Origin of the sequence: Rhodococcus sp. B7740, from assembly GCF_000954115.1 — a bacterium.
Classification (GTDB): domain Bacteria; phylum Actinomycetota; class Actinomycetes; order Mycobacteriales; family Mycobacteriaceae; genus Rhodococcoides.
The window spans coordinates 919,690-1,035,032 of the sequence record NZ_CP010797.1; the positions used below are offsets into that span (position 1 = coordinate 919,690).

Below are 115,343 nucleotides of genomic sequence, written 5' to 3' on the forward strand. Positions count from 1 at the left end.
TACCGGAACGGTCAGAACCAGAATATCGATGTTCATGCCCATCGCGACGCCACCTGCCACCGGAAGGAACGTCGCGGCCGTCGCGGTGTTGCTGGTGATCTCGGTCAGGAAGATGATCGCGGCCGTGGCGACGACGACCAACATGACCACCGGAATGGTGTCGAGGCCACCTGCGACGCTGCCGATCCAGTCCGTCAGGCCGCTCGACTCGAACTGGGCCGATAGGGCGAGCCCGCCGCCGAACAGCAGCAACACGCCCCAGGGCAGCTTGACAGCGGTCTCCCAGTCGATCAGGCGGACGCCCTTCTTGCTTCCGCTGGGTAGCAGGAACAGCAGCAGTGCTGCTGTCATGGCGATCCCGGTGTCGGAGATCGGGGCATCGTCGAAGATCAGCGGAACGGCCACCCACGACACTGCCGCCAGGGAGAAGACGATCGCGACCCGGATCTCACCCTGCGACATCCTGCCCAGGGCGTCGAGCTCACCTCTGATCAGCTGCTTGCCACCGGGTATGTCGTCGATCTCCGGCTTGAACATCACGTGGGTCAACAGGAACCAGGCGATCACGAGCAGGATCACGGCGAGCGGAACACCGGCGATCATCCACTGGAGGAACCCGATCGTGATTCCCTGCCCCTCCAGGTAACCCACCAGCAGAGTGTTGGGTGGAGTGCCGATGATGGTTCCGAGCGAGCCTATCGACGCGGCATAGGCGATGCCGAGCATCAGAGCGGTCCCGAAGTTGCTCTTGATGACGGCCTGGGTGATGGTGTCGTCGTCGGGGGCGGAGTCAGCGCCGGTGCCGGGTACCGCTCCGGACTTCTTGCCGATGTCGAGAACCAGAACCAGCACCGATACACCGATCGGAATCATCATGACGGCGGTGGCCGTGTTGGACACCCACATCGACAGAAAGCCCGTCGCGATCATGAACCCGGCGATCACCATCGTCGGTTTGGTGCCCATCGCGTCGACGGTCAACAGGGCTATGCGTCGGTGCAGGTTCCACCGCTGCATGGCCAGCGCCAGGAGAAATCCGCCCATGAACAGGAAGATGATGTTGTTGCCGTAGGAGGCACCGACATCGTTGACGGCGACATCGGAATCGAAGACCGGAAAGATGACGAGGGGTAGCAGCGCGGTTGCCGGGATGGGCACCGCCTCCGTCATCCACCAGATACCCATCAAGACGGCGGTGCCTGCGGTCAACCGCGCTGGATGCGCTACGCCATCGGGGAGAATCAGGTACACGAGAATGGCCAACAGGATGCCTGCGCCGAGGCCGACCCATTGACGCTTGCGGCGACCGGGCTGCACTTCGGCTTCTCGTTCTCCGGCCGATCTCTGATCCACCTCGTCGAAGTCGTGGCCTTCGGATGAGCGCCCGGCCTTCTCCTCGTCGCCGACCTGCGTCATGGATCCTCCTCGGTGTGGACGTTTCATCACCCTAACGCGTGAAATGTCCGAAAGATCCGAGTTGGTTGGGGCCGGTGTCGACGCTTACTTCGCGACGTCGGGCTTGTTCATCGTCGGGTCGTTGTCGAGCACCGGATCCCACACGTCGCCGGGAAGGTCGCCTCGACGAACGCAGTCGCCATGCCCACCTCCGCGACCAGCCACATCCAGAAGATCGCGCCCGGTCCAACGAGAGTGATGGCGATGGCTACGCCGGCGATGTTTCCCGTACCCACCCGAGATGCCAGACCGACGCAGAACGCCTGGAACGCGGAGATTCCGCCCTCGGCGTTCGATCGAGATCCGCCGATCGACTCGAACATCGACGGCAGCAACCGGACCTGGACGAACGTGGTGCGGACGGTGAAGTACAGCCCGACGCCGATCAACAGATAGATGTGAAAAACGCTGTAGAGACGGTGTGCCGAGAAATCCAACCGAACTGACGGTATCCACGGTGCCATCCGTCACTCCTCGGTAGCACCCCAGATATCTCGGTAGGGAATCGGACGCCCCAGAATCCGTTCTGCTGCAAGATGTCCCGACTTCAACGCCGCGGTGACCGTTGCCGGATCATCGGTCCACGTCGCTTCACCGGCGAGGTGAAGTACATCGCCGATCGGAGTGGCCAGGTCGTCGTGATCGCGCGTACGTGAACCCACCGTCATGTACGAGTACGAACCGTAGGAGAACGGATCGTCCTGCCAGCGAGTGACATACACGCTGTCCGGCGTAGCGACACGGTCACCGAACAGGCCACGTAGTGCCTCGAGAACCGAGTCCGCGATGCGCTCGTCCGACCAGTGCCGGATCTGCTGAGCGCACGCGCCCGCTGCGAACGTCAGAAGCGTCGGACGCCCCGGCGGCATGGTGACGTCGTACCAGGAGTGCCACCAGCGCCCGGCTTCGCCCTGCTGCCGCACGGCGTAGACGTTCTCGTCCCAGAACTTGGTGGGGAACCGGATGAACACCTTCTCGAAGGCATTCATCTCCAATCGTTCCAGGGCACCCGAAACGGGTTCCGGCAGAGGAGGTTCCACCGTGAGCGCCGGGGACTTCAGTACGCCGATCGGCACCGTCACCACAGCGCGCTCGGCCGAGAACCTCCCGGACCCGGTATCGACCAGAACTCCGTCTCGACCCCACCGGACCTGCGTCACAACATGTTCGAGTCGAACATCGAGCCCCTCGGCCAGCCGGACGGCCAATTCGTCGTAACCATCCGGGAACACGACTTCGTCGCCCTCGATGGCGTCGTCGTCCAAACCGTGCGCGTCGAGGAGATCCTTTCCTACCCCCAACTGTTCCTCGGCTCGATGTCCCAGGAACTCACGAACTTGTTCGAGTCGATCGTCGTCCCAATCCAGTTGCGTCAGAGTTGCTTCCACCGCGTCACCGAACGACGTTCCGGGGGGTGAATTCGCGATGGTCGTCGCGAACAGTTCGTCGAAGTGGTGAACGTCGGCACCGAACTGGGCGGCGGCCGCATCGCTCAACCTGGTCCCGGTAGGGGAGTAGTACGCGATGGGCCTGCCGTCCGGCTGGTAGCTACCGACAGTGAATTCGACGGTCCGCATTCCGAAAGCGTTTACCGTATCGGCGAGGGGGTTGTCGTCTGTTCCGTGAATCCAGGACGCTCCGACGTCGAGGGTGCCTTCGTCGGTGCGTAGTGTCCGGACGCGACCGCCTACGCGATCTCTGGCCTCGAGAACGACGACGCGCTGACCGGCGCGATGCAGGAGTGTCGCAGCGACCAAGCCGGAAATACCTGCTCCCACCACGAGGGTATCGACGTGTGTCACCGTCACTCCTGTCTGTCGACGGCCGCGGGGTCAGTTTCCTCGGCCGGAATTGCCGTTGCCGTTGCCACTGTTTCCGTTGCTGTTCCCGTTCGCGTTGCCGTTTCCCGAATTGCCGGGGCTCTTGTTGCCCTTCTCCGAGTTCCCGCTGCCGTTCCCCGAGCTTCCTTTGTCGTCATCCGGAGGTAGCGGGGCCGGCGCAGCGGGCTCGGTCGGAAGCGAATTCGTCGTGGGTCCGGGAGCAGGCTCAGGTGGGTTCGAGAGCACTGGAATCGGGCTCGCAGGTGCGGGCGCGGGCGTTGTGGGTGCCGCCGCGGGTGACTGCACAAGCGTCGGCGTCGGCGTCGACGGTGACAGGGGCTCCGGCTCCTCGCTGGTGCCGACTGCGACCCAGAGGATTGCTGCGCCCAGCGAGACGAACAGAGCCGCTGCTCCCGGAACGATCCATCGACGGCGTGGAGGTTCCGCTTCGGTCGACGCTGAAACTGCTGAAGGCGCAACCGTGTTCACAGTTTCCATTGGAATCGCGGCGGTGCGGGGAAGAGGTGTCCCGCTTCGTGAGAGCCCGCGCAATCGGCGGGCGACCGCAGCTGCGGCCGGTCGATCCTCCGGCCGTCTGGATGTCATCTCCGTCAACAGCGCGTGCCAGTCCGATCCGAGCCCCTCGGGGACGGCGGGATCGCGGTGCAGGCGCGCCACCGCCGCAGCCACCGCGCTTCCCTCGAATGCCATTGTGCCGGTGAGGCATTCGATGAGAACGAGCCCGAGCGTGTAGATGTCCGTCGGTGGGCCTGCAGACGTACCCGTCGCCTGCTCCGGGCTGAGGTAGTGCGCAGTACCGACTGTGGTGCCGTGCTCGGTGAGTCGTTCGGCGTCGACGATACGAGCGATGCCGAAATCGGTAAGTTTGGCGCACTGTCCCACGCCCACGTCCGGAGACTGCGCAACAAGGATGTTGGCCGGTTTGATGTCGCGATGCACCACACCCTGATCGTGAATGTAGGCGAGAGCCTCCGCCAGCTCGCATCCGATCCGAGCGACGTGGGCGGTGTCCATCGTTCGGCCCTGGCGATACGCACTCAGAGTCGGACCGTCGACCAGCTCCATCACCAGGTACGGCACGGGCACCCCGCTTGGATCGAGCGCAGTGCCCGCGTCGTACAGCGTCACCAGACCCGGGTGCGACAGCGACGCGAGAGTCCGTATTTCTGCATCGATGCGTTGGGCGGTGTCGGGGGGCTCGCCGTGGCGGAATATCTTCACCGCTACGGCTCGGCCGAGAACGTGGTCGTCGGCGTGCACGACGTCGGCCATTCCGCCGCGCCCCAGGATCGTGCCCAGTCGGTATCGACCCGCGAAGAGGCGGTCGTGAGGGGTATGAGGACGTGAGTCCGCTCCCACCATCGGTCACCGCCGTTCCTCGAGTCCTCGGAGCACCATATAACCAACGAACAGACGCGCAGACCGCAGTCGGGTGTCGACATCAGGGTGCGGTCGGGCATGATGATGCCCCGGGTGGGGACCGATCGATCAGTATCGAGGGAGGGTCCACCCATGCATCGATCCTCGGCGAGTGCGGAGATTTCGCCGATGTCGGTCCGGATCACGTCGGTCTACCAGCCGATCGTGACGCTGGACGGACGCGCCGTCGTGGGGTACGAAGCCTTGGTGCGGACCTGCGGAGGCGGTGCGCCCATTTCGCCGCCGGAACTGTTGGGCGTGGCGCGGGCACAGGGCGTCACGGCCGATTTCGATTGGCGCTGCCGAATCAGCGCGTTGCGCGGTGCCTTCGAGTCCGGCTATCCCGACCAGCTCGCTCTGTTCGTCAATGCCGAACCCATCGCCCTCGATGCACCGCCTCCACGGGACTACCTACCGATTCTCGAGGACGCGTCGCGGCTGTCCATCATCGTCGAAATCACCGAGCGAGACCTGATGGGTGATCCGGCCGGTCTGCTGAGGGCGGCCGAACACGCTCGAAACCTGGGGTGGCGAGTCGCCATCGACGATGTGGGGGCGGATTCTTCCAGCCTCGCCCTGATCCCACTGCTGCGTCCCGACGTGATCAAGCTGGACATGGAACTCGTACAGGGGCGCTCGAGCAACGAGACCGCCGCCATCGTTGCCGCTGTCGCCGCCGAGGCCGAGCGCACCGGTGCCCTGGTTCTGGCCGAAGGGATCGAAACCGAGCATCACGAGAGTTGTGCGCTCGCCATGGGTGCCGTGCTGGGGCAGGGATATCTCTACGGGGCACCGGAGGCTCTTCCGGATTTCGGCGAGGTGCAGGGGCCGGTCCGATCGCTCGATCCGACCGGAACGCTGACCGTGCGTGCCCCCGTTGCGGTCACGCCCTACGGGCTCACCCATGCTCTCGGCGCCCGCAGGCACGCGGATTCGACACTGCTCGACGCCATCGAGAACAGCCTGTTGCACAGTGCGTACGGCACCGGTTCCTCGACCGTCGTCCTGGCGACCGTCAGTGCGTCCACCGGTCTGACGCCTGCCCGCGAGGCGATCTTCGAGGACCTCGCCGCACGTACTGCGCTGATGGCCGTCTTCGACTCGAATGCCGCGTCGCCGGAATCAGGTTTCCGAAAAGTGTTCGTGGACGCGGACGAACCGTTGGCACTGGAACGTTCGATCGTGATCGTGGCTCCGATGTCGAGCGTGGCGCTCATCGCGGTCGAGCGAGGAGCGGCCGAGGACGGCACCCCGATGTACGACTACCGCCTCACCTACGACCGTCATGTCGTACTGGATGCTGCAACGGTGCTTCTGAGACGGATACCGGCCAGATCTGCGATGTGAGTCCGCGGGCTCCTCGTCAAGATCAAGTAAATTGTTGCCCGAAATTCGGTAAATCACGTCTTCGGCCGTCCCCGTGCTGTTCACTCGAAGCCATGAGCTCTCACCCCCTCGCAACCGATTTATTGGCCGCGGACGGAGGCACGATCAGCTCCATCGAGACGGCGATCAACAATGCCTTCGATCCGATCTCCGCTGCCGTGTCGAATGTCGTCTTCTTCACCGTGAACATCGGTGGAGCCGCTGTTCCACTGATCGTCCTGTGGCTCATCGTCGGAGCCGTCGTCTTCACGGTGGCGTTCAAGTTCATCCAGGTCCGCGGAATCAAGAGAGCGTTGATTCTGGTCAGCGGCAAGGAGGACGAGGCAGACGCGCCAGGAGAAGTCAGTCACTTCAGAGCCCTCACCGCCGCGGTGTCCGGAACCGTCGGGCTCGGCAACATCGCCGGTGTCGCCGTCGCAGTGACGCTCGGTGGCCCCGGCGCGACCCTGTGGATGATCCTCGCCGGCTTGCTGGGTATGGCATCGAAGTTCGTCGAGTGCACGCTCGGTGTGAAGTACCGAGACATCAACGAGGACGGCACCGTCTCCGGTGGGCCGATGAAATACCTGACCAAGGGTCTCGCGGAGCGGGGACTCGCCAAGGTCGGCAAGGTCATGGCCGTCTTCTACGCCATCGTCATCACGTTCTTCGCGATCAGCGGCGGCAACATGTTCCAGGCCAATCAGACCTACGCGCAGGTCCGTTCGGTCACCGGTGGTGAGGACGGATTCCTCGGCTCCGACGGAGCAAAAGCCGTATTCGGTATCGTCGTCGCATTGATCATCGGACTGGTCATCATCGGCGGCATGAAATCGATCTCGGCGGTGACCGCCAAGCTCGTACCGACCATGGCGCTGATCTACATCGTCGCGTGTGGCGTCGTCATCGCCGTCAACTTCCGTTCGGTCCCCACGGCATTCACCGCGATCTTCGAAGGTGCGTTCTCACCCGAGGGTGTGGCCGGCGGCGTACTCGGCGTCATGATCATCGGATTCCAGCGCGCCGCGTTCTCGAACGAGGCCGGACTGGGTTCGGCGGCCATCGCGCACTCGGCCGTCAAGACCAGGCATCCGGTCACCGAGGGCTTCGTGGCCATGCTCGAGCCCTTCATCGACACCGTCGTCATCTGTACCGCGACGGCATTGACCATCGTGATCGCCAACACCGTCACCTGGCAGGACCAGCGGGCGATCGTCGCCGAGACAGGTGAGCTTCCCGCCGGAGGCGTCACCCTCACCTCCGACGCTTTCGAGACGGTGCTGCCGTGGTTCCCGTACGTGCTGACTGTCGCGGTGGCACTGTTCGCTCTGTCCACCGCAATCACCTGGGCCTACTACGGACTGCAGGCATGGACGTCGTTGTTCGGACGGAGCCGCTTCTCGCGCACCTTCTTCAACGTGATGTTCTGCATGTTCACCGTCATCGGAACCGTGTTGTCCCTCGGTTCCGTGCTCGATTTCGCCGATGCGACGCTGTTCCTGCTGGCGCTGGTCAACATCACGGGCCTGTACCTGCTCTTGCCGGTGGTCAAGCGCGAACTCTCCGAGTACCTGGCGATGCGTCGAGGCGAGCCGGACAAGGTCGACGCCGGGGTGTGACAGATCGGACGAACCGACATCGACGAGACCGGGCGGTATCGGTCTCGTCGATGTCCGTTGTCGGGTATCTCTTGGAGATGTTTCGCAGTATTCGACAGTGGTGGTAACCGGGGGCCGAATGACGAAAGTCGATTTCAAGAAAACGTTCGACGCATACTCTGCGCAGCGCAACATCTTTCGTACCCTTGTCGTTCCGCCGCTGACCTACCTGATGCTCGACGGACACGGCGATCCGAACACCGCTCCGCAGTACACCGAAGCAATCGGGGCGCTCTACCCCGTGGCCTATGCACTGAAGTTCGCCAGCAAGAACACCCTCGACCGCGACTATGTCGTTCCGCCGCTCGAGGCTCTGTGGTGGGCCGAGAACATGGCCTCGTTCACGACCGCCCGCAACAAGGCCGAGTGGAACTGGACGGCCATGATCATGGTGCCCGACTGGATCGACCGTCGGATGTTCGACGTGGCGAAGGCGTCCGCGGAAGCGAAGAGCACCTCGGATGCGTCGAGCAGAATTCGACTGGAGACTCTCGACGAGGGGCTGTGCGTGCAGACGCTGCATGTCGGGTCCTACGACGACGAGACGCCGGTACTCGACGAACTCCATCACCGATACATTCCCAGTTCTGGAATGACGATGACCGGCAAACATCACGAGATCTATCTCAGCGATCCGCGCAGGGTGGAGCCGACGAAGCTGCGCACCATCCTCCGCCAGCCGGTGGCGCCTTCGGCGGAGTCGGCGTCGCTCTGACACGATGACCGGCATGACCAATGCGGTGCGTCCGGCATCGTTCACCGCCGGGACTCTGACTCTTCTGGGTGCGCTCTACTTCGCACAGGGACTGCCGTTCGGATTCTTCACCCAGGCCCTACCTGTCGTCCTCCGGGAGTCGGGCTTCTCCTTGGTGAAGATCAGCGCGACCGGTGTGCTGTTTCTCCCGTGGGCGCTGAAATTTCTCTGGGCTCCGTACGTCGATCGGTACGGATCGAGGCGACGGTGGCTGTTGTCGCTGCAGTGTTCTGCCGCGGCGGCGGCACTGGCGTTGTCGTTCCTCGATCTGTCCTCGACACTGCGCTGGCTGTTCGTCGGAATCTTCGTCATGAATGCTCTCTCGGCGACGCAGGACATCGCGACCGACGGTATCGCGGTGCGTACGCTCAGCGCGGCGCAGCGCGGGTTGGGCAACGGTCTGCAGGTCGGTGCCTACCGCATCGGGATGGTGTGCGGCGGCGGACTGCTGTTGTGGCTGTTCACCTTTGCCGGATGGCGGGTGCTGTTCGTCGCGATGGCACTGCTCATCGTGCTGACGACTGTTCCGGTGTGGTGGATGCGGACGCAACTGGACGCTGCAGACGCCGAATCCGACCGAGCGGCCGAGCCGGAAACGCCGGTGCGGCTGGCGGTTGCCTGGTGGTCCCGACTGCGTAGGCCCGGCATGGTTGCGTTCATCCTGCTGATCATCGGCTTCAAGTTCGGTAACTCGATGGGCTCGGCCCTCGTGGGTCCGTTTCTGTCGGACAGTGGACTGTCATTGCCCCAGATAGCGCTGGTCGAGGGCGGTCTGTCGTCGGTGGCTGCGCTCGGGGGAGCCGCACTGGGGGCATGGTTGTCATTTCGACACGGACGGCGTCGGGCGCTGTTGGTCGGCGGGGTGAGTCAAACGCTCAGCCTTGCCCTGTATGTCGTCGCCTCCCTGGGAGTCGGCGGCTTCCCACTTCTGGTCACCGCCAACATCACCGAACACGTCCTCGGTGGTGCGGCCACGGTGGCGGTGTTCGCCCTGATGATGGACGCGTCCGAGAAGCGTTTCGCGGGAAGCGATTACACGCTGATGGCGTGCGCAATCGTCTTCGCGCAGGGCGCAGCCGGGATCGCAGCCGGTGTGGTCGGCGACCTGTTCGGCTACACGGCGATGTTCGGCTCCGCGCTCGTCCTGTCCGGTATCGGCTGTGCATTGTTGTTGACGGCACTCGATCGAGGCTGGGGGCCCGACGGTCTCCGACAGGTGGTCCCGCCGAAGAACCTCGTCCGGTAGCGGCGGAAGCCGTACTCAGCTCTCGCTGGGGGATCCGGCGATGTTGACCATCCACTGCACACCGAACTTGTCGGTCAACATACCGAAGGTGTCGCCCCACGGGGCCTTGTCGAGACCCATCGTGAACTGCGCGTCGACGGCCAACGCGTTCCAGTAGCTCGTCAGTTCGTCCTCCTCGTCGCCGCTGAGCGAGACGCTCATGGTGTTCCCGGGCGTGTGCTCCATCGACGACGGCGTGTCGGCTCCCATCAGAGTGAACCCGTTCGGGGTGGTCAGCTGGCCGTGCATGATCTTGTCCCGGTCAGCGGGATCCTCGCTGGCGTTGGCCTCGCCGAGCGTGGTGACGGTCAGCTCGCCACCGAAGACCGACCGATAGAACTCCATCGCCTCGCGCGCGTTGTCTCGGAACGACAGATAGGGGTTGAGAATGGACATGATCGAAGTCTCCTTCTTCTGATGAACGAGCGGGCTGAACTACGACGGGATCCGTCGAATCAGTAGACCCGCACCGTGAGGGAAAGTCACCGCAGAAGATCAGATGGATGCGTCGGTGTCGGCAACAATGGCGCGCAGTGCGACCACGTGACGTCTATAGGCCGTTCTACCGTCCTTGGTCAACGACAACCACAGTCGCCGCGAGTCCGTCCGTGATCGCTGCTGCTCGACGTATCCCGCATCGACCAGGGCAGCGACCTGTTTGCTCAGCGCCGATGCGCTCAACCCGCTGTGTTCCTTGACGATCGCCAGTTCCACCGTTGTCGCAGCGGCCAGAAGGGCACAGATTCGGAGCCGGTGGGCCGGGTGAATGATCGGATCGAGATCGCTCATCGACGCGTACTGCGGTAGTGCAGAATCGATCCGATCGAGTAGATCGACGCGGCTGCTGCCGCCAGCAGAACAACCGGCCAGGCCGGTCCGCTGGGATCACCGACAGCCTGCGCCAGCGCGACGGAGAGCCCCGACAGCGCGACACAGGTGAGGAAGCCGCGGTCGGTGGGTAGGGCCCACGGCGTCCCCATCCGATATCCGGTGACGACGTTGACCGCGATGATCACCGCGGCGACACCCAGGAACGCGAGCCGGCTGTCGAGAAGGGCGGTCAGTGCGAACATCGCGAGCAGCGCGGCGTTGACCGGATACAGCCATACCGGCCACGGAGTGTCTCGTACTGCGCGCTGAACTCGATCGATGTCGTCGAGAGCCGTTCGGGCTTCGGCAGGTGTGGGTTCTCCGATGCTTTCCATGGTGGAAACTGTATTGGATAGTTTCCACTATGGCAACCATCGGGCGGATGTCAGGTGTCGGACGGCCTCGCCACTTCCGATTCCCATCGGGCCCGTCGCTCGTCGTCCGACTGCTCCCACCACGGGGTTCCTCGCTCGCCGAGGGCGACTTTGGTGGCCTGCACGCCTGCGCGAGATTCCGGTGCACCCGACGTGCGTTTGACCTCCCTGCGCCACGCCATCAGAATCGACCGTAATTCGGCATTGCGATCCTCCGGGATATCAGGATCCGTTGCGCGCCAACGGCGACCCTTGATCACGATGTAGTGACCGTCCTCGGTGTGTTCCGGTTCTTCGGCCATGGGTCCACACTGCCATGCGTCAGCTGCTCAGATACTGCGGTACTGGACTTGCGTCGAGCCCGAGCGCCACGGCGGCGCGAGCGGTGACCGGTCCGACCAGATTGCCTGTGCCGTTGTAGCCACCGAATGCGATCACGGTGTCGTCGACCCATGTGCACAGCGGCCGACCGTCGGTGGTGAATCCGACGGACGCGGCCCACCGTGCATCGACCGAGACAGGTTCTCCTGCAAACGATGCCGCGACCGACTCGATGTAGTGCTGAACCTGAGCGGTCGGTTCGCCGGACGGTGTCCATTCGTGCTCGGCGAAGAGGTCACGACCGACCCCGACATACAGCCGTCCAGACGCGTCCTGTTGCGCGTAGTCGTACCCCCATCGTCCGTACACGGGGCACGGCAGTCGCCCCGGGGTGACGGGCGAGGTCGCGAGCATCTGCAGACGGGCCGTCCGAACCCGTCCGTCGAGCTGGGGGAGTACCTGTTCGAGTCGACCGTCGACGGCTACGAGAACCAGGCCGCATCGAACCACTCCATTCGGCGTCGTGACCGCGCCCGGCTCGATGGCGATTGCGGGCGTGTATTCGTACAGTCGAGCGCGTCCTGCGAGAATCGATGCCAGCCCGAGCGCGCGACGCGCAGGATTCATCACCGCATCGTCCGGTAGGAAGATGCCGTTTCCCAACGCGCCGGAATAGTGCTCGACGGCAACGTCGTTCTCGCGCAGGCACTGCGCCAGCGCGTCGCAGTCCTCCGCATCGGCGAGCTCGCTCGGAGAACCGGGGACTCCCGCGAGCCTGATCGATCCGGTGCGTCGGACGACGTCGGGTCCGAGAAGCCCTTCCAGATTGTCGATCTCCGCCAGAGTCGCTCGATACAGATCCACCGCGCACGGACCCCATGTCGCGAGTGCTGTGTGCAGAAAGGTCGCAGGACCACCGAGCAGGAAGCCGCCGTTCCGACCCGCAGCGCCGGCTGCGACTCGCCCTGCGTCGATTCCGACCACATCGACACCGCGGTCGAGGAGGTCGGCGACGGCGGCCAGACCCGAGCCTCCCAGGCCGACGACGCAGACGTCGGCGGTGCGGTCATGGTCGAGTGCGGGCAGTCCCGACCAGCCGGACACGATCGGATCGTCGTCCCACGCCGGGTGGGACATGTCGCTGGCGATCATCGGTCGATGGTATCGACGGATTCGGCGCGAGGATGGTTTACGATTCCGGCACCCACCCCAGCACCGGTAAGGACCGTCCATGCGCACTGTGATCGTGACCGCGTTCGTGTCGCTCGACGGCGTGATGGAGGGGCCGGGCGGCGAGGTGGGCTATCGCAACTCCGGGTGGACGTTTCAGGGCATCGACTTCGATCCGGCAGCGTACGAGATCAAAGGACGTGAGCAGGAAGAAGCCACTGCGCTGCTGTTGGGCCGCACCTCCTACGAAGCATTTGCGCCGATCTGGCCCACCATGGACGATTTCGCGGGGTACAACGCCATGCCGAGGTATGTGGTGTCGACGACGCTCGAGCAGGACGACTCACGCTGGCCTGCAACCGTTCTGCGCAGTATCGACGACGTTGCCGAGCTCAGGAACTCCGAGGGTGGGCCGATCTCGATACACGGCAGCGCCACCCTAGGCCGAAGTCTCGCCGACGCCGGGCTGGTCGATCGGTACCACCTGCTCGTCTTTCCACTCCTGCTCGGTGCGGGAAAGCGACTGTTCAGCGCGGCCGACAAGGACACCACGCATCTCGAACTGATCGAACACGAGGTCTACGGCAACGGAATTCAGAAGCAGGTGTTCGACGTACGTCGATGACCCGGCGGGGCGAGTGTTCAGATGTCGTCGCTTCGGATGGTGCGCCGCCGAACGGAGACGAGTTGCAGCTCGGGCCGCGAGGCCGCGACGCGCTCGATTCGGTCGAGAACATCGGTGACGTGGTCGCGATCGCCTGCTACGACGGACGCGCCTATACCTGCTCGCCTGTGCAACTCGCGATGATCGGTTTCCGCCGCCGATACCGCGAACTTGCGTTGCATTTCGGAGATCACCGGCCGGATCACGGAGCGTTTCTCTTTGAGTGAGTGAACATCTCCGAGAAGGAAGTCGAATTCTATCCATCCAATCCACATAGGCGTGTCAGTCTAACGCCGGGGTGGGCGAGCGGCCCCCGACTCGGCCCGGCAATACCGTGGATGCACGCCATTCGGCGCGCATGTTCGTACACTGGCGTCATGGCTGCACCGGCGGGACACGGTTCCTTGCCGCCGAGCCTTGTCGAAATGGCGACTCGCCAGGTCCGATCCGAGGTGCTCAGCGGTGCGCTCGAGCCCGGATCGCGCGTGGTCGAGGAAACACTGTGCGCGCGACTCGGGATCAGCCGAGCACCCGTGCGTGAGGCGTTGCGCCTGTTGGCTCAGCAGGGTCTGGTCGAGCATCTCCCACGTCGCGGGTTTCGAGTGACGGTGTGGTCGGCGGAGGACATTCTCGAACTTTTCGAGCTGCGTCAGGTTCTCGAACGACATGCGCTCGAGCGTGCGCTCCCACTCGCGTCGCCTCCCGACAGTGCTTTCGCGCCGGTGAGAGCGGCGCTCGACGAGATGCGCGACGCCGATGCGCGGGGGGACACTCTCGAGAAGGACGACGCTCACCGGCGTTTCCACGAGGCAATCGTGGCGTTGGCCGGAAGCCGCCAGCTCGATGTGGCCTATGCGCCGATCCTGTTGAAGTTACAGCTACCGATGGCCCGCAACCTCAGGGAAGAAGCCCGAGTCGCCAATCCGATCGATGGGATCAGGCGTCACGAGTGGTTGCTCGACGCCATCGAATCGAACGACCTCTCGGTCGCGCTCGCTGCGTTGAAGGAGCATGGCGAGCTGACCTACCTGCATCTCGAGAGTATTTCCTAACAGACTCGAAACACGGCAACAACCTGCATTAACAGAAAACTGTCGACAATCGACGGTATGACTTCAGACCTGGGACCGGCACTCGGCCCGACCGTCACCGAGATGCTCGCGTCGTACAGAAACGGCACATCGACTCCCACTGCAACGGTGGAGGCGTTCTCGACCGCCGTGGCTGCACGCGGCGACGACGGAACATGGATCACCGTTGTCGGCCGTTCGGAATTGCTCGCGGCCGCCGCTGCACTCGAAGCGCGACCCGACACAGTGTCGCTACCCCTGTACGGAATTCCCTTCGGAGTCAAGGACAGCATCGATGTGGCGGGATACCCGACCACGCTCGCCTGTCCCGACTACGCCTACACGTCGGATTCGACGGCCCCGGCAGTGCAGGCACTGGTCGACGCGGGCGCCATTTTCGTCGGCAAGACCAGCCTCGACCAGTTCGCGACCGGGCTGAACGGAACTCGCACGCCCCATGCGATTCCGCGGAGCGTCTACGGCAACGACATGATCTCCGGTGGCTCCAGTTCCGGATCGGCACTGGCCGTCGCCCTCGGGCAGGTGCCGTTCTGTGTGGCCACCGACACCGCAGGATCGGGTCGTGTGCCTGCCGCGCTCAACGGGATCGTCGGCTACAAGCCGTCGCGCGGCCTGATCAGCACCGTCGGCCTCGTCCCCGCGTGCAAGTCGCTGGACTGCATCACCCTGATGGCGTCCACCGTCGAGGACCTCGAACTCGTCTTCGACATCATGTGCGCCGAGGATCCAGCGGACGGTTGGTCACGTCCGCGCGGAGAAGAGTACGACGGGCGTGACATCACCGTCGGGCTACCGGACCTGCAGCAGCTGGACTTCTTCGGCGACGCGGCCATGTTCGATGCGCATTCGGTGGCGCGCCTGTCGCTTCCCGATCATGGGTTACGGACCACCACAGTCGATCTCACACCCTTCCTCGACGCCGGCTCGCTGCTGTATCAAGGACCGTGGGTCGCCGAGCGACTGGTCGAATTCGACGAATTCCTGAGCGAGAAGCCCGATTCCATCGTCCCGGTCGTCCGCGAGATCTTTCTGGGAGGGCGGAACTACACCGCTGTCGATGCCTTCCGTGCTCTGCAGACATTGCAAGACCTTCGCGCTCGTGTCTCTCGGCTCTGGACGTCGATGGACGTGATGATCGTGCCGACCATCGGCACCACCTTCACCGTGCCGGAGGTACTCGCAGACCCCGTCGCGTGCAATACGAAGCTCGGTCACTACACCCACTTCGGAAACCTTCTCGATCTGACGGCCGTAGCGGTTCCCGTCGGGCTCACCCAGGACGGTCGACCGGTCAGCCTCATGGTGATCGGGCCTGCGCTGGCCGACGATACGATCCTCGCGGTCGCGGCCCGGTTGCTCGGAGAACGGCGTGCCGTTCCACCGCATCCCGCAGCAGCCGAAGGGTCGACCCTCGAGACCATCGACATCGTCGTTGCCGGGCACCACCTGTCGGGGGAGCGCGCCAACCCGCAGCTGCTCGAGCTCGGTGGGGCCCTGGTCGAGGCGACGTCCACCGCGCCGACGTACACACTGCTTCGGATCGGAACCACCGACCCGACACCCGGACTGTTGCGAGTTCCTCTCGGCGGCAGCGCAATCGACGTGGAGAGGTGGCGTCTGCCCGCCGCTTCTCTTGCGGTACTCGCGGGCAGAATGCCAGCGGTGCTCGCTCTGGGACGAGTACTGCTGGCCGACGGTTCCGACGTTCTCGGCTACGTCTGCGACGCGACTGTCCAGACCGGCGCGCATCGGCACACCGTCGACGACATCAGCGAGTTCGGTGGCTGGCGGGCATATTCCCGGGCGATCAATTCTGCTCACGATACTTCCATTGCAGCACAGGAGATCTCATGACCTCAGCACAGACACCGGAAACGTCGATACCGTCGGCGTCTCCGTCGGAGTTCACCATCGATCCCACGACGACGGCACTGCTCGTGATCGACATGCAGAGGGATTTTCTGCTCCCCGGAGGGTTCGGGGAGAGCCTCGGCAACGATGTCGGCCTGCTCCGATCCGTGATCGAACCACTCGCAGGTCTCATCGCAGTGGCCAGGGAAGCGGGGATACCCGTGATCCACACCAGGGAGGGGCACCTACCGGACCTTTCGGACTGCCCGCCGGCGAAATTACGCCGCGGCACACCATCGCAGCGCATCGGCGATCCGGGAGCGTTCGGTCGCATCCTCGTTCGCGGTGAGTACGGTCACGACATAGTCGACGAACTGGCGCCACTCGAAGGTGAGACCGTCATCGACAAGCCCGGCAAAGGGGCGTTCTACGCCACCGAGCTCTCCGAGATCCTCACGAGCGCCGGAATCACCACCCTGCTCGTCACCGGTGTGACGACCGAGGTGTGCGTGCACACCACGGTTCGCGAGGCCAACGATCGAGGATACGAATGCCTCGTCGTGACGGACTGTGTCGGTTCGTACTTCCCGGAGTTTCAGCGCGTGGGCCTCGAGATGATCTCGGCTCAAGGCGGCATTTTCGGTTGGACCGCGCCGTCGGAGGACGTCGAGGCCGCGTTGGTTGCACTCGTCCCCACCTCGGCAAGTCGATAGGACCGAACATGACCATGGACGTGAAAGACTCACCCGCTGCAGGCTCTTCGTCCTCGTTCACCCTCCCGTGGTGGACGAAGGGCGACACCAACGCATTCTTCGGACTCGGCTTCAACATTCTCGTCAACGTGCTCACCCTGACCACCCTGAGCATCGCGGTGGTCGGAATTCCAGGAAGCGACGTCCTCGGGACCCTGCTGCCTGCCCTCGGGATCGCCCTGATCCTGGGGAACCTCTACTACATGGTTCTCGCTCGTCGGCTCGCCAAGCGCGAGAACCGAACCGATGTGACGGCGCTTCCGTACGGTCCGAGCGTTCCGCACATGTTCATCGTCGTGTTCGTGGTCATGCTCCCGGTCTACCTGGCGACGGGTGACGCGATGCAGGCGTGGGCGGCGGGGCTCGCCTGGGCCTTCATGATCGGCATCATCGTCATGATCGGAGCGTTCGTCGGACCCTACATTCGCAGGATCACCCCCCGCGCGGCGATGCTCGGCACGCTGGCCGGCATCTCGATCACGTTCATCGCGATGCGCCCGGCCGCGCAGATGTGGGAGGCCGCCTGGATCGGGTTGCCCGTTCTCGCAATCATTCTCATCGGCTTCTTCACGGATGTGAAGCTGCCCGGCAACATTCCGGTCGGTCTCGCCGCGCTTCTGGTAGGCACGGCTATCGGCTGGATCGGCGGATACATGTCGGTTCCGGACGTGACCGAGGCTGCCGGCAATATCGCGCTCGGGCTTCCCGATCTGCGCCTCGATCTGCTTCTCGACGGTCTCGGCAACCTGGCTCCGCTGCTCGCGACCGCAATTCCTCTGGGTGTCTACAACTTCACCGAGGCAATGAGCAACGTCGAGAGCGCGTCCGCTGCGGGAGACAACTACAACCTCCGCAGTGTGCTGCTCGCAGACGGATTCGGAGCGGTCGTCGGATCTGCCTTCGGATCGCCGTTCCCGCCCGCTGTCTACATCGGCCATCCGGGCTGGAAAGACGCAGGCGGACGGACCGGCTACTCGCTCGCGTCGGGCATCGCGATCGGCCTGATGTGTTTTCTCGGGCTCTTCGGTCTACTGGCCACGCTGCTTCCGATACCCGCGATCGTCCCGATTCTGCTGTACATCGGCCTGCTGATCGGTGCCCAGGCATTTCAGTCGGTGCCGAAGCTGCACGCCATCGCGGTGGTGGTGGCACTGCTACCCAACCTCGCGGAGTGGGCGGTTGGCCTGATCGACAACGCGCTCAGCGCGGCAGGTACATCGGCGACGGAAGTGGGGAGCGAGGCACTGGGTCAGGCGGGTGTCGTGTACGACGGGCTGAAGACGTTCGGATCCGGCGCGGTACTCGCCGGACTGATGCTGGGCACCATCGTCACGTTCGTTCTCGACAAACGGTTTCTCGCTGCCGCCGCAGCAGGTGGGGTGGCCGCGGCACTGTCGTGGGTCGGTCTGATTCATTCACACGAGGTGGGGTGGGCAGCCAATCCCCAAGTCGCCCTGGGCTATCTGTTCTTCGGACTGGTGTGTCTGGCGTACTCGCGGCTGACTCCGGCTTCGAAGCCGACGGGCGAGCCGCAACCGGTCGGCGAGTAGTGCTTCCCGATGCGGGCCGTACGGCCCGCATCGGGAACTGCTCTAGCGTGTGCTCACGAGCTCGAGCGCCACCAGATCGGAGAGATATTTCTCGATCAGTTCGCGTCCGAGGTGCGGAATGTCCCCGACGGCGGAAGCGAACTCGTCGGCAGGCAGGATCGCTCCGGACGACGGATGTTGCGGACGTGCGTACGAGTCGATCAACGGGAGCAGCGAGTGCGAACGCTGCTTCTCCGGCAGAGCCTCGACTGCAGCGTTGAAACGCTCGAACCATTCGTCGTAGTTCTCGACGATCTCGATGTCGCGACCTGCATCCCGGATCCAGTCGACGAACGTATCGAGTGAGATGTCGTCGTCGTGTGGGTTGAGGATGTCGAAGGTTCGGTAGCCCGAGGTATCACCACCTGCGATCGACGTGATGGCCGCCGCACTGAAATCGGCCGGCAGCCCGTCGTAGTGGGCCAGCGGGCGCCCCTTCTCGTCGGTGGGCGCGCCGGTGTCGGTGGCGTAGAACGTGTGTGGAGCCAGACCGGTTGCAACGACCGACAGGATCAGACGCGTGAATACGTCCGGCACGTTGAGCTGGCCCGTCCACGCGCTGTGCGCCAGAATCATGTCCGAGCGGAAGACCGAGACGGGCAGTCCGAATTCGTCGAACGCATTGCGCAACAGCACTTCACCGGCCCACTTGGAGTTGCCGTAGCCGTTGGCGTACGAATCGTCCACCGCCCGCGATGGGCTGTCGACGCGGATGTCGCCGTTCTCTCGGAATTCCTCGACGCCCGCTGCGACGGCCACTGTCGACAGATAGGTCACGGGCTTGACATGGTCGGTCAGCGCCAGCCGGATGATCTCGGCCGTGCCGACGACGTTGGGTCCGAAGAGGTGCTCGTACGGCAGGGCATGGTTGACGAGCGCGGCCGGGTGGACGATGCGATCCACCCGTTCGGCCAGTGTCTCGAAACTGTCGCGGTCCAGGCCGAAGTGAGGTGTCCCGAGATCGCCCGCGACGACCTCGAGTGCGGCGTCGGCCAAGGTTCGATAGCGCTCCGACAGTTGTGCGTCTCCGCTGTCGAACGCTGCATCGAGTCGAGCTCGCGCGTCGGAATCGGAGCGCCCGCGCACCAGACAGATCACCTTTCCGCCGGTCTCGGCCATGCGCCCCAACCATTCCAGGCAGAGGAAACGACCGAGGTATCCGTTGGCACCGGTGAGCAAGACCGTGCTGGTCCGTTCTCGCGGGCCGGCAATTCGGTGTGCGGCGTCGAGAAGGGCATCGTCGAGAAAAGCCGACAGACGCAGGTCGGAGGCTCGTGCCACAGCGGCACCGCGGCCGTGCACCGAGGCGAACGTCGCTGTGTCGGAATCGTTGTCCCGGGCCGAGGAGATGTACTCGGCCAGCGCTGCCAGGTCCATGGCAGGCCCGGTGATCACTCCGACCGGAACATCGACATCGTAGATCTCACGGAGAAGCGTGGAGAACGTCAACGCCGACAACGAATCTCCGCCCAAGTCGCTGAAGTGCGCGTCGGGTCGGATATCGGACCCGGCGCATCCCAGCAGGGCCTGGGCCGCGTCGCCGACGGTGGTCAGAACGGGGGCATCGGCACCGGTACGCCTGAGTTCGCGTAGGCGATCGTTCTGACCGGTCTCGAGTTCCGCGTAGCGACGTTCGAGTTCTTTTCCGTAGCGCTCGACGAGTTTGGGTCGCAGTTGCTTACCTGCCCCGGACAAGAGTCCGTTCTCCTGTGTGAACGGGTCGTGTTCGATGACTACTTCACGTGGAATCTCGTACGAATTCAGCGCTTCCGTGCGTGCGATCTGCTGCAACGATTCGATGACCGAACCCGCAGTCGTGTCCGGGTCGGCCGGTACGACAACTGCCAGAAGGTATGCCCGCTGGCTGTTGCCGTACACGAATATCTGATTCACCAGCTCGCTGGTACCGAACAGGGCTTCCAGGCGCGCCAGCGCGACGAACTCGCCCTGAGCCAGTTTCAGAACGTTCTTGCGTCGGTCGACGTAGGCGAGTCGGTCCGGCTCGATCTCGGCGACGACGTCCCCGGTGCGATAGAAGCCCTCGGAGTCGAAGACGTCGGCCGTGACGTCCGGGCGCTTGTAGTAACCGGGAATGATGGAGGTCGTCTTGAGCAGGAGCTCACCGCGCGGATGCGGTGTGTCGGTGGAGAAGTAGCCGAGTTCGGGTACGTCGTCGAGCTTGTATTCGATCACCGGCGGCCGCTGAACGACGCCGTCGTGCAACACCATTCCGGCTTCTGTGGAGCCGTAGTTGTCGCGCACCCGAATATCGAGCAGCTCGGAGACGAAGTCCTTCACCTCGTCGGCAATCGGCGCGGTACCGACCATCGCTGCGAGGACGCGACCGCCGAACTGTTCGATCCTGGTGCGCTCCAGCACTTCTCGTCGCGTCCTGTCGGCGTCGCCACCGGCAGTGCGTTCGGTTTCCCGGTCGATCTCGGCGAGAACGTTGTGCCGAATCATCTCGCAGACCCGCGGGATCAACAGTGCCATCGTGGGCCGAGCGAGCGCGAAATCCTCGAACAGGGTGGACAGGTCGCTCGCCCCGGCGAAGTGGACGGTGCCGCCTGCTGCAAGAGTCGAGAAGACGAGGCCACGGCCGGCCAGGTGACTCATCGGAAGATAGTCGAGAGTGATGACCGGGAAGGCAGGCCCGTCCGTGGACTCGGATGAAGCTCCGGTGTGGTGCCAGGCTCCGGTCCAGGCTCCGCACACGATTCGCTCGGTGTGCATCGCTCCCTTGGGGGTCCCGGTGCTGCCGGAGGTGTAGATCAATGTCGCGAGTCGGTCGGGATCCTCGGCATCGGGTAGGGGAACCGACGGTAGTTGCGCCCCGTCGCGAACCAACTCGGTGAGCGGACGAACGAAGACTCCCGCCTGTTCGGCATCGCTGCGCGCGGTCTCCATGATCTGTGTGTGTGCGTCGATCGCACCGTCGTAATCGAGGACGACGATTCGTCGGATGGATCGACAATGCGTGGCAACCTGGACCGCGACGGACAGATTGTCGACATCGGCTGCCAGTACGACGGGCTCGACTTCCGCGGCGATGGCCGAGAGTTGGCCCGCGGTGGCACCGGCCTGCAGCGGAACGGCGATTGCGCCGAGCCGAATCGTGGCCAATTCCGCGACGACGTAGTCGGCACTCGCGAATCCCAGGGTTGCGAAGAAGTCTCCCGAAGCGATACCGAATGCGTCGTGCGTCAATGCCGATGCCAGTGCACCCGCGTCGTTCCAGGCTCGGCCGTAGGTGACGGTTTCGAAGCGCGGGAGTAGGCGGAGAGTGTTCGTGTCGTCGACTCGTGCGATCTCGCGGGCCCGGCGGCCGAGTGCCGGCCGATCGGAGTAGCGCGTCATGATCTCGGCAACCACGCGGGCCAGGTTGGGCGACAACTCCTGGGCGGCGTCGGCCACTGCGCTGTCCGGTTCGGCGGCTCGGAAGTCGTCATCGATCCGGTGGAGCTCGGTGAAGCGATCGCGCCCTCTGATCTCTCGGTCACGTTCGCTGTCGACGGCCAGTGTGTGCGTCATGCTCGACTCCCCTCCGACGATGCGCACCGGAACAGCCGGGCGCTGTCGATTGCTCGATCAAATATCGTTATCAAAGGTAAGCATATGCCGATGTGGCTTTTTTGAATCGTGATGCTGCTCATAGTCCGATTCGCCGTAAATGTCTGCCCGGCTGCGGCTTTCGACATTGCCCCGGTCGACCGCCCGCAGCCCGGACCGTTTGTCGCGACGCTCGGCGTGGCCGTCGAAACGCGACTTGTATGGTGAGGAAAGTAGTCACGTGCGTCACAGCGCTCACGCAGGAGTGGAACCTTCGGAACGACCCATGCGGTGGCGGTGCCCCCTCTCGATCGGAGAAGTGAATGTCGGACGTCCTCTCGCGACGCGACCTGGATTTTCTGCTGTACGAATGGTTGGACGTGGCGGCACTGACTGCTCGACCTCGGTTCGCAGAGCACTCGAGGGAGACCTTCGACGCGGTCCTCGATCTCAGCGCGGATATCGCCCGCAAGCACTTCGCGCCGCACAACAAGAAGGCGGACGCGCAGGAGCCGACGATGAATGCGGACGGTTCGGTGGAGCTGATACCGGAAGTGAAGGCAGCGCTCGATGTCTATGCGTCGGCGGGTTTGATCGCCGGGCAGTTCGACGAGTCGATCGGCGGCATGCAACTGCCAGCGACCGTCTCCCGGGCAGCGATGGCGTTCTTCCAGGCCGCCAACGCCGGGACCTCCTCGTACCCGTTTCTCACCATGGCCAACGCCAACCTGATCGCGGCGTACGGCACGCCGGATCAGGTGCGAGATTACGTCCGGCCGATGCTGGACGGGCGCTGGTTCGGCACCATGTGTCTGTCGGAACCGCAGGCCGGTTCGTCACTGGCCGACATCACGACCAAGGCGGTACCGCAGGACGACGGAAGCTTCCGAATCACCGGCACCAAGATGTGGATTTCGGGTGGAGATCACGAACTGACCGAGAACATCGTTCACCTGGTGCTCGCCAAGACGCCGGGCGGACCGCCGGGGGTCAAGGGAATCTCCCTGTTCATCGTTCCCAAATTCCTTCCCGATGGCACCGGGGGTACGGGCGAGCGCAACGACATCGTGCTCACCGGACTCAATCACAAGATGGGCAACCGCGGCACCACGAACACGCTGCTGGCGTTCGGCGACGGAACCCACTCTCCCGGTGGGCAACCCGGAGCGGTCGGCTTCCTCGTCGCCGAGGAGAACCGCGGATTGTCGTACATGTTCCACATGATGAACGAAGCGCGGATCGGCGTCGGATTCCTTGCGATAGCCCTCGGCTACGTCGGCTACCTGAAGTCGGTGGAGTATGCGAAGACCCGTACGCAGGGCCGACCACTCGGTGCCAAGGATCCGGCTGCACCTGCGGTCGCGCTGATCGAACACGCCGACGTTCGGCGAATGTTGTTGGCGCAGAAGTCCTACGTCGAAGGGGCGCTGGCGCTCGGACTCTTCTGTTCGCGCCTGGTCGATCATCAGGACTCTGCGTCCGACGACGCCGAAGCAGCACGATCGACGTTGCTGCTCGACGTACTGACGCCGATCGCCAAGAGCTGGCCGTCGCAGTGGTGCCTCGAAGCCAACAGTCTGGCCATTCAGGTGCACGGCGGCTACGGATACACCCGCGACTACGACGTCGAACAGCACTACCGCGACAATCGACTCAACCCGATTCACGAAGGCACACACGGTATTCAAGGTCTGGATCTGCTCGGGCGGAAGGTGATCATGCAGGGCGGCGCTGGATTGGCTCTGCTGGCCGAACAGATCGGACAGACAGTCGATCGGGCGCACTCGGAAGGCGGTGACGCTGCTCGTTACGCGGACGAACTACACGCACGCGTCGGCAGAATCGTCGAGGTCACCGCTGCGGTGTGGGGCACCGGTGATGCCGCTGTGGCACTGGCGAACTCCACGGCGTACCTGGAGGCGATGGGGCACACGGTCATCGCCTGGATGTGGCTCGAGCAGTTGCTGGCCGTCGGCACGAAGACCGGAGACTTCTACGACGGAAAGCGTTCCGCAGCAAAATACTTCTACGTCTACGAATTGCCGAAGGTTGACGTCCAACTCGACCTGTTGGCGAAGCTGGACCGCACCACCCTCGATATGTCACCCGCTTGGTTCTGATAAACAGTCACAAGGAGATTCACACATATGTCGATCTTGGACAAATTCCGCCTGGACGGTCGCGTCGTCATCGTCACCGGTGCATCCTCCGGACTGGGCGTGGCCTTCGCCAAAGCAGCCGCCGAGGCGGGAGCGGATGTGGTGCTCGCCGCACGGAGAGTGGACAAGTTGGCGCAGACCGCCGAGTTGATCGACAGCGTCGGAGGGCGCTCGATCACGGTCGCCACCGACGTGGTCGACCCGGATCAGTGCACCGCGATGGTCGAGTCCGCGATGGCGGAGTTCGGGAAGGTGGACGTGCTGATCAACAACGCCGGAGTCGGCACGGCCTATCCGGCAACTCGTGAGACGCCCGAGCAGTTCCGCTCGGTGATCGACATCAACCTGAACGGTTCGTACTGGGCAGCTCAGGCCTGTGGACGGGTGATGGCACCCGGCAGTTCGATCGTGAACATCTCGAGCATTCTGGGGCTGACGACGGCGGGCCTACCGCAGGCGGCCTACAGCGCCAGCAAAGCGGCCATCGTCGGCCTCACCCGCGATCTCGCACAGCAGTGGGGCGCACGTAAAGGCATCAGGGTCAACGCGATTGCGCCAGGATTCTTCCAGAGCGAGATGACGGACTCGTACCGGCCTGGATACCTCGACTCGATGGCTCCGCGAATGATCCTCGGACGCAAGGGTGATCCGGAAGAGCTGGCCGCAACCGCGATCTGGCTCGCCTCGGACGCCGGGGGATACGTGACGGGTCAGACCATTGCGGTCGACGGTGGGATCACGATCACCTGACCGCCGCTACGACGTTGCCGTCACCGCGATCCCTTCGCGGATCAGTCTGCGCGCAACCACGCATGCGTCCTCGGTGTCGAGGCCCGGCATCGAATCGAGGCGGCACGGAGCGCCCTTCATCAGGCTCTCGATCGCGTCGGCGCACTGAGACGGCAGCGTGACCGTTTTGTTCCTGAGCACCATCGATACGCCGTCGTTCGTGTGCGAGATCCGCGCGAAGATGCCGGGCCGCAATCGAATCGAGTTGTCGCCCCGCAGCGCACCCATCGCTGCGACGCTCGCCAGTGGACGGACCGGTTCCGGTCTGACGAGGTCGTCGTGACGATCTGCGACGCGTTCGGCGAGACGAAGTACCGCGTCGGGGTCTCGGTCGATCTCGTCGAGCGCGGCGCGCATGGCGTCCACAACTCGGTGTACATGCGGGACGATGGACTCCGGGTCGGAGTGGTCGAGGCCGGCAGGGAGGGGAGCGCGCAGACTCTCGACGTCGCCGAGCGCCTTCAGCACGTGGTGGGCGAGGTCGTAGTCGTTGTACGACGCGACGCCGATGGTCAAGTGCACGGTGGTGTCGCCGAGCGCTTGCGCAGAATGGATCCACCCGCGCGGCAGATAGAGCACGTCGCCGGGCTCGAGGACGACGTCCAGTTCGGGAGTGTTCGATGCATGGTCTTCGACGGCCGACCGTCGATCCGACCACGGTTGATTGTTGAGCGGATTCACGTGCACCGGCGAGTGAATGCTCCACCGCTTGGTCCCCGCGATCTGGACGACGAACACATCGTGCACGTCGTAGTGCGGTGAGAAGCCCTGGGACGCAGCCGGTGTGACGTACGAGTTCACCTGCACCGGATGACCCAGCTCGCGAACGAGATCGCCGACGAAATGAATCAGCGGTGGCCACAGCCGGTGGAGGCCCTGCAGAACCAGTGTGTTCCCGGCAGCGAACGCAGCCAGCACCGCACCCGAATCCACCTGATCCGTCACCTCTGCTCCGAACCCGCCGGAGGCCGTGAACTGCGCTTTGTCCAGCAGACGGCCGTCCTTGGCCATCCGCACGAACGGGGTACGCACACCGCGTTCGGCTATCAGCTCGTCCACTGCATCGAGTGTCATCAGATCGTCGAACGACCCCGGCAGTTCGGCGGATCGGGTGAGTTTGGGTGCGACTCCCCAGAACCGGTCTGCGAACTCCCCGAAGTCGGTACCGGTGAGACGACCGAGCGCGGACCGGTTTCCCGATCCGCGCTCGCCGCTCGGCTCAGTGCTCAAGCGGTGCCGTCCGCACCGCCGTCGTGCCCATTGGGGTTGGATCCGCCGTCGGCCGGGCCCTCGCCCGCACCGGCGGGGCCGTCTGCTCCGCCGTCGTGTCCGTCAGGATTGGATCCACCGTCGGCCGGCCCTTCACCGGCTCCGGCGGGGCCGTCTGCTCCGCCGTCGTGCCCATTGGGGTTGGATCCGCCGTCGGCGGGTCCTTCGCCTGCGGCTCCGCCCGTGGTGGTGATGTCGTCGTCGTTGATGCTCATCGAAGTCCTTCCGGTCGTAACGGTTCGTGTACCCGCGCAGCGCGAGAACACCGGGGGTATTGACGCAAACTCTGCTTCTCAAACAGCGGTCGCGCCGTGAATCTCAGGCAGAGTCGTCGGCGATCTCGGGCGCGTTCTCCCGCGTCGCCATCCCGCCTCCGCCGCCGCCGTCCACGGGCCCTGGTCGGCCGCCCTTCGGCGTGTCCGAGGTCTTCTCGGACTCGGCCGGGTTCTCGTTGTCGGTGTTCTCGTCGCGTCCCATGGTTCGACAGTAGACCGCCGCGAAGGCCGTGGGACCATGGAACGATGGATCGATCCCGAGCGCAGCACGTGGTGCTGCTCGACGACGAAGGCCGTGCCGTCGGCACACACGACAAGACCACCGTTCACACGCTGGACACGCCACTTCACCTGGCATTTTCCAGCTACGTGGTCAGAGCGGACGGCGCTGTTCTTCTCACGCGTAGGGCGTCGAGCAAGACGACGTGGCCCGGGGTGCTGACCAACACGTGTTGTGGCCACCCGGCTCCGGGAGAGAAGCTCGACGATGCCGTACTGCGCCGGATCGGTGAAGAACTCGGCCTTCGTGCGGAATCTGCCGAGTTGGTACTGCCGCACTTCCGGTACCGGGCCGTCATGGACAACGGAATAGTCGAGAACGAGATATGTCCGGTGTACCGAGTGCAAGTCGACGAGCACGCGACACTCGATCCGGATCCGGCCGAGGTGGACGAGACTCGGTGGGTGTCGTGGCGTGAGTTCTCCGCAGGGGTGCTCGGCGGCACGATCGATGTATCACCTTGGTGCCGAACGCAGGTGGAGCAGTTGACTGCTCTGGCCGACGAGCCACTCGGCTGGCCTGCGTCGCCGGACGACCTGCTACCACCCGCCGCCCGGCCCGCCGATACCCGCTGATCTCGTCGGGCCTCTAGGGTTCGTACTGTGACTGACGACGATTCGGGTAGGCCGAACGAGGACCTGCTCGATCGAGCGTCCATCGCGCGCGAACTCGGCCGTTTCTCCCATCGCACCGCCGAATCCGGCGGACTGCGCGCCGCTGCCGTCGCCGTTGCGGTCGGTGGACCGCCGGGGGACAGGCGCATGCTCTTGACGAGGCGGCCGGATCGGTTGCGCGCGCATCCGGGCCAGTACGCGTTGCCCGGCGGCGGGGTGGACCCGGGCGAATCCACGATGCAGGCCTGTTTGCGGGAACTGGCCGAGGAGTTGGGGATTCGAGCCGAGGAGAGCGATGTTCTCGGAAGGTTGGACGACTACGTCACTCGATCCGGGTATGTCATCACTCCGTTCGTGGTGTGGGTCGGCGATTACTCGTCCACGTTGTTGCCCAGTGAGGACGAAGTGGCCGAAGTGTTCGAGGTGACGGTCGACGAACTCGACGTCGACGCCCAGTTCGTGTCGATTCCGGAATCGACACGTCCGGTCATTCGCTGGCCGTACCGAACCGGGGCCATCCACGCTCCGACCGGTGCGATCGTCCACCAGTTTCGTGAGGTGGCGCTGCACGGTCGACACACCCGAGTCGCGGACTTCGAGCAGCCGGTGTTCGCGTGGCGCTAACGTGGCCGCAGGCCCGGTGCGCACACCGCGGCGAGCAGGACGACAAGGAGGTGATCGCCGATGACGAACGACCGTGAGCTCGAGGTATCGGATCGCATCGCGACCATTCCCAACCTGCTCAGCGCAATCCGTCTGTTGGGCGTTCCGCTGTTCCTCTACCTGATGCTGGGCCCCGAGGCCGATGGGTGGGCGTTGGTGATACTGCTCGTCAGCGGTGGAACCGATTGGCTCGACGGCAAATTGGCTCGCATGCTCGGCCAGGCATCGAAGCTCGGTGCCATTCTCGATCCGCTGGTCGACCGGCTCTACGTCGTCAGCACTCTGATGGCGTTCGTTCTGCGCGGCATCATTCCCTGGTGGGTTGCGGCCATACTCATCGGGCGCGACGCCGTACTCGGATTGACGATGTTCGTCTACCGCCGCAGGTCTCTTCCGCCTCCGGACGTCATCTATCTCGGTAAGGCCGCCACGTTCGTGGTGATGATCGCGCTGCCGGTCCTGCTGGTATCGGCCGGCAGCAATTCGGTGGCGGACGCCGCGGGACCGCTCGGATACGCGCTGCTGATCTGGGGCACGGCGCTGTACACCTGGACCGGTCTGCTGTATCTCGGCAAAGCGATCGCCGTCGCAAGGGCAATCGATCCGACTGTTGCCGGCACCTGACGGTGGAGCCCGCGGAACGACCAGGGCGGTCGAGTTCACAGGTCAGGAGGAATCCGGTCCCGTCGTTGTTGACGTCGTTGCTGACCGACCATCTGGACCCGGGATACGACGCCGCGGCCGCCGAACGTACTGCGCAGCACACCCGCAAGCCGCGGGTTCCTGCGGCGTTCTGGTTGTTGGGGGGTGCGGTCGTCGTCGGGGTGATCTTCGGCATCGCGTTCTCGCAACTGGCGTCCGGTGCAGCCGATGTCGACCGTGTGGGTGCCGATGCGTCGGCTGCTGTTCGAGCCGCGCAGGATCGCAGCGCCGATTTGGAAGTGACGCAGCAGGCCCTGGCCGAAGAAGTGTCCTCGGAGCGTGAAAGAGCCCTTCGGTCCGATGTCTCGGGCAGTGCGCTGCTGGAACGGTTGAGTGCTGTCGAGTCCGCTGCTGGCATCGATCGGGTGTCCGGACCTGGGCTCTCGGTCGTCGTCACCGAACCGGTTGTCGAGGACGACACGTCGGATCGGTCGGTTCGCCGGGGTTCGGGCGCAGCCGTGCTCGATCGGGACATCGCTGCGATCGTCAATTCGTTGTGGGCGAGCGGGGCGGAGGCGGTATCGGTGGACGGTGTTCGAGTCGGACCGAACGTCACCATCCGGCAGGCGGGTGGGGCGATGCTGCTGGACAATCGCCCGATCGACTCACCGTACGAGATCGACGCGATCGGGCCGCCGCAGCGTATTCAGGTCCAGTTCGTCGTCAGCGACGCCTATCTGCGGATGAGTACGGTGGCGCAGTTGTACGGCGTCGGATTCACGGTGCGCCCGGCAACCGATCTCGAACTCGGTCCCGCTGCTGTGAGAGAGTCGTTCGAGGCAGAGGAGGCAGGCCCACGATGACGGAGCACGATCCACCGAATGCCGTACCGGCCGAGTCCGAGGTGCAGGTGCCGTCGGATGCGCCGATCACTCCGACCCACGGTATCTATGCCCTGGCAGCGATCGCCGCACTGGTGGTCGGCGTCGTCATCGGGACGGTCGCGGGTCCTCAGGTTCCCGCTGTGGTTGCGCCGTATCTGCCGATCGCCGTCGTCGCGGCCATCGACGCAGTGTTCGGTGGTGTACGGGCTTTCCTCGACGGAATCTTCGACGCCAAGGTGTTCGTGATTTCGTTCGTGTTCAACGTCCTGGTCGCGGCCTTGATCGTGTGGCTCGGTGACCAGCTCGGAGTGGGAACTCAGCTGTCCACGGCAATCGTCGTCGTCCTCGGAATTCGTATCTTCGGCAATGCTGCCGCCCTACGCCGACGTCTGTTCGGTGCCTAGACCATGACGGCAGGCGGCGGTCGACACGGATGGCGTGCGCGGCGTCCCGAGGCAGAAGGGCGAAGGCGCGGAGCGGTATTCGGTTTACTGGCGCTCGCGCTGCTGTGCGTCCTGGGAATCGGCCTGGCAACGCAGGTACGAGAGACGAGCACGACCGATGGCCTGGAGAACTCCAGGCCCGAGGACCTTCTGGTCGTCCTGGACACCCTGACCCGACGCGAGGCGTCCATCCGGGACGAGATCGGCACCCTGCAGGCCACCCTGGCGACACTGCGTCAGTCCGGTTCGGGATCGGAGGCAGCAGTGGCGGAAGCGCAGGAGCGACTGTCCGCGTTGTCGATTCAAGTCGGCACCGTCGCGGCCCAGGGGCCGGGGGTGACACTGGTGATCGAGGACCCCAATTCGGGCGTCGGATCGGACGTGCTGCTCGACGCGATGCAGGAGTTGCGCGCGGCCGGTGCCGAAGCACTCCAGCTCGAGGGCGGCGGCAATGCCGTGCGCATCGGTGTCGACTCGTGGATCGCCGGTTCTGCGGGTCGGGTGGTGGTCGACGGGCGAGAACTGCGTGCCCCGTACACCGTCACTGCCATCGGAGACCCGCCGACTCTCGCATCGGCACTGAACATTCCCGGCGGGGTCGTGGACACGGTGACTCGCAACGGTGCAACGTCGAACATCGCGCAGTCGGACCAGGTCACGGTGTCCGCCTTGCGGGACCCGCGCCCGCGTCAATACGCTCAGCCCGGAAACTGACCGCCTGATTGCCCCGGGCCACGATCGAAGGGAATGCCGCGTTGAGCGACATCGACACACCAGCTGATCTGTACTACACCCCCGAGCACGAGTGGGTGCAGCGCACGGGGCCTGCAACGGTGCGGATCGGTATCACCGATTTCGCGCAGTCGCAGTTGGGCGACGTGGTGTTCGTTCAGCTTCCCTCCATCGGCGACACCGTCACCGCGGGCGAGTCTCTCGGCGAGGTCGAATCCACCAAGAGTGTCTCCGACGTGTTCAGCCCTCTGACCGCGAAAGTGGTTGCCGTGAACCAGGATCTGGACGGCGAACCGGAGAAGGTGAATTCGGGCCCCTACACCGGAGGCTGGCTGATCGACCTCGAGGTTTCGACACCGGAGGAGTTGGACGCGGCACTGGCGCAGATGCTCGATGCCGCCGGATATGCTCTCATCACGGCCGAGTGATCGGCCGGCTGTCGACACCGGCCAACAGGCCACACGGCCCCCGCCGCGCAGGGTACGGTCGACACCGAGCGAATACCCTGTCGGGGCGAAGGTCCAGCAAGCTGTACGACGCTACGCACCACCGAACGCCAAGCAAAACCTGATGTGAAGACCATGTACTGCGTTACCCGCGGCACCCGCTGCCTCGGGTGAACGGACTGAGAAGGAGTAACGGTGAGCCAGAACGACAACGACAGCAACTACGGGGAGTCACCGGCAGAGACCACCTCGGTCTTCCGCGCAGATTTCCTGCAGGAGCTGGACAACTCCGCGGCCACCCAGAGCACCGAAGCTCCGGTATCGGGTGTCGAGGGGTTGCCTGTCGGTGCCGCGCTGCTCGTCGTCAAGCGGGGACCCAACGCCGGGTCACGGTTCCTGCTCGACCAGCCGACCACTTCGGCCGGTCGGCACCCCGACAGTGACATCTTCCTCGACGATGTCACCGTCAGCCGTCGGCACGCCGAGTTCCGGCAGGACGAGGACGACTTCCAGGTCGTGGACGTCGGCAGCCTCAACGGCACGTACGTCAACCGGGAGCCGGTCGACTCGGCCGTGCTGGCAAACGGTGACGAGGTCCAGATCGGCAAGTTCCGGCTGGTGTTCCTCACCGGACCGCGCGGTGGCAACGGATCTCAGGTCGGCGACACGTCTGCGGGTGCAGGAAGCCAGTGACCGCCGTCGGGCAGCAGTCCAACGGGGGGATGTCGATTGGCTCCGTCCTCGATCGACTTCGGCCCGACTTTCCTGATGTCACCATCTCGAAGATCAGATTCCTCGAAGCCGAGGGTCTCATTTCGCCGGAGCGCACACCCTCGGGGTACCGACGGTTCTCCATCGCGGACTGCGAGCGTCTGCGCTTCGTACTGACCGCGCAGCGCGATCAGTACCTGCCGCTCAAGGTCATCAAGGAACAGCTCGAAGCCATCGACCACGGGGTCGCCACCGTGGAACGGGCCGACGCGACGGTCAAGCGTCCGCGGTCGCTCACGGTCGCTGCCGGTGAGGTGTCGCCCGAGGAGTTCCTGCCCGATCGAGAGGTTCGTATCGCCAAGGCAGACCTACTCGCTCAGGCGGGGATCGACGATGCGTTTCTGACCGAGCTGCTGCGAGCCGGTTTGATCACTCCCGGGCAGGCCGGTTTCTACGACGACGGAGCGGTGACGCTCGCCCGAACCGCACACGCGATGTTGCAGTTCGGTCTCGAAGTGCGCCACCTTCGAGCGTTCAAGCTCGCGGCGGACCGCGAAGCCGGGTTGGTTGCGCAGATCGCCGGACCCGTTGCGAAGGGCCGAGACGCCGGTGCGCGCGATCGCGCGGAGGAAATGATCCGTGAGTTGGCCGCACTGTCCTTGACCTTGCACACCTGTCTCGTCAAAGCGGCGGTGCGCGGTGCGCTCGACCGGTGACGCGCTCTCGTGTCGTTTCGAATTCCAATAGACTGGGCTGAGCCGGTCTTCAGCGCAGTCCGGATTTCTCGAGTTGAGAGGCAGACACGATGAGTGAGATGCGTGTGGTCGGTATTCGTGTCGAACAACCGCAGAACCAGCCCGTGTTGCTGTTGCGTGAGGCCGACGGCGACCGGTACCTCCCGATCTGGATCGGTCAAACAGAGGCTGCTGCAATCGCTTTGGAGCAGCAGGGCGTCCAACCTGCTCGGCCCCTCACCCACGATCTCGTCAAGGACTTGATCTCGGCACTGGGGCACCAGCTCAAGGAGGTGCGCATCGTCGATCTGCAGGAGGGCACCTTCTACGCCGATCTGGTGTTCGACAAGGACATCAGAGTCTCCGCTCGGCCGTCGGATTCGGTTGCCATCGCACTTCGGGCCGGGGTGCCGATCTTCGCCGAGGAGCCTGTGTTGGCCGAAGCCGGGTTGATCATGCCCGACGAGCGCGAGGACGAGGTCGAGAAGTTCAAGGAGTTCCTCGAATCCGTGTCTCCCGACGACTTCAAAGCCACCGACGGGTAACAGAAGAGTCTCAACCTCAACTTTAGGTTCAGGTTTACGGCGCGTTGCGTTGAATCTGCACGATCGTCCCCATAACGTTCGTGCCAGTGAAGTTCATCGCCGCTGCTGGTCCGATCCGGTGCAGTTCACGCCTCTTCGACAGCTGCCGAGGCGTACTCTGGCCTGGTACACGGTATGACTTCACGCGAGTACACCGAGGCATCTCCAGTGTCTCGGACGGATCGCAGTACTGACTCGATCCGAACGCAGTGAGACATCCGAGAGGGAGCAGTCAGTGGGAGATCAGCCGCAGCAGCATCACGGCAGTCGAGAGTCCGCAGCCGCAGGCCGGACCGAGGACACGCCCGTCGGTGCCGATGCTCGGGTCGACACCTCCGACCAGGCGTCGAACGCCCGAATCGAAGCGCCCCAGGACATTCAACCGGGATTGTTCCCCGACGACTCCGTGCCCGACGAACTCGTGGGCTACCGCGTGCCGAGTGCCTGCCAGATCGCCGGCATCACGTACCGCCAGCTCGATTACTGGGCCCGCACCGGGCTGGTCGTGCCATCCATCCGCGGCGCAGCGGGGTCGGGAAGCCAGCGGCTGTATTCGTTCAAGGACATGCTCGTCCTCAAGATCGTCAAGCGCCTGCTCGATACCGGCATCTCGCTGCAGAACATCCGCGTCGCCGTCGACCACCTTCGCCAGCGCGGTGTGGGCGACCTCGCCAACATCACGCTGTTCTCGGACGGCACCACCGTGTACGAGTGCACGTCGGCAGAAGAAGTGGTCGACCTCCTCCAAGGCGGGCAGGGCGTGTTCGGTATCGCCGTGAACGGCGCGATGCGCGAGCTCACCGGCACCATCGCCGACTTCCCGGCCGAACGAGCCGACGGCGGTGAAAGCCAGTCGAGCCCCGAGGACGAGCTGGCGTCGCGCCGCAAGAATCGCGCGAGCCGCAAGACCGGCTAGACTTTCCTCGTCGCGCCCGCGCGGGAGAGTTCCGAGGCACCCAGTCTCGGACGCCGAAGGAGCAACACCTCCCCGTCAATCTCTCAGGCACACGGACCGTGTGGGCTTCGACAACTCTGGAAAGTGGTGGGAGCACCCACCCGCCCAAGGGGAAAGGTGCCGGCGCCCTTGTCTGGCGCGCCGTGTCCGACCGAATCTCTCAGGCGCGCGCGTCAGCGGGCACACGACAGAGGGGGAGGAGCGGCCGGAGCGCATGCCTCGGTCGTCCGACGCCTCGTCTTTCCGGCACCTGGGAGCACATCGTGACCGACCGAACCGCCTCGTCCGCACACACTTTCGTCGACCGCCACATCGGCCCCGACGCCACCGAGTTGGTCCGCATCCTCGACACGATCGGCGTCGACAGTCTCGACGAGCTGGCCCGCAAGGCCGTTCCGTCGTCCATCCTCGACACTGTGGTCGACGGCGTTCCCGAGGGCATGGCAACACTGCCGCCTGCCCTGAGCGAGCACGAGGTACTCGCCGCACTGGCCGAGCTCGCCGGGCAGAACACCGTGGCGACGTCGATGATCGGCCTCGGGTACTACGACACGTTGACCCCGCCGGTGCTGACCCGGGGAATTCTGGAGAATCCGGCCTGGTACACCGCGTACACGCCGTATCAGCCCGAAATCAGCCAGGGGCGACTGGAAGCACTGCTGAACTTCCAGACCATGGTCGCCGACCTCACCGGCATGGACGTGGCGAATGCCTCGATGCTCGACGAGTCGACGGCGGCCGCCGAATCCATGACCTTGATGCGGCGCGCGAACAGGGCTTCCAAGTCCCCTCGGCTACTGGTCGATTCCGACATCTTTCCGCAGACCGAGGCCGTGTTGGCCACTCGCGCCGAGCCGTTGGGGATCGAACTGGTCTACGCCGATCTGGCCGACGGCCTGCCCGACGGGGAATTCTTCGGTGTGCTGGCGCAGCTGCCGGGAGCATCGGGCCGTCTGGTCGATCACACGGCGACCATCGAGGCCGCGCACGAACGTGGCGCGTTGGTTGCCGTGGGAGTGGACCTGCTGGCCGCCACCGTGGTGACTCCGCCCGGTGAGATCGGCGCGGACGTCTGCTTCGGAACCACCCAGCGGTTCGGTGTCCCGATGGGCTACGGCGGACCGCACGCCGGCTACCTCGCAGTGCGGTCAGGTCATTCCCGTCAGCTACCCGGCCGACTGGTCGGGGTCTCGCTCGACGCGGACGGCCACCGCGCCTACCGTCTGGCGCTGCAGACCCGCGAGCAGCACATCCGCCGCGAGAAGGCGACCTCCAACATCTGTACCGCTCAGGTCCTGCTGGCCATCGTCGCCGCGATGTACGCCAGCTACCACGGCGCAGACGGATTGCGGGCCATAGCGACTCGGGTGAATGTGCATGCTCGAAACGTGGCCGCAGGTCTGCGAGAGGCAGGCATCGACGTGGTGCACTCGGAATTCTTCGACACCGTCCTCGCGTCGATCCCGGGCAGGGCCGAGGCCGTCGTCGACGATGCCAAGCAGCGCGGCATCAATCTGCGGTTGGTCGACGCCGACCACGTCGCCGTAGCGTGCGACGAGGCGACGACACCCGAGCACATCGCGAACGCACTCGCAGCGTTCGGTGCAGAAACCGCCGGTGCCGGAGCCGAGTCGTTGCCGGCGAACATGACGCGCACCTCGGAATACCTCACGCACCCGGCATTCACCCGGTACCGGACCGAGACGGCCATGCTGCGCTACCTGCGCGCGTTGTCCGACAAGGACATCGCTCTCGATCGCAGCATGATTCCGCTCGGTTCGTGCACGATGAAGCTGAACGCAACCGCGGAGATGGAGTCCATCACCTGGCCGCAGTTCGCCCGTCAGCACCCCTTCGCTCCGTCCTCGGACGTGCCCGGTCTGCTGAGGGTGATCGCCGACCTGGAACGGTGGCTGGTGGACATCACCGGCTACGACGCGGTCAGCCTGCAGCCGAATGCAGGCAGCCAAGGCGAATACGCGGGACTGCTCGCCATACGTCGCTACCACCTCGGCAACGGCGACGCCGAACGCACCGTCTGCCTGATCCCGTCGAGTGCCCACGGCACCAACGCAGCCTCGGCGGTGATGGTGGGTATGCGCGTCGTCGTCGTGGCCTGCCGTCCCAACGGTGACGTCGACGTCGACGACCTGCGCGCCAAGATCGCCGAGCACGCCGACACCCTCGCCGCCATCATGATCACCTATCCCTCGACCCACGGCGTGTACGAGCACGAGATCTCCGAGATCTGTGCAGCGGTCCACGACGCAGGCGGTCAGGTGTACGTCGACGGTGCCAACCTCAACGCCCTCGTCGGTCTGGCGCGCCCCGGCCGATTCGGCGGCGACGTCAGCCACCTGAACCTGCACAAGACATTCTGCATCCCACACGGAGGCGGCGGGCCCGGTGTCGGACCGATCGGTGTGCGGTCGCATCTGCAGCCGTACCTGCCGGGGCATCCACTGGCCCCACAGCTCGGTTCGGGACCGACTGTGTCCGGTGCCCCGTACGGCAGTGCCTCGATCCTGACGATCACCTGGGCCTACATCGCGATGATGGGTGCGACGGGACTTCGGCAGGCGACGTTGACTGCCATCGCGTCGGCCAACTACATCGCCCGCCGCCTCGACGAGTACTTCCCGGTTCTGTACACCGGCGACAACGGCATGGTCGCCCACGAGTGCATTCTCGATCTGCGAGGGTTGACCAAGGACACCGGAGTCACTGTCGACGACGTTGCGAAAAGATTGGCGGACTACGGTTTCCACGCGCCCACGATGAGTTTCCCGGTGCCCGGAACACTGATGGTCGAGCCGACAGAGAGCGAGAACCTCGAGGAGATCGACGCGTTCTGCGATGCGATGATCGCCATCAGGGGAGAGATCGATCGCGTCGGATCGGGCGAATGGACCGTCGAGGACAACCCACTTCGAGGCGCACCGCATACCGCTCGGAGCCTGGCCGCCGAATGGGATCACTCGTATTCACGGGAACTCGCTGCTTACCCCGCGGGCTACGACCGTCCGAAGGTATGGCCCGCGGTGCGACGCATCGACGGTGCACACGGTGATCGCAACCTGGTGTGCTCGTGCCCACCGATCGAGGCGTTCGCCTGAGCCTGGAACAGAGCCCGCCACGTCGACGTGGCGGGCTCTGCTCTACTCGTGTCGCAGGCTTCAGCCCCGGGTGAGTTCGAGCATCGCGATCTCGGGCGGAGCGGCGACGCGAACCGGTGGACCCCACGCGCCCGCACCCCTGGTGGTGTACAGCGTGGTGTTGCCGATCGTGTCCAGCCCTTCGACACTCGGCTGCTGGAGCGGCACCAGGTACCGAATCGGCCAGATCTGACCCCCATGCGTGTGCCCGGACACCTGCATGTCGACTCCGAAGTCGGACGCCTCCACCGCCTGCAACGGCTGATGCGCCATCGACAATACGAATCGATCCGGGTCGATCCCGTCCAATGCCGCGGCGAGATCGGGTTCGTACGGTGCCGGTGCGGTGGCGTCGTTGATGCCGGCGATATCGATCGCGGCGTCACCACGAGTGATCGTCGTGCGCTCGTTGCGTAGAACGTCGATGCCGAGCGTGGACCAGAAGTCGAGCCATTCGCCGCCGTCACCCGCATAGAACTCGTGGTTGCCGCTGACGGCGAACACACCGAGCGGGGCGTCGAGGTCGCGGAGCGGCTCCAGGTCTTCTCCCACCAGAGCAACCGTGCCGTCGATGAGATCGCCGTCGAGCAGCACGACATCAGGATTTCGAGCGTTGATCGAATCGACGACCTTCCGTACGAACCCCGCACCGCGGGAGGGGCCCGCGTGCAGGTCCGATACCAATGCCACTCGGACGCCGTCGAATTCGGCCGGTAGCCTGTCGAGCGTAACGGCGGTGTTCGTCACCCGCGGAGTTGCCGCCTCGACGAGTCCGTACCCCACTGCGACCACGCTGACGAGTGACACCGCCGCTGAGCCGATCCTCGACACACGGAGTCGAGCCGCGGACGAATCGCGATGCCGCGCCGCGAAAACCACTCTCACGACGGTGCAGATCACGGCCACCAGTACGGTTCCCAGGAACAGGTACAGCACCACGGCGAGCCACGTGAGCCCGACGAACGCGGGGCCCCGTGCCCAGGACGGATCGAATGCGACGCCGCTGCCGAAGCCGATCACCGCACACAGCCACAACAGCGCCAGCACAGCATCGACAGCCCTCTTGGGACGTGTCGGCATTCCGGTGACGGAAAGGTATCGCCAGTGTAGGAACAGGGTGACGAGGAGCAAGAAGACACCGACGAAAATTACGCGAGACATGTTCTAGTACAACAACTTTCCGAGTAGATCGAAGAAATCCGGAGAATCCGAAGTCGGCACGGTCGTCGCGGTGCCGCCCGTCCGGGCCGAGATGTCGGTGAACGCGGTCGCGTCGGTGTTATCGCCGATCATCACCACGTTCACTGCGACCGGACGTTCGGCATCGGATGCCGAGTTCAGGTCGGTGAGCAGGTCTTGAGTGGACAGCGATGGGTCGTCGTTGGGACCGTCGGTGATCAGCACCACGGAATTGACGCGTCCGGGGACGAACCCGGCCACGGCATCGCGATAGGCGGCCAGCAACGACCGGGCGGAATGCGACGCGGATTCCGGTGTCAACGCCGCTGCACCGGAATTCAGCGCGTCGCGCCTGGAAGCCGCTGCGACCTGAGCCGCCATCGGGCCGGTCGGAACGTCGACGCGATAGGGGAGCGAGTCGTCCAGATCCTCGCTGAAGCTCCACAGGCCCAGCTCGGTGGAGTCGGGTACTCGCTGGAACTGCTCGCCGAGGGCGCGAACCGTGTTCTGCAGCCGAGTCGCACTGCCCTCGCTCGTGCCCATCGACTCGGACGCGTCGAGCAATACGGTGGCTCGACGCGGCAGGACCGGATTTCGCAGTACGTCCAGCAGCGCGTCGACAACCGGTCCGGAGGGAGCAGCGACGGTGCCGGAGTTCTGTGTTTCGCCGACGCCGAAGCCCGCATCCGTGAGCAGCTGCGCGCCGTCCGGCTGGCGGACGAAATCGACGAATGCGGCGGCCGCCCTGGTCGAGGTCTCGTCGCCGGAGAGTACGGCCGCGGGATGATCGGCAACGGGAGTGAAGCCCTGAGGTCGAACGGCAGTCAACGTCGACGAATCGGTCGACGCCAGTTGCTGTTCGGTGACCGGAACAGCGTGGACGGGGGCGTCGGGGCCGGGCGAGCTCTCCAGGGCGGCGAGTGAGTCGTAGGTTGTGGATGCAGACGTTGCGGAGGCTCCGGTGTCGGTGACGGCAAGCTCCGACACGGCCGAGACCAGTTCTCTCGACGAGACCTGGTCGAGGGTCAGTGCGGTGGCCGGATCGCCGCGTACCCCGGCAGCGATGGCGCCGAGCGCGAGTGTGGTTGCGCCGGCATCGGATCCGGTCGGCAGTGCGAGACGGAGTGCGCCCCACTCGCCGAGGCCGAGTGCCTGTGGGTCGCGTTGCAGGCGGACCAGGTCGGCCCAACTCACCGACGTGAGAGAGTCGGCCACGGCGGACGGCACCGCGAGTACCACCGGACTCGCCGCGAGTGGCCGCGGGGTGCCGTCGAGGGCTCCTCGGTCGGTCACGGCCGCGACGTCGCCCGACGATTGAGGTATCCACAGGCCCGGCCGAGCGCCGAGTGCTCCGACGTCCCAGTTGTCGATACCGGCGTTCAAGGCCATCCGGACGGCATCGGAGGCCGTGGCTCGAACCTGCACCGTCACACAGTGATCACGGACCACCGGTGCGGTGTCGTTGAACCGAGCAGCCAATTGTTCGACCGGCCCGGAGATGTCGGGATCGGCGGCGACAGTGAGCACCGCCGATCCCTCCACACAGGTGTCGGCAGCTTCGACCCCTTGATCGAGGATTCGATCCCGCAGTTGAAACCATCCGAACACGGCCGCAGCGAGCACCGCGATCGTGATCACGACGATCACGGGTCCGGCGGCTATCGAACGCCCGCGCCCTGTGTTCCGATGTTCACCCACGTGATCGACAAGTCCGTCAGGCGTTGACGGCCTTGTACTCCCGTCGGCGACGATGCAGGATCGGCTCGGTGTAGCCGTTGGGCTGGCTGGTGCCCTGGAAGATCAGGTCGCTGGCAGCCTGGAAAGCGATGTTGGTGTCGAAGTCGGGAGCCAACGGCTTGTACGTCGGATCGGATTCGTTCTGACGGTCCACCACCGGGGCCATCCGCTTCAGCGACTCGCGCACCTGATCTTCGGTGACGATGCCGTGGCGCAGCCAGTTCGCGATGAACTGACTCGAAATACGCAGCGTCGCACGGTCTTCCATGAGTGCGATGTCGTTGATGTCGGGAACCTTCGAGCAGCCGACGCCGTGGTCGATCCACCGCACGACGTAGCCCAGGATCGACTGCGAGTTGTTGTCGAGTTCGTTCTGCTTCTCCTCGTCGGTCCAGTCCGTGGACGGTGCGAGAGGAATTTCGAGAATGTCGTCGACGGTGGCGCGCTTGGCCTGTGCGATTTCGTGCTGACGGGCGAAGACATCGACCTTGTGGTAGTGCAGGGCGTGCAAGGTCGCAGCGGTGGGGGAAGGAACCCACGCAGTGTTGGCACCGGCCTTGGGGTGGCCGATCTTCTGCTCGAGCATGTCGTGCATCAGATCGGGCATGGCCCACATGCCCTTACCGATCTGTGCCTTGCCTTCGAGGCCGGCAGCGAGACCGGTGTCGACGTTGAAGTCCTCGTAGGCGGCGATCCACTTCTCGCCCTTCATCGCTCCCTTGCGTACGACGGGACCTGCCTCCATCGAGGTGTGGATCTCGTCGCCGGTGCGGTCGAGGAAGCCGGTGTTGATGAACACGACGCGTTCGGACGCAGCCTGGATGCACGCCTTGAGGTTGACCGTCGTGCGGCGTTCCTCGTCCATGATGCCGACCTTGAGTGTGTTGGCCGGCAGGGAGAGAACCTGCTCGACACGGCCGAACAGCTCCGCGGTGAACGCGACCTCGTCCGGTCCGTGCATCTTGGGCTTGACGATGTACAGCGAACCGGTGCGCGAGTTGGACAACACATTGTCCGAGGTCAGTGAGTGCATGCCGGCGAGCGAGGTGAACAGAGCATCGAGAATTCCCTCTGGCACCTCGTTGCCGTCGGCATCGAGGATCGCATCCGAGGTCATCAGATGACCGACGTTGCGGACGAACAGCAGCGAGCGACCGTGCAGCGTCAGTTCCGAACCGTCGACCGAGGTGTATGTGCGGTCCTTGTTCATCGCACGGGTGAAGGTCTTGCCTCCCTTGGAGACTTCCTCGGTCAGATCGCCCTTCATCAGACCGAGCCAGTTGCGATATCCCAGAACCTTGTCGTCTGCGTCGACGGCCGCGACGGAGTCCTCGAAGTCCATGATGGTGGTGACAGCGGACTCGAGCAGCACGTCCTTGACGCCTGCCCCGTCGGTCTCGCCGATCGGGCTCTCGGGGTCGATCTGGATCTCGAAGTGCAAGCCGTTGTGCACGAACAGAATTGCCGACGGCGCGTCGGGCGTGCCCTGGTAGCCGAGCAGCTGCGACGGGTCCTTCAGCCCGACCGTGCTGCCGTCGGCGAGGGTCACCGTCAGCGAGGCGGCATCGACGACGTATCCGGTGGTACCGACGTGCGAGCCGGAGCTCAGGGGCAGCGCCTCGTCCAGGAAGTTCCGCGCGAAGGCGATGACCTTGTCGCCACGGACCCTGTTGTAGCTGGTGCCCTTTTCGGCACCGTCGGTCTCGGGGATGGCGTCGGTTCCGTAGAGAGCGTCGTACAGCGAGCCCCACCGTGCGTTGGACGCGTTGATCGCGAACCTGGCATTGAGGACAGGCACCACCAGCTGCGGGCCTGCCGTGGTGGTGATCTCGGTGTCCACACCGGACGTGCTGATCTGGAAGTCTGCCGGCTCGTCGAGCAGGTAGCCGATCTCCTTCAGGAATGCCTTGTAGGCGGCGCGATCGTAGTTCGGGCCCGCGTGTTCGCCGTGCCAGGCGTCGACCTTGCCCTGGATCTCGTCGCGGACCGCCAGCAGTGCCTTGTTCTTGGGAGCGAGATCGGCGATCACCGACGCGGCACCGGCCCAGAAGGCATCGGACTCTACGTCGGTACCCGGCAGCGCCTCCTTCTCGACGAAATCGAATAGGACCTTGGCGACCTGAAGTCCACCAGCCTGCACACGATCGGTCATGAATTCCTCACTCTTTCCGGTCACGGACACCGGTGACCGGTGTCCCCACGACAACGCTGTCGATGTTACTCGGCGGTAGGTCCGACGCCGAACTCGCCGCCGACCAGTAAATTCTGGCATCGAGCGATCAACGCCGAGCGCAGAGGTGCCGCTTCGCTCGACAGTTCTCCCTGCGCGCGCACGTATTCGGCTCGTCCGGCCGGTGTCTCGATCCGAATGGGTTCGAGATCGAAGCCGCTCAGGTCGTACGGACTCGCGCGCATGTCGATCGTTCGCGCGTGCAGGGCCAGCTCGAAGCAATCGGTGAGAAACTCGGAATCGATCAGTGGCCCCAGCTTGTAGCACCACTTGTAGAGATCCATCGAGGCATGGATACAACCGGGTTGCTCGGATGTCAGACGCGACTCCGGTGACAGCGGGAGAGCGTTGCGCGGCGCTGCATCGGGGGTGAAGAACCGGAAGGCGTCGTAGTGGGTGCAGCGCAACGTCATCGAATCGACCACGGCGTCGGTTCCCTCGTGCCCCAGGCGCAGTGGCACCTGCTCGTGCCGCTGCGCCGAGGTGCCCCCGCGGTAGACCATCGCCCACTCGTGCAATCCGAAACAGCCGAGCACCGGTTGCCTGTCTCGGGTTGCGGCGAGCAGGCCGAGGGTGAATTCGATGCTCGATCGTCGACGCTCCACCAGATCCGACCGCACCCGAAAGCCCGGTCCGTCGTCGGTGTCGACCTGCTCGTAGGACGCGAACGCCGCGAAATCCTGCGCGCGATCACCGGTGAGGACGACGCCGTGACCTGGATTCCATCGACGCAGCTGACCCGGGCGGTGGCTGTAGTAGGTGAACAGGAAATCGAGTACCGGATGCACGCCGCCGTGGCCCCGGTCCGTCAGATAGTCACCGACGAGGTCCTCCACCCGTGCCGCGTGCGCGGCACGGCGGGAGGTCCACTGTCCTTCGCTCAACGTCGAGTCGGGCATTCACACGTTCCGTGGGGGAGCGGCCGCAGACTTGAAGCTGGACGACGACTGACCCGGACGCGGACCGGCCACCCGGTGCGTGCCGTCCCGAACCGTTCCGACGAACTCCTCGACCAGGTCCTCGAGCGCGACGATGCCGACCGTGGCACCCGTCGCGTCGTGCACGGCACCGAGATGGCTGCTGGCCCGACGCAACTTGGTCAGTGCGTCGTCGAGCACGGTGTCGATGGAGACCACCGGTAGTGCTCGCACGTCGCTGCGCGGAATGACCGTGTCCGGTCCTGCCGATTCGTCGGCCATGGCTTCGAGTACGTCCTTGAGATGCAGGTAGCCCACGAGTGCCCCCGAGGCGTCGCGGACCGGATAACGAGAGAATCCCGTTTCGATGACGGCGCGTTCGACGGAGCCCAGTGTGGGTCCGAGGGTGTGGTCGGGTCCGGACAACTCGATGCTGCGAACCTGGTGAGAGGGAATCAGGACCTCGGCCACGGTCCGTCCGGACGTCTCGAGGGCTTGCCGCAGTCGTCGATGCTCCTCGGCATCGATCAGTCCCTCGGATCGTGATTCGCCGATCATCTGCGACAACTCGACCGCAGAGACCGAGGAACTCAGCTCGTCCTTGGGTTCGATCCGCAGCAGCCGAAGGGTCAGGTTGGCGCACATGTTGTAGAACGAGATCAGCGGCAGTGCCACCTTGATGAACAGCAGATGGATGGGCACCAGAACCATGGCAGTGCTCTCCGGACCCGCGATGGCGATGTTCTTGGGCACCATCTCGCCGATGAGAATGTGCAGAACGACCACGAGCGTCAACGCGATGGCGAAGGCGATCGGGTGCAGGAAGGACTCGGGAATACCGACTGCCTCGAGCGGCACCTCGATCAGGTGTGCCACCGCAGGCTCCGCCACGCGTCCGAGAAGAATCGAGCAGATCGTGATGCCGAGCTGGGCCGCTGCAAGCATCTGCGACAGGTTCTGACCGGCCTCGATGACGCTCTGCGCACGCTTCTTGCCTTGTGCGAGTAGGGCTTCGAGGCGGTCCCGCCGGGCCGAGATCAGGGCGAACTCGGCCCCGACGAAGAATGCGTTGCCGGCGAGCAACAGGACGGCTAGACCGACGCCGAGGAAATCACCCATCGATCTCACCCTCCGACCTCATGCGAGCCACCGCAGCTGCGTCGACGGGCAGAAGAACCACCCGGTCGATGCGGCGGCCGTCCATCCGAAGCACCCGGGCCACCCAGCCGCCGTCTCGTTCGAGTGGATCCTCGTTCGCCGGGGAAGGCAACAGAACTGCATCCCCCTCGGTCGGAATACGACCCAACTCCGTCAGCACGAGACCGCCGATGGTTTCGTACTCGCCCTCGGGTGCCGAATACCCCGTGGCCGACGCGACCTCGTCGATACGCAGCAGCCCTGCACAGTCCCATCCGTCGCCCGATCTGGAGACATCGAGTTCCGGCTCGTCGTGTTCGTCGCGCACGTCACCGACGATCTCTTCGATGAGATCCTCCATGGTGACCATGCCCGCGGTGCCGCCGTACTCGTCGACGACGAGCGCGACCTGCATACCGTCGGCGCGTACCCGCTCCATCACTGCGTCGCCGTCGAGACTGGACGGTACGACGGGAACGTCGCGAGCCAGGGATTCGACCGTCGTCGACCGCCGGTGCGCCCCGGCGACGGTGAACGCGTGCTTGATGTGAACGACGCCGACGGTGTCGTCCAGGTCGCCGTCGACCACCGGAAAACGTGAGAAGCCGGTCCGCGCAGCCGTTTCGATCAGATCGGCCACGGTCGCGTCGGTGGCGAGTGTTTCGATCTTCACTCGCGGCGTCATCAGTTCCTCGGCCGTGCGATCGCCGAACTGCAACGACCGGTCCACCAGTCGGGCGGTGTTCTCGTCGATCGACCCCTGCCGCGCCGACGTGCGGACCAGCGAACCCAGCTCCTGCGGCGACCGAGCGGATCTCAGTTCCTCCGCCGGTTCGATTCCGAGCCGGCGCACCAGCCAGTTCGCCGAGCCGTTGAGTCCGTTGATGGCCCACTTGAACACCAGTGAGAACCCGGCCATCGCACCGGCGGTGACGCGAGCGGTCGACATCGGTTTCGCGATGGCGATGTTCTTGGGAACCAGCTCACCGAAGATCATCGAGAACGAGGTCGCCAGGATCAGCGCCACTGCGAGCGAGATGCCGGCGGCGAGGGTCTCGGATGCGCCCAGTGCGTCGGCCACCGGCCGAATGAAACCGGCCAGCACCGGTTCGGCGAGATAACCGGTGATCAGCGTGGTGATGGTGATGCCGAGTTGGGCACCGGACAGCTGAAACGACAGAGTCTTGTGGGCGTGCAGAACTTGGCGTGAGCGGAGGTCACCGTTGTCGGCCTGTGACTCGACCGCACTGCGTTCGAGGGCAGTGAGGGAGAACTCGGCCGCGACGAACAGCGCGGTGCCGGCCGTCAAGGCCACGAAACCGAGCAGGCTGGCGATGGTGATGAGAAGTTCCACGCGTCAACTCCGCCTGAGCCGAGGCCGTCGAAGCTGGGACAGGAGCATTGCGCCGCCGGAGTGCACGTGGCTGCCGAAATCGTGTTCGCCGGGTTTCTCTCCCGGCTCGATAGAGGATCCCTCCGAAGTGGAACCGTCGTCGTGTTGTTCTGCGGTTGCCGTGACGGCAACCGAGATAGTGGGTGCCTCGGGCACCTGATTCCCTTCTGTCGGTTCGCGTTGCGGTCCCTTCATGGGGAGCCGACGTCAGGCCACACGCCGAGAATCGATTGCTCGAATTGTCGACGAGTGACGAGCGCGAACAACTGTGTCTGCTGTAGGCGAGAGTCTAACCGTGTCCGATCGTCACCACCCGGAGGGCAGGGGCCGCCCCTCGGCGAATCCGGCGGCGGACTGGACTCCCAGAACGGCTCGTTCGGCCAACTCCGGGAGCGAACGGGCTCCCGCGTACGTACAGGTACTGCGAACTCCGGCACAGATGTGATCGATCAGATCCTCGACACCCGGCCGATCGGGATCGAGGCGCATCCGCGAACTGGAAATGCCCTCCTCGAACAAGGCTTTGCGGGCCCGGTCGAACGCCCCGTCGGTTGCGGTACGGGCGGCAACGGCTCGCTTGGACGCCATGCCGAAGCTCTCCTTGTACCGATTGCCCGATGCGTCCACTCGCAGGTCGCCGGGCGACTCGTAGGTGCCGGCGAACCACGAGCCGATCATGACGTTCGCAGCACCGGCAGCCAGCGCGAGAGCAACGTCACGGGGATGGCGCACACCGCCGTCGGCCCACACCGAAGCCCCGAGTTCGGCTGCCGCAGCCGAACAATCGGCCACAGCCGAGAACTGGGGGCGTCCGACGCCGGTCATCATTCGCGTCGTGCACATCGCGCCCGGTCCTACGCCGACCTTGACGATGTCCGCGCCGGCCTGCACCAGATCGCGCGTCCCCTGGGCGGACACCACGTTGCCGGCCGCCAGGGGAACGCCGAGATCGAGAGAGCGCACAGCAGCGAGGGCTTCGAGCATCTTCTGCTGATGGCCGTGCGCGGTGTCCATGACGAGCACATCGGCACCGGCCTCGACCAGTGCGGTCGCCTTCTCCGCCACATTGCCGTTGATACCGACGGCGGCAGCGATGCGCAGGCGGCCCGACGCGTCGACCGCGGGCGCGTAGATACCGGTCCGAACGGCACCGGTCCTGGTCACGACACCGGCCAGGGAGCCGTCGTTCTCGACGACAACGGCGAGATGGGCATGTGCCGCTTCCATCAGCTCGAAGACTTCCTGGGGCGACGCATGGCGAGGAGCGCGCACGAAATCGGCCGACGCCACGGAACTGAGTCGAGCGAATCGGTCGACGTCGGCACAGGCGCTCTCGGTCACCACTCCGATCGGCTTGCCGTGTTCGACGATCACGACCGACCCGTGTGCGCGCTTGTGCACCAGCGCCAAGGCGTCGGACACGGACGCATTGGGGCCGAGGACGACAGGTGTGTCCGCGATCAGGTCACGGCTCTTGACGAATGCGACGGTCTCGGCAACGGCCTCGGTGGGCAGGTCCTGCGGGATCACGGCGATCGCTCCGCGACGTGCGACGGTCTCTGCCATCCGCCGTCCCGACACCGCGGTCATGTTCGACACGACGATCGGGATGGTGGTGCCCGAACCGTCGACCGTGCTCAGGTCGACGTCGAACCTGGACGTGACGTCGGTTCGGTTGGGGACGAGGAAGACGTCGTCGTAGGTGAGATCGTAGGGCGGAAGGTGACCATCGAGGAACTGCACGTTGATCGAGACTACCGGTCGGCCGCATTCGGGGCCGAAGCCACGTCCCCTGTCTCCGTTTCGATGCGGGTCGACGCCTGGGTCCGAGACAGTCGAATCGTCGTCACCACCATGACGAACACCGCTACGGCGATGACGGCGAGGGACGTCCCGTCGGTTCTGATTCGCTCGTCCAGGACCGTGATGCCGATGAACGCCGCGCCGAGTGGTTCGCCGATCGTGACCGCCGGTAGTGACGCGGACAGCGGACCGACCTGGAAGGCTCGCTGCTGCAGATAGAACCCGAGAACTCCGGATCCCACCAGCGCGTAGGTCTGCCAGGCTGCCAGGGCCCCGAGCAGATCGCTCTCCACCAGATCGGTGACGAACTTCGTCAGAGCCGCAGCCAGACCGAACAGCAGCCCTCCCGCGGCTCCGAGCAACAGAGCCCGCGCGCCGGGCGCTCGCAGTACGAGCCCGCCCACCGCGGCGCCACCGATCACGACCGCGGCGATGATCAGCGGAATGATCCAATCGGCCAGCGGGGCGTCGGTATTGCCTTCACTGGGATCGCCGACCACGATGAACACCGCAAGAGCGGTGGCCAGGAGAACGGCGAGTGCCCACGTCGAAACCGGGAGTGCCCGGCCCGCCAATTTCGCCGACATCGGGAGTGCGAACAGCAGGGCGGTGACGAGCAACGGCTGCACGACCAGCACCGAACCGACCCACAGTGCAGCGATCTGAACCGCGTAGCCGCCGCCGTCCCCGAGTACGCCCACCCACCATCTCGGGCTTCGGATCAGGGCCGAGAGCAGCGATGTTCCCTCCGGAACCGACGCGGCGGCGCTCTGCTGTGCCACCGACGCAGAGGCGAACAGGAATGCCGACACCAGCGCGAGCAGGATCGACAACCAGGAGGCGGTCACCCGCGTCGTCCTCGGGTGCCGCCTCGCCTGCCTCCGGAACGCCCGGGTCGCTCGTGTCGGGCGGGTGCGGCACCACGCCGCGAACTACGAGGGGCGGGTGATTCCGCCGCCTCGGCCGGGAGCGGTCGGCCGATGGGGGTACGCGCCCCCGTCAACCGACGCCACGAGGTGGGATCGGTCTCGGTGTCGATCACCGTCGCCGAGACACCGGCGTCGCCGGCCATCGCACGCACGTGATCGAGCTGATCGGCGGTGGCCAACGTCACGACGGTTCCGCTGGCTCCGGCACGCGCAGTGCGGCCCGCGCGGTGCACGTAGTCCTTGGAGTCCAACGGTGGGTCGACGTGAACCACGAGGGTGACGTCGTCGACGTGAACCCCACGTGCTGCGACATCGGTGGCGATCAGCGCGGTCGACTCGCCGTCGCCGAAAGCGGCCAGCGAGCGTGTGCGGTGAGCCTGAGTCTTGTTGCCGTGCAACGACGATACCGATACACCCAGACGGCGACAGTCGTCGGTGAGTCGGTCGACCGCGTGAGTGGTCCGGACGAACAGCAGCGTGCGACCGTCCCTGTTGGCAAGTGCGGCAGCCACTTCGGTCTTGCGGGCAGCATCGACCCTGAACACGTAGTGCGCGATGTCGGGCTCGCCGACCGACTCCGCCGTCGAATGTTCGGCCGGATCGTTCAAGAACTTCTCGACCAGGCGGTCGACGTCCTCGTCCAGGGTCGCCGAGAACAGCAGTCGCTGCCCGCCGGCCGGTGTCGCGGCGAGGAGCGAATCGACCTGGGGCAGAAATCCCATGTCCACCATGCGATCCGCCTCGTCGATCACGGTCACCTCCACGCGATTCAACGTGATCGAGCGTCGGGCGAGCAGGTCGTTGAGGCGACCGGGGGTGGCAACCACGATGTCGATTCCGCGCTGGATCTCTCGGACATTGCGCTCGAGCGGGACGCCGCCGACCACACCGACGCTGCGTAGGCCGAACGTCGCACCGTGGATGTCGAGGACTTCCTGGATCTGGAGCGCGAGTTCGCGAGTGGGAGCAAGCACGAGCCCACGCGGAGCACCGGGCTCACTGCGACGGCCGGCAAGCCGCACGAGCAACGGAAGCCCGAACGCGAGAGTCTTTCCCGATCCGGTCGGAGCACGGCCGAGTACATCGCGGCCCTCGAGCGCATCGGGCAGGGCCGCGGACTGGATCGGAAACGGCTCCGAGACACCCGCTTTCCTGAGCGAGTGGACGAGAACCACGGGCAGTCCCAGTTCTGCGAACGATCGAACGGATTGACCCGGCATGGCTGTGACCCTACCGCTGCGTCGACCACGCGTCGGAATCTTCTTGTCGGTGCCCCGCGCAATACTTCGAGTAGAACGCACGTTCGATCGGCGTTCGGCACCGTGATCGCCGAGGGGGCGATCGCACGCAGAGTGTGGGGGAGCTATGTGCAAGATGTGTCAGGGCTACAGCGTCGACGAGTACATCGAAGGTGTGAAACGCACCATCGACAGGTGTGGGTGGGCCTTGCAGTACGTGGAATCGGAAATCGATCTCGACGGTATCCATCCGGCGTTCTGCTACACGGTCGGTCTGACGAATTTCGGCAGCCCGGAGATCGTCATGACCGGACGCGGGCCACATGAGTCCTCGCGAATTCTCAATTCGCTGGGCGCCTCGGTGGCCTCGGGAATGCTCGAGCTCGAATCCGGAATCGGTTGCACTGCAGCAGGATTCGAGCTGTTCACCATCGACGTACCGGACTGTGCGGAAATTCTGTACGCAGCCTCCGACGTCTACGGCCAGGGGTGCTTCAGTGCGGTGCAGGCGGTGTGGAAGGACCTCGAAGGTGCACTGCCGTGGGAAGGGATCCCGTCGACGGTGGTCCAACCGATTCTCGGGCCGGTACCCGGCTGACCGGTTCCCGTGCTGTACCGGTGGCGCTGCGTGGTGAACGCAGCGCCACCGGCGGAAGCTTCTCGGTCAGGCTTCGATCTCGGAACGATCGCCGCTCCACAGGGTGTGGAACTTTCCTTCCGAGTCGGTTCGCTCGTAGGTGTGCGCCCCGAAGAAGTCCCGCTGACCCTGTGTCAGAGCGGCAGGTAGACGCTCTGCCCGCAACGCGTCGTAGTAGGAGAGCGAGGACGCGAACGCGGGGACCGGAATGCCCAGTGAAGCCGCGGTGACGACCACTCGACGCCAGCTGTCGATGGCGTTCTCGATGGCATCACGGAAGTACGGGGCCAGGATCAAACTGGGCAGTTCGGCGTTGTCGTCGTACGCGTCCTTGATGCGATCGAGGAACCGAGCGCGAATGATGCAGCCACCACGCCAGATCGTGGCGAGGTCACCGGGATGCAGATTCCAGTCGTATTCGGTGCTGCCCGCGGCGATCTGATCGAAGCCCTGTGCGTAGGCGACGATCTTGGACGCGTACAGAGCCCGACTGATGTCGTGCGTGAACTGCTCTGCGTCGGTCGGCTTGTCGGCGAGTGTTCCGGAGGCGAGTCCGACGGCTGCCTTGCGCTGAGCGCGTGACCCCGACAGAGCCCGAGCGAACACGGCCTCGGCGATACCGGTGACGGGAACGCCGAGGTCCAGAGCCGCCTTGACGGTCCAGCGACCGGTGCCCTTCTGCTCCGCAGCGTCGACGATCACGTCGACGAGAGGCTGACCGGTCTTGGCGTCGACCTGGCGGAGAACCTCGGCGGTGATCTCGACGAGGTAGCTCTCGAGGTCTCCGTTGTTCCACTCGGTGAACACGTCCGCTACCTGAGCGGGCGTGTATCCGAGCGCGTCACGGAACAGGTTGTAGGCCTCACCGATGAGTTGCATATCGGCGTATTCGATGCCGTTGTGGACCATCTTGACGAAGTGGCCGGAGCCGTCGGGCCCGATGTGGGTGCAGCACGGCGTGCCGTCGACCTGCGCCGCGATGGATTCCAACAGCGGTCCGAGGGCCTTGTAGGACTCCGCGGGTCCGCCCGGCATGATCGACGGTCCGTTGAGCGCGCCTTCTTCGCCGCCGGAGATACCGGCACCGACGAAGAGCAGTCCGCGCTCCTTCATGGCGGCCTCGCGCCGGATGGTGTCGGTGTAGAGGGCATTGCCACCGTCGATGATGATGTCGCCCTCCTCCATCGCGCCTGCAAGTTCCTCGATCACGGCGTCGGTCGGGTCGCCTGCCTTGACCATGATGAGCACTCGGCGCGGTTTCGCGAGGGCGGCGACGAACTCCTCGATGGTCTCGGTGCGGATGAAGTTGCCCTCGGTGCCGTGCTCGGCGATCAGGGCATCGGTCTTGGCCACGCTGCGGTTGTGCAATGCGACGGTGTGACCGTGATGGGCGAAGTTGCGGGCGATGTTGGAGCCCATGACGGCGAGTCCGGTGACTCCGATCTGAGCCAGTTCTGTCGGTTCTGCTGCTGAGGTCATACAGACAGCTTTCCTTGCCGCGAGATTTCGCGCGAGCCAACCCCCCGGCCGGTGTCGAAGCCGGCCACCGCCAACGACGAAGGGTGCCGCATTCGCGAAGAATGCGGCACCCGTTCGTGCATTTCGGGTCGGATCACGACCTCACGGTGACGAACCGATCAGTGGCTGCGAGCCGGACCGTCGAAACCGTCGTACGAACGCCGTTCCGTGCGACTGCGGAAGCCACCGGACCGGTGCTCGTCCTGGCGGGGACCGGATGCCGGACGGCGATTGTCGGAGCCACGGCCTTCGTATCCACGACCCTCGGAGCCGCGGTACGAGCCCGAATCGGAGCGACGCGGACGATCGCCCTGGTAGCCCTCGCTGCTGCGGGGGTTGGATCCCTGGTATCCGCCGCCGCTGCGCGGGTTGGAGCCCTGGTAGCCGGTGCGGGGACGGTCGCCCTGGTAGCCCTCGCTGCTGCGGGGGTTCGAGCCCTGGTACCCGCCACCGCTGCGCGGGTTGGAGCCCTGGTATCCGCCACCACTGCGGGGGTTGGAGCCCTGGTATCCGCCACCACTGCGCGGGTTGGATCCCTGGTAGCCGGGACGGCTGTTCCGGTCGCGGGGAGCGGACTCGGCGCGCAGGGGCTCACCGGTCGGCTTCTTCGCTCCGGTGATGCTGTTCAGCTCGGCCGAACCGGGCGAGACGTTGACGGCGGTGGCCTTGACGCCGGCCATCCCGGTCAGACGCAGAACCTGACGACGCTGGTTGGGCAGCACGATCGCGACAACGGTGCCCTTCTCTCCCGCGCGTGCCGTACGTCCCGCGCGGTGCAGGTAGTCCTTGTGGTCTGCGGGCGGATCGACGTGGACGACCAGGTCGATACCGTCGACGTGGATTCCACGAGCAGCAACGTCGGTGGCGACGAGGACGGGTGTACGGCCGTTCTTGAAGCGCTCGAGAACGCGGGTGCGCTGATTCTGAGCCTTGCCACCGTGCAGTGACTCCGCGGCGATACCGAGCGCACGCAGGCGGTCGGTGATTCCGTCGCAGCCCAGCTTGGTACGCGCGAACATGATGGTGCGACCGCCTTCGCGGGCACCGATCTCGGACAGAACGAGATCCTTCTGACCCCGGTCGACCATGAGCACGTAGTGATCCATGGTGCGGACGCTGGCTTTGCCGTCCTGGGTGGAGTGCTCGACGTGATCGGGCAGGAACTGGCGTACCAGCGACTGAACCTCACGGTCGAGGGTGGCCGAGAACAGCATGCGCTGTCCGTCTGCCGGAGTGTCGGCGAGGACGGCACGAACCTCGGGCAGGAAGCCCATGTCGGCCATCTGATCGGCCTCGTCGAGCGCGGTGATCTCGATGGAGTCCAGGATGCAGGTGCCCTGACGCAGATGGTCGGCGAGGCGACCCGGGGTGGCGACGAGGACGTCGACTCCACGTCGGAGCTGCTCGACCTGCTTGTTGAACGGGGTGCCGCCGACGGCGGGCATGACGCGCAGGCCCTGCGCATTGGCGTAGGGGGCGAGGGATTCGACAACCTGGAAAGCGAGCTCGCGGGTGGGGACCAGCACGAGCGAACGGGGGCGCTTGGCCGCCGGGCGGTCGGTGTGCAACGACAGGCGCTGCAGGATCGGCAGGCCGAAGGCGAGGGTCTTGCCCGAGCCGGTCTGCGCACGGCCGAGGACGTTCTTACCGGCGATGGCGTCGGGGAGTGCCTTCTCCTGGATGGGGGAGGGCACGGTGATCGAGTTGCGCGCCAATGCGGCGACGACTGCCTCGGGCAGTCCGAGATCGGCGAACGTGAATGCCGGTGCCGCTGCGGGCGTCGGAACTGCCGTGGTGTCGGAAGCGGTGGAAACGGGTGTGTTGGAAACAGCGTGGGTCACGCAGTAAAGCCTCTCCGGATTGCGGGCACGCCAATAAGCCCGAAGCTGAGAGCACCCGAAGAACCGGGAAACACGAAAAACAGCCAGAACACATTGATACGAGCCAGGGCACTGTCACCTGGCCATCAGAATGCAGACGAGAACTGCATAAAGTGGGGCTGTTTGTGCCATTTCGATTGCTAGGCCGCGATGGCGACCGGTCTCTACTGTACGGGACGTACCGCCGATTGTTCGACTCGAGTCGATGTGACCTGTGCGACCCCGATCGCCCACGGGACTCACCCGACGAGCTTGCTCAATTCCTCCAGCCACGGCATGGCGACGTAGATCGTGGGAAGAACGAGGATCACCACGGCCGCAGCGTAGGCAGCCGCAGCGATGCGCACATCGGCACCCGGGCCGCTCAAGCGCTGGACACGGATGAGGGTGTGCGGCCCTCCGGCCGCCATCGCACCACGCGGTGCAGTTGACCCGGCGCAGGTGACCAGTGCCCTGGCCAACGGTGTGGGTCCGGTGACCTTGACCGCCGAGTCGTCGGCGAGCAGCTCGACCAGCAGCTGCACGCTGCCGAGCGCCGACTTGCTGCGGACGATCCGAGGGAACGCTTCGTTGACGGCGGTGAATGCTTCGAGGACCAGGTCGTGGCGGGCGCGCAGGTGTGAGCGCTCGTGACTGAGGATGGCAGTGACCTCCGCCTCGGAAAGACTGGCCAACGTTCCACGGCTGAGCACCACCCGCTGACGCAGACCCGGTAGACAGTACGCGATCGGTTCCGCCGCGTCGAGCACGCGGATGTCTGCATCGCGGAGACCACGGAAAGGGTTCTCGCCCCGATCGCTTCGATCCAGCAGATCGACGAGCACGCGATGCCTGGAACGTCGACGACGGGTTCTGACCGCTACCTGAACGACGGAGAACATGAGCTTGGCACCGATGCCGAGCGTGATGGCGAGGACGACGACGTAGAGGATCCACAGGGGCAGGCCGAGAGCGTCGATCTCGTCGGTCGGTGCCGTCGTGGGCCGACCGTCCGGACCGGGGACCAGCAGCAGTCCGCCGATCGCGAGGCCCGAGCTGAAGGCCGAGAGCACAGCAGCGAGGGCAATTGCCTGCCAGAGCACCAGAGCCGCGCGTGGTGACCGGTACGGCCAGCTCGCGCGGGCGAGCACTGCCGGAACCGGCCCAGCCAGGATCAGCGCGAGTACTGCGAATACCAGCGCAGTCGTCGAGTTCATGTCCTCACTTACTGCCGCGAGCGTCAGTCCGTCGGACGGCCATCTCCAGCCGAAGGGGACTTCGATGTCGATTGTGCCACTTCCAGAGCGGCGAGCGCCTCACGGAGGGCGGCGGCTTCGTCGGCCCCGACCTGTCCGACGAAGTGGACGAGTGCCGCTGCGCGTCCACCCGATGCCGGTGCCTGCGACAGCGCGTCGACCATCAGGCTCGCGACCAGCTCGTCGCGGCCGTGCAACGGGGCATAGCGATGCGCTCTGTCGTCGCGTTGCTGCACGACCAACTTCTTCTTCGCCAGCCGCTGCAGGACCGTCATCACTGTCGTGTACGCGAGTTCGCGATGCGTCGCCAGCGCCTCGTGCACCTGTCGAACGGTCTGGGGATCCGACGACTCCCACAGATGGTCCATCACTGCACGCTCTAGTTCACCAAGACCAGCCATTCGTCCGAGTCTACGGCTACTCCGACGCGGATGCGTACTACTCGTGGTAGTACCGACCTGTCGGCAGGTGTGGGATCGGTCATAGGCGGTGTCGCGACGAATCGGCGGGTCTCGACCGCGGGAATCCCGCGGCGAATATTCTGTGCTGTGATCGTGCCGCCCCTCGGCCCGACTTTCGAGAAGTGAGCGGAGACGAAAGCGTGGACTGGTTCGATTCCCTGTCGTTGATCGACGGCCCGGTACCGGTGATCGTGTCCGTTCTCGGTGCCCTCGGTGGTGTGTGGCTGCTCTTGTCGAGATCGCGGCGATACGCCACGCGTGCGCTGCCGATCGCCGCGACGTCATCGATCGTTGCCACGACGATCGGCTACGTGGTGGTCGAGAAGGTGTGGCGACCGTTCCCGGACCCGATAGAGACCGCGATCTACGTGTGGATCGGCGTCGGTCTCGCTGCGTTGTTCACGATGGTTCCCAGGTCTTTGGCCGCTCGAGGGGTGCTGGGCACCTCGGCGTCCGTGCTGGCGACGGTGTTCGTGGTGGCGGCGTCGGCCCTGCACGTCAACTTGGAGTTCGACGCCTACCCCACCGTGGGCAACGCTCTCGGGGCCGAGTCCGCGGCGCGCATTCAGTTCTCGGATGTGCCCGCTGCGGTGGCACAGACCGTCACCGGCACGCCGCTCGACTCGGTCTGGACCGCGCCCGCCGACCTGGCGTCCGCCGGGAGAATCACCTCCGCCTCCATTCCGGCCACTGCGTCGAACTTCTCCGCACGAGATGCGCAGATCTACCTGCCGCCCGCCTACTTCGCCGATCCTCGTCCGCTCCTTCCGGTCCTCGTGCTGCTCGCCGGTCAGCCGGGAGCACCCGAGGACTGGCTCAACGGTGGAAAGCTCGCCGAGACCATGGACAACTTCGCCCGCGATCACGCGGGTCTCGCGCCGGTCGTCGTCGTCGCGGACGGGACCGGGTCGTCGATGGCCAATCCGCTCTGTGTCGACTCACCCCTGGGCAACGTGGACACGTATCTCTCCCGAGACGTTCCCGACTGGATCGACACTGCGCTGCAGGTCGATCCGAATCGCGCGCACTGGGCGATCGGTGGATTGTCCTACGGCGGTACGTGTTCGATACAGATGGCGACCAATCATCCCGATGTCTATCCCACGTTTCTCGACCTGTCCGGTCAGCGTGAGCCGACTCTCGGCGATCGAGACCGAACGGTGCAGCAGGCCTTCGGAGGAAACTCCGCGGCGTTCACTGCCGTCAATCCGCTCGACCTGCTGAAATCACGTCGGTACCCCGACTCGGCCGGTATTTTCGTCGTGGGGTCGGACGACAACGACTACAAACCGGGCCAACAGGAAATGTACGACGCGGCGAAGGCCGCCGGAATGGATGTGCAGTACGTGGAGGTACCGGGCGGACACAGCTTCGCTGTGTGGTCGGAAGGCCTCCGACGTGAGCTCCCATGGTTGGCGACGAGGACAGGGTTGATTTCGTGAACGTGACCGATCCGGAACGACCGTCCTCGGCCGACGCCGAGGCACCGACTTCGGGTGTGGCAGGCGCGCACGATCCCGCCGAACCGTCCTGGATGCGCACGCGCACCGAGTCTCTGAGGTCGGGTGCGTCTGCGGTGATGCGCCAGCTTCGCCGGCTGTGGTCGCTCATCGTGTTCGGTGCCGTGGGAGCACCGGTCAGTTTCGCGTTGCTCGCCGTCGTCTGGGTCATGGGCGTCGTCGCCGCTGTCGTGGACGACCGGGGCGAGATGGACAGGTACTTCGCCGTGGGCATCATGCCCTTCGAGCACTGGCACCTGTGGACCCCGCTCACCTCGGGTCTGGCGGCACCCAACATCGCGGGATGCGTGGTGGCCACGATCGGGGTGTTGGTCGCCGCCGCTCCGATCGAGCGCCGGATCGGATCCCGTCGCTTCGCCGTCGCGGCCTTGGTGACGCAGGTGGCCGGTTCGCTGTTCGGCCTCGGTCTTGCGGTCCTGGCCAAGACCTTCGACGCGGATTGGGGGTTCCGGTTGCACGTCGGAACCGCTGTGGGTCCGACGACCTGGATCTTCGGCGTCGTGCTGGTCGCGACCTCGCGAATGGATACGTTGTGGCGCAGGCGTATTCGTGTCGGCGTGCTGGCCCTGTTGGTGACGTTGGCTCTGTTCGGCGGGCACCTGCAGGACGTCGTTCGGCTCGCCGCCGCGGTGATCGGTCTGATCGTGGGCCCGTGGATCGTCGGTCGGTCGGCACGTGGCCCGCGATTGGCCGGTACCCAACGCGAAGGTCGTGTGCTGGTTGCGTTGATCGTCGCCGCGAGTGCCCTCGGCCCGGTGCTGGCGGCACTGAGCCCCAACGCTGTCGGGCCGTTCGCGGTACTTCGAGATGTGGTGCGGGGGGTTCCGTACACGGCGGCCGAGGTGCGCGAGATCTGCGCCGACGCGACCACCGACCCGGTCGAATGCCGTCGTGGTCTGCTCGATCTCAGACTCGGGGGAGTCGGCCCGACCATCCTGAGCATCATGCCGTCGCTGTTCCTGCTGGTGGTCAGTGACGGCCTGCGCCGAGGCAGGCGATTCGCGTGGGCGATGGCGGTGGTCTCGCAGGGAATTCTGCTCGCGCTGTCGGTGGCCAACTTCGCGATCCGGTTCCTCGAGTCCGGTGACGACCAGTCCCTGTTCTACGGTTTGGAATCGCCGACGGCGTACCGCACTGCGGTGCCGTTCCTGCTGCCGCTGATCGTGTTGTTGGTCCTGTTCGTCACCCGGAAGTTCTTCGACGTGTCGGCACCTTCGGGAACCTATCGGCGATGGGCGGCCTCGGTGGTCGGGGTGGCGGTCGGACTCGCTCTGATCTACTCGATCGGTGGGTATCTGGCCCGAGGCGGATTCGCCGATTCGCCATCGTTCGGCGGCTTGCTGGCGGACTTTCCGCAACGGTTGATTCCCCCGGTCTACCTGCAGTGGCTCGAGCCCTCCCTGCTACCGCAGAACACGCCGACCACCCTGCTCTTCGAGTGGACCGGCGTGGTGTTCTGGGTGGTGGTGTGTGTGCTCGCCGCGAGTACCTTCCTGACCCCGGTGTACGGCAGCGAGACCGACGCCACCGAACGGGCACGCGAATTGCTCATGTCGAGCAGCGGGTCTGCCCTGTCGTGGATGACGACCTGGCGCGGCAACAAGTACTGGTTCGGTCCCGACGGCCGCAGCTATGTCGCCTACCGAGTCATCTCCGGCGTTGCACTGACCACCGGGGATCCCGTCGGTCCGCGGGAATCCCTGCGGGACAACGTCGTCGACTTCGCCGAGTTCGCATCCGAGAACGGATGGATACCGTGCTTCTACTCCGTCACACCCGACGTCCGCCGCATCACCGACTCCCTCGGTTGGGGAGGAATCCAGGTCGGTGAGGAAACTGTTCTCGACCTCGACGGAATCGCATTCACAGGTAAGCGATTCCAGGACGTGCGGACTGCGCTGAACAGAGCGAAGAAGGCCGGCGTCGTCGCCGAGTGGATTCGCTTTCCTTCTGCCCCGCTGGCGATCACGGACCAGATCACTGCGATCTCGGAGGAATGGGTCGCGGACAAGGGCATGCCCGAGATGGGCTTCACTCTCGGCGGTCTCGAGGAGGTCGACGACGAGAACGTGCGGTGCCTGATCGCCGTCGACGAGCACCGGACCGTGCACGGTGTGACCTCGTGGATGCCGGTGTACGAGGACGGCGTCATCGTCGGATGGACGCTCGATTTCATGAGACGGAGATCCGAGGGTTTCCGGCCCACGATGGAATTCCTCATCGCTTCGGCCGCTCTGCTGCTCGAACAGGAGGGGGCTCGATTCCTCAGTCTGTCGGGAGCACCCCTGGCCAAGGTCGACGAGAAGCAACCCGAACATGTCTCGAGTGCCGAGCAGTCTACGCTGTCGGGCTTGCTCGAACGGTTGCTCGACGTCCTCGGGCGCACCCTCGAACCTGTATACGGATTCCGTTCGCTACTGGCGTTCAAGTCGAAGTTCCAGCCTCGCTACGAACCGATGCACATGACGTTCGCCGATCCGGCCGCACTTCCCAGCATCGGTAATGCAATCGGTCGGGCGTATCTGCCGGACGTGTCGATCGGTCAGGGCTTCAAGCTGGTGCGCACGATGATCGAGCGGTGAGCAGCGTCGTCAGATAGCGGTGAACGGGCCTGTGGCAGAACGATTCCGAGATCTCACAGGCCCGCCGACCGATCCGTACACGTGCCGGGTTCCGATCGGAACGATGAGGGGACGATCGGACATCGGATCGTCGATGACTGCGGCCTCCAGGCCGAACACGTCGAGCAGAAGCTGCTCGGAGATGACATCCTGCGGCCGACCCGCGGTGATGATCTCTCCCTGCTTCATCACGATCAACCGGTCGCTGTAGCGAATCGCCAGGTTCAGATCGTGCAGGACCATGACGATGGTGCGGCCCAGTTCGTCGTGCAGGCGGTCGACGAGATCGAGGACCTCGATGGAGTGCGCCAGATCGAGGTAGGTGGTCGGCTCGTCCAGCAACAGAATATCGGTGCCCTGTGCCAGTGCCATCGAGATCCAGGCGCGTTGCCGCTGGCCCCCGGACAGCTCGTCGACGGGTCGGTCGGCGAGGTCGCCGACTCCGGTCAGTTCGAGTGCGTTCGCCACCTCGGCCTCGTCGTCCGAGCTCCACTGCCTGATCCACGACTGGTGCGGGTGACGACCGCGCGAGACCAGATCTGCGACGGTGAGTCCTTCGGGGGCGGTCGGCGCCTGAGGCAGCATTCCGAGGGTGCGGGCGACCTCCTTGGTCTTCATCGAGGAGATCGCTCGTCCGTCGAGCATCACACTGCCGGCCTTGGGTTTGAGCAGACGGCCGAGTGAGCGCAGCAGCGTGGACTTTCCGCAGCCGTTGGGTCCGATGACCGTGGTGATGACACCGGTGTGAATTTCGAGGTCCAGGTGTTCGACGATGGTGCGGTCGCCGTAACCGAGGCTCAGATCGTTCGCGATCAGACGCGAGGTGTGGCTGGTTGTCATACGGAGGCCTTTCGATTACTGCGAACGAGTAGGTAGAGCAGGAACGGTCCGCCGAGGGCCGAGGTGACGATGCCGACCGGGAGCTCGACGGGCAGAATCGTGCGAGCGATCAGATCGCTTCCCACGACGAGCAATCCGCCGAGCAGTGCCGACGCGATGATCGGGGGGCCGGGCGTTCGCAGCACCCTCAGCGCTATCTGGGGAGCGGCGAGCGCCACGAACCCGATGGGTCCCGCGGCGGCGGTGGCGATCGCGGCGAGTGCGACGGCAGCGAGCAGCATCATCGCCTGACTGTGTTGCAGTCGAATTCCGAGAGATCGTGCGTTGTCGTCGCCGAGTCGCAGGGCACCGAGCGTGAACGTCGCGACGACGGTGCCGCCACCGACCAGGACGACGGCAATGGCAACCGGCCAGACCGCGGCCCAGTCCGCTCCGTTGAGCGACCCGTTGAGCCAGACCTGAGCGCGGGAGACGTCGTTGATGTCGGCGCTGATCAGCAGCCAGCCGATCACGGCGGTGAGCATGGCGTTGACGGCGATGCCGACCAGAATGAGGCGGAACCCGTCGACGCCCTTTCGCCAGGCGAGGGCGTAGATGGCGATCGCGGTGAGCAGCCCGCCGATCAGTGCAGCGAGAGGAAGACCGAGGGTGGCCAGCAGCCCGCTGAAGCTGCCTCCGCCGAGCACGATCAGCGCGACGGCCGCGGCACTGGAACCGGCGGTGATTCCCAGGATGTCGGGGCTGGCAAGGGCATTGCGAGAGATCGATTGTGTGATCGCGCCGGAGATACCAAGGGCGGCCCCGACCAACAGCCCGGTCAGTGAACGGGGCAGTCGCAGGTCCATCACGATGAACCGTTCGATTCTCGAACCGCCGCCGAGCAGCACGTCGAGGACCGCCGTGATCGACAGCGGGAAGTCGCCTCGTCCGATGTTCACACACATGACCAGCAAGAGCGCCGCAGCCAGGAGGATGGTCGTCAGGACCATCACCGGCCGTCGGACCATGGAGATCGGACCGAGGCGGAACGCAGGCCGGGTGCGAACGACGCCGGGGCCGGGTGCCGGTGTGGGGGACTGCAGGTCGGCGGTCACAGGCTGACCAACTTCCGGCGTCGAACGAGCGCGATGAAGAAGGGCGCCCCGATCAGTGCCAGAACGATCCCCACCTGAAGCTCGCCAGGGCGCACCACGACCCGACCGATGACGTCGGCGATCATGAGCATCACTCCGCCCATGAGGCCCGCGTAGGGCACGAGCCAGCGGTAGTCGGGTCCGGTCACCGCGCGGGCGATGTGTGGAACGACGAGTCCGACGAATGCAATGGGCCCGCACGCTGCCGTCGCGGCACCGGTGAGCAGAGTGATGGCGAGGATCCCGACGGTGCGGGTGATCGCGACGTTGGTCCCGAGCGATCGCGCGACGTCCTCGCCGAGGCTCATGACGTTCAGGCCGGGTGTGCTCGCCAATGCGATGAGCATGCCGATGACCAGGAAGGGCAAGACCTGCCACAGTACGTCGAGGCCGCGTCCTGCAACGGATCCGACCACCCAGAAGCGGTACCCGTCCAAGCTGGTCTGATCGAGCAGTACGACGGCGTTCGTCATGGCCGAGAGAAAGAATGCGACGCCTGCCCCGGCCAAAGCGAGATTGACCGGACTCGATCTGCCCGACCCGATCGAGGAGAGACCGAACACGACGATGCTCGCCACCGCCGAACCGGCGAATGCGAACCACAGGTACTGACTCGGCGAGGTGAACCGGAACAGGTAGATGGCCATCACCACGAAGAACGCTGCCCCGGAGTTGAGGCCGAGCAGACTGGCGTCGGCCAACGGATTGCGGGTGTGCCCCTGGATGAGAGCACCTGCGATACCGAGCGCGATGCCCACGACCAATGCGAGCACCGTCCGGGGAACTCGCAGTGTGCGCACGATGATGTCGGTGTCGGTGCCCGTCGAATTCAGCAGCGCATGGGCGATTTCGGCGAACGTCAGTGGCCGTGCGCCGATGGCGATGCTGGCGAGTACTCCGGCGACGAGAGCGGCGACCAGGACGGCCAGACCGAGCAACCGTCGCCGCCGAATGGCCGCGACCGAAACGTCTTTGGGAATGGGCTCGAATCCTGCTGCGATAGCGGCCTTTTCGCGCACCACCTCGGACGATGCCGCGCCGATCCGGAGTTGTCGGCGCAGGGCGCGACGAGCACCGATCGGACCCTGCGTTGCGCTGTCCCGCAGTGTCAGACCCATCCAGCGTCGACCGGTGCTCTGGCCTTCGTTGCCGTCGCGGTAGCCGCGATTCCAGACGAACAGAGCCAGGGCGACACACACCGCGATGGTGCCGAACACGAATCGGTCCGCTTGGCCGCCACCGTTGTCGTCGCGAAGCGCGTCGACGATCGACCAGCCGACGAACAAGGGGACCAGCACGATCAGTGCGTCGATAGCGGCTGCAGCGATGCGAGAGCCACGCGGCGGCGGACCCGTGGGCACGTCCTCGATCCCGTAGGACTCGTCGGAAGACCGGCGTGCGCCGTGAGGGCCGAGTAGCGGAGCTGTGGTCACAGTGCTCGTGACTCCTCGCTGGTTCGAAGGGACTCGGTTTAGGTTACGGAACCCTTGCTCGACACGTGAGGTGAGGTAAGGGTAGCGGTGCCTGACCCGCTTTACGATCTGGTTAGGCTAACCTACATTGAAGGGGTGCGACGTGAGCACCCGCCGAGAACCCAAGGAGCGATCAGGTGTCAGTTGCAACAGCGTCGTACACGGGCTGGGCCGATGTGCATCGATTCTCGAATCGATCCGGCGGGGCGGCGCTGTTGGCCGACTCGTGCGCGACCCTGCGTGCACTCAATCCCGACTACCCGCGGATGTACGCGGTGGCCGCCATGGCGAACGAGGGCAAACGCCGCTGGTGGCAGCTGGCGGTAGGGCTCGACGACGGTCGCGTCGAGCAGATGTACCGACGATCGCTCGAGGATCTCGATGTTCCCGAAGCCGCGGCAGTGCAGGTAGCGACGGCCCTGATTCACGCCGTCGTCGGCCGCGTGGCCGCGCTCCTGGTCCTGGAGGCACGAGCCTGGGATCCGGGCATCGACAATCTGTGGATCCACATGGACAGCGACGGGGGAATCGATTGGGCGGGAGTGGCATCGCCGATCCTGCGAGTGCTCCCCGAGGATCCTGCCGCGGGCGAGCCCGGCACGGTCACATTGCCGTGTGAACGAGCACTGTTGGTCTGGACTGCGCATCGCTGCACGACCTCGCTCGGCGCGGTGTTCCGTGCGATCGCCGAGCGCGCACCGCTGGACGCGCGTGTCTTCTGGGCTCTGGTCGGCGACGCCATCCTCGGGGCTTCGACGTACGTGCCGATTCTGGCGGGGGCGAGTGCGTCGGCAGGTGCTCGCCGGGGACAGATGCTGCTCGACGCCATGGTCGCGGCCGGGGCTCCCGTCCGCGCGCGAGTCGGGGTTCCGGGGCGAGCGAGACTCCGGGCATCGTGACGATCTTGCGCCGAAACTAAGGTATGCCTATGCTGACTTCGTACCAACGGACCGCGCCGGAGTCCTGAGGGCTGCAGTGACTCCCGGTCCTTGCCACGGTGGGCCTCTCGTTCTCGACGAACGAGAGGCCCACCGATTTTCGTGGGTCGATCGTCGTGTATCTCTGAACGAGAGTCGACAGCCGAGTCGGCCGGACCATCTCGACGCAACCGGAAGGCACAGCTATGACGGACTCGAACGGCACCACGGGGGAGAGCACCTTCGACACCATGACGCCGGAACAGCTCACCGAATTGTGTGCACGAGGGTTCGACGGGGTTCTCGGCCTGCGGTACCTCGAGGTGACCGGCGACGAGGTGCGCGCGGAATGGACCGTCACCCCGCAGCTCCATCAACCGGCCGGAATCATGCACGGGGGTGTGCTGTGTTCGGTGGTCGAGTCGGTGGCGAGTATCGGTGGATCGGCGTGGTTCGGCTCGCGCGGCCACGTCGTCGGAACCAACAACAACACCGACTTCCTGCGCGCGACTCGGTCGGGAACCCTGAGCGCGCACGGACATCCGATTCATCGGGGACGGACGCAGCAGCTCTGGCAGGTCGACATGACGGACGAGAACGGACGCCTGGTTGCTCAGGGCAAGGTCCGGCTGGCGAATATCGAAAACACGGCGCATCTGGGACAGTGATGCCCATGACGGGACACAGCGACAGCGCCGACTCTTCCCTACGGTCGACGGAGACCGCACTGACTTCCGACGCGTTCGATCGCCTCGAATCACTGTTCGGTCCCATCGACGACGAACTCGCACAGCATTATCCGGGTGACCGAGTCGGCGGCCAGCCCTCTCACACCGTCTACGTATCGGCCTCGGATGCGTCGGCCTCCGTGCCCGCCGAATGGGGTGCCGCCGCCCTGGCAATCCTGGACGCTCAGCCCGAGGCGTTCGCCGAACTCGACACCGAGGACGCACTACCCCTGGTGCGAGACCGGCTCGGCAGTGCGCCGATCCAGGACCTCAGATTCGACTTCGAGGACGGCTACGGGTGGCGATCGGATGCCGTCGAGGACAGCCATGCGAGGGCGGTCGGCGCGGCACTGTCCGCCTTGGCAGAGGATGCGGCCGGTCCGACGTGGCTGGGGATTCGTGCCAAAGGGCTTGCCGCACATGAGCGTCGACGCGGAATCCGCACCCTGGAGCTGGTCCTGGACGGGGCCGGGGGAGTGCCCGACGGCTTCGTGTTCACCGTGCCCAAGCTCCGTGCCGCGGCGCAGGTAGCTGCTGTCGTCGCCCTGTGCGAAGAACTCGAGCGTGCGCACGGGCTTCCCGATCGAGCCCTGCGATTCGAGCTGCAGATCGAGAGCCCGCAGGCGGTCATCGGGGCGGACGGAACGGTGACACTCGCGCGTGCGATCACCAGGGCGGACGGTCGTTGCAAGTCCCTGCACTACGGGACCTACGACTACAGTGCCGCCTGCGGAATCACCTCTGCGCAGCAATCATTGGCCCATCCGGTGGCGGACCACGCGAAGAACGTGATGTTGGTGGCAGCGGCACAGACCGGGGTGTGGGTGTGCGACGGTTCGACCCAGGTGGTGCCGACCGGTGATCCCACACAGGTGGCGGCATCCGCGCGTCGACACTTCGAGCTGGTGACCAGATCGCTCGAACGGGGCTTCTATCAGGGCTGGGACATGCATCCCGGGCATCTGGTGACGCGATGGCTTGCCACCTTCGGCTTCTTCCGTCAGGCCATGCCGGTCGCTGCTGCTCGGCTGGGCAGCTATCTCGATCGCCAGGGTGGTGAGGTGATGGACGAACCGGCGACGGCGCAGGCGTTGGCAGGCGTTGTGGTCCGAGGCCTGGATTCGGGCGCGTTCGGCATCACCGAGCTGCAGAACGTCGCTGCCGGCATCGACCGAGACGTGCTGCGGGGACTGCTCGATCGATCGGTGACCGTGCCGCTCGGATGAGAGACGTCGGCGCGCTCCGCTGCCGACGGGTCGCAAGCGTGTCAGAATTGCCGAGCACCATCACCGATCGGGACGGAGAACTCCAATGCGGTTGTCTCCGCACGAGCAGGACCGACTGCTCGTCAGCTACGCGGCCGAACTCGCTCGGCGTCGCCAGGCACGCGGCCTCAAACTCAATCACCCCGAGGCGATCGCGGTCATCACCGATCACCTCCTCGAGGGTGCCCGCGACGGACGATCTGTCGCCGACCTGATGTCCTCGGGACGCGAGATTCTCGGTGCCGACGACGTGCTCGACGGTGTGCCCGAGTTGCTCCCCGAGGTGATGGTGGAAGCGACTTTCCCCGATGGTACGAAGCTGATCACCGTGCACGAGCCGATCTCCCCCAAGCGGGGTGACGGTCACCTGATTCCGGGCGAGATCATCACCGTCGCAGGCGACATCGAGATCAACGAAGGTGCCGAGGTGATATCCATGGCCGTCGTCAACGCGGGAGATCGCCCGGTGCAGGTGGGTAGTCACGTACATTTCCCGCAGTCCAACGCTGCGCTGCAGTTCGACCGCGAGAGGGCGCACGGTTGCCGCCTCGACATACCCGCGGGCACGGCAGTGCGTTTCGAGCCAGGAATCGAACAGACGATTCGGCTCGTGCCACTCGGTGGCACGCGCGAGGTCCACGGATTGAGCATGACACCTCCCGGAAAGTTGGACAGCTGATGGCGCGCATGAGCCGCAGTCGATACGCCCAGTTGTTCGGCCCGACGACGGGCGATCGAATCCGCTTGGCAGACACCGATCTTCTGATCGAGGTGACCGAGGACCGCAGTGGTGGACCAGGCACAGCCGGTGAGGAAGCCGTGTTCGGCGGCGGCAAAGTCATCCGTGAATCGATGGGGCAGTCCCGAGCCACCCGCGCCGACGGCGCTCCCGACACGGTGATCACGGGAGTGGTCGTCGTCGACTACTGGGGAATCATCAAGGCCGATCTCGGTATTCGCGACGGACGGATCGTGGCACTGGGCAAGGCGGGCAATCCCGACACCATGACCGGGGTGCATCCCGATCTCGTCATCGGCCCGTCCACCGAAATCATCGCGGGCAACGGGAAGATCGTCACGGCCGGCGGCATCGACTGTCACGTCCACCTGATCTGCCCGCAGATCAAGGAGGAGGCTCTCGGTGGCGGCATCACCACCGTGATCGCAGGCGGTACCGGGCCCGCCGAGGGCAGCAAGGCCACCACCGTCACCCCGGGTGCATGGCACCTGTCCCGGATGCTCGAGTCGCTGGACGATTGGCCGATGAACATCGTGCTGCTCGGGAAGGGCAACACGGTCAATCCCGACTCGATGTGGGAGCAATTGCGCGCAGGCGCATCGGGATTCAAGCTGCACGAGGACTGGGGGTCGACTCCCGCCGCGATCGACGCGTGCTTGCGCGTGTGCGAGGACGCAGGTGTTCAAGCCGCTCTGCACTCGGACACCCTGAACGAGGCCGGATTCGTCGAGACCACTCTCGATGCGATCAAGGGACGCGGAATCCACGCGTATCACACCGAGGGTGCGGGCGGCGGGCACGCACCCGACATCATCACCGTGGCGGCGCAGCCGCACGTGCTCCCCAGCTCGACCAACCCGACCCGTCCCCACACCGTCAACACCCTCGACGAACATCTCGACATGCTCATGGTGTGCCATCACCTCAGTCCATCGATTCCGGAGGACCTGGCTTTCGCCGAGAGTCGAATTCGTCCGTCGACGATCGCAGCCGAGGATCTGCTGCACGACATGGGTGCGATCTCGATGATCGGCAGCGATGCTCAGGCCATGGGCCGGATAGGTGAGGTCGTCCTGCGTACGTGGCAGACGGCGCACGTGATGAAATCTCGTCGCGGATTCCTGGCCGGCGACAACGGAGCCGACAACAACCGCGTCATGCGCTACGTCGCGAAATACACCATCTGCCCGGCCGTCGCACACGGCCTCGACGACGAGATCGGTTCGATCGAACCGGGCAAACTCGCCGACCTGGTGCTGTGGGATCCGGCCTTCTTCGGCGTCCGTCCACACATGGTCGTCAAGGGCGGCATGATCGCGTGGGCAGCCATGGGAGATGCGAACGCGTCCATCCCGACCCCGCAACCGGAACTACCTCGTCCGATGTTCGGGGCGTCACCCAAGGCTGCGGCCGCGACGTCGTTGCATTTCGTTGCCCCGCAGGCGATCGAGGACGGACTGGCCGGGCGTCTGAACTGCGATCGCCGGCTCGTTCCGGTCAAGAACGTGCGCGGTGTCAGGAAGTCGGACATGGCACTGAACGACGCTCTACCCGATATCCGAGTGGATCCCGACACCTTCACCGTCCGCATCGACGGTGACGTGTGGACCGAGCAGCCGGCAACCGAACTGCCGATGGCGCAGCGATACTTCCTGTTCTGATGCCCGATGCCCGCCTCCAGGTGACGACGCTTCTCTCGCTTGCCGATTCACGCCTCCCCACCGGTGGCCACGTGCACTCGGGCGGCGTCGAGGAAGCGATCGCCTCGGGGTTCGTTCGAGACATCACGACGCTCGAAGCGTTTCTACGACGCCGTATCCGAACCTCCGGAGCGACGACGGCGTCCATTGCCGCATCGCTGGTGCAAGGGTCGTCGAGCACGGACCGGGCCGATGCCGAATCCGACGCACGAACCCCGTCCCCGGCCGCCAGATCTGCCTCCCGCGCTCAAGGTCGCGGACTGCTCCGGCTGGCCAAGTCCGCCTGGCCGCACCATGATTGGTCGTCGATCGGACGAAAGCCGCACCTCGCTGTTGCTGCAGGGCATGTCGGACTCGCGGCGGGTCTGTCGGTGGCGGACACGGCCGCGGTGCAGGTCTACATCACCATGACCGGGTCGGCGATCGCCGCGCAGCGTCTGCTCGCCCTCGACCCGGCCGAGGTAGCGGCGACCACCATCCGGTTGGGTGATTTCTGCGACGACGTGACCGCCGCGGTGTGCGACTGCCTGCCCGAGCTGATGGAGTTGTCGGATCCCTTGCTGGACATGTTCGCCGAAGCCCACGCCATCCGCGATCGGCCGTTGTTCGTATCCTGAACACGGATCCATTTTTCCTCTAGTGACAAGGAGTTCGACATGCCCCCGCACCTGATCGACGGTGAGCCCCACGACCACGGTTTGGATCGCCCCAAGCGCGCACGGGCGGCAGGCGACGCGCTGCGAGTCGGAATCGGTGGGCCCGTCGGCTCCGGCAAGACGGCGTTGGTGGCCGCGTTGTGCCGCCAGCTGCGCGACGAGCTCTCACTCGGCGTGCTCACCAACGACATCTACACCACCGAGGATGCGGACTTCCTGCGTCGGCACGCGGTGTTGCCCGACGAGCGGATCACCGCAGTACAGACCGGTGGCTGCCCGCACACGGCGATTCGTGACGACATCACGGCCAACCTCGACGCCATCGACGATCTGATCGAGAACAACCCGCCCCTCGATCTGATTCTCGTGGAATCCGGTGGCGACAATCTGACGGCGACGTTCTCGTCCGGTCTGATCGACGTTCAGATATTCGTCGTCGACGTGGCCGGGGGAGACAAGGTGCCGCGCAAGGGCGGTCCCGGTGTGACGTTCTCCGACCTGCTGGTCGTCAACAAGACCGACCTCGCCCCGTACGTCGGAGCCGATCTCGGTGTCATGGAGCGGGACGCGGCCCAGGTGCGCGAGGGGCGGCCGACTGCGCTGATCTCCCTCACCGACGATCCCGCGGCGACCACCGTGCTCGAGTGGGTGCGAGAGCAGCTGAAGGTGATCGCCGACGCCGACGCGCATGCCCACACGCACTGAGCGTCGATGCACACAGAGCTCTGCATCGACGCGAGCCGCAGCCGGAGCCCTCGTATCACCTCGGTGGGCGGACTCGCAGGCCGCCAGACGGGACCGGACACAGTTCACCTGATCGGTACGGCGGCAACTCCTCTCGGCGGTGACACCATCGTGGTGAGAATCTCGGTGGCGGCCGGGGCGCATCTGGAGGTGCGCAGTGTCGCAGCCTCGTTGGCGATGCCGGGTGGGCTGCACCGTCACTCGTCCGCGCAGTGGCACTTCGAGGTCGGTGCAGGCGCGTCGCTGATCTTCGATCCCGAACCGATGGTCGTCGTCTCCGACGCCTCGCATTCGGTGATCAACACCGTTGTACTGGAACAGGATTCCACCCTACGGATGCGTGAGCGTACCCAGATCGGCCGCTTCGAGGAAGCGTCGGGGCACTGGAGCAGTGCGATTCGATGCGATGTCGGGGGTAGCCCGCTGTTACGCCATCGAGTGGAACTGGGCGCGGGATCGGTTGCGCACGACGCGTTGTCGGCACCGCTGTCGATGTCCAGTACTCTGCGCTATCCCGATACCCGGGCGTCCGAGGTCGATCTGGCCGACGGCACCGTCCGGCTGGCGTTGGCCGGCGGCGGCTCGCTGAGTACCTCGGTGGGTCGTCGTCTGCTGCCCGTCGAACCGGGGATGTGAGACCGGCCGCTCGGACAACGAGCAACGCATCGGCCGACGGTATCCCGTCGGCCGATGCGTTGTGTCAGAGCTTGTTTCGGTCGATTCCCGGTTCGGGGTCGATCAGCCTGCCGCCTTCTCGCGTTCCTGGTCCGACTCGTCCGCGGCTGCCTCGACGGCCCCCGCACGCTCGAGGGAATTGAGTTGCTCGATGGCAAGTCGCGCGAACACCTGCTGCTCGGTCGACGCCATCTGCGCGCGGCCCTTGCCGAGGAACGTCACGAACCACGAGATGACGGTCGTGATGCGGCTGCGGTAGCCCACGAGGTAGTACAGGTGCAGAGCGAGCCACATGAGCCAGGCGATGAATCCGCCGAATTCGAGTTTGCCGACCTTGGCGACCGCGTTGAATCGCGACACCGTTGCCATCGAACCCTTGTCGAAGTACTTGAACGGGGTCCGCTGGGCGGGATCGTCCTGGCCCTTGACCGATGCCTTGATCAGCTTGGCAGCGTAGGTCGCGCCCTGAATGGCACCCTGCGCCATGCCCGGAACGTCCTTGACCGACATCAGGTCGCCGATCACGAACACGTTCGGGTGGCCCTTGACGGTGAGGTCCGGTTCCACCAGCACACGTCCGGCGCGGTCGGTCTCCGATCCCGACTGGTCGGCGAGCTGCTTGCCGAGAGGGCTGCCCTGCACGCCTGCGGACCAGACCTTGCACTGCGCCTCGATGCGACGCGTGGTGCCGTCCTTCTCCTTGACCGTCAGGCCGTCGTTGTCGACGTCGGTGACCATCGCGTTGAGCTGGATCTCGACGCCGAGCTTCTCGAGCCGTTCGGCGGCCTTGCGGCCGAGCTTCTCGCCCATCGGCGGCAGTACGGCGGGGGCGGCGTCGAGCAGGATGACACGGGCGTCGCGGGGATCGATGTTGCGGAAGGCACCGTCGAGGGTGCGATCGGCGAGCTCGGCGATCTGCCCGGCGAGCTCGACGCCGGTGGGGCCCGCGCCGACGACCACGAAGGTCATGAGGCGGTCCTTCTCTTCCTGATCGTCGGAGAGTTCGGCCTGCTCGAACGCACCGAGGATGCGTCCACGCAGCTCGAGTGCATCGTCGATGGTCTTCATGCCGGGTGCGAACTCGGCGAAGTGATCGTTGCCGAAGTAGGACTGCTGCGCGCCTGCTGCGACGATCAGGCTGTCGAACGGGGTGACGGTGATGCGTTCGAGAAGCTTGGACGTCACCGTCTTGGCCTCGAGATCGATGTTCAGCACGTCTCCGAGCAGCACCTCTGCGTTCTTCTGCTTGCGCAGAATGACGCGGGTGGTGGGAGCGATCTCGCCGACGGACAGGATGCCTGTCGCGACCTGATAGAGGAGAGGTTGGAAAAGGTGGTGTGTCGTCTTGGCGACGAGGGTGATGTCGACGTCGGCTTTCTTGAGGGCCTTGACGCCGAACAGACCTCCGAACCCGGAACCGATGACGACGACGCGGTGACGCTTCGATTCGAGCGGTTGGATGCTCATTACCTGCTCCCTAACGATTGCGGTGTGAGGTCAACGGTAGTCGCCATCCATCGCGACGTCTCGACAAGGTCGTCGTGTCCGTGATGGCAGTCCACACCTATCGGCCGGCTGCTGCGCGCTTCGCAAGTTCCACGGTCGCGGCCCGCAGTTCGGTGGCCGAGTCGATCGGAGTCGCATAACCGACCCGTGTGTACGCGATTCCGCGCGGAGTGAACACCTTCAGATCCAGTCCGTAGCGGTCCGCGGCCGTGCACTCGGCGGACGTGGCATCGGGAAAGCCGCCCAGTTCGCGGGCCATCGCAGTCAAGGACGACGAGTGGTCGGCGTTGAGGTGCTCTATCGCGTATCCCGAGGTCGGCGACACCGGATCGGGCGCAGCCTGGGAATACGCCTCGGCAGTTGCCGAATCCATTCGGCCGTATCCGCCGACCCACCGGACCCGATGCACGCGCATGATCCACAGCGTGAAGTCGCTGTAGTCCAGGTAGTACTTCGCCGCCGGTACGCCGTCGAGATGCGCTGCGCGGGCCGCGGCCAATTCGTCACCCTCGGGCCGCTCGACCACGCCTGCCAGCGTGATTCGGCCCGATGCCAGCGGATCGGTCTGCGATTGCGGTGCCACGATCGACAGGCTCATTCGTTGATCGCCTGCGAGGTTGCGTCCGTGCTCGGCCATGCGCGAGACACACAGAACCGGCGCGCCGTCGAGCAATCCGTAGGTGACGAACGAGGCCCAGGGATCGCCGTCCGCGGTCAGGCTCGCGAGAGTTGCGGTGTTGGTGGACGCAGCGATCGTGCGCGCTTCTTCGGCCGGTGAGGGTCGACGGTCGTCGACGACCGGGGCCAGGGGAGGGGGAACGGACGGGGCGTCACCGGGATCGCCGTGATCGAGTGCCATGCGCAGAAGCTTACGACGGCGACCTACAGGAGGTCTCCGGCATGAATCAGGGCGTCGGCGACGAGTGCGACGCCGAGCACGACGAAGACGACGCGCACCGTCGGAGGGCCGTACCGCATCAGGGCTCGGACGGTCGCGGTGAACGCGCGCCTCGAGCGTCGACTCTTCCTCGACGCCAGAATCAGCACGAGGACGGGTGGCAGGAGCCCGATCAGGCAGTAGACGACCACGATGGCCGGCCACCACGGCGGACGGGGATCGTACGTCGAGAGCATCGTCAGCCCCGCGAGGTACGGCACTGCCGTCGGGCCCTGCACCAGACCGATCGTCAGTCCGGTCAAGGCGACGACGGGGATGCTGGAGCCGGCTCGAGCCGCCCACTCCGGTGGGCGGCGCTCGGTGGTGCGCAGAGCACCGAGTGTGATCAGTACCAGCCCGATCGCGAGTTCCGTGCGATACCGCACCGTGGGAGTGATGGTGATGTCGAACAGATCGGTGAAGAAGTCGATGCCGAGAACGGTGAGGATGCCGAATGTGGTCGTCGCCGTGAACACTCCGCCGACGAAGGCCAGCCCGGCTCGGAACGGGGACCGGCGGGTGGTTCTCGCGTGCACTGCGATGGCTGCGGTCACGCCGATCAACAACACGTCGAGCGAATCGAGGATCGCGAATCCGACGAGAGCGAGCAGCAAGGTCACCATGGAGGGTTCAGGGTATCGGTCCGGTGAAATCGACCTTCTCGGTGACGACGGCCTCGGCAATGCGGCCGGGAGCGGTCTGGTTGTCCCAGTACATGTTCGTGTGCGCGATGACCTGGGCAGGTGGCGGCGCGCCCCACTCGGTCAGATCCTCGGCGGTGTGGGCATCGCTCACCAGCGTCACGTCGTATCCGCGGACCAAGGCTCCGTGCAGCGTAGACCTGATGCAGAAGTCCGTGTGCGCGCCGGCGATGACGACGTGCCCCACGCCGAACGAAGCGAGGTCGGCTTCGAGACCGGTGTCCTCGAAGGCGTCGCCGTGCTTCTTGTGGACGATTCGATCGCCTGGAACCACGGGCAGAGCGTCGAGAAGCTTCCACCCGTCCGTCCCGAAGCGCAGCTCCTTCTCGGCGGAGTGCTGCACCCAGATCACCGGCGTGCTCGTCTCTCGGGCTCGCGATACCAGGGTCACGATGTTGTCGACGACGGGCTGCCGGTCGTGGACGGCGACCATCACGTCGTTCTGCACGTCGACGATCACCAGTGCGGTGGCGTTCCGGTGGGCCAGGGTGGTCACGTAGTCAGCTCCCTACGTACGCGGCCAGGTGCCGGCCGGTCAGGGTCGAACCGTCTGCCACCAGATCGGACGGTGTTCCCTCGAACACGACGAGGCCTCCGTCGTGGCCGGCACCCGGTCCGAGATCGATGATCCAGTCGGCGTGGGCCATGACGGCCTGATGGTGCTCGATCACGATCACCGACTTGCCGGAGTCGACCAGCCGGTCGAGCAACCCGAGCAACTTGTCGACATCGGCGAGATGCAGCCCGGTGGTGGGCTCGTCGAGCACGTAGATCCCGCCCTTGTCGGCCATGTGCGTCGCCAGCTTGAGGCGTTGGCGTTCGCCACCCGACAGTGTGGTCAACGGCTGGCCGATCTTGAGGTATCCGAGCCCGACGTCGTTCAAGCGCTGCAGAATCTTGTGCGCCGGTAGCAGTTTGGCCGCGCCGTCGGCGAAGAACTCCTCGGCCTCGGCGACCGACATCGACAGCACCTCGTCGATGTTGCGTCCGCCGAAGTGGTACTCGAGTACCGATGCTTGGAATCGCTTGCCCTCGCACTCCTCGCACACCGTGGCGACGCCGGCCATCATCGCGAGGTCGCTGTAGATGACGCCCGCGCCGTTGCACGTCGGGCACGCGCCTTCGGAGTTCGAGCTGAACAGCGCGGGTTTGACGGCGTTCTCCTTGGCGAACGCCTTTCGGATCGGTTCGAGCAGCCCGGTGTACGTTGCGGGGTTGCTTCGCCGTGATCCACGGATGGCCCCTTGATCGACCGACACCACATCGTCTGTCCCCGAGAGCGATCCGTGAACGAGTGAACTCTTGCCCGAGCCTGCGACGCCGGTGACGACGACCAGCACACCGAGTGGAACGTCGACGTCCACTTCGCGCAGATTGTGGGAGTTCGCGCCGCGAATCTCCAGCACCTCGGAGAATTCGCGTACGGATTTCTTCAGTGCTGCCCGATCGTCGAAATGCCGACCGGTGACGGTGTCGCTCCGCCGTAAACCGTCGACGGTGCCCTCGAAACAGACGTGCCCGCCTGCGCTTCCCGCACCGGGACCCAGATCGACGACGTGGTCTGCGATGGAGATCGTCTCGGGCTTGTGCTCCACTACCAGCACGGTGTTTCCCTTGTCCCGCAGCTGAAGCAGCAGATTGTTCATTCGCTCGATGTCGTGGGGATGCAGACCGGTGGTCGGTTCGTCGAACACGTAGGTCACATCGGTCAACGACGATCCGAGGTGGCGAATCATCTTGGTGCGCTGGGCCTCTCCGCCGGACAGTGTTCCCGACGGCCGATCCAGGCTCAGGTAGCCGAGTCCGATTTCGACGAACGAGTCGAGGGTTTCGCCGAGCGTGGTCAGCAGTGGTGCCACCGACGGTTCCTTCAGGCCGCCGACCCACTTCGCCAGGTCGCTGATCTGCATGGAACATGCGTCGGCGATGTTGATGCCGTCGATCTTCGACGACCGAGCGCCCTCGTTGAGTCGGGTGCCGTTGCAGTCGGGACATGTCGTGAAGGTGATCGCGCGTTCGACGAATGCGCGGATATGCGGCTGCATTGCGTCGACGTCCTTGGACAGGAACGATTTCTGGATCTGAGGCACGAGACCCGAGTAGGTCAGATTGATGCCTTCGACCTTGATTTTCGTCGGCTCGCGATAGAGCAGATCGTCGAGCTCCTTCTTCGTGTATTTCGAGATGGGCTTGTCCGGGTCGAAGTACCCACAGCCGCGGAAAATGCGCCCGTACCAGCCTTCCATGCTGTAACCGGGGATCGTGATCGCGCTCTCGTTCAATGACTTGCTCGCGTCGTAGAGCGCGGTGAGGTCGAAGTCGCTGACGGCGCCTCTGCCCTCGCAGCGCGGGCACATGCCACCGGTCACGGAAAAGGACTTCTTCTCGGTGGTCTGCCTACCGCCCTTGTCCACCTTGTACGCGCCTGCACCGGACACCGATGCGACGTTGAACGAAAAGGCCTGTGCGGAGCCGATGTACGGCTTTCCGATTCGGCTGAACAGGATCCGGAGCATGGCGTTGGCGTCGGTCGCAGTGCCGACGGTGGAATGGGGATTGGCGCCCATGCGCTGTTGATCGACGATGATGGCCGTGGTGAGTCCGTCCATGACGTCGACATCCGGTCGGCCCAGCGTGGGCATGAATCCTTGAACGAAGGCACTGTAGGTCTCGTTGATCATGCGCTGTGATTCGGCCGCAATCGTACTGAAGACCAGCGAGCTCTTGCCGGAGCCGGAGACGCCGGTGAACACGGTCAGTCGGCGCTTGGGTAATTCGACATCGATGTCCTGAAGATTGTTCTGCCGCGCCCCCTGCACACGAATCAAATCGTGACTGTCGGCAGCATGCGGTGCCGAGCCCTGCGTGACCTTCTTCGTCGCCATGAGCAGTCAGGCTAGTCGTACCGGAACGTGCCTGCTTCTCGATTCCTGATCGATTCCGGTGGCCGAGAGGGCAGCGTCGAGCCGTCTCAGATCTGCCGCGGAGGACTCCAGAAGTGGGCGTCGCACGGTCGCGTCGGAGATGACGCCGATCCTGGCGAGTGCGGCCTTGGCCATGACGGCTCCCTGCGTCGTGCGCATGACGGCATCGGTCAACGGCAGCAGTGATCGCTGTACTGCGTTCGCCCGGAGCAGGTCGCCCGCGCGGACCGCATCGATCAGCTCGGCGTAGCGGTCTGCCACCACATTGCCGGTGACGCTGACCAGTCCTGTTGCACCGGAGGCTAGGTAGGGGAGCGCGAGTTCGTCGATTCCGCAGTAGTAGGCGAGGTCCGTCGAGGACATGACGGTCATGGCCTCGTACAGATCACCCTTCGCGTCCTTGACGGCACCGATGAGGGGGTGACGAGAGAGTGCCTCGAGCGTCGACGCCTCGATGGCCACACCTGTGCGCGCCGGGACGTCGTAGACCATGACGGGCAGCCCACCTGCCTCGGCGATGGCGACGATGTGCTCTGCGATGCCGGTCTGGGTGGGGCGCGAGTAGTACGGAGCGGTGATCAACAGTGCGTAGGCACCGGCTGCCGCTGCGGACCGAGCCATCTCGATCCCCGTGGAGGTGTCGTTGGTGCCGACTCCCGCGGTCACACGAAGAGAGTGATGGCGATGACGACGTGTCCGGGAAATCAGCTGCGAGATTTCGTGGCGCGTCAGGGTAGGTGCTTCTCCGGTCGTTCCGGCGACGACGACGCCATCACACCGTGTTGCCGACAGATGCGCGAGAAGGGCATCGACGCCCCCTCGGTCGAGCGATCCATCGGGGTGCATGGGGGTCGCCATGGCGACGACGTTTGCGCCGAAGCTCGTCGAGGCCGGCGATGCAGTGGTGATCATGGTCCGAGTGTGAACCGCCGGATAGATGAGGTCCAGCGATGCATTTTCCGTAATACTGCGTATTTTTGCTTCATGATCGATTTCAGTGCTCTGCACGCCCTACGGGCCGTCGCAGCCCTGGGCACTCTTGCGCGGGCGGCCGACGAACTCGGCTACACCTCTTCGGCGATCTCCCAGCAGATCAAACGACTCGAACGGCAGATCGGTACCCCGGTGCTGGCGCAGGCCGGTCGGGGGGTCGTGCTCACCCCCGCAGGCCGGGCGGTGGTCGAGTCCGCGGGGGAGGTGTTCGACGCTCTCGAACGGTGCGTCGAGGCGGCTCGATCCGCAGACGAGGGCGTGCCACGTGGGGTCGTTCGGCTGGTCGGATTCTCGACCGCGGTGCGCGGCTTGCTGGCGCCCGCGCTGGTCGAGCTGGATCGACGGTATCCGGATCTGACCGTGCACATCAGCGAGGAGGATCCGGATCGTGCACTGCACAGCGTGTATGCCGGTACCGCCGACCTGGCGTTGGTGCACGACGCAGACGGGGTATGGGTGCCCGCTCCTCCCTCGGTCGTTCGGCAACCGATTCACACGGACTTCGGCGACGTGATCATGAAGCGAACTCACCCCCTCGCTCGACGGAAGACCGCGTTGACCCATGCCGACCTCGCTCGGTACCCGTGGGTGACGAGCCCGGCCGGGACGGTATGTCACCAGTGGTTTCGTCGGCTGTTCGCCGAGACGTCCGCCGAGGTCGACGTTCGCCATCTCGTCGACGACTTCTCCACGCAACTCGCGCTGGTCGAAGCCGACGATGTTCTCGCTCTGGTACCTCGCCTCGCGCGTCCGCTGCTCGGAGCCGGTCTCGTCGCGGTGCCGCTCGAGCGCGCTCCCGCTCGTGAGGTGCAGGCTGCGTGGCGGCGCAGCGCCGACGCCAGCCCGGCCATTCATGCTGTGCTGGACGTCCTCCATGCGGCCTCGCGCTGAGTGGTCAGCAGCACCAGCCGTCCGGTCGCGCGTGTCATAGCCACGTACGTGTCGACGGCACCCTCGACTCCTGTCCCGAAGGAATCCGGGTCGATCAGAACGACCAGATCGAATTCGAGTCCCTTCGACAACTGCGGAGTCAGGGATCGGATTCGCTCCGACTCCGGAAATGCACGATTGCCTATGACGCAAGCGATTCCGGAGGGATTCGAGTCCAGCCATCGGTCGAGAATCGATGCCAGATCTGCCGTGTCTGCGTATTCGACGGGCACACCGGTGCTGCGGATGGAGACCGGAACATTGGCGTCCGGCAGCGCCGCGCGAATCACCGGCTCGGCCGCGGCCATGACTTCCCGCGGGGTGCGGTAATTGACACCGAGGGTGGCGATCCTCACCCGGTCGAGTCCGACCCGTCCGAGCCGTTCGACCCAGGACTCGGCGAACCCCTGCCGCGCTTGCGCCCGGTCTCCGACGATGGTGATGCTGCCCGACGGGCATCGTCGCAGGACCATCTGCCACTGCGCGTCGGTCAACTCCTGCGCCTCGTCGACGACGATGTGTGCGAACGGCCCCGCCGAGGGATCCGTCGGGATCTCCTCGAAGCCCGCCGAATCGACGAGTGCATCGCGAATTCCGTCCTGCCGCAACTGTGCAGCCATCATCTCGTCGTCGTCCGCGGCCATGAGTTCGTCGACCACGCGGTCCATTCGCGCACGCTCCGCAGCCGCGGCCAACTCGCGACGTCGAGTGCGGCGTGAATGCTCGGGATCTCCGAGCCGCATTCGTGCGGCGTCGAGCAGTGGCAGATCGGACACCGTCCACCGCGTCGGATCGGGTCGCTGGAGTGAACGAATCTCCTCGGGGCCGAGCCAGGGTGCGCACCTACGGAGATACGCCGGAACGCTCCACAGATCTGCGACGAGGTCGGCAGCGTCGATGATCGTCCAGGATCGTTCGAGCTCCGTGCGCAGAGGCTCATTGTTCTGCAACGACTTCCGTATCTCGGTTGGGTCCTCGTCACCGTCGTAGCGGTCGGCCAGAATCGTCAGTAGCAGGTCCCAGACCTGTTCGCGAGCCTCGTTGTGCGCAGTGCCGGGATCGGGTGCCTCGAACGCCTCGGCCCAGTCGTCCGGCGTCAGCCTCAGGTCGGCCCACTCCGTCTCCACGATCATGTTCCGAGTCGGCGGCTGCTCGTAGAACGCAACGGCCGCCTCTATCGCCACGCTCATGTCGGCGGATGCCTTCAGTTGCGCGACAGCAGGATTCGGCTCTTCGACCACGTCCGTGCCTTCGGCGACGAGATCCCGGAGGGTGCAGGTCCGCACACCGTCCTCACCCAGACTCGGAAGGACGTCGGAGACGTAGGCGAGGTACGGCTCGTGTGGGCCGACGAACAGCACGCCGCCGCGGCTGTGTCCCAGACGCGATTCCGTGTACAGCAGATACGCGGTGCGATGGAGTGCGACCACGGTCTTCCCGGTTCCCGGGCCACCGTCGACGACCAGCGCGCCCCGGGCGTCCGCTCGAATGATGGCGTCCTGATCTGCTCGAACGGTGCCCAGCACGTCACGCATTCGCGGTGAACGTGCCGTACCCAGACTGGCGATGAAGGCAGACTGATCGTCGAGTGCAGCGTCGGTGATCGGTCCGGTCAGGTCGAACACCTCGTCCCAATAGTCGGTGATGGTGCCGTTCGTCCACCGATATCGTCGACGACTCCGCAGCCCCATGGGATTGGCGTGAGTGGCACCGAAGAAGGGTTCGGCCGCGGGGGAGCGCCAGTCGACGAGGAGTTGTTCACCCGATGTCCCCAACAATCCGAGTCGTCCGATGTACACCGGCTCGTCCGTATCGGAGGCCACGACTCGACCCAGGCACAGATCCACCCCGTACCGACGAAGTGAACGGAGACGTCCGCCCAACCTATGAATCTCGAAGTCCCGCTCCATCACCTCTCGGCCCATTCGGCCCGACGACTTCTGCGCGGCCGCGAGCTGCGCCGCGGTATCGGATCGAGACTTCTCGATGCTCGAGCGTATCGCGGAGAAGTGTCGCTCGTCGTGGCCGATCAGCGCTGGATCACGTTTGCGTGCGAGGCTGTCGGGTAGGGCGAAAATGCTTGGGTGCACATGCTTCACAGGACTCCGATCGAATGGTTCTCGGTTGCAGCGAGCCATTCTGAGCCCTGCACGGGGTCTTGCCGCAAGCCCCGGGGTGCGCTATATGTTGAAAGTGGAAAGACGTGATCGTCGCTTTCCGATTCCTCCGCGATTCATCCGGCACCGAGAAGCAGATCGGCGATGGCACCGGCACCGACCGGCCGGCCCAAGAGGTATCCCTGCGCGAAGTCGCAGCCGGTAGCGGCCAGTGCCTCCAGTTGCTCCTCGGTCTCGACGCCCTCGCCGACGACGGTGACGTCGAATGCGCGTGCCAGTGCCACGATGGCCGAGACGATCGCGCGAGCCCTGGGAGCGGGCAGCCGAGCTATGTACGACTTGTCGATCTTGAAGCACTCGAACATGGGGTAGCGGTCGAGATACGACATGGAGCTGTGGCCTTTACCCATGTCGTCGAGCAGCAGAGCCACACCCATCGCGTGCAGGGCAGAGACGGTGTCGGCCACGCGCTCGGTGTCCGCGACCCACACGGTTTCGGTCACTTCGAGTCCGAGAGCGAAGGCAGGCAGTCCTGTCTCTGCGAGTATGGAAGCGACCTCGTTGGGAAAGTCGGGATCGCGGAGTTGGAGCGCGCTGACGTTGACGCGAACCACGATGTCGGAGAACGTTCGCCACCGCGCCGCGGCCGTGCATGCGGTACGCAGCGCCCATGCGCCCAATGGTGTTGCAAGACCTGTTCTTTCGGCGACGCCGACGAACTCGCTCGGTTCGATGGGCCCGAGCTCATGGTGATTCCAGCGGGCGAGTGCCTCCACCGCGACGATTTTCCGCGACGCAATGTCCACCAACGGTTGGTACGCGAGAGTGAGCTCGTCGGCGCGCAGCGCCGCTCGCAGATCTATCGACAGTGACCTGATGCGATCCGCGTCGTAGAGATCGGTGGGATCGAAAACGGCATGCCCGCCGGTCCCACTGTCCTTCGCGCGGTACATGGCCAAGTCGGCGCGGTGGATCAGCTCGTGCCGAGTCGAATTCGGTTCGGACACCGCGATACCGATGCTGGCGCTCAAGGGAATGGGCACGTCCTCGGCGGAGAAGGGAACCGCGATGGAGCTCGTGATGTGTCGTGCGAGTTCCTCCGCATGAGCAACGCTGTCCACACCTTCGCAGACGATCAAGAATTCGTCGCCGCCCAGGCGCGCGATGGTGTCGGCGTCTCGGATCGCCGAGGCGAGCCGTTCGACGAACTTCACCAACGCCCTGTCTCCGGCGTCGTGTCCCAAGCTGTCGTTGATGATCTTGAAGTCGTCGATGTCGAGCAGCAGCAGTGCCACGGTGCCGGACTGTTGTCTCGCGCGGTCCAGTGCCGAATCGATGACCTCGTACGCGAGGGTGCGGTTCGGCAGACCGGTCAGGGCGTCGTGGGTACTTCGTCGTCGCAGTTGGAGTTCGAGGTCGATGCGTCGTATCGCCGCGGATACGATCCCGGCCACCGAACTGAGGAACGACACTTCTTCGTCGCGGTAGAGACGGGCCTCGACGCTGTGGATCGAGAGAACTCCCCATGCTTTTCCGGCGGCGGTGAAGATGGGAACTCCGACACCGCTGCGGAGGCCGAGCGAGATCATCGTGTCGGTCCGGAAGCGCTTCTCGGCGTGACTGTCGTTGCACACGACGGGCTCCGAGAGCGTCAGAGTGAATCCCACCAACGAACCGTCCCCGGACGGAACGTCCTGACGCATGCCGAGTGCACCGCTGGCCGCGTCCATGGTCAAGTACGGGTCGGTAGGGTGCTCGAGATGGGCGATGGCGGAGTTTCCCACGCCGATCAGTGTGGCGGCGGTGTCGGTTGCTGCAGTGAGCAATCTGGGTAGCTCGGCGATGACGGCGAATCGGCTCAGATCGGCCAGAGCCTTCTGCTCCTGAGCGTGACGACCGGCGATCACTGCATCGGCCGCGATCCTGGCATTGCGCTGCTCCACCGTGTGTCGGTGCCGAATGGTGGATACGACCACGTCGGGGCCGCCGTCGTCACGACCGATCACATAGGCAGACACCACCACCGGCATGCCTGTGCCGGTCACGTGATGGCGTAGCTCGCAGTATCCCTCCCATTTGCCTTCGGAGAGCAGACCGGCGGCGATGTCGTCGGTGAGATCGACTCCGTCTGAGGTGAGCAGTTCCAAGGCCGAGAGTTGGCCGATATCGGCCACGTCATCGAGTCCGATCAGGGTTGATCCTGCGGGATTGATGTACAGAATTCTCCCCGTGAAGTCGGACAGCGCAACGAAGTCCGGAGAACGTTCCAGGAAGGATCGAAGACTCACCGGATCGTCCGGGAGATCGAACATCGGCCCTCCGATCCGTTTCGCTCGGGATACGAGCGCATCGCACCCATGTTATTCGTGGTTCACGTTCCAAGGGTACGAACACGACGTAGACCTGTGTGTGCGGGGCGGACGGATTCGCTCGTCGCCGCTCGTCGGTCTGTCCACCGTGGGCGTCGAGGGGACATTCATCGACGAAGATCGCCACGTCGCCCACCATCGTGACCTCGGTCCGCTCGAGTCTGTCGGACGGCGGAACGGTCACCACACGATCGTCATGTTCTCGACACGAACGCGACCGAAGAATCGATGTCGTCCCCGGAGAGGAACGCAGCTGATCGTGACAACGATCTCGCAGTCGTCCCACACGGTCGGTGGCCGAGCGGGCTCACGGTGCCAATCACCTGGGTGGACGGCGACGTCGAACTGACGGTGCGCTTCGCGCTGTCGAGTGTCATGACGCCCGAGAATTCGTGAGCGTTGCAGGGGGCGAGACTGCAGTCCAAACTGGGACCCATCATGGCGAACTACGATCTGCGCGCGAATCCACGAAAACTGCGGCCGCGTCCTGCGGTCCCGCGCGAGGCGGCGATCGAACTGACGTCCAGCGGGGTGCCTGTTTCCGAGCGTGACTTCTTCATCGAGGAATTCCGCGGGGTCACGATCGTGATTGCCCTTCCCGTGTTGAGCATCGCTGCGCTCGAAGCAGTGAAACGAACGGTCGGGGAGTTCGGTCCTGGTGATACGCGATTCATTTTCGTGGTTCCGGTCGACAACGTTCCGGAAGTAGCCGCTGCAGTCAATGGTGTGGCCATGGCGAGTGGAACTGTCTGGAACGACGAGTCCGTCGCCCGTCTGTGGCTCGCTATCGCAGACTCGGAATGCGTCGTGATCGGGGCGGAGGCAACCGCGGTCGCGCGCACCGCAGGCACCGTGTCTGCGAGCGTGCGGGCTTCGAAGATGGTTCTGACCGACCCGGGAGGAGGTTGGGGCGATCCTCCTCGCAGCTTCGCCGACATGGACCTGCACCGCGAGCGACTGGTCGCTCATCTGGCCGAACGGGGTCTCGACGACTTTCCGTCCGCGGCCGAGGCGGCACTTGCCGGCGGTGCATACAGCGTAAACCTCTGCCGCGGCGAGGATCTCGAGTTCGAGCTGTTCACATTCGACGGCCGGGGGACCGTCCTCACCCAGGGCCGCTACCTCCACTTGGCGTCCTTGCAGGTCGACGATTTCCCTGCAATCGAATCGTTGGTCGCACAGGGAGTGCGAGAAGGAGTTCTCAAGCAGCGCAGTCGGATAGAGATTGCCAGGATGGCGGTCGGAGGACTCGGTGCGCGGGTACTGCGTACCGGGCACCTCGCCGGTATCGTCGGGCTGGAGATAGACCGTTACGCAGGAACGGGATTCGCTGAAGTGTCGGGTCTGATCACAGTCGCCGAGTTCTCCGGACTGGGAGCGGGTGGCCTGCTGATGGACGGACTGTTGCAGGAGTGCCGCACGAGGGGCATCGCAAACCTTTTTGCGGTCACCGTCAGCAGTGAAGCCGCGGAGTTCTTCGTCAAAAGGGGATTCGATGAGGTAGGACGCCAGGATGTACCTGCTGCGAAATGGGATGACTACAACGCCCATCGACTCGAGGCTGCGCGGTGTTTTCTTCGATCCGTCTAGACGGATCCCTATGAACAGTCACGGGGCAGCGTCTGCACTCGGTCCGGTTGCGACGACTGCTTAAGTCGCGTGTTCTAGGGTTCCGAGTTCTCGTGCAGAGTTGGGTAGGCGCTCCAGGCGGTGCCGATGGTGAGGGCGTGGCGTTCGGTCGTGCTGGGGTTGAAGCCGAACTGGTCGGCAACGATCGCTGGCGGGATGCTGCGCAGGAGCTCGCGCATGGCACTGTTGCGTGCGCCTCGAAGGTCAATTCCGTTGTTGCGCAACAGTTTCATGAGGGTTTGCGGGTTGACGTGTTGACCGGGTGCCCTGCCAGGAAACAGCCAGGGCGATGAGTGGTTGGCAGCGGTATTCATGTGCGGCCGCGCTCGGGTCAGGACTGTGATCGGTGTGGCGAGTGCTGCCGGGATCGCCACGGGGTCACCGGTGAAACCGATGCTGACCTGGCCGTCGTCGGTGACGGCGATTGCATCGAGGGGGAGTGCGGCAATGCGAGTGACCGGCTGCGCACAGATCAGGAGGAGGACGGTCGCGGCCTGGACCCAAGTCGGGGTGTCGGAGCTGCGGAGGGTCTCGGCGAGTTGGGCGTAGCGGTGTTCGTCGCTGGTGACGGGCGTCTGGCGGGGTTGACGGTGGGGAAAGTTCAGTTCGGGGTGCATGTGTTGCTGGCGGGTGCACCATCTGACGAACATCATGGCGGTGCTGCGGGTGGTCGGTCCGGTGGCGATCCAGGTGTCGATGTCGGTCTGGGTTGCGGATCTGAGGTCGACGTTGTGCTCGTAGAGCCAGTTGACGAAGGCGATGGCGACGGTGATCTCTTGCTTGGCGCTGCGCACGGGGCCTTCGGGTAGTGGTCCGTGTTCGGCGCGGGATCGGAGTTTGCGCAGGTGATTCCACGTCGCGAAGCCGGTGATCACGTCTCGGGCGTGGTGGATCGCGGTGGTGTCGAGTGTGGTGTCGAGCCAGCTGGTGAAGCGGTCCAGGTTGCGGTCGTAAGCGGGCAGTATGCCGCAGCCGACAAACAAATCTCGGAGGTGGCGAGCGGTGCGCGGGGAGGCGTGGTCGGTGAAGGTGGTGTGCGCGATGGGGTAGCGGCGGGCGGCGATGCCGGTGAGTAGCTCGAGCACGTCGGGGTTGCGCAGCCAGATGATGGCGCTGCGCGGATTCTCCTGACTGGTCAGCACTTCGAGCAGCGGGAGTAGTTCGGGGGTGATGTCATCGGCACCCGGTGCGGTGAACAGGGTTGTGAGGTCGTCGGTGAGGCAGCAGCGGGCGCAGAGCCCGTAGCGGTGCGGTTCGTCCTGGTCGCCGCAGCGGGTGCAGGTCAGACGAGGGTCGTCGATGCCGGCGCAGTCGGTGCAGACCGGCTCGGCTTTCGCATTGCGTCCGGGAAGCAGTTTGTTCGGCAGGGCGCAGTCGGGACAGGTGCCGCGGCAGCGGGTGGCGTGTTGGTAGCAGCGTCGGCAGACGAAGCCCTCGGGCCAGCGGACTCCTCGACGTTGGCCAGTTCCGCCGCACCTGACGCAGAGATATTGCGGCGCAGGGGATTTGATCACTGTGATCATGCACGATTCCTTCGCGTGACAGCGGCGGGCTTCTACTGAGGTGGGCCGGGTCGGTGGATGCGGGCGCGTGTGGGCCGCACCATGGGATCGGGAACCGCGGCGATTGCTGGGCCGCGTGCGCCGGCGGTCCGGCGCGACGGGGTGGCGTCGACGCGGAAGTCGCAGAGGTCTTCGGTGGAGCAGTCGAGGACGTGGCACAGGGCACCGAGCAGCGCCAATGGCAACCTGTCCGGGGTGTTTCCCAGGAGGCGGTAGAGCTGAGAGGCGGACAGTTCGATTCCGATGTCGTGCAGTGGTGTCATCAGATCGGAGATGTTGTTCATCCCGCGGGCGGCCATGATTTCTCTCAAACGCCATTGGTATCCGATGCGGTACTGCATGGCTATGGTCCCTTCTGCTGGTTCGTCGTCGTGCTGTTCGCAGCTGTGAGTCGGTCCGCGGCGGCCGCCAGAGCCGAGGCGACCACGCGGGTGCGGTAGTCGGGGGAGACGAACGTGTAGATCGACGTGGTGGACGCATGCTCGTGGCCGACCTGCTCTTGGATGAACCGAGTGTCGTAACCGGATTCGACGAGCATGCTCACGTAGGACCGTCGCAGCGAGTGAAAGTCCAGTCCCGGATCGGTAAGTCCTGCTTGGTCACATAGTGCGGCGAAGCTGGTCGAGACGGCCCCGGCGCTGATGCGATCGGACCGTTCGGTGGGAAACAGCGCTGCGCTGTTGCGTCCGAAGACGGGACGGGCGTGCTCGATCCACTGTTCGAGGCAGTCGATCACCCAGGCAGTTTCCGGAACGGTGAGCACCCCGCGCCGCTTGGGCGGCGATCCTTTGCTGGGTTTGCCGTAGCGGACGTAGCAGACACCGAACTGGCCGAACTGCGGCGCGCGTGGATTCGGTCCGAAGTCCGACAGATCTAACATACGAGTTTCGTTGCGGCGCAAACCCCATGCGTAGGCGACCTTGGTGATGGTCGCGGTCCGGAAGGCGACCATCGGGCCCTTGACACCGGCGTCCCGGCGCCGGTCCACCTGATCGTCGGCGGTGTCGCACAGGTCTTGCAATTCGTCGACGGTGTAGGCGCGTTTGCGGGGATCACTGGCGCCTTCCTGAACATGGTGAGCGGAGTTCGACTCGAAGATGACCTGGATTGGATGAGTACCGAACCGGTTCTCGCACTGAGTAATCCATCCGTACGCAGGATCGGTCAGGTATGCCATGAATTGCCGGATCGCGCCCTGATACCCCAGTACAGTGCTGTGTGCGGCGCCATCGATTCCGCGGAGTTCGGCCGCCCAATCGTCGGCCTGCGACGCAGTCCACACCCATGGCCCTTCCGCATCACAAAAGCTGTGAAACCGTCGAATGACCGAGACTCGACTCGCGATGGTGCCCGGGGAGAGGTTGCGCGCCAACTGTTGACGCGACCAACCCGTCATCATCGCTTCGAACACCGCCTCTGCAGGCCGTAGTACAGCGACCCCATCGGCCAACTGCAACTGCGCCGCACCAGGCGGCAACTCACTACGTCTCATCAGACCCCCCAGCCCGTCGTTCGCAATCTACGCGAAAGTCTCGCATATAGTGCGAATAAGTGTACGTAGTAGCAGGTCACACCACATGCGGCTCGAACGGCTTCGACGCCGAATCGCATCAGCGACATCACCAGATTCGATTCGAGTCTCCGCTAGGATCGACCGATGCAGGTCATGGCCAGGTGCGCCATGACTGCAGTACTTACTTCGGTGGCCTCGTCGGGGAGCCGTCCGAGTTCGCATTTTCTGCGACTCGCGAGAGATTACTTGACATAATGTTGATTATCGGCAAAAAGATGGCGCAGCTCGGAAGCTGACTGGCCGGTTGGCACGGCTGTCCGGTTCGTGTGAGTCGAAATGTACGGGTGTGTCTGCGTCGACTCTTCCACCGGCGTGCGCACAGTTTTCGAGCGTCGCGTCGGCCATCCGCCGTTGGCCGGCTCGGCTCTTCGCTGTGATTGGATGACGTGCGCGTATCCCGCCTGATCCAGGCCATTTCTCGGGCCGCTCCTGGGTCGTCCCCGTTTCACTGCTCCGAAACGTCACAGTGACGTTTTGGGGTGATGCGGCGGGAGTTGGAATCTTCTCAGTGCGACGGTGATCATGTCGAAAACGGTCATTTCGATCGGTATCGGCTGATTCCGTGGTCGAAGCGCACGTTTCTGCTACTGTCCGTGAAATTGCTCGGTGCAGATACCAGCCGAAGGTCACCCGATGTTCGCCGTTCGTCCGTTCATCTCGGCCTCGGGTCGACGTGTGTCGTCGCAACAGCGCGCGGACAGTTCGGTGGCGGGGCTGTTGGATCTGGACGCGACTCGAACTCGCGTCATTCGATTACTCGTCGGCTCGGGGACGTTGTCGATCGGTCTCATCGGTTTACTGAGCGCACCGTCCGAGGAATACAGCGGTTGGCGAGTACATGCGGTGGTAGCAATCAGCCTGACCGCGTTTCCGGTCGCGTTGCGTTGGTTCTTCGGTCGATGGCCGGGACCGCGTCTGCTGACTGCATTCATCGTGTATTCGGATGTATCGATCGCCGCCGGTCTGTTGTTGAAGGACACGACAATGACTGCGATCGGCGGCACGGTACTCTTCGCCGTCATCACCACTCTGGCTGTGGTGGCGGTGCCGCTACTCCCCTGTCTCGTGCACATCGTTTTCGCCACAGTGATCCTTGCGGTGGTGGCCGCACTCACCGTGCACGCGGACGTCGCCAGCGGCTGGGTCGTTGCCGCACACAGTATGACCATGCTGTTGATGTTCGCGTCTCCGCTCATTCTGATGGTGTACGTGAGCGAGCTCAGATCTCGGGCACGGGAGTCGCTGGTGGACCCGCTGACCGGCCTGCACAACCGTCGCGGGCTGTTCGCTGCAGTAGCTGCCACCGCGATGACGACACCGGATGTGGAACCGAAGGTGATATGCGCCGTCGCCGCCGATGTCGACGGGATGAAGGGTGTCAACGACAGCTACGGACATCACACCGGCGACGCGGTTCTCGTCGATGTGGCCCAGCACATGCGAGCGCTGGCGGCCAACCGCTGGATCGTCGCACGACTGGGCGGTGACGAGTTCGCGTGCATCGCCGTCGGGCGACCTGCCGACCTCACCGACCGAACTGCAGAGCTCGTGGAGCGCCTCGGACGGGCCCGGATGTTGTCCGGACTCACCGTCAGTGTCGGGTCGGCAGTGGTACCAGTCGACGCGGACAGTGATGTGCGGCAGTCCGCGCACGACGTACTCCGCATCGCGGACTCGGAGATGTATCGAGCGAAACGCAGTCGCTGGCCGGCGTGAGAGCAGACACCGAGCGAATTTGTCGTCACCGCAACGTCATCGAGTTTTCAGATACCACCGTGGGAGTGCCACCCACAACGTGAGGAGAAGGGTCAGAGCGACCAGTGCCGCTACGATGCCGACGAGCGGACCGACCACGAAGTCGAACGTGAGAGCCACTACTCCCACCAGTGCGATGCCCAGCATGAACAGGCCTGCGATCGCGAGTCGGTTGCCGACCCGTACGAGTACATCGATTTCTTTGTGACGGAACAGAATTCGGTGCATTCCCACCGGCGCAATCAGCAGGATGGTTGCAACGATCGACGCACTGACGGTGATCAGATACACCGCTCGGCCGAATGTGGACACGTCGTCGAACCGTTGTTGGAACGGCAGGGTCAGGAGAAATCCGGTCAACAGCTGAACCCCGGTCTGTTCGACGCGCAGTTCCTGAAGTAACCCGAGCCAGTTCCTGTCGAGCTGCTGAGTCGGCGTCTCTCCCCTGGCCCGTGCATTCCATTCGGCATTGGGAGGTATCGACCGATCGGTCACGGGCTCTCCTTGTGTGTTGCCGGTTCGGTCACCGGTCGGGTGACGCCGTCGACAGCGGGTGTACCACGATCGTCGGCGAGAGTGTCGTTGCCTTGGACCGGGGACGCATGGCCAACCTGGTCCGCCAGCTCCAAGCCCGCTCCCGCATAGACGTTGAAGGCGATGTCGACACCGTGATCCCTGGCCCACTGCACTTCGTCGTCGTAGCGCGCGACAGCAGCGACCGTGCCACTGAACCCGGATTCGCGCAGACAGGCGAGGGCAGTGACGTTGGCGCCGTGACGCGGCATCGCCAGCACCGCGATTCGAACCGACTCGGAGTGGCGTAGTTGGTTCCAGAAGTCCAGGTCGGTCGCGTCGCCTTCGATCACTCGCAGGCCCTGATCGGCGAGTCGGCGAATGCGTGGCCCGTCGTAGTCGACACCCACCACACCGAGGCGGTAGTGGTCGGTCAGCCGCTGATACGCCGCGAACCCGACACGCCCCATTCCGATCACGACGACCTCGGCATCGCCGGCGTCACCGGAACGTTCCTCCGGATGCAGACTGCCCTCGTCCTGCTCGGGCAAACGAGTCGCAATCTTCTCGACCATCAGGTGCCCTCGTCCGTTGACCAGCGCCGACGCCACGAAGCTCAGGGCCACGGCTATCGACATCTCGACCAGCCATGCCGGTGCCAGCAGGCCGGTCGTCACTCCGACCGAGACGACGATCAATCCGAATTCCGAATAGTTCATCAGGCTCAACCCGGCAAGCAGAGCTGTTCGATATCGCAACTTCATCAGGGCGAACAGCGCGAGATACAGCACGGACTTGAGCGGCAACAGAAACACCATGAGCAGTGCGACGCCGAGACTGGGCAGGTCGGGTAGACCGGACAGACCGATCGAGACGAAAAAGCCGACCAGCAGCAGTTCCTTGATGTGGAACAACGATCGAGACAGCTCGGACGATGCCGGATGCGACGCCAGCAGTACACCGATGATCAGTGCACCCAGGTCTCCTTTGAGACCCAGTGCGGAGAACAGCGCGTAACCGGGCACCAGCGCCATCACGATGCCGAAGAGGGATTGCATCTCACCGTGACCCAGTCCGCTCCATACTCGTCGGAGGATGCGAGTGACGGGCCACAGCAGCACCAGCATCAGCGCCCAGGGACTGGGCAGCGTGCCGCTGGTGACGGTCAGGAACACCACGGCGACGATGTCCTGCATCACCAGGACACCGATCGCCACCCGTCCGTAGAGGGCGTGTGACTCCCCTCGCTCCTCGAGAACCTTGACCACGAAGACGGTGCTCGAGAACGACATGGCGAAGGCGAGCAATGCGATCGTCGTCAGGCTCTGCCCGGACAGCATGGCCAACCCCGCCACGGCAGCCAGCCACAGAACGGTGGTACCGACCACGACGCTGATCACCAGATGCACCGAGGTGGTCAGCCACACTTCCCGGCGCAGCAGAATACGAACGTCGAGCTTGAGACCGATGGCGAACAACAACAGCGTCACACCCAGATCAGCGAGCAGCTCGAGCTGGGGCACCTCACCGACGTCGAGTGCATTGATGACGAAACCGGCAGCCAGAAATCCGACCAGTGGAGGCAGCCGTACCACCATGGCAAGTCCACCCAAACCGAAGGCGATGACGAGGTAGATCGCGGCAACTGTCATGCACGGTCCCTTTGCTGGTGGGCTGCAACCGGATCTCCAACGGATCGTTCGACATCGGCACATGCCGTCGGAGTGTCCTCAGTATCCCGGCAAGACCGCAATTTCACAGCGCACGAGGCTCGACGGGAACGGCGGTCGACGACGCGGATTGCTTCGTCGACCGCCGTTCCTACGTGATACTTCGGCTGGGAACTCTCAGAGCTCGAACTCGGCCGGATCGATTCCGACCGCGAAGCACGCGTTGCGCACTGCGGCCTTCTCGTGATCGTCGAAATGGCCGTCTGCGCCGCCGATGATGATGCCGATCTGGATGACGGCTCGTGCTTGGTCGGGCTTCGATTTCAGTTTGCCGATCGTGGCTGTCGCCTCGACCTTCCCAAAATCGAAATCTCCCTGCAGCTTGTCGCAGTACCAGTCGAATTTCTGCCGAAGTTCGTCGGGCTCGAACACTCGCAGTGCCTCGTTACCGGCGATGAGAGATGCCGTCTTCTGGCGCTCGGCAGGATCGATGGTGCCGTCGGCCGCCGCGATCAGGGCGCACATGGCCATGCTGCCGTTGGCGAATTCCTTGTTCTTGAACTGGCTGGTCTTCGTCTGCAGCTGGCCGTTCAATTCCTGTGCCTTGGACTTGAGTTGATCCCAGAACGCCATGGAGCTCCTCACTAGGTGGTACTCGCCCGCACAGTCGCGCGGGCTTCGACCATTGTCCACGTAGTCCGTGAACTGGAGAGGAACTCCAGCTCAGCGCAGCCGTTCTGCGTCGTGCGCCTTGGCCAACAGTTCGACGCACAGTCGGTGCAATTCGGCGGCGTCGGCACCCTCCGTCACCGCAGTGCTGACGTCCTCGGCAGCACACCGAACTTCGAACGCTCTGTCGGCCGCCGCCGATACCTCCTCGGCGGTCAACACGACAGCGTCGTCGGGAATCGACGTCCCTTTGGTCGCGCTGCGTTGCTCGTAGGCGCGTTGACGGCACGATTGACGGCAGTACCGCCGCTTCCGGCCGGTTCCGGAATCGGCGACCGGGCGTCCGCACCAGGTGCATGTCTGGTCGCGGCGGGTTCTGACGGACATGGTCGTTCAGCCTACTGCGGCCGCGAGGTAAGATCGCCCGATAAGCTGCGCCGATCGGACCGCGCCTGGACCCATCGGCTCGGGAACGAACCGGCGTGCGGCGACGTTGTAGATCAGTGGGTAGACGGTGTAGTTCGAAGTCGACGGATGGCTTCGGCGCACGTACCTACTATCGATGGAGAGGACTTCACCATGGCAGATCGTGTACTTCGAGGTAGTCGGCTGGGAGCGGTCAGTTACGAGACCGACCGTGATCACGACCTGGCACCCCGCCGCGTTGCGCGCTACCGGTGCGACAACGGCGAAGAGTTCGACGTACCGTTCGCCGACGATGCCGAGATTCCGGGTACCTGGGCATGCCGCAATGGCCTGGAAGGGTCGCTGATCGAAGGCACCGCGCCGGAGGCCAAAAAGGTCAAGCCTCCCCGCACCCACTGGGACATGTTGCTCGAGCGTCGCTCGGTCGACGAGCTCGAAGAACTCCTCAAGGAACGCTTGGACCTGCTGAAGGTGAAGCGCCGCGGGGCATGACCGCCGCCGCTCACTGCACCGCCTGATTGGAAACAATCCGGCGGTGCAGTTTTTTTGTGCTATTCGAACCTGCTGAATGTTTCGATGTGCTTTGTCGCATTAATTGTCCACCGAACGAGGATTCCAATACGATCGACTGGCGGTGTCAGAGTCCGAGGTGACATCATCGAGTATCGGTTGTCACACAAGTGGACGATTCGTGAACGGTTGCCGTAACAGTTATCGGACAATATCGATAAACAGCAGGCACCGGAGTCGAATAAACCAGGGGGCATCAACACGTGAGCCAGGATTCTGATCAGCGCTCGACCGACGCCTTGCGTACGGCGGCCTCCGATGCGAAATCGGAAGGTCATCGCGCAGTCGGCGAGCAGAAGCTTGCGGAGTTGAGGCGCGAGTTGGACGGAATCGACGAGGTTCTGCGCGCTGCAATTCGAGACCGCATCGATGTGTGTGTACGAGTTGCACACGTAAAACGTGAACATGACATTCCGATGATGCAACCAGGCCGCGTCGGACTGGTGACCGAACGAGCGCGAGAATTCGCGTCGGCCAATGGACTGTCTCCCGATTTTCTCGAAGATCTGTATCGATCGATGATTGCAGAGGCATGTCGCGTCGAGGATTCGATCATCGATTCTCCGACGCCCGGGCCCGGCCTCGACAGTGAACGGTAGAAGCACTCCGATGACGATCCATACGCTCCTGGTGGACAATTACGATTCGTTCACCTACAACCTGTACAGCCTTCTGACCGAGGTGAACGGCCGACCGCCCACTGTGGTCAAGAACGACGTCGAGTGGACGTCGCTGAATTTCGACGCCTACGACAACGTCGTGATCTCGCCCGGTCCCGGGCGTCCGGATGTCGAGCAGGACTTCGGGATCAGTGCCCGCGTGATACTCGAGTCGGGTCTACCGATACTCGGCGTGTGCCTCGGGCATCAGGGTCTGTGCCATCTGTTCGGTGGCAGTGTCGATCTCGCGCCCGCGCCGATGCACGGCAGGATCACCGACATCACCCATACGGGTGTGGATCTGTTCGAAGGGATTCCGTCGCCGTACTCGGTAGTGCGATATCACTCGCTCGTCGTGACCCGCACCCCTGCCGACTTCGAGGAAGTCGCGTGGACGCCCGACGGACTGGTCATGGCGGTTCGTCACCGCAGCAAGCCCATGTGGGGAGTTCAGTTCCATCCCGAGTCGATCAGCACCGAATACGGCCGCGAACTACTCGCCAATTTCCGCGATCTGACGTTGGCTCGATCGAGCGCATCGAGTGCCGCGCGTACTCAGGATTCGATGTTCACCATCGAAACACGTTCGCTGGAAGGAGCATTCGACTCCGAGCAGGTCTTCGAAGCTCTGTTCGCGGACGGCTCGAAGAGTTTCTGGCTGGACGGCAGCGCGGCTCTCGAACCCGACTGCAGATTCACCGTCATGGGCGACTGCTCGGGTCCCCATGCGGAGTACGTGACCTATTCGGTTGCCGAGACCACGGTGACCGTGCAAGGTTCAGACGGTACGACCGAGCGCATTCACTCGACGTTCTTCGACTACATCGACGACCGTTTACGAGAGCGGGCCACTCCCCCTCGGCACGACCTACCGTTCGCTTTCGGTCTCGGTTACGTGGGGTACCTGGGCTACGAACTCAAGGCCGACACCGGTGGGCAACTGGTGCACACCTCTGCGACTCCCGACGCGTCGATGGTCTTCGCAGACCGCGCGTTGGTGTTCGACCACGAGGCAGGCACCCTCTATCTGATGGGGTTGGCGACCACCCCCGGGGATCCTGTGTTGGCGACGTGGTTCGACTCGGTCACCGATACCCTGCATGGTCTGTCCCGAAAGGTCGCCCCCGACAACCGTCCGGGTGTGCCCGCCTCCGGCACTCCCCTGCTCGGAGCCGATCGGTCGCTCGAACCCCGCCTACGCCACGACCGTGCCCACTACCTCGATCTGATTTCCCAGTGCCTTGCCGAGATCCGTTCCGGTGAGACGTACGAGGTCTGTTTGACCAACACGGCGACCGTGGCCGGTTCCATCGACGCGACCGCCACCTACTCGTACATGCGCGAAATCAACCCCACTCCGTACAGCGCCCTGCTGAAGTTCCCCGAGCTGTCGGTGTTGAGTGCGTCTCCGGAACGCTTCCTGCGCATCGACGCCGACCGCATAGTCGAGTCGAAGCCGATCAAGGGAACTCGTCCTCGCGGAGCCACCGCGCAGGAAGACAACGCACTGAAGGCCGATCTCGTCGCGAACGAGAAGGACAAGGCCGAAAACCTGATGATCGTGGACCTGGTGCGCAACGACCTCGCCCAGGTCTGCGTGCCGGGGTCGGTGCACGTGCCGAAGCTGTTCGATGTCGAAACCTATGCTCCCGTACACCAATTGGTCTCGACGGTTCGTGGGCGCCTGCGCGACGACGCGTCGGCCGCGGACTGTATCCGCGCTGCGTTTCCGGGTGGATCGATGACTGGAGCTCCGAAGATCCGCACGATGGCGATCATCGACAAACTCGAAGACGGACCGCGGGGGGTGTACTCGGGTGCTATCGGTTACTTCTCGATCACCGGCACCGCGGATTTCTCGATCGTCATCCGCACGATCGTGGCCACCGAACACGAAGTGACGTACGGCGTCGGCGGCGCGATCGTCGCTCTCTCCGATCCCGACGAGGAGTTCGAGGAGACCATGGTCAAGGCTGTGTCGATGCGCCGCGCGCTGACCGGAAGAACCGAAAACAGCGGGTAGGGCATTGACGCCCTGCCCGCTGTTCGACACTCCCCGACTCGGGGTCGACGTGCCTACGGAGTGGTGAAGTACTCGAACACTGCAGGCTGAGCCTGCGGGTTTCCGTTGCTGGTACCGATGACTGCGCCCGCGACCGTACCGATGACGGTTCCGATGATGCACCCGGAGATGAAGTTCGGGAAGATCGACACACAGCCGATGGCGAAACCGAGGCCTGCGCCGATCGCCGTGCCGACACCACCACCGTTGTTCCAGCCGATCGCGAGCTGGTTGACCATGTTGTCGAACGCCTGCTGCTTGGTCCGCGGACCGGCGACATCGGCGACGGGAACCGTCTGCGGAGTCAATGTCAGTTCGCGACCCTCGGCACCGATCAGCGGTGCGATCGAGTAGACGGTGCCGTTGACGGTGTATTCCAGCGGGACAGATGCAAGCGTGGCACCGGCCTGGTCGATGACGGACACGGTCTCGTTCGTGGCGTCGACCCGGAACAGTCCGGCATTGAGGATGGTGGTGACCGTTCCGTCGGGGTTGACCGACGTCTCGTAGTTCACCGTGTCCGACGACGGGTCTGCCACAGCATGGCCCGCTCCGGTGGCCACCGCAGCGGTCAACGCCACCGCTACCGTTGCTGTTCTGATCAGTTTCACTTATGTCCCCTGGTGTTGGTTATTCGCCTTCGGCGGCATTCGTGCCGAATGCCGATGGTATTCGCAGATGCGCTCTTCGACGTGAAGAACACACCAATCGTTATTCGGGTGTATTTCCGAGATGAGAATCGACGACAGGCCCGATCACGTTGGCAGCGTCCGCATTGGTCATCTCGTTGTGGAAAACGTCGACATCGTGGATGACGATATCTCCTGTGACATACGGTCGCCATTCCTGCGGGGATCGAACAATTCCATCGCTCGCGCCCTTCGTTGCCGAGAAGAACAAAACATCTCCGTCGAAGACGTCCGGGATGAACTCGGCCATCATTCGAGTCGAGTTCTCGAATCCCGCATTGATACGACGGAGGTGATCGGCGGAGACGCCGGTCGTCTGCCCCAACGACTCGTCGAGCAGTTCGACCCCCCGTTCGTAGGTCAGTGGCTCTGTCGACGCCTGAGCCGACAGGTCGAGCCCCAATCCGGCGAGCAGATTCTCGACGCTCAACGCTCCCTCGGCCTGTTCGCCGTCGTGTCCGTCCACGTAGCTGTCGAGGAGAGCAAGGGTGGCGACGTCGCTGCCGGTGCTGCGCAGTTCCACCGCTATCGCATGAGCCAGTGAGCCGCCGAGCGACCACCCCAGAAGGTGATACGGACCGACCGGCTGGACGGCGTGGATCTCGTCGGCGTACCGGTGGGCGAGATCGCGAATGGATCCGAAGCTCGACCCTTCCACGATGCTCGGCAGCTGCAGGCCGTACACGGGACGGTCGTCGCTCAGGTGTGAGACGAGACCGGCGTATCCCCATGACAATCCGATTCCCGGGTGGACACAGAACAACGGGGCCTTGGACCCGCTGCCGCGCAGCGGAATCACGACTCCGAACACAGAATCGAGGTCGGCGCCCCCCGCGTCGGCATCCGCGGCGACCCGCGCGGCCAACCCTGCCGGCGTCGGATCGACGAACAGTGCCTGCAGCGGCACCCGAACCCCGATGGCGTTCTCGATGGCAGGCACGATCTTCGTGGCCACCAGCGACGTTCCGCCCAACTCGAAGAAGTTGTCGTCCATGCCGACCCGTTCGACCCCGAGAACCTGAGCGAACGCGTCGGCGATCGCGGCTTCGACATCGGTGCCCGGTGCCCGGTACGGAGTTGTCGACACGGTCAGCTCGGGAACCGGCAGCGCCCGTCGATCGAGCTTGCCCACCGGAGTGAGCGGAATGTCGTCGAGCTCGATGATCGCCGACGGAACCATGTGCCGCGGGAGCACTTTGGCCACGCGATCGCGAAGTGCCTCGGTGTCGACCGATTCGCCGTCGGCCGCGAGAACGTAGGACACGAGGACGGTGTCACCGGACGCAGCCGTGTGACCGATCGTGGCGGCGAATCCGACCTGTTCGTGCTCGGTGAGAGCGGAGTCGATCTCGCCGAGTTCGATACGGAAACCGCGCACCTTGACCTGGAAGTCACTGCGCCCGACGAACTCGACGGCCCCGGCACTGCCCCAGCGCACGACGTCGCCCGTTCGATACATCCGATCGCCCGGAGTGCCGAAGGGATCGGCGACGAAACGCTCGGATGTCAGTCCGAAACGACCGAGGTATCCGCGGGCGGTGCCTGGACCGGCGATGTAGAGCTCGCCCGACACTCCGGCCGGGACCGGTCGGAGTCGTGCGTCGAGCACCACGAACCGGAATCCGGTTCCCGGCTTGCCGACATCCACCGTGCCACCGGGCACCAAAGGTCCACCGACACTTGCCTGAATGGTGGTTTCGGTCGGACCGTAGCCGTTGAACATCTTGCGGCCCGGTGCCCATTTCGCCACCAACTCGGGAGTGCAGGCCTCGCCTCCGACCGCGAGGACCCGAACGGTGCCCAGACGTGTCTCGTCGATCGACGACAGCGCCGCCGGCGTCAGGAACGCATGCGTGACGTGTTCGGATTCGAGCAGGTCGGCCAAGTCGCCGCCGCCGAAGACTCCCGGCGGCACGATGACGACGGTGGCACCGACGCCGAACGCCATCGTCAGCTCGTAGATCGATGCGTCGAAACTCGGCGACGCGATGTGCGAAACACGCGAATCCCGAGTGGGGCGGAATCGCTCGATCACCTCGGCCTGGAGGTTGGCCAGGCCACGGTGCCGTACCGCAACGCCCTTCGGCCGACCGGTCGAGCCCGAGGTGTAGATCAGGTAGGCCGGGTGGTCGATGTGCAGGGTGGCCGTGCGATCGGCATCGGTCACCGCGTCCGCCGGGTAGCGCGAGAGTTCCGCGGAGGTTTCCGGATCGTCCAGAACCAGCCACGGGACCGTGTCGGGCAGCGAAGCCCTGTTGTCGATGTCGGTCAGACCCATTGCGGCATGGGAATCTTCGAGCATGTGCGCGATTCGGTCCGCCGGGTAGTTCGGATCGACAGGCAGGAACGCGGCACCGGTCTTCGCCACAGCCCACACCGACAGCACCGACTCGATCGATCGAGGCAGCGCCAACGCGACGAACGTTTCGGGACCGACCCCGTAGTCGATCAGCATCCGAGCGATCCGGTTGGACCAGCTGTCGAGATCGGCGTAGGACAGGCTGATGCCTCGGTAGGTCACGGCCACTGCGTACGGATCGAGCGCGACCGCCGCCGCGAGCAACTCCGGCCACGTCCGAACTGCCGCGTCGGCATTTCCTCGCGCAGGCACCAACGTGCGCTGCTCGTCGGCACCCAGAAGCTCGATGTCTCCGACCACCGTGTGTCGGTCGCGTCCGACGGCATCGAGAACTCGGATCAGTCGCGCCGCGATGGCCTCGACGCTGGACGCGTCGAACAGCGATGTGGCGTAGTCGAATGCAGCCTCGAAGCCGGACGGACGCCCCTGGTCGTCGAAGGTCTCGGACAGCAGCAATTGCAGATCCTGCTTGGCCACCGGAACGTCGAAGTCGAAGCCTTCGACGCGTAGGTTCGGCAGCTCGAGCGAGGCCTTCTCGTTGTTCTGGAACGACAGCGCGACCTGTGACAGCGGAGCGTAAGCCGTCGAACGCGTGGGATTGAGAACCTCGACGATTCTCTCGAAGGGCATTTCGGTGTGATCGAATGCGTCGAGGTCGTGTGTCTTGACCTGGTTCAGCAGATCGTCGAACGTCGCGGACTCGTCCACTCGGCTGCGCAGCACGAGCGTGTTGACGAACATGCCCACGAGGTCGTCGAGCGCCGCGTCACCGCGCCCGGCCACCGGGGTGGTGATCGCGATGTCGTCGGTGCCGCTCAGGCGTGCCAGAACGACCGCGAACGCGGCGTGCAGAACCATGAACATGCTGACGTTCTGTTCGCGCGTGACGGCGACGAGGGCGCGATGGATGTCGGCATCGACGGTGAACCGCACTCGGCCGCCGCGGAAGTCCTGAGTGGTCGGCCTCGGTCGGTCCGTCGGCAACGGCAACAGATCTGGAAGACCCGCAAGCGCGGTGGACCAGTGCTCGAGCTGAGCCGCAGCCACACTCGACGCGTCCTGCTCGTCACCCAGCAGCGAACGCTGCCAGATCGTGTAGTCGGCGTACTGGACGGGCAGCGGCTGCCAGTTCGGTGCCTGACCGGCACTGCGCGCCGAGTAGGCGAGCACGACGTCGCGAGCGAGAGGTGCCATCGACGCGCCGTCGGCGGCTATGTGGTGCACCACCATGGCGAGTACGAAGACGGGATCCTCCGACGCGTCGTTGTCGGCGTCGAGCACCTCGAACAGCTCGACGTGCACCGGGATCTCGGTGGTCACGTCGAATCCTCGACCGGCCAACAGAGCCACGCGATCGGTGAGAACAGCGGCATCGATCCGTTCGGATTCGACCGCGGGCGCGACCTCGGCAGCCGGGTGCACGAGCTGCACCGGGAACTCGGGGCCGTCGGGGAAGGTCGTGCGCAGGGACTCGTGGCGCCCCAGAACATCGACCACCGCGTCGGCCAGCGCAGCGGTGTCGAGCCGTCCGGTCAGTTTGACGACCAACGGCACGTTGTACGCCGCCGACGAGGTGTCGAACTGGTTGATGAACCACATCCGCTGCTGAGCGAGCGAGAGCGGAATGTGCTCCGGACGCGTCGCGGCAACGAGGGCCGGCCGCTGCGTACGTGGGTCGGCCGAGCCGACTGCGCTCGCCAGACCCGACACCGTCGGGGTCTCGAAGATCGTGCGGACCCCGATCGATGTACCGAATTCGGCATTGACGCGAGCGATCACTCGCGTTGCGCTGAGAGAGTCGCCACCGAGCTCGAAGAAGCCGTCGTCCGCACCGACTCGACCCACCTCGAGGATCTCGGCGAAGACCGCCGCGACCGTCAGCTCGGCAGGCGTGCTCGGCTCGCGGTACGACGTGGCCGTGCCGAACTCCGGTACCGGAAGTGCTGCGCGGTCGAGCTTGCCTACCGGTGTGAGCGGAATCGACTCGAGCACGACGATGGCGCTCGGAACCATGTGCGACGGCAGCGCGGCGGCGAGATGATCGCGCAGAACGGCCGTGTCGAAGGTATCGACCGTCTCGGCCGGGTCGTCCCCGGTCAGGCGAACGTAGGCCACGAGAACGGTGGCACCGGTCGGCCCGGGAGTTCCGAATGTCGCCGCGAAGTCGACCGCCGGATGAGCAGAGAGCGCTGCGTCGATCTCACCGAGTTCGATGCGGAAGCCACGGACCTTGACCTGGGAGTCGCTGCGACCGACGTACTCGATGGTCAGATCCGGCGACCAGCGCACCACGTCTCCGGTGCGGTACATGCGCGCACCGGGAGCGCCGAACGGATCGGCGACGAATCGTTCGGCCGTCAACCCCATCCGATCGTGGTAGCCGCGGGCCAATCCGACGCCCGCGAGATACAGCTCACCCACCACCCCGGTGGGAACCGGCTGCAGTCGCGAGTCCAGAACCACCTCGTACACACCCCGTACCGGTCCGCCGATCGAGACCGGCTCGCCGGCCACCATCGGTGCACTGATGTTGGACATGATCGTGGCCTCGGTCGGTCCGTACCCGTTGAACAGGTTGCGGCCCGGAGCCCACTTGGTGACCAACTCGGCCGGGACCGCCTCGCCGCCGACGACCACGTCGGCGAACGTGTCGAGCCCCGCGGGATCGACAGAGGCGAGGGCGGACGGGGTGATGAAGCCGTGAGTGACCGATTCCTCGGCCAGCAACGATGCCAGCTCGGCTCCGCCGTACACGGTGGGCGGAACGATCACCATCGTGGCTCCGACGCCGAACGCGAGCAGGTACTCGAGCACGGACGCATCGAAGCTGGGCGACGAAACATGGAGTGTGCGTGAGTCCTTCGTGACTCGATAGCGCTCGCGTTGCTCGGTAGCGAAGTTGTCGAGGCCGGAGTGGGTGACCACGACCCCCTTCGGAACACCCGTCGAACCCGACGTGTAGATGGTGTACGCGGCGCTCGAGAGGGTGACGCGACCGTGGCGTTCGTCGTCGGCGATGGGCTCGTCGCTCACCGCGTTCGGGCCATCGGTGGCGAGGTCGTCCAGAACGATCCACGGCACGGTCGACGGCAGATCGTCGAGGTGACTGCGGGTGGTGACACCGAAGGACGCTCCGGAGTCGGCCAGCATGTGCTCGATGCGATCGGCCGGGTAGTTCGGATCGACCGGCACGAACGCGGCACCGGACTTGGCGACGGCCCAGACGGTCAGCACCGACTCGATGGATCGTGCGATTCCGAGCGCTACGAACGTCTCGGTACGAACACCGTGACCGAGCAGGATGCGGGCGAGACGGTTCGACTGTCGATCCAGCTCGCGGTACGTCAGCTCGCCGTCGACGCTGCGCACCGCGACGGCATCCGGGTCGACGGCAGCTGCGTCGGAGAAGATCTCCGGCAGCAACCGAGTCGATCGGCCTTCGAGTCCGAATACCGGTGCCAACGAACCGAGTTCGGCATCGGCGAGCAGACTGAGCCGAGCCAGTGGCTGCTGCTCGTCGGCCAGTACCGCATCGAGTACCCGCTCGACTCGATCGACGATCGCGTGCACGTCCTCGATCTCGAACAGTTCGGGCAGGTACTTGGCCTTGAGGTTCAAGCGCTCGTCCACCGACGACACCAGGGTGAGCGGGTAGTGCGCGGCATCGGTTCCGAGGATGTCGGTCACCTGCATGCCGGCGAAATCCGTTGCCGCAGAAGCTCCGGCGCGATCGACCGGGTACGACTCGAACACGGTGAGCGTGTCGAATGCGACGCCGGCACCGGCTGCGCGCTGGATGTCGGTCAGACCGAGGTAGTGGTGGTCGAGCAGTGCTGCCTGTTCGGCCTGCACGCGATCGACCAGAGCACCCAGAGTCTCGGCCCGATCGAGCGTGACCCGAACGGGCAGTGTGTTGATGAACAGCCCGATCATGCCTTCGATGCCAGGGACCTCGGGCGGCCGACCCGACACCGTGGCACCGAAGACGACGTCTTCGCGTCCGGTCAGAGTGGCGAGCACGATGCCCCACGCGGTCTGAACGAGGGTGTTCAGAGTCGAACCGCGGCGCGCTGCGAAATCGCGCAGTGCCGCTGTGGTCTCGATCGACAACGACCTTTCCGTCTCGCTCGAGACGGTGGACAACTGTCGGCCCCGATCACCGGTGACCAGCAGTGTCGGCTCCTCGACACCCGCCATCGCGCTGACCCACTGCGCCGTGGAGATGGCGACGTCGCGTTGCCGCATCCACGCGAGGTAGTCCCGGTACGCGGGCACACGCGGCAGCATCGAATCGTCGGACTCGGTGACGTAGAGCGTGATCAGTTCCTTGACGACCAGAGGCGTCGACCAACCGTCGAGCAGGATGTGGTGGTTGGTCAGCAACAGTCGCCAGTGATCGTCGGCGAGGGTGATCAGCGTGAATCGAAGCAGCGGCGCCGAGTCCATCTCGAACCGCACACCGCGATCGGCGGCGAGCACGGCCTCGAGCGCGGAGTCGACGTCGGCCTCACCGCGTAGATCGACCTCGGCCCAGGGAACCGTCACCGAACTCTGCACGATCTGCAGGGATTCGCCGGCGCTGTTGTGCACGAACGCTGCTCGCAAGTTCGGATGGCGAGAGACGAGCTTGTTCACGGCGGAGTGCATCCGCTCGGCATCGACGACGCCACGCAGCTCGAGACCGAGCTGCACCATGTAGGCGTCGACGCCTGCAGTGTCACTGCCGACCTCGCCGGCGAGGCGCGCATGGAACAGCAGGCCGGCCTGCAGCGGCGACAGCGACCACACGTCGTCGAGGTCGGGGAACTGCTGCTCGAGCACCTCGATGGAGCGCTGATCGATGTCCACCAGCTCGAGGTCGGACGGGGTCAAGCCTCCCGCACCCTGCACCGAGGCGTGCTCGGTGATCGCGGTCAGCGCCTGCGTCCACAGTTCGATCAACCGATCGACCTCGTCGGGATCGAGGATGCCCGCCGGGAACGCGAAGGTGGCGTCGAGCTGCGGACCGTCGGGCGTCGAGGTGGTGACGGCGTTGATGTCCAGCGCAGCCGGCACGGGCATGTCCGGATTCTGCGCGTCGCCGAGCTCGGCATCGGCGACGGGAATCCAGCCGACGTCGGCCATGCCTTCGGTGGAGCCGGTCGAGAATCGTCCGAGGTAGTTGAAGCTGACCTGAGGCGCGGCGAAGTCGGAAAGCGCCTCGGTTCCAGCGGAATCGAGGTACCGCAACATGCCGTAGCCGATTCCGTGATCCGGGATCTCGAGCAGCTGTTCCTTGACCGCCTTGATCAGTGCACCGGCGGAGTCGCCACCCGACAACGCGTCGGCGACGTCCACCGAACCGAGGTCGAGTCGCACGGGGAAGATCGTGGTGAACCAGCCGACGGTTCTGCCGAGATCGGCTCCGGGAACCACGGCGTCTTCACGGCCGTGGCCTTCGAGCGTGATCAGGGCGCTGCTGACAGCGGCTCCCCGTTCACGACGCCACGCGGTCAGTGCCAACGCCAAGCCGGCCAGGAGGCCGTCGTTGACGCTGCCACGGAAGACGTTCGGCACCGTGGTCAGCAAGCGCTCGGTCACCTCGACGGGAAGTGATGTGCGGATGCGCTGCACGGTGGCGTCGACGTCGATGCGCTTGTCGAGTGGTCGCGAACCGATCGTCGGGTCGGCACCGCTCAGAATGCGCTGCCACAGCCCGATCTCGTCGGCGCGGCTCGCCGTGACCTCGGCCAAACCGGTGGACCACCGCCGCATCGATGTGCCGATCGGTGCCAGCGCAGGCGCGTCGCCGGCGATGATCTGGCTCCATGCCGTTGCGAGATCCGGCACGAGGATGCGCCAGGACACGCCGTCGATCACGAGGTGATGCGCGACGACGAGCAGTCGGCCGGACCCGTTCGGGCCCTGGAACCACACCATCTGAACCATGACGCCGTCGGCTGGGATCAGTCGATCTGCTGCGGCGTCGAGCTCCGTTGCGGCGCGGGAAGAGAATGCGGCACCGTCCACGGAATCGACCGAGACCGCATGGATGACCGACGCGGCGGACACGGTGCCGATCGGAGATACTTCCTCGTGCCAGATGCCGTCGGCATCCTGGTACAGCCTCGACCGGAGCATGTCGTGACGATCGAGCACGGCCTGGACGGTGCGCTCGAGCGTCTCGGTCTCGATGCCGACCGGAAGCTGAAGCAGGGCGGTCTGGGTGTAGCGGCCGAAGTCGGTGCTGCGGTCCAGCATCCAGCGAACGACGGGTGTCAGAGGCAGCGAGCCGACTCCCCCACCGTCGAGCTCTTCCAGCACGACGGCGTCGCCCCCGAGAACGACGACCTCGGCCAGCGCCGCAACGGTCTTGCGCTCGAAGATGTCGCGCGGAGCCAGGACCAGACCGGCCGCCTTGGCACGTGAGACCAGCTGGATGGACATGATGCTGTCGCCGCCGAGCGCGAAGAACGAGTCGTCGACGCCGACGGTGTCGAGGCCGAGCACGTCGGCGAACAATCCGGCAAGGATCGACTCGACTTCGGTTGCAGGCAAACGGCTTTCGGTCACGTTGGCCGAGAAGTCCGGAGCCGGCAGTGCACGGCGATCGAGCTTTCCGTTGGCAGTGAGCGGCAGCTCGTCCAGCACTATCAGCGCAGCCGGAACCATGTAGGACGTCAGCGAGTGCCCGACGAAATCCAGAACGGCGGAGTGGTCGAGGGTTCGACCCGCCTCGGCGACGACATATCCGATCAGGCGATCACCGGATCCGTCGTCACGGACCGAGACCACGGAGGCCGCGACACCGTCGTACGCCAGCAGAGCACTCTCGATCTCGCCGAGCTCGATGCGGAAGCCGTGCAACTGCACCTGCATGTCACTGCGGCCCAGGTATTCCAGTGCACCGTCGCGATTCCATCGCGCGGTGTCGCCGGTGCGGTACATCCGGGCACCGGGGTCTCCGGACGGATCGGCGACGAAACGGGTGGCCGACAGCCCGGCCCGGCCGAGGTAACCGCGAGAGAGCTGTGCCCCCGAGACGTACATTTCACCGGTCACACCCGGCGGCACCGGATTGAGACGGGTGTCGAGAACCGCGACGTGCAGCGCGGGAATCGCCTGACCGATGACGCTGGCCGAGGCCGAGGCGGCGAACTGTTCTGTCAGGGCCAGGTGACTCACGTGGACGGTCGTCTCGGTGATGCCGTACATGTTGACCAGAGTCGGAGCGGATTCGTCGTGCCGGGCGTACCAGCGAGCCAACTGACCGAGATCGAGTGCCTCTCCGCCGAAGATCACGTACCGCAGCGACAGATCGGAGTCCGCGGTTCCGGCGAGGTTTCCGGTCGCAACTCGATCCGCTTCCGCGAACTGGTAGAACGCCGTCGGTGTCTGGTTGAGAACCGTGACCTTCTCGCGTACCAGCAACTCGCGGAACAGCTCCGGGGAGCGCGCGGTGTAGTAGTCGACGACGACGAGTGTTCCGCCGTGCAGCAGCGGTCCCCACAGCTCCCATACCGAGAAGTCGAACGCATACGAGTGGAACATCGTCCAGACGTCGCGATCGTCGAAATCGAAGAGATCGGCTGTGTTCGCGAACAGCGTCGCCACGTTGCGGTGCGCGATCTGCACGCCCTTGGGGCGACCGGTACTGCCCGAGGTGTAGATGACGTACGCGATCGAATCGGCGCTGGTGCCACCCGAGCGGTCCGCATCGGTCAGCGGGGCACCCGACATGACGTCCAGTTCGGCGATCAGCTCGGGCGAATCGATCTCGAGGACATCGAGATCCGAGGCGGGCACTGCCGCACTGTCGGCAACCGTGGAGATCACACAGACGGGCGAGGCGTCCTCGAGCATGAACGCGAGCCGATCGGCTGGGTAGGACACGTCGATCGGAAGGTAGCCTCCACCGGACTTGATCACCGCGAGCAGAGCGACGATCAGCTGCTCGTTGCGCGGCATAGCGACCGCCACGAGCGATTCCGACGTCACACCGCGCTGGACCAGAAGCCGCGCGAGTCGGCTCGACCGGTCGTCCAACTCGGCGTAGGTCAGCACGTGATCGCCGAAGACGACCGCACGCGAGTCGGGGTATCGCGCTGCTGCGGTGGCGAATCGATCGGCCAATGTCGCGTCGGATGCCACGAGACCTGCGTGGTTCCACTCACCCGTCATGGCATCGAGCTCGCCCGGGAGCAAGAGGTCGATGTCGCCGATTGCGCGCTCGGGATCGGTTGTCACCGAGTCGAGCACAGCACCGAATCGTGCCGAGAACTCCCGGACGGACGATTCTTCGAACAGATCGACCGCGTAGGTGATCGCGGCGGTCATCCCGGCCGGCGCACCGGACTCGTCGTACTGCTCGGCGACGGTCAGCTGCAGATCGAACTTCGCGACGTGCGCGTCGATGTCGACGGCCTCGACCGTGAGCTCCGGTAGTTCGAGCGCGGCCGAGGTGTTGTTCTGGAATTCGACCAGCACCTGGAACAGCGGCGAACGGTCCGTCGAACGCGCGGGATCGAGAACGTCGACCAGTCGCTCGAACGGAACATCGGTGTTGTCGAACGCCGCCAGATCTGCTGTGCGGGTGGCACGGAGCAGATCGGTGAACGAGAGCCCCGGTGTCACCTGGGTACGCAGAACCAGCGTGCCGACGAACATGCCGATCAGATCGTCGAGCGCGGCCTCGCCTCGACCGGCGATCGGCGTTCCGACGGCGATGTCCTCGGTGCCGCTGATGCGTGCCATCAGAATCGACCATGCCGCGTGCACGGCCATGAAGACGGTCGCCTCGTTGGCGCGCGCCGACTCGACCAGTGCCGAATGGGTTGCTCGGTCGATCTCGAACCGAACACTGTTGCCGCGCATGGACTGCCGAGTGGGCCGCGGGTGATCGAGCGGCAACGGCAGTACGTCGGGAAGATCCGCGAGAGCGGTCTTCCAGAAATCCAACTGCTGCGCGGCGAGGGACGCGGGATCGGCCTCGTCGCCGAGGACGGTGCGTTGCCAGATCGCGAAGTCCGCGTACTGAACGTCGAGTGGTGCCCACATCGGAGCGACGGTCGCTACGCGAGAACCGTAGGCGACCATGACATCTCGCGCCAAGGGTGCCATGGAGGCACCGTCGGCGGCGATGTGGTGCACGACGATCGACAGCACGAATTCGTCCGCTGCAACCCGGTACAGCACCGCGCGGAACGGTAGATCGGTCGTGACGTCGAAACCTGTTGCGGCAGAGGCAGAGATGGCCGAGACGATCTCGTCGGCGTCCAGATCGACGACGGCGAGATCGGTTCTCACCGTCTGCGCATCGAGGATCTTCTGCTCGGGGCGCTCACCGTGGCTCGGGAACACCGTGCGCAGCGACTCGTGCCGTTCGAGAACGTCCCCGACCGCCGCACTCATCGCGTCGATGTCGAGTCGACCCGTCAGCCGGACCGCAAGCGGGATGTTGTAGGCCGCAGAGTCGACGTCGAATTGGTTGATGAACCACATCCGTTGCTGCGCGAGCGACAACGGAATCGAATCAGGTCGCGGCTTGGCCACGAGTGCGGGACGGCGCTCGGTGCCGGTCGGATCGCTGTGTACGCGCACCGCAAGCGACTCGACGGTGGGAGCCTCGAACAGTGCACGCACGCTGATCGTGGTGTCCAGGGCGGCATTGACCCGGGCGGTGAGTCTGGTGGCGCTGAGCGAGTCCCCACCGAGGTCGAAGAAGCTCGAATCGATTCCGACACCGCCGTCGATCCCCAGTACCTCGCCGAAGATGTCGGCAATGACCTGCTCGGTGTCGTTGCGCGGTGCACGCGAATCGTCGCCGAGATGAAGATCGGGTGCGGGCAGGGCGTTGCGGTCCAGCTTGCCGGCAGGTGTCAGCGGAATCGATTCCAGGGCGACGAAGGCCGTCGGGATCATGTGGGTCGGTAGCGAATTCGACACATGACTGCGCAGAGACACCGCATCGATCTGCTCGCCGGACCGCGGAAGGACGTAGGCGACGAGAATGGTGTTACCGGCCGGACCGTCGACACCGACGGTGGTCGCGAACTCGACGGAAGGATCATCGGTCAGGACGGCGTCGATCTCGCCCAGTTCGATGCGGAAACCGCGCACCTTGACCTGGAAGTCGCTGCGCCCGACGTATTCGAGCGTTCCCGACTCGGTCCACCGGACGACATCGCCGGTGCGGTACATCCGCGCACCCGGCTCGCCGAAGGGATTCGCCACGAAACGCTCGGCCGTCAGGCCGAATCGGCAGTGGTAACCCCGGGCGAGCGCCGGACCGGCGAGATAGAGCTCACCCGCAACACCGACGGGTACCGGGTGCAGTCGCGAGTCGAGGACGACCTCGCTGAACCCGATTGTCGGAGAACCGATGTCGATCGTCGAATCAATATGCAGCTGATCGCTGACGGACGAGAAGATGGTCGCTTCGGTCGGACCGTACGCGTTGAACATCCGGCGGCCCGGTGCCCAGCGGGCAACGAGTTCCGGAGGACAGACGTCGCCACCGGTCGCGACGACTCGCAGCTCCGTCAGGCCCTCCGGATCCACCGATGCAAGCGCGGCTGGGGTGACGAACGCATGCGTCACCTGCTGCGTGGCGAGCAGCTGAGCCAACTCGGCTCCACCGTAGACCGACGTCGGCGCGATGACCATCGTCGCGGCACCGGAGAGCACCATCAGCAGTTCGAGAATCGAGGCATCGAAGCTCGGAGACGCGAACGCCAGAACCCGAGCGTCCGGGGTCACCTCGAAACGAGTGCGCTCCTCCTCCGCCAGGTTCGCCAACCCCCGGTGAGTGACGGTGACGCCCTTGGGCACACCGGTCGAGCCGGAGGTGTAGATCAGGTACGCGACCTGATCGATGTGAATCGGGCGGATACGGTCACCGTCGAGAACCGGCGCGGTCGAGTGACCGGCGATGTCGGCGCGCGTGTCGTCGTGATCGAGAACGGTCCACCGGGCGGATCCCAGACCCTCGACCGCGGATGTGTGCGCGGACACGGTCAGGCCGAGCGAGGCGTTCGAATCGACGAGCATGTGCTCGACGCGATCGCGCGGGTAGTTCGGATCGATCGGCAGGAATGCCGCGCCGGTCTTCGCGATCGCCCAGATTCCGAGTACCGATTCGATGGAACGTGGCACAGCCAGTGCGACAACGGTTTCCGGACCGGCACCGCGAGCGATCAGCGTTCGGGCGAGAGCCGAGGACTGCGCGTCGAGCTCGGCGTAGTCGACCGTGCGCCCGTCATTCCACAGAGCGGTGCCGTGCAGGTTGCCCGCAGTAGCGGCGGTGAGGATGTCCGGGAGCAGACGAACTGCTTCGGCAGCCGGCCCCTGGACCGGTGCCAAGCGGACCAGTTCGTCGTCGGACAGCAACGACAGGGACCCCACGAGTCGACCGGTGTCGGTGGCAATGGCGTCGAGGACCCGCACGATTCTGTCGACCGTCGCCTCGACGACGCTGTGCTCGAACAACTCCGGCAAGTACTTCGCCTCGATGTGCAGCCGGTCGTCGACCATGGCGACCAAGGTCAGCGGATACTGCGCTGTGTCGCTGCCGTCGTGCACGTCGTGCACCCGCATCCCGGCGAGGTCGGTCTCGGCCGACAATCCCGCGCGGTCCATCGGGTAGGACTCGAACACCGTCAGGGTGTCGAAGGCGACGGCCGGTCCCACCGCACGCTGGATGTCGGTGAGGCCGAGGTAGTGGTGATCGAGCAGAGCGGCCTGTTCGGCCTGCACCCGCTCGAGGTACTCGCCGAGTGTCTCCGACGGATCGAGCACGATCCGCACCGGCAGAGTGTTGATGAACAGACCGACCATGGCCTCGACGTCGGAGACCTCCGGCGGGCGTCCGGACACGGTTGCACCGAACACGAGGTCGGAGCGTCCGGTCAGAGTGCCGAGCACGAGGGCCCACGACGCCTGCACCATGGAGTTCATCGTCACGCCACGTGCACGAGCGACGCTGCGCAGCCGGTCCGTCTGCTCCACATCGAGCGAGACCAGCGACCGACCTGCCAACGTCGACTCCTGGCGTCGGCTCTCGACCGGCGTCAACAGGGTCGGCTCGGACAAGCCTGCGAGCGCGTCGGTCCACGCGGCCAGTGCCGACGAACGGTCACGCTTGGCCAGCCACGACAGGTAGTCGCGATAGGCGGGAACCCGCGGGAGCACGGTGTCGTCGCCGTCGACCACGTAGAGCGTCAGCAGGTCCTTGAGCAGCAACGGTGTGGACCAACCGTCGAGCAGGATGTGGTGGTTGGTCATCACCAGACGCCACTCGCCGGGCGCCACCGTGATCAGCATGAAGCGCAACAGAGGTGCCTGCGCCATGTTGAATCTGGTGGCGCGGTCGTCGTGTTCGATGCGATCGAGCTCGACGGCTCGATCGTCGGCGTCCAGTCCGGTCAGGTCGATCGACGACCAGGGAGCGTCCACGTCGTGGTGAACGATCTGTATGGACTCGCCGTCGTCATTGTGAACGAAGGCAGTCCGCAGGTTCGCGTGTCTACGCAGGAGCGCTCGAGCAGCACGTCGGAACCGTGCCTCGTCGACGCTTCCGCGCAGCTCCAACACGAGTTGGACGATGTAGGCGTCGACGGACTGATCCGACAGCTCGGCGTGGAACAGCAATCCGGCCTGCAGGGGCGTCATGGACCAGATGTCGTCCAGCGTGGGATAGACCCGTTCGAGGTGGTCGATGGAACTCTGATCGAGCCGCACCAGATCGAGGTCGGACGGCGTGAAGCCACCGGCCCCCGGTCGCTGGGCGAGCTGTGTCAGCGCGGTGAGGGCCTGACGCCACAACTCCGCCAGTTCGGTGACCTCGGCGGCGGCGAGCACCCCGGTGGGGAAAGCGAACGTCGCCTCGAGGCGCGGGCCGGTCGGCGTCGCGGTGGTGACGGCATTGATGTCGAGCACTGCTGCTACCGGTAGATCGGCGTCCTGCGAATCGCCGACACCGGAGTCGTCGACCGGCAGCCAGCCGTGTCCACGCAGCTCGTCCGGAACGTCGGTGCTGTAGCGCCCGAGATAGTTGAAACTGACCTGGGGAGCCGGGAAGTCGCGCAGAGCAGCGGCGCCGTCCTCGTCCAGGTAGCGGAGCATGCCGTAACCGATGCCGTGATCGGGGACCGCTAGCAACTGCTCCTTGACCGTTTTGATCAGTCGCGCTGCGTCGGCACCGCCGGCGAGTGCGTCGTCCAGGTCCAGACCGGCGAGGGTGAGCCTGAGCGGGTAGATCGTGGTGAACCAACCGATGGTCCGGCCCAGATCGGCACCGGGTACCACGTGGTCCTCGCGGCCGTGACCCTCCAGCGAGATGAGAGCGTCGTCCACGGTCACTCCCCGACCACGTCGCCACACCGCCGTGGCGAGCGCGAGTGCGGCGAGCAGACCGTCGTTGACGCTGCCGTGGAACGCATCGGGCAGTGCTGTCAGTAGCCCCTCGGTGACGTCGGTGGACAACGTCATCTCGATCTTGTCCACCGTCCGGTACACGTCGATCTCGCGATCGAGCGCGCGTGATCCGATGAGCGGATCCGGTTGTGCCAGAACGTCGCGCCAGATCGCGAGCTCGTCGCCGCGGGTGGCGGTGACCTCACGCAACCCGTGCGACCACCGACGCATGGAAGTGCCGACCGGAGCCAGCTCAGGAGTGTTCCCGCCGATGATCTGGGCCCATGCCGACGCGAGGTCCGGAACCAGGATTCGCCAGGACACGCCGTCGATGACCAAGTGGTGGGCGACGACGAGCAGACGGCTCCCCTCGGAGCCGGCGTCGAACCACACCATCTGGATCATCACACCGGAATCGGGTGCCAACCGGCCGACTGCTGCTTCTGCCTCGGCCGTGGCCTGCTCCGAGAACCCTTCTCCCCGAACGGTCGTCGACGCCACGCGGTGCACGACCGAGTTCGCCGCGATCGATCCGGCGGGAAGCACCTCCATCGTGGGGTGCTCACCCCGGTGCAGAACGCCGCGGAGCATGTCGTGGTGATCGAGGACCGTTTGCACGGTTGCCTCGAGCACATCCAGCTCGATATCGACCGGGAGAGTGAGAACCGCCGTCTGCGTGTGCTTGTCGAGGACAGCCGTCCGATCGAGCATCCAGGCCACGATCGGAGTCAGCGGTACGTCACCGACACCGCCACCTGGCAATTCCTCCAGTACGAGAGGTGCAGTGCCGTCTCCGGACGCGACCACCTCGGCCAGCGCCGCAACGGTCTTGTGCTCGAACACATCTCGTGGCGACAGAGACAATCCGGCTGCCTTGGCACGCGAGACCAGCTGAATCGACATGATGCTGTCGCCGCCGAGAGCGAAGAACGAATCGTCGACGCCGACGCGGTCCAGTCGAAGAACCTCGGCGAACAATCCGGCCAACGTCTTCTCGACCGCGTTGTCCGCATCGCGACCGGCCGTGACCTGAGCGGACCAGTCCGGTTCGGGGAGTGCGTTTCGGTCCAGTTTGCCTGCGGGAGTGAGAGGAATGGACTCGAGCATCACGAACGCCGAGGGCACCATATGCGCAGGCAACACCGAACCGGCATGCTCGCGCAACGCATCCGCCTCGACCCCGGCACCGGCCACCGGCAACACATACGACACCAACACCGTTGCCCCAGCAGCACTCTCACGACCGATGGTGACCACGAAATCGACACCCGGCACCGCAGCCAACACCGAATCGATCTCACCCAACTCGATCCGGAAACCACGCACCTTCACCTGGAAATCGCTACGCCCCACATACTCCAACGCACCCGAAGCATTCCACCGCACCACATCACCGGTGCGATACATCCGCGAACCCGCACCACCGAACGGATTGGCCACGAACCGCTCCGCCGTCAAACCCAAACGCGCGTGATACCCACGAGCCAACGCCGGACCCGCCAGATACAACTCACCCACCACACCCACCGGCACCGGATTCAACCGCGAATCCAACACCACCTCCGCGAAACCGATCGTCGGCGAACCGATATCGACCGACTCCCCCACCACCAACGCCGACGAGATCGACGAAAAAATCGTCGCCTCCGTCGGACCGTACGCATTGAACATCCGCCGACCCGGCGCCCACCGCGCCACCAACTCCGGCGCACACACATCACCACCGGTCACCACCACCTCGACCGACTCCAACCCCACCGGATCCACCGACGCCAACGCCGCAGGCGTGACGAACGCATGAGAGACCCGCTCCTGCGCCAACAACGACGCCAACTCCACCCCACCGAACACCAACGGCGGAGCAATCACCATCGTCGCCCCACCCGAGAACGCCAACACGAACTCGAGAATCGAGGCATCGAAACTCGGCGACGCAAACGCCAACACCCGCGACGACGGACCCACACCGAACCGAACCCGCTCCTCGGCAGCCAAGTTCCCCACACCACGATGAGTGACCACCACACCCTTGGGCACACCCGTCGAACCCGACGTATAGATCAGATACGCCGCATCATCGAGCCGCAACACCCCCGAACGCTCGGCATCCAACACCGGAGCAGACGACCGAAACGCCAGATCCGCCACCACATCGGCATCATCGAGCACCACCCACGACACCCCACCCACACCCGACAACACACCCACATCGGCACCCAACGTCACACCCACCACAGCACCCGAATCGACCAACATGTGCTCGATCCGATCCACCGGATACTTCGGATCCACCGGCAAGAACGCACCACCAGCCTTCGCCACCGCCCACACCGCCACCACGGACTCCACCGACCGCGACAACGCCAACGCCACGAACGACCCCGGACCCACCCCACACGACATCAACATCCGCGCCAACCTCGACGACGCCGCATCCAACTCACCATACGAAACAGACCGCGACCCCGACACCACCGCAACACCACCGACACCCACAGCACCAGCCAACAACTCCGGCAACACCACACCCGCCACAGACCGCGGCCCACGAACCGGAGCCAGCGAGTCGTACTCGTTGGCAGACAAGATCTCGATGTCACCGACTCGGATGGACGGCACGGCGGTCACGGCGTCGAGGACTCGTACCAGGCGATCGGCGAGAACTCGGACGGTATCCGCGTCGAACAGTTC

General features: G+C 64.8%; 87 protein-coding genes, 1 pseudogene and 1 riboswitch (2 of these 89 only partly in view). Of the genes and pseudogenes, 41 read left to right on the top strand and 47 right to left on the bottom strand.

From position 1 onward, the window contains the following. From NY08_RS04310 to NY08_RS04325, 4 genes and pseudogenes are all read right to left on the bottom strand, one after another. Positions 1–1,416: the 5' portion of an SLC13 family permease gene (locus tag NY08_RS04310; RefSeq protein WP_045195063.1), read on the bottom strand. 189 nt of this gene lie to the left of the window's left edge; 1,416 of the gene's 1,605 nt are visible here — the first part of the coding sequence; its start codon is at positions 1,414–1,416; the stop codon falls past the left edge of the window. A gap of 155 nt (positions 1,417–1,571) precedes the next feature. After that, positions 1,572–1,892 (bottom strand): annotated as a pseudogene (locus tag NY08_RS04315) (alanine:cation symporter family protein); the annotation flags it as partial. Positions 1,893–1,922: 30 nt separating this feature from the next. After that, positions 1,923–3,257, bottom strand: coding sequence for a flavin monoamine oxidase family protein (locus NY08_RS04320; protein ID WP_045195067.1), 1,335 nt, complete (start codon positions 3,255–3,257; stop codon positions 1,923–1,925). Positions 3,258–3,287: 30 nt separating this feature from the next. Further along, entirely contained in the window at positions 3,288–4,658 is a 1,371-nt protein-coding gene (locus NY08_RS04325) for a serine/threonine-protein kinase (protein WP_045195069.1), read from the bottom strand. Positions 4,659–4,844: 186 nt separating this feature from the next. On the opposite strand from NY08_RS04325, the gene NY08_RS04330 reads away from it, so the two are divergent. From NY08_RS04330 to NY08_RS04345, 4 genes are all read left to right on the top strand, one after another. After that, positions 4,845–6,062 carry an EAL domain-containing protein gene (locus NY08_RS04330; RefSeq protein WP_235387101.1) on the top strand — a complete coding sequence of 406 codons (1,218 nt, stop codon included), beginning with the start codon at positions 4,845–4,847 and terminating at the stop codon, positions 6,060–6,062. Between the two features lie 92 nt (positions 6,063–6,154). After that, on the top strand, positions 6,155–7,699 hold the full coding sequence (locus NY08_RS04335; protein WP_032398158.1) for an alanine/glycine:cation symporter family protein: 1,545 nt from the start codon (positions 6,155–6,157) through the stop codon (positions 7,697–7,699). Between the two features lie 118 nt (positions 7,700–7,817). After that, positions 7,818–8,453 carry a GyrI-like domain-containing protein gene (locus NY08_RS04340; protein ID WP_045195072.1) on the top strand — a complete coding sequence of 212 codons (636 nt, stop codon included), beginning with the start codon at positions 7,818–7,820 and terminating at the stop codon, positions 8,451–8,453. A gap of 13 nt (positions 8,454–8,466) precedes the next feature. Further along, complete coding sequence (locus NY08_RS04345; RefSeq protein ID WP_045199714.1) at positions 8,467–9,738, top strand: MFS transporter; 1,272 nt, start codon at positions 8,467–8,469, stop codon at positions 9,736–9,738. A 15-nt stretch (positions 9,739–9,753) separates the two neighbouring features. Here NY08_RS04345 and NY08_RS04350 read toward each other — a convergent pair whose 3' ends face one another. The 5 genes from NY08_RS04350 to NY08_RS04370 all read right to left on the bottom strand — a co-directional run bounded on the left by NY08_RS04350 (position 9,754) and on the right by NY08_RS04370 (position 12,494). Beyond that, positions 9,754–10,176, bottom strand: coding sequence for a VOC family protein (locus tag NY08_RS04350; protein WP_032398156.1), 423 nt, complete (start codon positions 10,174–10,176; stop codon positions 9,754–9,756). 96 nt (positions 10,177–10,272) lie between these two features. Beyond that, positions 10,273–10,566: a transcriptional regulator gene (locus NY08_RS04355; protein ID WP_032398155.1), complete on the bottom strand. Its 294-nt coding sequence runs from the start codon at positions 10,564–10,566 to the stop codon at positions 10,273–10,275. Continuing rightward, positions 10,563–10,982 (bottom strand): hypothetical protein, encoded by a 420-nt coding sequence (locus NY08_RS04360; protein ID WP_045195074.1) that lies wholly within the window; start codon positions 10,980–10,982, stop codon positions 10,563–10,565. The genes NY08_RS04355 and NY08_RS04360 overlap by 4 nt, the downstream gene beginning before the upstream one ends. A gap of 50 nt (positions 10,983–11,032) precedes the next feature. After that, complete coding sequence (locus tag NY08_RS04365; RefSeq protein WP_032398153.1) at positions 11,033–11,323, bottom strand: hypothetical protein; 291 nt, start codon at positions 11,321–11,323, stop codon at positions 11,033–11,035. Positions 11,324–11,342: 19 nt separating this feature from the next. Further along, positions 11,343–12,494: an NAD(P)/FAD-dependent oxidoreductase gene (locus NY08_RS04370; protein WP_052683716.1), complete on the bottom strand. Its 1,152-nt coding sequence runs from the start codon at positions 12,492–12,494 to the stop codon at positions 11,343–11,345. 79 nt (positions 12,495–12,573) lie between these two features. Here NY08_RS04370 and NY08_RS04375 point away from each other — a divergent pair, with 79 nt between their 5' ends. Beyond that, on the top strand, positions 12,574–13,137 hold the full coding sequence (locus tag NY08_RS04375; RefSeq protein WP_032398152.1) for a dihydrofolate reductase family protein: 564 nt from the start codon (positions 12,574–12,576) through the stop codon (positions 13,135–13,137). A 17-nt stretch (positions 13,138–13,154) separates the two neighbouring features. On the opposite strand, the gene NY08_RS04380 is transcribed toward NY08_RS04375, so the two are convergent. Further along, positions 13,155–13,451 (bottom strand): DUF503 domain-containing protein, encoded by a 297-nt coding sequence (locus NY08_RS04380; RefSeq protein ID WP_032398151.1) that lies wholly within the window; start codon positions 13,449–13,451, stop codon positions 13,155–13,157. A 102-nt stretch (positions 13,452–13,553) separates the two neighbouring features. Here NY08_RS04380 and NY08_RS04385 point away from each other — a divergent pair, with 102 nt between their 5' ends. The 4 genes from NY08_RS04385 to NY08_RS04400 are packed head-to-tail and all read left to right on the top strand — an operon-like array spanning position 13,554 to position 18,420. Continuing rightward, complete coding sequence (locus NY08_RS04385; protein ID WP_045195076.1) at positions 13,554–14,228, top strand: GntR family transcriptional regulator; 675 nt, start codon at positions 13,554–13,556, stop codon at positions 14,226–14,228. Positions 14,229–14,285: 57 nt separating this feature from the next. Then, positions 14,286–16,121, top strand: a complete 1,836-nt coding sequence (gene atzF, locus NY08_RS04390; RefSeq protein WP_082073689.1) for an allophanate hydrolase — start codon at positions 14,286–14,288, stop codon at positions 16,119–16,121. Further along, complete coding sequence (locus NY08_RS04395) at positions 16,118–16,831, top strand: cysteine hydrolase family protein (protein WP_045195078.1); 714 nt, start codon at positions 16,118–16,120, stop codon at positions 16,829–16,831. The genes atzF and NY08_RS04395 overlap by 4 nt, the downstream gene beginning before the upstream one ends. Before the next feature lie 8 nt (positions 16,832–16,839). Next, entirely contained in the window at positions 16,840–18,420 is a 1,581-nt protein-coding gene (locus NY08_RS04400; RefSeq protein ID WP_045195080.1) for a hypothetical protein, read from the top strand. A gap of 42 nt (positions 18,421–18,462) precedes the next feature. Here NY08_RS04400 and car read toward each other — a convergent pair whose 3' ends face one another. Continuing rightward, positions 18,463–21,990 carry a carboxylic acid reductase gene (gene car, locus NY08_RS04405; RefSeq protein ID WP_045199719.1) on the bottom strand — a complete coding sequence of 1,176 codons (3,528 nt, stop codon included), beginning with the start codon at positions 21,988–21,990 and terminating at the stop codon, positions 18,463–18,465. A gap of 341 nt (positions 21,991–22,331) precedes the next feature. On the opposite strand from car, the gene NY08_RS04410 reads away from it, so the two are divergent. Together NY08_RS04410 and NY08_RS04415 are read left to right on the top strand one after the other, a co-directional pair. Then, positions 22,332–24,128, top strand: coding sequence for an acyl-CoA dehydrogenase (locus NY08_RS04410; protein ID WP_045195082.1), 1,797 nt, complete (start codon positions 22,332–22,334; stop codon positions 24,126–24,128). A gap of 27 nt (positions 24,129–24,155) precedes the next feature. Further along, positions 24,156–24,917, top strand: a complete 762-nt coding sequence (locus NY08_RS04415) for an SDR family NAD(P)-dependent oxidoreductase (RefSeq protein ID WP_032398146.1) — start codon at positions 24,156–24,158, stop codon at positions 24,915–24,917. Positions 24,918–24,923: 6 nt separating this feature from the next. Here NY08_RS04415 and NY08_RS04420 read toward each other — a convergent pair whose 3' ends face one another. The 3 genes from NY08_RS04420 to NY08_RS26220 all read right to left on the bottom strand — a co-directional run bounded on the left by NY08_RS04420 (position 24,924) and on the right by NY08_RS26220 (position 26,702). Further along, the gene (locus NY08_RS04420; RefSeq protein WP_045195084.1) at positions 24,924–26,186 is read right to left on the bottom strand and encodes a cupin domain-containing protein; all 1,263 of its coding nucleotides are present in this window, start codon (positions 26,184–26,186) and stop codon (positions 24,924–24,926) included. Further along, on the bottom strand, positions 26,183–26,440 hold the full coding sequence (locus NY08_RS04425) for a hypothetical protein (RefSeq protein ID WP_045195086.1): 258 nt from the start codon (positions 26,438–26,440) through the stop codon (positions 26,183–26,185). The genes NY08_RS04420 and NY08_RS04425 overlap by 4 nt, the downstream gene beginning before the upstream one ends. Positions 26,441–26,543: 103 nt before the next feature. Next, positions 26,544–26,702 carry a hypothetical protein gene (locus tag NY08_RS26220; RefSeq protein WP_200893166.1) on the bottom strand — a complete coding sequence of 53 codons (159 nt, stop codon included), beginning with the start codon at positions 26,700–26,702 and terminating at the stop codon, positions 26,544–26,546. Between the two features lie 44 nt (positions 26,703–26,746). Here NY08_RS26220 and idi point away from each other — a divergent pair, with 44 nt between their 5' ends. From idi to gcvP, 12 genes are all read left to right on the top strand, one after another. Continuing rightward, on the top strand, positions 26,747–27,355 hold the full coding sequence (idi, locus tag NY08_RS04430; RefSeq protein ID WP_045195088.1) for an isopentenyl-diphosphate Delta-isomerase: 609 nt from the start codon (positions 26,747–26,749) through the stop codon (positions 27,353–27,355). 27 nt (positions 27,356–27,382) lie between these two features. Then, entirely contained in the window at positions 27,383–28,018 is a 636-nt protein-coding gene (locus tag NY08_RS04435; RefSeq protein ID WP_144407313.1) for an NUDIX hydrolase, read from the top strand. A gap of 60 nt (positions 28,019–28,078) precedes the next feature. Next, positions 28,079–28,681 carry a CDP-alcohol phosphatidyltransferase family protein gene (locus NY08_RS04440; protein ID WP_045195090.1) on the top strand — a complete coding sequence of 201 codons (603 nt, stop codon included), beginning with the start codon at positions 28,079–28,081 and terminating at the stop codon, positions 28,679–28,681. A gap of 65 nt (positions 28,682–28,746) precedes the next feature. Then, on the top strand, positions 28,747–29,562 hold the full coding sequence (locus NY08_RS04445) for a DUF881 domain-containing protein (RefSeq protein WP_235387102.1): 816 nt from the start codon (positions 28,747–28,749) through the stop codon (positions 29,560–29,562). Further along, positions 29,559–29,987, top strand: coding sequence for a small basic family protein (locus NY08_RS04450; RefSeq protein WP_082073690.1), 429 nt, complete (start codon positions 29,559–29,561; stop codon positions 29,985–29,987). Before NY08_RS04445 ends, NY08_RS04450 begins: the two co-directional genes overlap by 4 nt. Before the next feature lie 3 nt (positions 29,988–29,990). After that, positions 29,991–30,740, top strand: coding sequence for a DUF881 domain-containing protein (locus NY08_RS04455; RefSeq protein WP_045195094.1), 750 nt, complete (start codon positions 29,991–29,993; stop codon positions 30,738–30,740). Positions 30,741–30,781: 41 nt separating this feature from the next. Then, positions 30,782–31,186 (top strand): glycine cleavage system protein GcvH, encoded by a 405-nt coding sequence (gcvH, locus tag NY08_RS04460; RefSeq protein ID WP_045195096.1) that lies wholly within the window; start codon positions 30,782–30,784, stop codon positions 31,184–31,186. A gap of 213 nt (positions 31,187–31,399) precedes the next feature. After that, positions 31,400–31,897 carry an oxoglutarate dehydrogenase inhibitor Odhl gene (gene odhI, locus NY08_RS04465; RefSeq protein WP_032398138.1) on the top strand — a complete coding sequence of 166 codons (498 nt, stop codon included), beginning with the start codon at positions 31,400–31,402 and terminating at the stop codon, positions 31,895–31,897. Then, positions 31,894–32,631 carry a transcriptional regulator FtsR gene (gene ftsR, locus NY08_RS04470; protein ID WP_032398137.1) on the top strand — a complete coding sequence of 246 codons (738 nt, stop codon included), beginning with the start codon at positions 31,894–31,896 and terminating at the stop codon, positions 32,629–32,631. The genes odhI and ftsR overlap by 4 nt, the downstream gene beginning before the upstream one ends. Before the next feature lie 89 nt (positions 32,632–32,720). Then, entirely contained in the window at positions 32,721–33,194 is a 474-nt protein-coding gene (locus NY08_RS04475) for a bifunctional nuclease family protein (RefSeq protein ID WP_045195099.1), read from the top strand. A gap of 397 nt (positions 33,195–33,591) precedes the next feature. Continuing rightward, entirely contained in the window at positions 33,592–34,149 is a 558-nt protein-coding gene (locus tag NY08_RS04480; RefSeq protein WP_052050517.1) for a MerR family transcriptional regulator, read from the top strand. A gap of 11 nt (positions 34,150–34,160) precedes the next feature. Continuing rightward, positions 34,161–34,258: riboswitch (glycine riboswitch) on the top strand. Between the two features lie 193 nt (positions 34,259–34,451). Then, entirely contained in the window at positions 34,452–37,304 is a 2,853-nt protein-coding gene (gcvP, locus tag NY08_RS04485) for an aminomethyl-transferring glycine dehydrogenase (RefSeq protein WP_045195102.1), read from the top strand. A 60-nt stretch (positions 37,305–37,364) separates the two neighbouring features. Here gcvP and NY08_RS04490 read toward each other — a convergent pair whose 3' ends face one another. The 9 genes from NY08_RS04490 to NY08_RS04535 all read right to left on the bottom strand — a co-directional run bounded on the left by NY08_RS04490 (position 37,365) and on the right by NY08_RS04535 (position 49,888). Further along, on the bottom strand, positions 37,365–38,504 hold the full coding sequence (locus NY08_RS04490; RefSeq protein WP_045195104.1) for a metallophosphoesterase: 1,140 nt from the start codon (positions 38,502–38,504) through the stop codon (positions 37,365–37,367). 3 nt (positions 38,505–38,507) lie between these two features. Then, positions 38,508–40,169, bottom strand: coding sequence for a substrate-binding and VWA domain-containing protein (locus NY08_RS04495; protein WP_052683717.1), 1,662 nt, complete (start codon positions 40,167–40,169; stop codon positions 38,508–38,510). Positions 40,170–40,236: 67 nt separating this feature from the next. Beyond that, on the bottom strand, positions 40,237–42,411 hold the full coding sequence (locus NY08_RS04500) for a malate synthase G (RefSeq protein ID WP_045199726.1): 2,175 nt from the start codon (positions 42,409–42,411) through the stop codon (positions 40,237–40,239). Between the two features lie 65 nt (positions 42,412–42,476). Further along, complete coding sequence (locus NY08_RS04505; RefSeq protein WP_032398132.1) at positions 42,477–43,388, bottom strand: hypothetical protein; 912 nt, start codon at positions 43,386–43,388, stop codon at positions 42,477–42,479. Continuing rightward, a complete protein-coding gene (locus NY08_RS04510; protein ID WP_045195106.1) occupies positions 43,389–44,525 on the bottom strand; it encodes a hemolysin family protein in 1,137 nt (378 codons plus the stop codon). Beyond that, complete coding sequence (locus tag NY08_RS04515) at positions 44,518–45,897, bottom strand: hemolysin family protein (RefSeq protein ID WP_032398130.1); 1,380 nt, start codon at positions 45,895–45,897, stop codon at positions 44,518–44,520. Before NY08_RS04515 ends, NY08_RS04510 begins: the two co-directional genes overlap by 8 nt. A 345-nt stretch (positions 45,898–46,242) precedes the next feature. Continuing rightward, entirely contained in the window at positions 46,243–47,679 is a 1,437-nt protein-coding gene (locus tag NY08_RS04525; protein WP_032398129.1) for a GuaB1 family IMP dehydrogenase-related protein, read from the bottom strand. A gap of 11 nt (positions 47,680–47,690) precedes the next feature. Then, positions 47,691–48,587: a DMT family transporter gene (locus tag NY08_RS04530; RefSeq protein WP_045195111.1), complete on the bottom strand. Its 897-nt coding sequence runs from the start codon at positions 48,585–48,587 to the stop codon at positions 47,691–47,693. After that, positions 48,584–49,888 (bottom strand): DEAD/DEAH box helicase, encoded by a 1,305-nt coding sequence (locus NY08_RS04535; RefSeq protein ID WP_045195113.1) that lies wholly within the window; start codon positions 49,886–49,888, stop codon positions 48,584–48,586. Before NY08_RS04535 ends, NY08_RS04530 begins: the two co-directional genes overlap by 4 nt. A gap of 145 nt (positions 49,889–50,033) precedes the next feature. Here NY08_RS04535 and NY08_RS04540 point away from each other — a divergent pair, with 145 nt between their 5' ends. Further along, positions 50,034–50,504 carry a DUF4262 domain-containing protein gene (locus NY08_RS04540; RefSeq protein ID WP_045195115.1) on the top strand — a complete coding sequence of 157 codons (471 nt, stop codon included), beginning with the start codon at positions 50,034–50,036 and terminating at the stop codon, positions 50,502–50,504. Positions 50,505–50,570: 66 nt separating this feature from the next. On the opposite strand, the gene gndA is transcribed toward NY08_RS04540, so the two are convergent. The 4 genes from gndA to NY08_RS04560 form a co-directional block, all read right to left on the bottom strand. Then, complete coding sequence (gene gndA / locus NY08_RS04545; protein ID WP_045195117.1) at positions 50,571–52,022, bottom strand: NADP-dependent phosphogluconate dehydrogenase; 1,452 nt, start codon at positions 52,020–52,022, stop codon at positions 50,571–50,573. A 158-nt stretch (positions 52,023–52,180) separates the two neighbouring features. Further along, on the bottom strand, positions 52,181–53,902 hold the full coding sequence (locus tag NY08_RS04550; protein WP_045195119.1) for a DEAD/DEAH box helicase: 1,722 nt from the start codon (positions 53,900–53,902) through the stop codon (positions 52,181–52,183). Positions 53,903–54,180: 278 nt separating this feature from the next. Further along, positions 54,181–55,137, bottom strand: a complete 957-nt coding sequence (locus tag NY08_RS04555) for a M56 family metallopeptidase (RefSeq protein ID WP_045195121.1) — start codon at positions 55,135–55,137, stop codon at positions 54,181–54,183. Between the two features lie 23 nt (positions 55,138–55,160). Continuing rightward, positions 55,161–55,577, bottom strand: coding sequence for a BlaI/MecI/CopY family transcriptional regulator (locus tag NY08_RS04560; RefSeq protein ID WP_032398122.1), 417 nt, complete (start codon positions 55,575–55,577; stop codon positions 55,161–55,163). 200 nt (positions 55,578–55,777) lie between these two features. On the opposite strand from NY08_RS04560, the gene NY08_RS04565 reads away from it, so the two are divergent. Together NY08_RS04565 and NY08_RS04570 are read left to right on the top strand one after the other, a co-directional pair. Then, on the top strand, positions 55,778–57,079 hold the full coding sequence (locus NY08_RS04565; RefSeq protein ID WP_045195124.1) for an alpha/beta hydrolase: 1,302 nt from the start codon (positions 55,778–55,780) through the stop codon (positions 57,077–57,079). Between the two features lie 92 nt (positions 57,080–57,171). Beyond that, the gene (locus NY08_RS04570; RefSeq protein ID WP_045199727.1) at positions 57,172–59,739 is read left to right on the top strand and encodes a bifunctional lysylphosphatidylglycerol flippase/synthetase MprF; all 2,568 of its coding nucleotides are present in this window, start codon (positions 57,172–57,174) and stop codon (positions 59,737–59,739) included. A gap of 9 nt (positions 59,740–59,748) precedes the next feature. Here NY08_RS04570 and NY08_RS04575 read toward each other — a convergent pair whose 3' ends face one another. The 3 genes from NY08_RS04575 to NY08_RS04585 form a co-directional block, all read right to left on the bottom strand. Beyond that, the gene (locus tag NY08_RS04575) at positions 59,749–60,618 is read right to left on the bottom strand and encodes an ABC transporter ATP-binding protein (RefSeq protein ID WP_045195125.1); all 870 of its coding nucleotides are present in this window, start codon (positions 60,616–60,618) and stop codon (positions 59,749–59,751) included. After that, positions 60,615–61,625, bottom strand: coding sequence for a FecCD family ABC transporter permease (locus NY08_RS04580; RefSeq protein WP_230597048.1), 1,011 nt, complete (start codon positions 61,623–61,625; stop codon positions 60,615–60,617). Before NY08_RS04580 ends, NY08_RS04575 begins: the two co-directional genes overlap by 4 nt. 83 nt (positions 61,626–61,708) lie before the next feature. Further along, a complete protein-coding gene (locus tag NY08_RS04585; protein ID WP_082073691.1) occupies positions 61,709–63,184 on the bottom strand; it encodes a FecCD family ABC transporter permease in 1,476 nt (491 codons plus the stop codon). 176 nt (positions 63,185–63,360) lie between these two features. Here NY08_RS04585 and NY08_RS04590 point away from each other — a divergent pair, with 176 nt between their 5' ends. From NY08_RS04590 to NY08_RS04625, 8 genes are all read left to right on the top strand, one after another. Further along, on the top strand, positions 63,361–64,122 hold the full coding sequence (locus NY08_RS04590) for a hypothetical protein (RefSeq protein WP_045195127.1): 762 nt from the start codon (positions 63,361–63,363) through the stop codon (positions 64,120–64,122). Positions 64,123–64,346: 224 nt separating this feature from the next. Next, a complete protein-coding gene (locus tag NY08_RS04595; protein ID WP_032398118.1) occupies positions 64,347–64,808 on the top strand; it encodes a PaaI family thioesterase in 462 nt (153 codons plus the stop codon). Positions 64,809–64,813: 5 nt separating this feature from the next. Further along, positions 64,814–66,094: a DUF6986 family protein gene (locus NY08_RS04600; protein ID WP_200893168.1), complete on the top strand. Its 1,281-nt coding sequence runs from the start codon at positions 64,814–64,816 to the stop codon at positions 66,092–66,094. A gap of 85 nt (positions 66,095–66,179) precedes the next feature. Then, positions 66,180–66,812, top strand: a complete 633-nt coding sequence (locus tag NY08_RS04605) for an urease subunit gamma (RefSeq protein ID WP_045195131.1) — start codon at positions 66,180–66,182, stop codon at positions 66,810–66,812. Further along, positions 66,812–68,533, top strand: a complete 1,722-nt coding sequence (locus tag NY08_RS04610; RefSeq protein WP_045195133.1) for an urease subunit alpha — start codon at positions 66,812–66,814, stop codon at positions 68,531–68,533. Before NY08_RS04605 ends, NY08_RS04610 begins: the two co-directional genes overlap by 1 nt. Continuing rightward, positions 68,533–69,189 (top strand): urease accessory protein UreF, encoded by a 657-nt coding sequence (locus NY08_RS04615; RefSeq protein WP_045195136.1) that lies wholly within the window; start codon positions 68,533–68,535, stop codon positions 69,187–69,189. The genes NY08_RS04610 and NY08_RS04615 overlap by 1 nt, the downstream gene beginning before the upstream one ends. Positions 69,190–69,228: 39 nt before the next feature. Further along, positions 69,229–69,933, top strand: a complete 705-nt coding sequence (gene ureG, locus NY08_RS04620; RefSeq protein ID WP_032398114.1) for an urease accessory protein UreG — start codon at positions 69,229–69,231, stop codon at positions 69,931–69,933. A 6-nt stretch (positions 69,934–69,939) separates the two neighbouring features. Then, positions 69,940–70,608, top strand: coding sequence for an urease accessory protein UreD (locus tag NY08_RS04625; RefSeq protein WP_045195138.1), 669 nt, complete (start codon positions 69,940–69,942; stop codon positions 70,606–70,608). A gap of 102 nt (positions 70,609–70,710) precedes the next feature. On the opposite strand, the gene NY08_RS04630 is transcribed toward NY08_RS04625, so the two are convergent. From NY08_RS04630 to dapA, 6 genes are all read right to left on the bottom strand, one after another. After that, complete coding sequence (locus tag NY08_RS04630) at positions 70,711–72,114, bottom strand: NAD(P)/FAD-dependent oxidoreductase (protein WP_045195141.1); 1,404 nt, start codon at positions 72,112–72,114, stop codon at positions 70,711–70,713. Positions 72,115–72,211: 97 nt separating this feature from the next. Continuing rightward, positions 72,212–73,012: a HugZ family pyridoxamine 5'-phosphate oxidase gene (locus NY08_RS04635; RefSeq protein WP_045195143.1), complete on the bottom strand. Its 801-nt coding sequence runs from the start codon at positions 73,010–73,012 to the stop codon at positions 72,212–72,214. 23 nt (positions 73,013–73,035) lie between these two features. Then, a complete protein-coding gene (locus tag NY08_RS04640; RefSeq protein ID WP_045195145.1) occupies positions 73,036–73,713 on the bottom strand; it encodes a GAP family protein in 678 nt (225 codons plus the stop codon). 7 nt (positions 73,714–73,720) lie between these two features. Continuing rightward, positions 73,721–74,287: an isochorismatase family protein gene (locus NY08_RS04645; protein WP_045195147.1), complete on the bottom strand. Its 567-nt coding sequence runs from the start codon at positions 74,285–74,287 to the stop codon at positions 73,721–73,723. Positions 74,288–74,291: 4 nt separating this feature from the next. Then, positions 74,292–76,676 (bottom strand): ATP-binding cassette domain-containing protein, encoded by a 2,385-nt coding sequence (locus NY08_RS04650; protein ID WP_045195149.1) that lies wholly within the window; start codon positions 76,674–76,676, stop codon positions 74,292–74,294. A gap of 6 nt (positions 76,677–76,682) precedes the next feature. Further along, complete coding sequence (dapA, locus tag NY08_RS04655) at positions 76,683–77,627, bottom strand: 4-hydroxy-tetrahydrodipicolinate synthase (protein ID WP_045195151.1); 945 nt, start codon at positions 77,625–77,627, stop codon at positions 76,683–76,685. A gap of 72 nt (positions 77,628–77,699) precedes the next feature. Between dapA and NY08_RS04660 the strand changes: the two genes are divergently transcribed. Further along, positions 77,700–78,599, top strand: a complete 900-nt coding sequence (locus NY08_RS04660; protein WP_045195152.1) for a LysR family transcriptional regulator — start codon at positions 77,700–77,702, stop codon at positions 78,597–78,599. Here the strand turns inward: NY08_RS04660 and helR are convergent. Further along, the gene (gene helR, locus NY08_RS04665; RefSeq protein WP_045195154.1) at positions 78,560–80,737 is read right to left on the bottom strand and encodes an RNA polymerase recycling motor ATPase HelR; all 2,178 of its coding nucleotides are present in this window, start codon (positions 80,735–80,737) and stop codon (positions 78,560–78,562) included. The two genes, NY08_RS04660 and helR, sit on opposite strands and share 40 nt — an antisense overlap. A 134-nt stretch (positions 80,738–80,871) precedes the next feature. Next, on the bottom strand, positions 80,872–83,067 hold the full coding sequence (locus NY08_RS04670; protein ID WP_045195156.1) for a sensor domain-containing protein: 2,196 nt from the start codon (positions 83,065–83,067) through the stop codon (positions 80,872–80,874). A 285-nt stretch (positions 83,068–83,352) separates the two neighbouring features. Here NY08_RS04670 and NY08_RS26015 point away from each other — a divergent pair, with 285 nt between their 5' ends. Next, positions 83,353–83,520, top strand: coding sequence for a hypothetical protein (locus tag NY08_RS26015; protein WP_158462508.1), 168 nt, complete (start codon positions 83,353–83,355; stop codon positions 83,518–83,520). Positions 83,521–83,562: 42 nt separating this feature from the next. Beyond that, positions 83,563–84,714: a GNAT family N-acetyltransferase gene (locus NY08_RS04675; protein WP_045199731.1), complete on the top strand. Its 1,152-nt coding sequence runs from the start codon at positions 83,563–83,565 to the stop codon at positions 84,712–84,714. Positions 84,715–84,788: 74 nt separating this feature from the next. On the opposite strand, the gene NY08_RS04680 is transcribed toward NY08_RS04675, so the two are convergent. The 3 genes from NY08_RS04680 to NY08_RS26400 are packed head-to-tail and all read right to left on the bottom strand — an operon-like array spanning position 84,789 to position 87,807. Beyond that, entirely contained in the window at positions 84,789–86,276 is a 1,488-nt protein-coding gene (locus NY08_RS04680; protein WP_045195159.1) for a hypothetical protein, read from the bottom strand. A gap of 32 nt (positions 86,277–86,308) precedes the next feature. Next, positions 86,309–86,656: a helix-turn-helix domain-containing protein gene (locus NY08_RS04685; RefSeq protein ID WP_045195161.1), complete on the bottom strand. Its 348-nt coding sequence runs from the start codon at positions 86,654–86,656 to the stop codon at positions 86,309–86,311. 2 nt (positions 86,657–86,658) lie between these two features. Further along, entirely contained in the window at positions 86,659–87,807 is a 1,149-nt protein-coding gene (locus tag NY08_RS26400; protein ID WP_082073692.1) for a tyrosine-type recombinase/integrase, read from the bottom strand. 714 nt (positions 87,808–88,521) lie between these two features. Here NY08_RS26400 and NY08_RS04695 point away from each other — a divergent pair. Further along, positions 88,522–89,604 (top strand): GGDEF domain-containing protein, encoded by a 1,083-nt coding sequence (locus NY08_RS04695; RefSeq protein ID WP_045195163.1) that lies wholly within the window; start codon positions 88,522–88,524, stop codon positions 89,602–89,604. A gap of 36 nt (positions 89,605–89,640) precedes the next feature. Here NY08_RS04695 and NY08_RS04700 read toward each other — a convergent pair whose 3' ends face one another. The 4 genes from NY08_RS04700 to NY08_RS04715 form a co-directional block, all read right to left on the bottom strand. Further along, positions 89,641–90,138 (bottom strand): DUF6328 family protein, encoded by a 498-nt coding sequence (locus NY08_RS04700; RefSeq protein ID WP_032398097.1) that lies wholly within the window; start codon positions 90,136–90,138, stop codon positions 89,641–89,643. Then, on the bottom strand, positions 90,135–91,808 hold the full coding sequence (locus NY08_RS04705) for a cation:proton antiporter family protein (RefSeq protein WP_082073693.1): 1,674 nt from the start codon (positions 91,806–91,808) through the stop codon (positions 90,135–90,137). Before NY08_RS04705 ends, NY08_RS04700 begins: the two co-directional genes overlap by 4 nt. 195 nt (positions 91,809–92,003) lie before the next feature. Beyond that, entirely contained in the window at positions 92,004–92,459 is a 456-nt protein-coding gene (locus NY08_RS04710; RefSeq protein WP_032398482.1) for a tellurite resistance TerB family protein, read from the bottom strand. Positions 92,460–92,549: 90 nt separating this feature from the next. Next, positions 92,550–92,882 carry a hypothetical protein gene (locus tag NY08_RS04715; RefSeq protein WP_032398096.1) on the bottom strand — a complete coding sequence of 111 codons (333 nt, stop codon included), beginning with the start codon at positions 92,880–92,882 and terminating at the stop codon, positions 92,550–92,552. A 192-nt stretch (positions 92,883–93,074) separates the two neighbouring features. On the opposite strand from NY08_RS04715, the gene NY08_RS04720 reads away from it, so the two are divergent. The 3 genes from NY08_RS04720 (at position 93,075) to pabB (ending at position 96,173) form a co-directional block, all read left to right on the top strand. Further along, entirely contained in the window at positions 93,075–93,413 is a 339-nt protein-coding gene (locus tag NY08_RS04720) for an RNA polymerase-binding protein RbpA (protein WP_027497120.1), read from the top strand. A 281-nt stretch (positions 93,414–93,694) separates the two neighbouring features. Continuing rightward, a complete protein-coding gene (locus NY08_RS04725; protein WP_230597022.1) occupies positions 93,695–94,090 on the top strand; it encodes a chorismate mutase family protein in 396 nt (131 codons plus the stop codon). Between the two features lie 10 nt (positions 94,091–94,100). Continuing rightward, a complete protein-coding gene (gene pabB / locus NY08_RS04730; RefSeq protein WP_032398480.1) occupies positions 94,101–96,173 on the top strand; it encodes an aminodeoxychorismate synthase component I in 2,073 nt (690 codons plus the stop codon). A gap of 53 nt (positions 96,174–96,226) precedes the next feature. On the opposite strand, the gene NY08_RS04735 is transcribed toward pabB, so the two are convergent. Both NY08_RS04735 and NY08_RS04740 read right to left on the bottom strand, forming a co-directional pair. Further along, positions 96,227–96,823 (bottom strand): hypothetical protein, encoded by a 597-nt coding sequence (locus NY08_RS04735; protein ID WP_045195165.1) that lies wholly within the window; start codon positions 96,821–96,823, stop codon positions 96,227–96,229. A gap of 100 nt (positions 96,824–96,923) precedes the next feature. Further along, on the bottom strand, positions 96,924–115,343 hold the 3' portion of the coding sequence (locus tag NY08_RS04740) for a non-ribosomal peptide synthetase (protein ID WP_082073694.1). The gene runs 8,346 nt beyond the window's last position; only the last 18,420 of its 26,766 coding nucleotides appear in the window; the start codon falls outside the window, past its right edge; the stop codon is at positions 96,924–96,926.

Excerpts from the sequence above, each read along its gene's own strand:
- NY08_RS04370 (WP_052683716.1), bottom strand. The coding sequence starts at position 12,494 with ATGATCGCCAGCGACATGTCCCACCCGGCGTGGGACGACGATCCGATC.
- NY08_RS26015 (WP_158462508.1), top strand. The coding sequence starts at position 83,353 with ATGTCGTCCCCGGAGAGGAACGCAGCTGATCGTGACAACGATCTCGCA.
- NY08_RS04340 (WP_045195072.1), top strand. The coding sequence starts at position 7,818 with ATGACGAAAGTCGATTTCAAGAAAACGTTCGACGCATACTCTGCGCAG.
- NY08_RS04715 (WP_032398096.1), bottom strand. The coding sequence starts at position 92,882 with ATGTCCGTCAGAACCCGCCGCGACCAGACATGCACCTGGTGCGGACGC.
- NY08_RS04360 (WP_045195074.1), bottom strand. The coding sequence starts at position 10,982 with ATGGAAAGCATCGGAGAACCCACACCTGCCGAAGCCCGAACGGCTCTC.
- NY08_RS04640 (WP_045195145.1), bottom strand. The coding sequence starts at position 73,713 with ATGGTGACCTTGCTGCTCGCTCTCGTCGGATTCGCGATCCTCGATTCG.
- idi (WP_045195088.1), top strand. The coding sequence starts at position 26,747 with ATGGATCGATCCCGAGCGCAGCACGTGGTGCTGCTCGACGACGAAGGC.
- NY08_RS04425 (WP_045195086.1), bottom strand. The coding sequence starts at position 26,440 with ATGAGCATCAACGACGACGACATCACCACCACGGGCGGAGCCGCAGGC.
- NY08_RS26220 (WP_200893166.1), bottom strand. The coding sequence starts at position 26,702 with ATGGGACGCGACGAGAACACCGACAACGAGAACCCGGCCGAGTCCGAG.
- NY08_RS04680 (WP_045195159.1), bottom strand. The coding sequence starts at position 86,276 with ATGATCACAGTGATCAAATCCCCTGCGCCGCAATATCTCTGCGTCAGG.
- NY08_RS04610 (WP_045195133.1), top strand. The coding sequence starts at position 66,812 with ATGGCGCGCATGAGCCGCAGTCGATACGCCCAGTTGTTCGGCCCGACG.
- NY08_RS04720 (WP_027497120.1), top strand. The coding sequence starts at position 93,075 with ATGGCAGATCGTGTACTTCGAGGTAGTCGGCTGGGAGCGGTCAGTTAC.
- NY08_RS04650 (WP_045195149.1), bottom strand. The coding sequence starts at position 76,676 with ATGGCGACGAAGAAGGTCACGCAGGGCTCGGCACCGCATGCTGCCGAC.
- NY08_RS04580 (WP_230597048.1), bottom strand. The coding sequence starts at position 61,625 with ATGGTCCGACGGCCGGTGATGGTCCTGACGACCATCCTCCTGGCTGCG.
- car (WP_045199719.1), bottom strand. The coding sequence starts at position 21,990 with ATGACGCACACACTGGCCGTCGACAGCGAACGTGACCGAGAGATCAGA.
- NY08_RS04440 (WP_045195090.1), top strand. The coding sequence starts at position 28,079 with ATGACGAACGACCGTGAGCTCGAGGTATCGGATCGCATCGCGACCATT.
- NY08_RS26400 (WP_082073692.1), bottom strand. The coding sequence starts at position 87,807 with ATGAGACGTAGTGAGTTGCCGCCTGGTGCGGCGCAGTTGCAGTTGGCC.
- NY08_RS04330 (WP_235387101.1), top strand. The coding sequence starts at position 4,845 with ATGTCGGTCCGGATCACGTCGGTCTACCAGCCGATCGTGACGCTGGAC.
- gndA (WP_045195117.1), bottom strand. The coding sequence starts at position 52,022 with ATGACCTCAGCAGCAGAACCGACAGAACTGGCTCAGATCGGAGTCACC.
- NY08_RS04500 (WP_045199726.1), bottom strand. The coding sequence starts at position 42,411 with ATGACCGATCGTGTGCAGGCTGGTGGACTTCAGGTCGCCAAGGTCCTA.
- NY08_RS04675 (WP_045199731.1), top strand. The coding sequence starts at position 83,563 with ATGGCGAACTACGATCTGCGCGCGAATCCACGAAAACTGCGGCCGCGT.
- NY08_RS04475 (WP_045195099.1), top strand. The coding sequence starts at position 32,721 with ATGAGTGAGATGCGTGTGGTCGGTATTCGTGTCGAACAACCGCAGAAC.
- NY08_RS04400 (WP_045195080.1), top strand. The coding sequence starts at position 16,840 with ATGACCATGGACGTGAAAGACTCACCCGCTGCAGGCTCTTCGTCCTCG.
- atzF (WP_082073689.1), top strand. The coding sequence starts at position 14,286 with ATGACTTCAGACCTGGGACCGGCACTCGGCCCGACCGTCACCGAGATG.
- dapA (WP_045195151.1), bottom strand. The coding sequence starts at position 77,627 with ATGATCACCACTGCATCGCCGGCCTCGACGAGCTTCGGCGCAAACGTC.
- NY08_RS04375 (WP_032398152.1), top strand. The coding sequence starts at position 12,574 with ATGCGCACTGTGATCGTGACCGCGTTCGTGTCGCTCGACGGCGTGATG.
- NY08_RS04710 (WP_032398482.1), bottom strand. The coding sequence starts at position 92,459 with ATGGCGTTCTGGGATCAACTCAAGTCCAAGGCACAGGAATTGAACGGC.
- NY08_RS04510 (WP_045195106.1), bottom strand. The coding sequence starts at position 44,525 with ATGGGTGATTTCCTCGGCGTCGGTCTAGCCGTCCTGTTGCTCGCCGGC.
- NY08_RS04705 (WP_082073693.1), bottom strand. The coding sequence starts at position 91,808 with ATGACAGTTGCCGCGATCTACCTCGTCATCGCCTTCGGTTTGGGTGGA.
- NY08_RS04570 (WP_045199727.1), top strand. The coding sequence starts at position 57,172 with ATGCGCACGCGCACCGAGTCTCTGAGGTCGGGTGCGTCTGCGGTGATG.
- NY08_RS04355 (WP_032398155.1), bottom strand. The coding sequence starts at position 10,566 with ATGAGCGATCTCGATCCGATCATTCACCCGGCCCACCGGCTCCGAATC.
- NY08_RS04535 (WP_045195113.1), bottom strand. The coding sequence starts at position 49,888 with ATGCCGGGTCAATCCGTTCGATCGTTCGCAGAACTGGGACTGCCCGTG.
- NY08_RS04335 (WP_032398158.1), top strand. The coding sequence starts at position 6,155 with ATGAGCTCTCACCCCCTCGCAACCGATTTATTGGCCGCGGACGGAGGC.
- NY08_RS04575 (WP_045195125.1), bottom strand. The coding sequence starts at position 60,618 with ATGACAACCAGCCACACCTCGCGTCTGATCGCGAACGATCTGAGCCTC.
- NY08_RS04670 (WP_045195156.1), bottom strand. The coding sequence starts at position 83,067 with ATGTTCGATCTCCCGGACGATCCGGTGAGTCTTCGATCCTTCCTGGAA.
- NY08_RS04365 (WP_032398153.1), bottom strand. The coding sequence starts at position 11,323 with ATGGCCGAAGAACCGGAACACACCGAGGACGGTCACTACATCGTGATC.
- NY08_RS04555 (WP_045195121.1), bottom strand. The coding sequence starts at position 55,137 with ATGAACTCGACGACTGCGCTGGTATTCGCAGTACTCGCGCTGATCCTG.
- NY08_RS04490 (WP_045195104.1), bottom strand. The coding sequence starts at position 38,504 with ATGTCTCGCGTAATTTTCGTCGGTGTCTTCTTGCTCCTCGTCACCCTG.
- NY08_RS04380 (WP_032398151.1), bottom strand. The coding sequence starts at position 13,451 with ATGTGGATTGGATGGATAGAATTCGACTTCCTTCTCGGAGATGTTCAC.
- NY08_RS04540 (WP_045195115.1), top strand. The coding sequence starts at position 50,034 with ATGTGCAAGATGTGTCAGGGCTACAGCGTCGACGAGTACATCGAAGGT.
- NY08_RS04560 (WP_032398122.1), bottom strand. The coding sequence starts at position 55,577 with ATGGCTGGTCTTGGTGAACTAGAGCGTGCAGTGATGGACCATCTGTGG.
- NY08_RS04395 (WP_045195078.1), top strand. The coding sequence starts at position 16,118 with ATGACCTCAGCACAGACACCGGAAACGTCGATACCGTCGGCGTCTCCG.
- NY08_RS04605 (WP_045195131.1), top strand. The coding sequence starts at position 66,180 with ATGCGGTTGTCTCCGCACGAGCAGGACCGACTGCTCGTCAGCTACGCG.
- NY08_RS04660 (WP_045195152.1), top strand. The coding sequence starts at position 77,700 with ATGATCGATTTCAGTGCTCTGCACGCCCTACGGGCCGTCGCAGCCCTG.
- pabB (WP_032398480.1), top strand. The coding sequence starts at position 94,101 with ATGACGATCCATACGCTCCTGGTGGACAATTACGATTCGTTCACCTAC.
- NY08_RS04505 (WP_032398132.1), bottom strand. The coding sequence starts at position 43,388 with ATGCCCGACTCGACGTTGAGCGAAGGACAGTGGACCTCCCGCCGTGCC.
- NY08_RS04625 (WP_045195138.1), top strand. The coding sequence starts at position 69,940 with ATGCACACAGAGCTCTGCATCGACGCGAGCCGCAGCCGGAGCCCTCGT.
- NY08_RS04635 (WP_045195143.1), bottom strand. The coding sequence starts at position 73,012 with ATGGCACTCGATCACGGCGATCCCGGTGACGCCCCGTCCGTTCCCCCT.
- NY08_RS04325 (WP_045195069.1), bottom strand. The coding sequence starts at position 4,658 with ATGGTGGGAGCGGACTCACGTCCTCATACCCCTCACGACCGCCTCTTC.
- NY08_RS04385 (WP_045195076.1), top strand. The coding sequence starts at position 13,554 with ATGGCTGCACCGGCGGGACACGGTTCCTTGCCGCCGAGCCTTGTCGAA.
- ureG (WP_032398114.1), top strand. The coding sequence starts at position 69,229 with ATGCCCCCGCACCTGATCGACGGTGAGCCCCACGACCACGGTTTGGAT.
- NY08_RS04415 (WP_032398146.1), top strand. The coding sequence starts at position 24,156 with ATGTCGATCTTGGACAAATTCCGCCTGGACGGTCGCGTCGTCATCGTC.
- NY08_RS04595 (WP_032398118.1), top strand. The coding sequence starts at position 64,347 with ATGACGGACTCGAACGGCACCACGGGGGAGAGCACCTTCGACACCATG.
- NY08_RS04345 (WP_045199714.1), top strand. The coding sequence starts at position 8,467 with ATGACCAATGCGGTGCGTCCGGCATCGTTCACCGCCGGGACTCTGACT.
- NY08_RS04630 (WP_045195141.1), bottom strand. The coding sequence starts at position 72,114 with ATGAGCATCCAACCGCTCGAATCGAAGCGTCACCGCGTCGTCGTCATC.
- NY08_RS04695 (WP_045195163.1), top strand. The coding sequence starts at position 88,522 with ATGTTCGCCGTTCGTCCGTTCATCTCGGCCTCGGGTCGACGTGTGTCG.
- NY08_RS04600 (WP_200893168.1), top strand. The coding sequence starts at position 64,814 with ATGACGGGACACAGCGACAGCGCCGACTCTTCCCTACGGTCGACGGAG.
- NY08_RS04615 (WP_045195136.1), top strand. The coding sequence starts at position 68,533 with ATGCCCGATGCCCGCCTCCAGGTGACGACGCTTCTCTCGCTTGCCGAT.
- NY08_RS04450 (WP_082073690.1), top strand. The coding sequence starts at position 29,559 with ATGACGGAGCACGATCCACCGAATGCCGTACCGGCCGAGTCCGAGGTG.
- NY08_RS04410 (WP_045195082.1), top strand. The coding sequence starts at position 22,332 with ATGTCGGACGTCCTCTCGCGACGCGACCTGGATTTTCTGCTGTACGAA.
- NY08_RS04685 (WP_045195161.1), bottom strand. The coding sequence starts at position 86,656 with ATGCAGTACCGCATCGGATACCAATGGCGTTTGAGAGAAATCATGGCC.
- NY08_RS04455 (WP_045195094.1), top strand. The coding sequence starts at position 29,991 with ATGACGGCAGGCGGCGGTCGACACGGATGGCGTGCGCGGCGTCCCGAG.